Annotated in this window: 99 protein-coding genes and 1 pseudogene (2 of these 100 only partly in view); 47 read left to right on the top strand and 53 right to left on the bottom strand. The window is 31.9% G+C overall.

All coding sequences use genetic code 11. The features are described from left to right. Together GGR97_RS04715 and GGR97_RS04710 are read left to right on the top strand one after the other, a co-directional pair. Nucleotides 1-744, top strand: the 3' portion of a protein-coding gene (locus tag GGR97_RS04715; RefSeq protein WP_167897362.1) for a LamG domain-containing protein. It extends 126 nt beyond the left edge of the window; the window shows 744 of its 870 coding nt (coding positions 127-870); its start codon lies beyond the left edge, outside the window; its stop codon occupies nt 742-744. 48 nt (nt 745-792) lie between these two features. Then, nucleotides 793-3,291, top strand: a complete 2,499-nt coding sequence (locus tag GGR97_RS04710) for a glycoside hydrolase family 2 TIM barrel-domain containing protein (protein ID WP_167897361.1) — start codon at nt 793-795, stop codon at nt 3,289-3,291. Nucleotides 3,292-3,360: 69 nt separating this feature from the next. Here the strand turns inward: GGR97_RS04710 and trpS are convergent, their stop codons facing one another. Continuing rightward, nucleotides 3,361-4,329: a tryptophan--tRNA ligase gene (trpS, locus tag GGR97_RS04705; protein WP_167897360.1), complete on the bottom strand. Its 969-nt coding sequence runs from the start codon at nt 4,327-4,329 to the stop codon at nt 3,361-3,363. 144 nt (nt 4,330-4,473) lie between these two features. On the opposite strand from trpS, the gene trhA reads away from it, so the two are divergent. Further along, the gene (trhA, locus tag GGR97_RS04700) at nt 4,474-5,118 is read left to right on the top strand and encodes a PAQR family membrane homeostasis protein TrhA (protein ID WP_167897359.1); all 645 of its coding nucleotides are present in this window, start codon (nt 4,474-4,476) and stop codon (nt 5,116-5,118) included. On the opposite strand, the gene GGR97_RS04695 is transcribed toward trhA, so the two are convergent. Further along, nucleotides 5,119-5,592 (bottom strand): CYTH domain-containing protein, encoded by a 474-nt coding sequence (locus GGR97_RS04695; RefSeq protein WP_167897358.1) that lies wholly within the window; start codon nt 5,590-5,592, stop codon nt 5,119-5,121. Between the two features lie 69 nt (nt 5,593-5,661). Here GGR97_RS04695 and porZ point away from each other — a divergent pair, with 69 nt between their 5' ends. The 7 genes from porZ (at nt 5,662) to purD (ending at nt 15,146) form a co-directional block, all read left to right on the top strand. Further along, nucleotides 5,662-8,028, top strand: coding sequence for a type IX secretion system anionic LPS delivery protein PorZ (gene porZ / locus GGR97_RS04690; protein ID WP_167897357.1), 2,367 nt, complete (start codon nt 5,662-5,664; stop codon nt 8,026-8,028). Continuing rightward, entirely contained in the window at nt 8,028-8,750 is a 723-nt protein-coding gene (gene recO, locus GGR97_RS04685) for a DNA repair protein RecO (RefSeq protein ID WP_167897356.1), read from the top strand. The genes porZ and recO overlap by 1 nt, the downstream gene beginning before the upstream one ends. Before the next feature lie 62 nt (nt 8,751-8,812). Further along, nucleotides 8,813-11,179: a TonB-dependent receptor plug domain-containing protein gene (locus GGR97_RS04680; RefSeq protein ID WP_317165739.1), complete on the top strand. Its 2,367-nt coding sequence runs from the start codon at nt 8,813-8,815 to the stop codon at nt 11,177-11,179. Nucleotides 11,180-11,220: 41 nt separating this feature from the next. Continuing rightward, nucleotides 11,221-11,604 carry a ribonuclease P protein component gene (gene rnpA / locus GGR97_RS04675; RefSeq protein ID WP_167897354.1) on the top strand — a complete coding sequence of 128 codons (384 nt, stop codon included), beginning with the start codon at nt 11,221-11,223 and terminating at the stop codon, nt 11,602-11,604. Nucleotides 11,605-11,631: 27 nt separating this feature from the next. After that, entirely contained in the window at nt 11,632-13,284 is a 1,653-nt protein-coding gene (locus GGR97_RS04670; RefSeq protein WP_167897353.1) for a DUF6909 family protein, read from the top strand. An 8-nt stretch (nt 13,285-13,292) separates the two neighbouring features. Then, on the top strand, nt 13,293-13,868 hold the full coding sequence (locus GGR97_RS04665) for a sugar transferase (protein ID WP_167897352.1): 576 nt from the start codon (nt 13,293-13,295) through the stop codon (nt 13,866-13,868). Between the two features lie 3 nt (nt 13,869-13,871). Next, entirely contained in the window at nt 13,872-15,146 is a 1,275-nt protein-coding gene (gene purD, locus GGR97_RS04660; protein WP_167897351.1) for a phosphoribosylamine--glycine ligase, read from the top strand. Nucleotides 15,147-15,223: 77 nt separating this feature from the next. On the opposite strand, the gene GGR97_RS04655 is transcribed toward purD, so the two are convergent. Then, on the bottom strand, nt 15,224-15,946 hold the full coding sequence (locus GGR97_RS04655) for a hypothetical protein (protein WP_167897350.1): 723 nt from the start codon (nt 15,944-15,946) through the stop codon (nt 15,224-15,226). Nucleotides 15,947-15,967: 21 nt separating this feature from the next. Further along, nucleotides 15,968-16,303: a single-stranded DNA-binding protein gene (locus GGR97_RS04650; RefSeq protein ID WP_167897349.1), complete on the bottom strand. Its 336-nt coding sequence runs from the start codon at nt 16,301-16,303 to the stop codon at nt 15,968-15,970. Between the two features lie 162 nt (nt 16,304-16,465). On the opposite strand from GGR97_RS04650, the gene GGR97_RS04645 reads away from it, so the two are divergent. Continuing rightward, on the top strand, nt 16,466-16,813 hold the full coding sequence (locus tag GGR97_RS04645) for a hypothetical protein (protein WP_167897348.1): 348 nt from the start codon (nt 16,466-16,468) through the stop codon (nt 16,811-16,813). 5 nt (nt 16,814-16,818) lie between these two features. Here the strand turns inward: GGR97_RS04645 and GGR97_RS04640 are convergent, their stop codons facing one another. From GGR97_RS04640 to GGR97_RS04630, 3 genes are read right to left on the bottom strand one after another with little or no spacing between them, the layout of a single operon-like run. Then, a complete protein-coding gene (locus tag GGR97_RS04640) occupies nt 16,819-17,295 on the bottom strand; it encodes a threonine/serine exporter family protein (protein WP_167897347.1) in 477 nt (158 codons plus the stop codon). A 1-nt stretch (nt 17,296) separates the two neighbouring features. Then, nucleotides 17,297-18,061: a threonine/serine exporter family protein gene (locus tag GGR97_RS04635; RefSeq protein WP_167897346.1), complete on the bottom strand. Its 765-nt coding sequence runs from the start codon at nt 18,059-18,061 to the stop codon at nt 17,297-17,299. Next, nucleotides 18,062-19,420, bottom strand: coding sequence for a serine hydrolase domain-containing protein (locus GGR97_RS04630; RefSeq protein ID WP_167897345.1), 1,359 nt, complete (start codon nt 19,418-19,420; stop codon nt 18,062-18,064). It lies immediately after the preceding gene. A 117-nt stretch (nt 19,421-19,537) separates the two neighbouring features. Here GGR97_RS04630 and GGR97_RS04625 point away from each other — a divergent pair, with 117 nt between their 5' ends. The 3 genes from GGR97_RS04625 to GGR97_RS04615 are packed head-to-tail and all read left to right on the top strand — an operon-like array spanning nt 19,538 to nt 22,218. Next, the gene (locus GGR97_RS04625; RefSeq protein WP_167897344.1) at nt 19,538-20,752 is read left to right on the top strand and encodes an aminotransferase class V-fold PLP-dependent enzyme; all 1,215 of its coding nucleotides are present in this window, start codon (nt 19,538-19,540) and stop codon (nt 20,750-20,752) included. 33 nt (nt 20,753-20,785) lie between these two features. Continuing rightward, complete coding sequence (locus tag GGR97_RS04620; RefSeq protein WP_167897343.1) at nt 20,786-21,244, top strand: DUF1569 domain-containing protein; 459 nt, start codon at nt 20,786-20,788, stop codon at nt 21,242-21,244. 47 nt (nt 21,245-21,291) lie between these two features. Continuing rightward, entirely contained in the window at nt 21,292-22,218 is a 927-nt protein-coding gene (locus tag GGR97_RS04615) for a methylenetetrahydrofolate reductase (protein WP_167897342.1), read from the top strand. A 76-nt stretch (nt 22,219-22,294) separates the two neighbouring features. Here the strand turns inward: GGR97_RS04615 and GGR97_RS04610 are convergent, their stop codons facing one another. Further along, complete coding sequence (locus tag GGR97_RS04610) at nt 22,295-24,199, bottom strand: Ig-like domain-containing protein (protein WP_167897341.1); 1,905 nt, start codon at nt 24,197-24,199, stop codon at nt 22,295-22,297. Between the two features lie 247 nt (nt 24,200-24,446). After that, the gene (locus GGR97_RS04605; protein ID WP_167897340.1) at nt 24,447-25,445 is read right to left on the bottom strand and encodes an aspartate-semialdehyde dehydrogenase; all 999 of its coding nucleotides are present in this window, start codon (nt 25,443-25,445) and stop codon (nt 24,447-24,449) included. Between the two features lie 462 nt (nt 25,446-25,907). Between GGR97_RS04605 and GGR97_RS04600 the strand changes: the two genes are divergently transcribed. From GGR97_RS04600 to GGR97_RS04555, 10 genes and pseudogenes are all read left to right on the top strand, one after another. Beyond that, a complete protein-coding gene (locus GGR97_RS04600; RefSeq protein ID WP_167897339.1) occupies nt 25,908-26,567 on the top strand; it encodes a succinate dehydrogenase cytochrome b subunit in 660 nt (219 codons plus the stop codon). A 12-nt stretch (nt 26,568-26,579) separates the two neighbouring features. Beyond that, on the top strand, nt 26,580-28,592 hold the full coding sequence (locus GGR97_RS04595; RefSeq protein WP_167897338.1) for a fumarate reductase/succinate dehydrogenase flavoprotein subunit: 2,013 nt from the start codon (nt 26,580-26,582) through the stop codon (nt 28,590-28,592). A gap of 14 nt (nt 28,593-28,606) precedes the next feature. After that, complete coding sequence (locus GGR97_RS04590) at nt 28,607-29,347, top strand: succinate dehydrogenase/fumarate reductase iron-sulfur subunit (RefSeq protein ID WP_167897337.1); 741 nt, start codon at nt 28,607-28,609, stop codon at nt 29,345-29,347. 177 nt (nt 29,348-29,524) lie between these two features. Next, nucleotides 29,525-30,700: pseudogene (locus GGR97_RS04585) on the top strand (SulP family inorganic anion transporter); the annotation flags it as partial. A gap of 286 nt (nt 30,701-30,986) precedes the next feature. After that, entirely contained in the window at nt 30,987-31,544 is a 558-nt protein-coding gene (locus tag GGR97_RS04580; protein ID WP_245229450.1) for an RNA polymerase sigma-70 factor, read from the top strand. Nucleotides 31,545-31,676: 132 nt separating this feature from the next. Beyond that, entirely contained in the window at nt 31,677-32,858 is a 1,182-nt protein-coding gene (locus GGR97_RS04575; protein WP_167897335.1) for a FecR family protein, read from the top strand. Nucleotides 32,859-33,060: 202 nt separating this feature from the next. Beyond that, nucleotides 33,061-36,351 (top strand): TonB-dependent receptor, encoded by a 3,291-nt coding sequence (locus GGR97_RS04570; protein WP_245229449.1) that lies wholly within the window; start codon nt 33,061-33,063, stop codon nt 36,349-36,351. A gap of 12 nt (nt 36,352-36,363) precedes the next feature. Next, complete coding sequence (locus tag GGR97_RS04565) at nt 36,364-37,839, top strand: RagB/SusD family nutrient uptake outer membrane protein (RefSeq protein ID WP_167897333.1); 1,476 nt, start codon at nt 36,364-36,366, stop codon at nt 37,837-37,839. A gap of 245 nt (nt 37,840-38,084) precedes the next feature. Beyond that, nucleotides 38,085-41,228 (top strand): TonB-dependent receptor, encoded by a 3,144-nt coding sequence (locus tag GGR97_RS04560; RefSeq protein ID WP_167897332.1) that lies wholly within the window; start codon nt 38,085-38,087, stop codon nt 41,226-41,228. A 29-nt stretch (nt 41,229-41,257) separates the two neighbouring features. Next, the gene (locus tag GGR97_RS04555; RefSeq protein WP_167897331.1) at nt 41,258-42,289 is read left to right on the top strand and encodes an alkaline phosphatase D family protein; all 1,032 of its coding nucleotides are present in this window, start codon (nt 41,258-41,260) and stop codon (nt 42,287-42,289) included. Nucleotides 42,290-42,367: 78 nt separating this feature from the next. On the opposite strand, the gene GGR97_RS04550 is transcribed toward GGR97_RS04555, so the two are convergent. Further along, complete coding sequence (locus GGR97_RS04550) at nt 42,368-42,982, bottom strand: Crp/Fnr family transcriptional regulator (protein ID WP_167897330.1); 615 nt, start codon at nt 42,980-42,982, stop codon at nt 42,368-42,370. Between the two features lie 449 nt (nt 42,983-43,431). On the opposite strand from GGR97_RS04550, the gene GGR97_RS04545 reads away from it, so the two are divergent. After that, nucleotides 43,432-44,904: a tetratricopeptide repeat protein gene (locus GGR97_RS04545; protein ID WP_167897329.1), complete on the top strand. Its 1,473-nt coding sequence runs from the start codon at nt 43,432-43,434 to the stop codon at nt 44,902-44,904. 222 nt (nt 44,905-45,126) lie between these two features. On the opposite strand, the gene GGR97_RS04540 is transcribed toward GGR97_RS04545, so the two are convergent. Then, entirely contained in the window at nt 45,127-47,706 is a 2,580-nt protein-coding gene (locus GGR97_RS04540; RefSeq protein WP_167897328.1) for a glycoside hydrolase family 3 C-terminal domain-containing protein, read from the bottom strand. Nucleotides 47,707-47,876: 170 nt separating this feature from the next. Beyond that, nucleotides 47,877-48,644 (bottom strand): TatD family hydrolase, encoded by a 768-nt coding sequence (locus tag GGR97_RS04535; RefSeq protein WP_167897327.1) that lies wholly within the window; start codon nt 48,642-48,644, stop codon nt 47,877-47,879. Between the two features lie 75 nt (nt 48,645-48,719). Between GGR97_RS04535 and GGR97_RS04530 the strand changes: the two genes are divergently transcribed. Continuing rightward, a complete protein-coding gene (locus GGR97_RS04530) occupies nt 48,720-49,706 on the top strand; it encodes a glycoside hydrolase family 113 (RefSeq protein WP_167897326.1) in 987 nt (328 codons plus the stop codon). 2 nt (nt 49,707-49,708) lie between these two features. Here the strand turns inward: GGR97_RS04530 and GGR97_RS04525 are convergent, their stop codons facing one another. From GGR97_RS04525 to GGR97_RS04495, 7 genes are all read right to left on the bottom strand, one after another. Next, complete coding sequence (locus GGR97_RS04525) at nt 49,709-51,001, bottom strand: voltage-gated chloride channel family protein (protein WP_167897325.1); 1,293 nt, start codon at nt 50,999-51,001, stop codon at nt 49,709-49,711. Between the two features lie 9 nt (nt 51,002-51,010). Next, a complete protein-coding gene (locus GGR97_RS04520; protein WP_167897324.1) occupies nt 51,011-51,523 on the bottom strand; it encodes a DUF3575 domain-containing protein in 513 nt (170 codons plus the stop codon). A 58-nt stretch (nt 51,524-51,581) separates the two neighbouring features. Beyond that, nucleotides 51,582-54,905 carry a hypothetical protein gene (locus GGR97_RS04515; RefSeq protein ID WP_167897323.1) on the bottom strand — a complete coding sequence of 1,108 codons (3,324 nt, stop codon included), beginning with the start codon at nt 54,903-54,905 and terminating at the stop codon, nt 51,582-51,584. Nucleotides 54,906-55,051: 146 nt separating this feature from the next. After that, a complete protein-coding gene (locus GGR97_RS04510) occupies nt 55,052-56,029 on the bottom strand; it encodes a polyprenyl synthetase family protein (RefSeq protein ID WP_167897322.1) in 978 nt (325 codons plus the stop codon). Nucleotides 56,030-56,075: 46 nt separating this feature from the next. Continuing rightward, the gene (gene purE, locus GGR97_RS04505) at nt 56,076-56,567 is read right to left on the bottom strand and encodes a 5-(carboxyamino)imidazole ribonucleotide mutase (protein WP_167897321.1); all 492 of its coding nucleotides are present in this window, start codon (nt 56,565-56,567) and stop codon (nt 56,076-56,078) included. 113 nt (nt 56,568-56,680) lie between these two features. Continuing rightward, nucleotides 56,681-57,829 (bottom strand): 5-(carboxyamino)imidazole ribonucleotide synthase, encoded by a 1,149-nt coding sequence (locus GGR97_RS04500; RefSeq protein ID WP_167897320.1) that lies wholly within the window; start codon nt 57,827-57,829, stop codon nt 56,681-56,683. A 50-nt stretch (nt 57,830-57,879) separates the two neighbouring features. Continuing rightward, nucleotides 57,880-58,329: a hypothetical protein gene (locus GGR97_RS04495; RefSeq protein WP_167897319.1), complete on the bottom strand. Its 450-nt coding sequence runs from the start codon at nt 58,327-58,329 to the stop codon at nt 57,880-57,882. A gap of 133 nt (nt 58,330-58,462) precedes the next feature. Between GGR97_RS04495 and greA the strand changes: the two genes are divergently transcribed. Further along, the gene (gene greA, locus GGR97_RS04490; RefSeq protein ID WP_167897318.1) at nt 58,463-58,936 is read left to right on the top strand and encodes a transcription elongation factor GreA; all 474 of its coding nucleotides are present in this window, start codon (nt 58,463-58,465) and stop codon (nt 58,934-58,936) included. Nucleotides 58,937-59,034: 98 nt separating this feature from the next. Next, the gene (locus tag GGR97_RS04485; protein WP_167897317.1) at nt 59,035-59,421 is read left to right on the top strand and encodes an HIT family protein; all 387 of its coding nucleotides are present in this window, start codon (nt 59,035-59,037) and stop codon (nt 59,419-59,421) included. A 39-nt stretch (nt 59,422-59,460) separates the two neighbouring features. On the opposite strand, the gene GGR97_RS04480 is transcribed toward GGR97_RS04485, so the two are convergent. The 4 genes from GGR97_RS04480 to mutS are packed head-to-tail and all read right to left on the bottom strand — an operon-like array spanning nt 59,461 to nt 64,261. Continuing rightward, entirely contained in the window at nt 59,461-60,570 is a 1,110-nt protein-coding gene (locus tag GGR97_RS04480) for a sensor histidine kinase (RefSeq protein ID WP_245229448.1), read from the bottom strand. A 35-nt stretch (nt 60,571-60,605) separates the two neighbouring features. After that, nucleotides 60,606-61,067, bottom strand: coding sequence for an RNA methyltransferase (locus GGR97_RS04475; RefSeq protein WP_167897315.1), 462 nt, complete (start codon nt 61,065-61,067; stop codon nt 60,606-60,608). Next, on the bottom strand, nt 61,060-61,677 hold the full coding sequence (locus tag GGR97_RS04470; protein WP_209272318.1) for a trimeric intracellular cation channel family protein: 618 nt from the start codon (nt 61,675-61,677) through the stop codon (nt 61,060-61,062). Before GGR97_RS04470 ends, GGR97_RS04475 begins: the two co-directional genes overlap by 8 nt. A 7-nt stretch (nt 61,678-61,684) precedes the next feature. Further along, complete coding sequence (mutS, locus tag GGR97_RS04465) at nt 61,685-64,261, bottom strand: DNA mismatch repair protein MutS (RefSeq protein WP_209272319.1); 2,577 nt, start codon at nt 64,259-64,261, stop codon at nt 61,685-61,687. A 184-nt stretch (nt 64,262-64,445) separates the two neighbouring features. On the opposite strand from mutS, the gene GGR97_RS04460 reads away from it, so the two are divergent. Further along, nucleotides 64,446-64,976, top strand: a complete 531-nt coding sequence (locus GGR97_RS04460; protein ID WP_167897313.1) for an RNA methyltransferase — start codon at nt 64,446-64,448, stop codon at nt 64,974-64,976. Here GGR97_RS04460 and GGR97_RS04455 read toward each other — a convergent pair. From GGR97_RS04455 to GGR97_RS04435, 5 genes are all read right to left on the bottom strand, one after another. Next, the gene (locus tag GGR97_RS04455; RefSeq protein ID WP_167897312.1) at nt 64,973-65,485 is read right to left on the bottom strand and encodes a hypothetical protein; all 513 of its coding nucleotides are present in this window, start codon (nt 65,483-65,485) and stop codon (nt 64,973-64,975) included. The genes GGR97_RS04460 and GGR97_RS04455 overlap by 4 nt on opposite strands. 4 nt (nt 65,486-65,489) lie before the next feature. Continuing rightward, a complete protein-coding gene (locus tag GGR97_RS04450; protein ID WP_167897311.1) occupies nt 65,490-66,767 on the bottom strand; it encodes an outer membrane beta-barrel protein in 1,278 nt (425 codons plus the stop codon). 2 nt (nt 66,768-66,769) lie between these two features. Further along, nucleotides 66,770-67,309: an RNA polymerase sigma factor gene (locus GGR97_RS04445; RefSeq protein ID WP_167897310.1), complete on the bottom strand. Its 540-nt coding sequence runs from the start codon at nt 67,307-67,309 to the stop codon at nt 66,770-66,772. Nucleotides 67,310-67,347: 38 nt separating this feature from the next. After that, on the bottom strand, nt 67,348-67,770 hold the full coding sequence (locus GGR97_RS04440; protein ID WP_167897309.1) for a hypothetical protein: 423 nt from the start codon (nt 67,768-67,770) through the stop codon (nt 67,348-67,350). 217 nt (nt 67,771-67,987) lie between these two features. After that, entirely contained in the window at nt 67,988-68,464 is a 477-nt protein-coding gene (locus GGR97_RS04435; RefSeq protein ID WP_167897308.1) for a hypothetical protein, read from the bottom strand. Nucleotides 68,465-68,540: 76 nt separating this feature from the next. On the opposite strand from GGR97_RS04435, the gene GGR97_RS04430 reads away from it, so the two are divergent. After that, nucleotides 68,541-69,041 carry a DUF456 domain-containing protein gene (locus tag GGR97_RS04430; protein WP_167897307.1) on the top strand — a complete coding sequence of 167 codons (501 nt, stop codon included), beginning with the start codon at nt 68,541-68,543 and terminating at the stop codon, nt 69,039-69,041. Nucleotides 69,042-69,045: 4 nt separating this feature from the next. Here GGR97_RS04430 and GGR97_RS04425 read toward each other — a convergent pair whose 3' ends face one another. Next, complete coding sequence (locus tag GGR97_RS04425; RefSeq protein WP_167897306.1) at nt 69,046-69,495, bottom strand: type II toxin-antitoxin system death-on-curing family toxin; 450 nt, start codon at nt 69,493-69,495, stop codon at nt 69,046-69,048. Continuing rightward, nucleotides 69,492-70,571 (bottom strand): DNA-binding protein, encoded by a 1,080-nt coding sequence (locus GGR97_RS04420; protein ID WP_167897305.1) that lies wholly within the window; start codon nt 70,569-70,571, stop codon nt 69,492-69,494. The genes GGR97_RS04425 and GGR97_RS04420 overlap by 4 nt, the downstream gene beginning before the upstream one ends. 350 nt (nt 70,572-70,921) lie before the next feature. On the opposite strand from GGR97_RS04420, the gene lysS reads away from it, so the two are divergent. Both lysS and GGR97_RS04410 read left to right on the top strand, forming a co-directional pair. After that, a complete protein-coding gene (gene lysS / locus GGR97_RS04415) occupies nt 70,922-72,619 on the top strand; it encodes a lysine--tRNA ligase (protein WP_167897304.1) in 1,698 nt (565 codons plus the stop codon). Nucleotides 72,620-72,767: 148 nt separating this feature from the next. Continuing rightward, nucleotides 72,768-75,368 (top strand): AsmA-like C-terminal region-containing protein, encoded by a 2,601-nt coding sequence (locus tag GGR97_RS04410; protein WP_167897303.1) that lies wholly within the window; start codon nt 72,768-72,770, stop codon nt 75,366-75,368. Between the two features lie 240 nt (nt 75,369-75,608). Here GGR97_RS04410 and GGR97_RS04405 read toward each other — a convergent pair whose 3' ends face one another. Next, nucleotides 75,609-75,806: a hypothetical protein gene (locus GGR97_RS04405; RefSeq protein ID WP_167897302.1), complete on the bottom strand. Its 198-nt coding sequence runs from the start codon at nt 75,804-75,806 to the stop codon at nt 75,609-75,611. Between the two features lie 71 nt (nt 75,807-75,877). After that, entirely contained in the window at nt 75,878-76,726 is an 849-nt protein-coding gene (locus tag GGR97_RS04400) for an OmpA family protein (RefSeq protein WP_167897301.1), read from the bottom strand. A gap of 63 nt (nt 76,727-76,789) precedes the next feature. Between GGR97_RS04400 and GGR97_RS04395 the strand changes: the two genes are divergently transcribed. Then, nucleotides 76,790-77,812: an FAD:protein FMN transferase gene (locus GGR97_RS04395; protein WP_167897300.1), complete on the top strand. Its 1,023-nt coding sequence runs from the start codon at nt 76,790-76,792 to the stop codon at nt 77,810-77,812. 2 nt (nt 77,813-77,814) lie between these two features. Here the strand turns inward: GGR97_RS04395 and GGR97_RS04390 are convergent, their stop codons facing one another. Genes GGR97_RS04390 through GGR97_RS04380 form a run of 3 tightly spaced genes read right to left on the bottom strand, consistent with a single transcriptional unit; the run spans nt 77,815 to nt 79,840 of the window. Then, nucleotides 77,815-78,582: a class I SAM-dependent methyltransferase gene (locus GGR97_RS04390; RefSeq protein WP_167897299.1), complete on the bottom strand. Its 768-nt coding sequence runs from the start codon at nt 78,580-78,582 to the stop codon at nt 77,815-77,817. Next, nucleotides 78,583-79,401: a type I methionyl aminopeptidase gene (gene map / locus GGR97_RS04385; protein ID WP_167897298.1), complete on the bottom strand. Its 819-nt coding sequence runs from the start codon at nt 79,399-79,401 to the stop codon at nt 78,583-78,585. A gap of 31 nt (nt 79,402-79,432) precedes the next feature. Next, nucleotides 79,433-79,840: a BT0820 family HAD-type phosphatase gene (locus GGR97_RS04380; protein WP_167897297.1), complete on the bottom strand. Its 408-nt coding sequence runs from the start codon at nt 79,838-79,840 to the stop codon at nt 79,433-79,435. 56 nt (nt 79,841-79,896) lie between these two features. On the opposite strand from GGR97_RS04380, the gene GGR97_RS04375 reads away from it, so the two are divergent. Continuing rightward, nucleotides 79,897-80,409, top strand: a complete 513-nt coding sequence (locus GGR97_RS04375; protein WP_167897296.1) for a gamma carbonic anhydrase family protein — start codon at nt 79,897-79,899, stop codon at nt 80,407-80,409. A gap of 35 nt (nt 80,410-80,444) precedes the next feature. Here the strand turns inward: GGR97_RS04375 and GGR97_RS04370 are convergent, their stop codons facing one another. The 9 genes from GGR97_RS04370 to GGR97_RS04330 form a co-directional block, all read right to left on the bottom strand. After that, on the bottom strand, nt 80,445-81,797 hold the full coding sequence (locus tag GGR97_RS04370; protein WP_167897295.1) for a glycoside hydrolase family protein: 1,353 nt from the start codon (nt 81,795-81,797) through the stop codon (nt 80,445-80,447). A 92-nt stretch (nt 81,798-81,889) separates the two neighbouring features. Then, entirely contained in the window at nt 81,890-82,675 is a 786-nt protein-coding gene (gene murI, locus GGR97_RS04365) for a glutamate racemase (protein ID WP_167897294.1), read from the bottom strand. Between the two features lie 133 nt (nt 82,676-82,808). Beyond that, complete coding sequence (locus tag GGR97_RS04360) at nt 82,809-83,312, bottom strand: OmpH family outer membrane protein (protein WP_167897293.1); 504 nt, start codon at nt 83,310-83,312, stop codon at nt 82,809-82,811. Between the two features lie 12 nt (nt 83,313-83,324). Then, nucleotides 83,325-84,002, bottom strand: coding sequence for an OmpH family outer membrane protein (locus tag GGR97_RS04355; RefSeq protein WP_167897292.1), 678 nt, complete (start codon nt 84,000-84,002; stop codon nt 83,325-83,327). An 11-nt stretch (nt 84,003-84,013) separates the two neighbouring features. After that, complete coding sequence (bamA, locus tag GGR97_RS04350; RefSeq protein ID WP_167897291.1) at nt 84,014-86,527, bottom strand: outer membrane protein assembly factor BamA; 2,514 nt, start codon at nt 86,525-86,527, stop codon at nt 84,014-84,016. Beyond that, a complete protein-coding gene (locus GGR97_RS04345) occupies nt 86,511-87,272 on the bottom strand; it encodes an isoprenyl transferase (protein WP_167897290.1) in 762 nt (253 codons plus the stop codon). Before GGR97_RS04345 ends, bamA begins: the two co-directional genes overlap by 17 nt. Further along, the gene (locus GGR97_RS04340; protein WP_167897289.1) at nt 87,273-87,854 is read right to left on the bottom strand and encodes a DUF6089 family protein; all 582 of its coding nucleotides are present in this window, start codon (nt 87,852-87,854) and stop codon (nt 87,273-87,275) included. It abuts the gene before it with no gap. A 48-nt stretch (nt 87,855-87,902) separates the two neighbouring features. Beyond that, nucleotides 87,903-88,814 (bottom strand): NAD kinase, encoded by a 912-nt coding sequence (locus tag GGR97_RS04335; RefSeq protein WP_167897288.1) that lies wholly within the window; start codon nt 88,812-88,814, stop codon nt 87,903-87,905. Nucleotides 88,815-88,839: 25 nt separating this feature from the next. Further along, a complete protein-coding gene (locus tag GGR97_RS04330; RefSeq protein ID WP_167897287.1) occupies nt 88,840-89,499 on the bottom strand; it encodes a CBS domain-containing protein in 660 nt (219 codons plus the stop codon). A gap of 74 nt (nt 89,500-89,573) precedes the next feature. Here GGR97_RS04330 and GGR97_RS04325 point away from each other — a divergent pair, with 74 nt between their 5' ends. The 3 genes from GGR97_RS04325 to tig all read left to right on the top strand — a co-directional run bounded on the left by GGR97_RS04325 (nt 89,574) and on the right by tig (nt 92,495). Then, the gene (locus GGR97_RS04325) at nt 89,574-90,299 is read left to right on the top strand and encodes a pyridoxine 5'-phosphate synthase (protein ID WP_167897286.1); all 726 of its coding nucleotides are present in this window, start codon (nt 89,574-89,576) and stop codon (nt 90,297-90,299) included. Next, the gene (locus tag GGR97_RS04320) at nt 90,299-91,063 is read left to right on the top strand and encodes an alpha/beta fold hydrolase (RefSeq protein ID WP_167897285.1); all 765 of its coding nucleotides are present in this window, start codon (nt 90,299-90,301) and stop codon (nt 91,061-91,063) included. The genes GGR97_RS04325 and GGR97_RS04320 overlap by 1 nt, the downstream gene beginning before the upstream one ends. Before the next feature lie 112 nt (nt 91,064-91,175). Continuing rightward, nucleotides 91,176-92,495 (top strand): trigger factor, encoded by a 1,320-nt coding sequence (gene tig / locus GGR97_RS04315; protein WP_167897284.1) that lies wholly within the window; start codon nt 91,176-91,178, stop codon nt 92,493-92,495. 88 nt (nt 92,496-92,583) lie between these two features. Here the strand turns inward: tig and GGR97_RS04310 are convergent, their stop codons facing one another. From GGR97_RS04310 to GGR97_RS04300, 3 genes are all read right to left on the bottom strand, one after another. Then, entirely contained in the window at nt 92,584-92,844 is a 261-nt protein-coding gene (locus GGR97_RS04310) for a hypothetical protein (RefSeq protein ID WP_167897283.1), read from the bottom strand. A gap of 102 nt (nt 92,845-92,946) precedes the next feature. Beyond that, nucleotides 92,947-93,339 carry a response regulator gene (locus GGR97_RS04305; protein ID WP_167897282.1) on the bottom strand — a complete coding sequence of 131 codons (393 nt, stop codon included), beginning with the start codon at nt 93,337-93,339 and terminating at the stop codon, nt 92,947-92,949. Nucleotide 93,340: 1 nt separating this feature from the next. Beyond that, nucleotides 93,341-94,849 carry a sensor histidine kinase gene (locus tag GGR97_RS04300; protein ID WP_167897281.1) on the bottom strand — a complete coding sequence of 503 codons (1,509 nt, stop codon included), beginning with the start codon at nt 94,847-94,849 and terminating at the stop codon, nt 93,341-93,343. Between the two features lie 402 nt (nt 94,850-95,251). Here GGR97_RS04300 and GGR97_RS04295 point away from each other — a divergent pair, with 402 nt between their 5' ends. Beyond that, nucleotides 95,252-96,100 carry a DMT family transporter gene (locus GGR97_RS04295; RefSeq protein WP_245229447.1) on the top strand — a complete coding sequence of 283 codons (849 nt, stop codon included), beginning with the start codon at nt 95,252-95,254 and terminating at the stop codon, nt 96,098-96,100. Here GGR97_RS04295 and GGR97_RS04290 read toward each other — a convergent pair. Together GGR97_RS04290 and GGR97_RS04285 are read right to left on the bottom strand one after the other, a co-directional pair. Next, nucleotides 96,097-97,632: a YifB family Mg chelatase-like AAA ATPase gene (locus GGR97_RS04290; RefSeq protein WP_167897280.1), complete on the bottom strand. Its 1,536-nt coding sequence runs from the start codon at nt 97,630-97,632 to the stop codon at nt 96,097-96,099. The two genes, GGR97_RS04295 and GGR97_RS04290, sit on opposite strands and share 4 nt — an antisense overlap. A 48-nt stretch (nt 97,633-97,680) precedes the next feature. Beyond that, the gene (locus GGR97_RS04285) at nt 97,681-98,349 is read right to left on the bottom strand and encodes a response regulator transcription factor (RefSeq protein WP_167897279.1); all 669 of its coding nucleotides are present in this window, start codon (nt 98,347-98,349) and stop codon (nt 97,681-97,683) included. A gap of 188 nt (nt 98,350-98,537) precedes the next feature. Between GGR97_RS04285 and GGR97_RS04280 the strand changes: the two genes are divergently transcribed. From GGR97_RS04280 to GGR97_RS04270, 3 genes are read left to right on the top strand one after another with little or no spacing between them, the layout of a single operon-like run. Then, nucleotides 98,538-99,113 carry a DUF4202 domain-containing protein gene (locus GGR97_RS04280; protein WP_167897278.1) on the top strand — a complete coding sequence of 192 codons (576 nt, stop codon included), beginning with the start codon at nt 98,538-98,540 and terminating at the stop codon, nt 99,111-99,113. Nucleotides 99,114-99,117: 4 nt separating this feature from the next. Then, the gene (locus GGR97_RS04275) at nt 99,118-100,530 is read left to right on the top strand and encodes a PAS domain-containing sensor histidine kinase (protein ID WP_167897277.1); all 1,413 of its coding nucleotides are present in this window, start codon (nt 99,118-99,120) and stop codon (nt 100,528-100,530) included. Nucleotides 100,531-100,588: 58 nt separating this feature from the next. After that, nucleotides 100,589-101,149, top strand: a complete 561-nt coding sequence (locus GGR97_RS04270) for a porin family protein (RefSeq protein WP_167897276.1) — start codon at nt 100,589-100,591, stop codon at nt 101,147-101,149. Nucleotides 101,150-101,201: 52 nt separating this feature from the next. On the opposite strand, the gene obgE is transcribed toward GGR97_RS04270, so the two are convergent. From obgE to secDF, 4 genes are all read right to left on the bottom strand, one after another. Further along, on the bottom strand, nt 101,202-102,203 hold the full coding sequence (obgE, locus tag GGR97_RS04265; protein ID WP_167897275.1) for a GTPase ObgE: 1,002 nt from the start codon (nt 102,201-102,203) through the stop codon (nt 101,202-101,204). Between the two features lie 119 nt (nt 102,204-102,322). Beyond that, a complete protein-coding gene (locus GGR97_RS04260; RefSeq protein ID WP_167897274.1) occupies nt 102,323-102,895 on the bottom strand; it encodes an adenylate kinase in 573 nt (190 codons plus the stop codon). 106 nt (nt 102,896-103,001) lie between these two features. Continuing rightward, nucleotides 103,002-103,538, bottom strand: coding sequence for a hypoxanthine phosphoribosyltransferase (gene hpt / locus GGR97_RS04255; protein ID WP_167897273.1), 537 nt, complete (start codon nt 103,536-103,538; stop codon nt 103,002-103,004). A 67-nt stretch (nt 103,539-103,605) separates the two neighbouring features. Continuing rightward, a complete protein-coding gene (gene secDF / locus GGR97_RS04250; protein ID WP_167897272.1) occupies nt 103,606-106,554 on the bottom strand; it encodes a protein translocase subunit SecDF in 2,949 nt (982 codons plus the stop codon). 280 nt (nt 106,555-106,834) lie between these two features. Here secDF and GGR97_RS04245 point away from each other — a divergent pair, with 280 nt between their 5' ends. The 6 genes from GGR97_RS04245 to GGR97_RS04220 form a co-directional block, all read left to right on the top strand. Beyond that, nucleotides 106,835-107,236 carry a hypothetical protein gene (locus GGR97_RS04245; RefSeq protein ID WP_167897271.1) on the top strand — a complete coding sequence of 134 codons (402 nt, stop codon included), beginning with the start codon at nt 106,835-106,837 and terminating at the stop codon, nt 107,234-107,236. Nucleotides 107,237-107,405: 169 nt separating this feature from the next. Then, nucleotides 107,406-108,488 (top strand): efflux RND transporter periplasmic adaptor subunit, encoded by a 1,083-nt coding sequence (locus GGR97_RS04240; RefSeq protein WP_167897270.1) that lies wholly within the window; start codon nt 107,406-107,408, stop codon nt 108,486-108,488. 23 nt (nt 108,489-108,511) lie between these two features. Continuing rightward, nucleotides 108,512-111,718 carry an efflux RND transporter permease subunit gene (locus GGR97_RS04235; RefSeq protein WP_167897269.1) on the top strand — a complete coding sequence of 1,069 codons (3,207 nt, stop codon included), beginning with the start codon at nt 108,512-108,514 and terminating at the stop codon, nt 111,716-111,718. Beyond that, entirely contained in the window at nt 111,702-113,144 is a 1,443-nt protein-coding gene (locus tag GGR97_RS04230; RefSeq protein ID WP_167897268.1) for a TolC family protein, read from the top strand. The genes GGR97_RS04235 and GGR97_RS04230 overlap by 17 nt, the downstream gene beginning before the upstream one ends. A 159-nt stretch (nt 113,145-113,303) precedes the next feature. After that, a complete protein-coding gene (locus GGR97_RS04225) occupies nt 113,304-113,834 on the top strand; it encodes a hypothetical protein (RefSeq protein WP_167897267.1) in 531 nt (176 codons plus the stop codon). Nucleotides 113,835-113,951: 117 nt separating this feature from the next. Then, nucleotides 113,952-115,343, top strand: the 5' portion of a protein-coding gene (locus GGR97_RS04220) for a sulfatase (RefSeq protein ID WP_167897266.1). The gene runs 39 nt beyond the window's last position; only the first 1,392 of its 1,431 coding nucleotides appear in the window; the start codon lies at nt 113,952-113,954; its stop codon lies off the right edge, out of view.

Here is a 115,343-nt window from a genome sequence, read left to right as displayed (position 1 = left end):
GGAAAATCTTTAAATAAGAAAAAATGGATTGCAGATCCTGAAGGGCATCCAGATTTTGGTTGGATAGGTAGACCTCCAGCGCTTTTTAAAGAAAGTTCTATCAATGTTAAAAATGGTCAAATGACTATTGAGGTAGGAGCGTTAAAAAAAACGTATGTAAGTCATAAATATAAAAAACCATCTACTTACAATTATTACGGTGGTATTATTAGAGCCTCTAAAGCGATAAGCTACGGTCATTATTTTGAAAGTAAATTTAAAATGAGTAAAACCGAAATGGGAGGTGGTTTTTGGTTAATGTCTAGAGGTATTTGTGGAAAAAAACACGAAATAGATATTACAGAATCTATAGGTTCTGTTTCTCCATTGGCTCAAGAATGGGGTAAAAAGTGGGATAAAATTATGCACTCTAATACCATTTTTAGAGAAACAAAATGTAACAAAGCAGAAAGAGATCAAGGAATGATTTTGCCAGAGGTAAAAAACTCTGAGAAATTTTATACTTACGGATGTTGGTGGAAAAGTCCAACAGAATTACTTTTCTATTTAGACGGTAAGCATGTATATACCTTAAATCCTCCTGCAGAATTTGACCAACAGATGTTTATTCATTTTTCTATTGAAGCTTACGACTGGAATCCAATTCCTAAAGATGGAGGTAAGGTTGCTAGCGCTAATAAAAAAGATAGAACAGCCTACATAGACTATATACGTACCTATAAATTAGTAGATGTAAAAAAATAATAACTGTTAAGCTTTTAACAAGAGAAAACTATTTAATTCCCTTTACTTATGAAAAAACACATAGCATTCTTAATTCTAATTTGTTCATTTAGTGTAACTATTGCTCAAGGACGAAAAGTGAATTTATTAGAACACTGGAAATTCTCTCAATATGATGATGGAGCTTCTTTTCAAGAAGAGTTTGATACTACAGACTGGAGAGATGTAACCGTACCTCATGATTGGGCTGCAGAAGGAGATTTTGATTTTTCTAATGATGTACAATTAACAATGGTGGTACAAGATGGAGAAAGAAAACCAAGACTTCGTATGGGTAGATCTGGGGCACTTCCTTATACAGGGGTAGGTTGGTATAGAACACATTTTACAATTAATGATACATCTAAAGTTTACGAATTGTTATTTGATGGGGCAATGAGCCACGCAAAAGTATATGTAAACGGAAACTACGTTGGGCAAAGACCTAACGGATACATTTCTTTTCATTTTAATATTAGTAAGCACTTAAAAAAAGGAACCAATGTAATTGCTGTTCGTTTAGAAAACTTTAACAGTCAGTCTCGTTGGTATCCTGGAGCAGGATTGTATAGAAAAGTATCTTTAATTCAAAAAGAACAAAATCATATTCCTGTTTGGGGAACCTTTGTAACTACTCCAGTAGTAACAAAAAAATCAGCAAAAATAAATGCCGAAATTCAAATTGTAGGAAAAGGAGTTGTAACGGTAAAAAATGAAATTATCAATGCTAAAGGAGTTTCTATTTTATCTTCAGATAAAGAAGTTAATGCTTCTAAAACTAAAGTAGCAACCGTCTCATTTCAGGTAAAAAGACCAAAACTTTGGAGTGTTGAAAATCCAAATATGTATCAATTAAAAACTACATTGCTTTCTAATGGACAAGTGGTAGATGAAACCATAACACCTTTTGGAATTAGAAAACTAGAATTTGCAGTAGATGGATTTTATTTAAACGATAAAAAAGTTCGTTTTAATGGAGTAAATATGCATCATGATTTAGGGCCTACAGGGGGAGCTTTTTATCCAAACTTATTCGAAAGACAGTTGCTAAAATTAAAAGAAATGGGAGTAAACGCAATTCGTTTTTCTCATAACCCACCTGCTCCAGAAGCGTTAGATTTATGTGATAAACATGGTTTTTTAGCTATTGATGAAGCTTTTGATGAGTGGCAAATAGGAAAAGTAAAAAATGGATATTCAAAGCATTTTGACAAGTGGGCTAAAATAGATTTAGAAGAAATGATTTACCGTGATCGCAATCACCCTAGTGTAATTATGTGGAGTATTGGTAATGAAATTATGGAACAATATAAACACGATCCAAATAATATTACAGACTATTTAAACAACATTGTAAAAGCTATAGATACTACACGTGCTACTACTTGTGGATTTAACAATTCTATTGCTGCTTTAGAAAGCGGTATGGCTTTAAAAGTAGATGTTGCAGGTTTTAATTACAAGCCAGGATCTTATCATTTATTTCGTGAAAAATATCTTAATTTAAAGTTCTTTGCAAGCGAAACAGGAGGGGCTGTAAGTTTAAGAAATACCTATAAATTTCCTGTAGTTTTTGATACTTTAAGAAGAGCTAATGGGGTGTCTGCAAATACAAAAGTATATAAAGATGGATATCCAGGAAATTACGAAACAACAAATGTTCCATGGGGATATCCTGCGTATAAAGAGTTTGCTTCTCAAGATTACAACCCAACGGTTTATGGAGAATTTGTTTGGACCGGATATGATTATTTAGGAGAACCATCACCATATCACGATGCCAAATCTCGTAGTTCTTATTTTGCTCCTATAGATTTTGTAGGTTTAGAAAAAGATAAGTTTTACATGTATAAAGAACGTTGGAATGCAAAAGAAAAAGTTTTACATGCTTTTCCACATTGGTCAGATCCGGCAAAAGAAGGAACTCAGTTTCCGGTAGTTTGTTATACCAACTATGCCAAAGCAGAACTATTTGTAAACGGTGTGAGTAAAGGTGTTAAAACAAAAGAAAAATTAGATGCTTCTAAGTTTTTAAATAAAGATTTTAAAATTCACGGATCTGGAGGGGCTTCTTTTGACTTAATGAAAGCTTACGCTATTATATGGGAAGATATTACTTATGTTCCTGGAGAAATAAAAATAGTTGCTTATAATAAAAGAGGTAAAAAACAAGAAGAACTTATTTATAAAACGGCAAAAAAAGCTACAAAAATTAAAATTGAACCTGAAGTTATCAACATCAAAAAAGGAGAAGTAGCAGTATATGTAATTTCTGTGGTTGATAGTGATGGAAATTGGCAACCAAATTATGATAAGTTATTAAATATTGAGGTTTCTGGAGCAGGTAAATTCTTAGCTTCTGGGAACGGAGATCCAACAAATTTACAGAAGTTAACAACTCCTAAAAGAGATTTTTATAAAGGAAAAGCAGTTGTTTTTGTAAAGGCTATAAAGGATGGAGTTATTAATATAAAAGTAAATACAAAAGACTTTACTGCAGAGGATAAAACAATTGTTATAAAAGAATAAAAAAGTTCTTTAAATAATTCTAATCATAAAAAAAGGAGCTGATTTTAAATCAGCTCCTTTTTTAGTTTATTAATAACCAAGTTTTAATCGTACTCTTTGTAGCGTTTCGTTGGCTATTTTGGTAGCTTTTTCTGCTCCAATAGCTAAAGCTTTGTCAATTTCTTGTGTGTTTTCTATGTAGTAGTTATACTTTGCTCTTTGCTCTTTAAACTGTTCTATTAACAATTCGTAAAAAGCTTGTTTGGCATGTCCGTAACCATAATTACCTCCTTCGTAATTTGCTCTCATTTCTGCAATTTGTTCCTTAGAAGCTAGTATTTTATACAAAGCAAATAAGTTACAGGTATCTGGGTTTTTAGGCTCTTCTAAAGGAGTACTGTCAGTTTCAATTTTCATGACTTGCTTGCGCAATTTTTTGTCATCTTGAAAAATATCAATAATGTTTCCTTGAGATTTACTCATTTTTCCACCGTTGGTACCAGGAATGTATTTGGTTCCTTCTTGAATTTTAGCATCAGGTAACACAAAAGTTTCTCCCATTTGATGGTTAAATCTACTAGCAACATCACGAGTAATTTCTAAATGTTGTAGTTGATCTTTTCCTACGGGTACTACTTCTGCATCATACAATAAAATATCAGCAGCCATTAGCATAGGATAATCAAACAAACCAGCGTTTACATCTTCTAGTCTATCAGCTTTATCTTTAAAAGAGTGTGCTAATGTTAATCTTTGATACGGAAAAAAACAGTTTAAATACCAAGTAAGTTCTGTAGTTTGTGGAATTGCACTTTGTCTGTAAAAAATAGTTTTATTAATGTCTAATCCAAAAGCCAACCAAGCAGCAGCAGTGCTATAGGTGTTTTGTTTTAAGGTGTTTCCGTCTTTTATTTGGGTTAATGAATGCAAATCTGCAATAAATAAAAAAGATTCATTTGCAGGGTTGTTTGCCATTTCAATAGCAGGGATAATTGCTCCTAATAAGTTTCCTAAATGTGGAGTTCCTGTGCTTTGTACACCCGTTAAAATTCTTGCCATATTCTCTAAAAAATAATGTTTGCTACAAAAGTACACTTTCATTAAAAATAAGCGAGGAAACCCTGTTATTTATTTAGTAAAAACACAATTTAACAATTGTTAATTAATGGCTTTTTTCGTAAATTAATAAGAAAAGAAACCCTTATGGACTTTAAAGTGAAATATTACGAAGCCGTTGAGGAAAAATGGAATGTGTGGTCTCACGCAATTGGTTTTTTCTTAAGTCTTTTTGTGTTTCCTTTTTTAATGTACAAGGCAGTTGTTTCTAGGGATACCAATACTATTATTAGTTATGCTATTTATGGAGTAAGTATGATATTATTATATGCAGCATCTACTTTATACCATAGTGCTATTAACAGAAAGGTAAGGTATTATTTAAATATTTTAGATCACTCTGCAATTTACGTGTTAATTGCAGGTTCTTATGCTCCTATTTCTTTGATAGTGTTAGATGGAAAATTAGGTTGGTTGGTGTTTGGAATTTCTTGGACAGTAGCAATTTTAGGTATTGTGTATAAAATATATTTTATAGGTAGATATAAAATAATATCTGTGTTTTCCTATTTAATTATGGGGTGGCTAATTATTTTTTTTCTAAAACCCTTAATGCAAAACTTACCACTTTGGGGACAACGTTGGTTGCTATTGGGTGGAATATTTTATTCTGTAGGAGCCTATTTTTTTGCTGCCAATAAAATAAAATACAACCACGCTATTTTCCATATTTTGGTGTTGTTAGGTAGTTTATGCCACTTTATTTCTATTTACTACCACACCATAAAATAATTACCAATTTGCAAAAGGTTTTTTACTTAGTTGAGAGTTGTAATATTTTACCTGCCCAGTAACTTCATCACCTAACCAATTTGGTTTGTTAAAAGCTTCTTGTTCATCACTCAGTTCAATTTCTGCAACAATTAAGCCTTTGTTGTCTCCATCAAAAACATCCACTTCGTAAGTGTGTTCATTGTTTTTTACTAAATATCTTGTTTTGCTAATAACTCCAGGTTCACAAATGGCTAACAATTGTGTGGCTTCTGAAACAGAAATTTCTTTTTCCCACTCAAATCTTGTAGTTCCTGCTTGGTTAGATTCTCCTTTAATGGTTAAATATCCTTGATTGTTTTTAATTCGTACTCTAACAGCTCTTTCTTTGTGAGAGTTTAGATAACCTTGTTCAATTCTATTGTTTTGGAAACTTTCTTTTATAAAATCAAGATTGTTTACTAAAAATTTACGTTCTATTTCTTTGTAATTCATAAGGTTTAATCAATATTAATTTGTTTATTATGTTTTACATTTGTTACAATTCAAATTATAAATAGTAATATGAAATATTTTTTAGGTTTCTTACTTATACTAAGTCATTCTTTGTTTGCTCAAAAGGACTTTTCCAATCAATGGCAAGATCTATATTCTTACAACGATGTAAAAGATTTTACAATAGTAGGAAATAAATTATATGCAATTTCTGAAAATGCCATGTTTATTTATGATTTAGATACGCAGGATATAAACAAGTTTTCATCTGTAAATGGATTGTCTGGAAATACAACAAGTAGTGTTTCTTATGATCATATTTCTGACAATGTTATTATTGGTTACGAAAACGGATTGGTAGAAATTATTTCTAATACTGATGATATAACACCACTAACAGGTGTTAAAGACAATTTAATATTGGTAGACAAAGAGGTTAAAGGTTTTTATAGAAATGGAAATTTTGCTTTTATATATGGAGATTTTGGAATTGTAGAAGTAAATATTGATGCTTTAGAATTTGGAGACTCTTACAGATTATCTAATGATGGAATTCCATCTAAGGTAAATAAAGTAATTGTAGATAATCAAATATTGTATGCAGCTACAGAAGGTGGATTATATTCTTTTGATCTTTCAGAAAACAATTCATCTAGTCCTATTAATTTTAATAATTGGAATCAGGTAATTAGTGGAAATGTTCAAGAGTTAATGATGGTGGCTAATGAGGTTGTATTTTCTTTAGGAAATAAAATTTATTCAACTAATAATACATCAACTGCTATTATTAGTGAGTCTAATAGTATTCAAAGTTTAAGTATTTATAATAATACTATAGTAGTTACTACAGCTAGTTTGGTAAACATATATGATAACATAAATTATCAAAAAATTGATGACGTAAATTTAAGTGCATCAACAAGTCACTCATTCACAACAGAAAAAGCAATTGTAAACAATAATTACATCTATTTTGAATCTAACGCTTATGGAGTTCTATTTACAGCTTTAACAGATAAAAACACGTATCAGGAAATACATCCAGAAGGTCCAACAAGAAATGATGCTTTTACTATTACAGTAAAAAACAATCAAAAATGGATCGTCTATGGTGGTTTTGCTACAGATGGTTACAATGGTTTAGGAAAAAGAATAGGTGTAGATTATTTTAAAGAATCTACATGGAATTCTTTAGCCTACAATCAGATAGGTTCTAGTCAAGATTGTACTAAAATAATTTTAGATCCTTTTGATGATTCTATAGCTTTAGGAGGTAGCTATTCTAAAGGGGTTTTAGAATTTAATAACTATGAGTATAAAACTAGATGGAATCAAGTAAATACCTCAGGATTGTTACCAGGACATAATGAAACTAATAATACAAGTGTAGATTGGGTTTCAGATTTAATTGTAGATAATAATAACATGGTTTGGGTGGGAAATTCAAGAGCCAAGAATAACAAAATATTTACAATGTATGATGGAACAAAGTCAGGAGTAGATAGATGGATTCAAAATGTACAATTTCCAGAACTAGCTTATAATGGAGGAGTAATAAAAGGTCTTAATAAAATGTTTGTAGATGCTAATAACAACATTTTTGCAGGAACTACTTTTAATGGAGTGTTAGTGTTTAATGCAGATCCTGTTGAGAAAGAAAAGGATAGAAAATTTGGAGTTATCAATGCTTTAAGGGGTAAAGGAGAGTTGCCTTCAGGTGAAGTTTTATCGGTAGTGTCTGATGAAAATAATAAAATTTGGATTGGAACAGATTTAGGTTTAGTTGTTTTTGATGATTATCAAAATTTATTTAATGAAACAAAGAGAGCTGCAAATAAAGTGATTATAGAAGAAAATGGAATTGCTAGAGAGTTTTTAGGTGAAACACAAGTAAACGAAATTTTAATTGATCAAGCAAATAACAAATGGTTTGCTACCAGTGGTGCAGGTGTTATCTATACTTCATCAGATGCACAAACTACGTTTAACATTTTTAACTCATCAAATTCTCCACTACCGTCGGATAATGTTATTGATTTAGAGTTAGATAAAGATACTGGCTTAATATATATGGTAACCGATAAAGGAGTTGTTGTATATGATAATAAATCAGAGCCTTTTGGAACTAGTATAACCTCTATAGTGGCTTACCCTAATCCAGCTATCAGAAATAGAATAGGACACGAAGAAATTACAATTGTTGCAAAAGATGGTAACGGAATACCTGATGGAACAAATGTGAAAATTTTAGATGTTTCAGGTAGATTGGTTTTTGAAACAAACGTGTCAGATAATGGGCAATCTCAAGGTGGTAAAGTAGTTTGGAATAAAAAGAATTTAAGAGGAACTTCGGTAGCTTCTGGAATTTATATTGTTTTACTTTCTAACTCCGATGGTACTGAAAATACAACTACTAAAATTGCCATTGTAAATTAATGCAAGTAGCTACAAAAGCCATTGTAATAAGTGCGGTAAAGTATGGTGATACAAGCTTAATTGTAAAGTGCTATACAAGTGAAGAAGGTGTAAAAAACTATTTATTACAAGGAATTTTAAATAAGAAAAAAGGAAAATTAAACAAATCTCAATTTTTCCCTTTATCCATATTACAGATTAATGCTTCTCATAATAATAAAGGAAGTTTAAATAGAATTACCGAAGCCAAAATTTCACACCCTTTTCAAACACTACATGTAGATATGTTAAAGCAATCTATTGTGTTTTTTTTGTCAGAATTTTTATCCTCTGTTTTAAAAGAAGAAGAAGGAGAGAATGATGTGTTATTTGATTTTTTAGAGAACGCAATTGTTTGGTTAGATTATCACGATCAAGTAGCTAATTTTCATCTTAAATTTTTAATAGAGTTAACCAAGTGTTTAGGTTTTTATCCTGATGAAACCAATAAAGAGAAAGGTTACTTTTTTGATTTGTTAGAAGGAAAATACATTACAAATCAGGGAATGAATGTAATTCAAGGAGAACAGCTTCATCTTTTTAATATGGCATTAGGCATAAAATTTGATGTATTAGACAAGACGTTGTTTAATAAAAATCAGAGAGCTATTGTTTTAGACCTTTTGTTAAAATATTATCAACTTCACATGGTTTCGTTTCGTAGACCAAAATCTTTAGATATTTTATCAAAAGTGTTGGAATAATGTTGAGAGTTTTATTTTTTATTTTTTTTATTTCCGTTAGCTCATTTTCACAAAAAATTAGAGTGATAGATGAATATACCCAAGAAAAATTAGAAGGAGTTAAGGTACTTAATACCGAGACTAATAAGCTATGGATTACAAATGCAAATGGAGAGGTTAAAATATCATTAAAAAACAAAAATGCTATTTTGGTTTTTATGCATAATGATTATTTCCCATCAAAAATAACGCTTGCTGATATTGATGAGGAAGTACTTTTAAAATCAAAACACGAAGGTTTACAAAGTGTTGTTCTATCTATTTCTAGAGTTGCCGAAAAAAAGCAACGAATTCCAGAAAAAATAGAAATCATTACTAAAAAAGATATAGAAAATTTATCGCCACAAACCTCTGCAGATATGTTGGCTAATACTCCTGGGGTAAGAGTTCAAAAATCTCAGTTTGGAGGAGGATCTCCTGTTATTAGAGGAATGGAATCTAACAGAATTCTTTTGGTAGTAGATGGTGTTAGAATGAATAATGCTATTTATAGAAACGGACATTTACAAAACTCTATTAGCGTAAGCCCTTTGGCTATAGAAAGAGCTGAGGTTGTTTTTGGACCTACTTCTGTAGCATACGGATCCGATGCTTTAGGAGGTGTTGTTCATTATTACACCAAAAAATTAAATTATAGTGGTGTGTTTTCTAATAAGAACGATGTTTTTTATAGACATAGCACTGTAAATAATGAGCAAACTGTTGCTTTTTCTTCTTATTCATCTCATAAAAAATGGGCTTCATTTTCTAATGTTTCTTATAGTAGTTTTGGAGATTTAAAAATGGGTAAAAACAGAACACATGGTTATGATAATTGGGGTAAAGTTTATAAATATTCTAGAAATACAGCAACTAAATATTATCCAACAAGCTCTCCAAATAGCAATCCAAATATTCAAAAAAATACGGGATACAATCAACTAGACGTCTTACAAAAATTTAAATTTCCAATATCTAGTGCTGTAGATGTTGTGTTAAATGGTCAGTTTAGTAAATCTAGCAATATTCCAAACTTTGGAAAATTAAATGATGAAAAAGGAGCCGATTTAAAGTTTGCAGAATGGTACTATGGCCCTCAACAACGTTTGTTGGTTTCTGCTCAAACTAAATTTAAAGATTACAAATCTTTGTTGCAAAACGGAACCATTACTTTGGCATATCAAAATGTTTTAGAGTCTAGGATTAACAGGCAAATGAATTCTTTGGACAGAACTTTAAGGTTTGAAGAAGTAGATGTATATTCTTTAAATAGCGACTTTTACAAACTATTAACCAAAGACGGAAACAGAAAGTTGTTTTATGGAATGGAACTGGTTCACAACAACGTAAATTCAACAGCCAAAGGAGAAACTATTGATGTAATAAATAACAACATTATTGGTGTAAGTTCAACTTTTAATGCCGATACTCGTTATCCAGATGGAGGAAGTACTTATAGTAGTGCTGCTATTTACACATCTTACAGACAATTGTTAGATAAAAAAAATACGTTAAATTTAGGAGTTAGATTAACTAGTACGTTGTTAAAAGCAAATTGGAATAATAACGTGGCTATTGCCATTCCAGACAATGCCATTCAGTTACATAACACAGCGTTAACAGGTTCCATAGGTTACATTCACAGACCTAGAACTAACGACAAAATAAGTATTGTAGTATCTAAAGGATTTAGAGCTCCTAATGTAGATGATGTAGGTAAAATTAGATCAAAATCCGGAAAGCTAACCGTACCTAACACACAATTAAAACCAGAACATCTATATAGTATAGAAGCAGGATATAACAAATGCTTTTTTCAAAAAAGATTAAAGTTTAACATCAATACATACTATACTTTGTTAGATGATTATATTTCTAGATCTCCTTCATCGGAATTTGGTACAAGTATTAATTATGATGGAGATACTTTTGAAAATGATGCCATTTTAGCCAATACAAATCAAGGACAGGCTTATATTTATGGAGGAACTTTTGGAACGTCTGCAGAAATCATCAATTGTTTAAAATCAAATATAAGTGTTACTTATACCAAAGGAAAGTCTTACGATACAGATCAACCTTTGTCTTCAATACCACCATTGTTTGCCAATGTGTCTTTAGGTTTGTACAAGTCTAAGTTTGATGTAATGATAGATTATAAAATGTCTTTGGCTAAAGAATTAGATGATTATAATTTAGTAGAGGGAATAGATAATTTAGACGAAACTCCAAACGAAGAAGGAACTCCTGCTTGGCAAGTTTTAAACATCAATTCTAATTATAGAGTTAGTAACGATTTAAAAATACAAGTTCAATTGCAAAATATATTCGACATTCATTACAAAGAATTTGGCTCTTCAATTAGTGCTCCAGGAAGAAATTTAGTGGCAGCCGTAGCTTATTCTTTCTAAAAGAGGTTTTGTAGCATAGGTTTTGCTTATTTTTGCAGCGTATGAAATTCACGTTAGGTAGAGATAAAAAATTAAAAAGTAGAAAAGCAATAGGTCAATTGTTTATAGAAGGACAATCTGTAAAAGAATTTCCTATAAAAATGATTTTTTTACCTGTTCCCAAAGAGCAAGAACAAATCACCAAAGTTGCTTTTTCTGTACCTAAAAGAAACTTTAAACACGCTGTTGATAGAAATAGAATCAAAAGATTGTTAAGAGAAGCTTATAGATTGCATCAACACGAATTTTTTGAAGACCATTCTCAAGTCTACAATATTATGTTTATTTACATGCAACCTAAAATGCCAGACTACAATAAAGTAGAGTCTAAGTTAAAAAAACTGTTCTTAAAGTTTAAATCTTTACATCCTGCTTCAGATTCTTAAATAGAATTGTTACCTTCCATAGTGTATATGGATAGACAAGAAAAATTACAAGCACAAAAATCTAAAAGAGCTATTGAAACAATGTACATAACCATGTTGCATTTGTTTAATAGAGGACATTATAAACCTATGGGTTTGTCTGGGCAATCTTTAAGAAATGCCCTTTTAGAATTACAACCAGAAATTTATGGATCTATTGCAGATCCTAAAAAGTTTGAACTGCAAGGTTTGCTATATGTTTTAGATAGATTACCTAAAGGCATAGAAACCTGTCGTTTTATAAATCTTACCGCTACCGAGGGCTTAGATGAAGCTCACTTTCATAAAATAGTTCCACCCAAAAGAAGACGTAACTGTTACAGAATAGACAAAGAGCAAATGAATATTGAAATTACTCGTGGTCGTTCTGATATTTATGATGTGTTAACACATTTAACTTTTATGTATTTAGAATCTCACAAATTGTTAAACAGAATGTTTGTAGGGTATAAATCAGAAGTTTCTCACGAATGGGAAAAATTAGAAGCTTTGGTATTAACTGGTGAAGAAATTGTTAAGGAAGATAGAGAGGTGCTGTTTGTATATTTATCTAATTTACTAGGTAGAGGGTTTGAAGAGGTTAAAACAGTATATAATCAACTAGCAACCAACAGTTATCCAGACCGTTTGTTTCATATTATTTATTGGTTAGGAAATTTAGCAGCTAAAGAAAGAGTAAATAATCAATATAGATTAATTCGTTTTAGTGATGCTTTAATAGATCAGGTGGGAAAACACGTTTACGGAACCATTTGGGCAAAAAGCATTAAAAAAGTATTGTTTAACAAAGGAATGCTTAATAGACCTATACATATTATTAGTTCTAACATGCATTCTGTTTTAAATGTCTTGTATGCAAAACAAGCTTTAAATTATGAAAGCGAAGATAACTTTACGCTTTATAAAACACTAAGTAACGCAACGGCTACTAAAGAAAGAAAACAAGTTATAGAATACGCTATAAAAAGAGGTTTAACAGAGGTAGATGATACGTCTGGAGCCAATATAGATGTTCAAATAATTGATACTAGTTATCTTACCCAACAAAAAAAAGAAACAGCTCCAGTAATTGTGGTGATGGATTATGCTTTTGGAGAACAAGCATATGAAACTATGGATGAGTTGTTAAAACCTTATAATCATGAAACAGAAGAAGCTATAAAGTTAGATGTACACTCAATTTCTATTATGGGAAAGGCTGGAATTTTGTATGGAAATAAAGGAGATATCATGATTCCATCTGCTCATATTTCAGAAGGAACGGCAGATAATTATTTTTTTATCAATGAATTGGATGAAAATCAATTCAAAAAATTAAATTTGAGGACTTTTACAGGAAATATGATTACAGTGTTAGGTACATCCTTGCAAAACAAGTTTATCCTAAATTATTTTAAAAGTACTAGTTGGAATTCTGTAGGTTTAGAAATGGAAGGTGCACATTACCAAAAAGCCATTCAAATAGCTTCCAAAGTAAGAAATCACATTTCTAAAAATGTAAAAGTAAGATATGCTTATTATGCTTCTGATAATCCGTTACATTCAGGTAGTACATTAGCATCAGGAGGTTTAGGTATGAAAGGAGTTGTTCCAACATACGCAATTACCGAAGCCATTATTGAACAAATTTTTAATAGTTAACTAATTTCATGCTAAAACGAATATTTGATATTCTGTTTTCTTTTGTAGTACTAATCACTGTATTAAGTTGGTTGGCTCCATTAGTTGCCTTTTTAATTTTTATAACAACTGGAGAAAGACCGTTCTTTTTTCAAAAAAGAGTAGGGAAGAAAGGACGATTATTTCATATTTATAAGTTTAGAACCATGAAAGGTTTTCCTCCTGTAAATGATCCTTTACTGTCTGATGAAGAAACACATAGAATTACCAAACTAGGAAAAATACTACGCAAATATAGAATAGATGAATTTCCTCAATTTGTAAACGTATTAAAAGGAGATATGAGTATTGTTGGGCCAAGGCCAGAAAGACAAGAGTTTTTAGACAACATTATTAAAGAAATTCCAACATATGCAGATTTACAATGTTTAAAACCAGGGATAACATCCTTAGGTCAAATACGTTTTGGATATGCCGATACATTTGCTCAAATGAAAATTAGGGCTCGTTATGATTTAGTTTATTTAGATAACTTATCTTTGTGGACTGATATTAAAATAATATTACTAACCGTATTGGTAGTAATTAAAGGAAAAGGTAAATAAAAGATGAATATTCTTATTTTAGGTTCTGGAGGTAGAGAACACGCATTTGCAAAAAAATTAGCAGAAAGTAAAAAATTATCAAAGTTATTTATAGCACCAGGAAACGCTGGTACCGCTAGTATTGCAAATAACATTGCTATTGATCCTACAGATTTTATTGCTGTAAAAAAAGCAGTTTTAGAAAACAACATCAGTATGGTAGTTGTTGGACCAGAGGCTCCTTTGGTAGCAGGTGTTCACGATTTCTTTTTAGCAGATAATGATTTAAAAGATATTCCAGTAATTGGACCTAAAAAAGATGGAGCTGAATTAGAAGGGTCTAAAGAATTCTCTAAAAAATTTATGTTTAAACATGGAGTTCCTACAGCTAAATATGAAGCTTTTACAAAAGAAACCGTAGCAGAAGGACAAGCTTTTTTAGAAACTTTAAAGCCCCCATTTGTATTAAAAGCAGATGGATTGGCAGCAGGAAAAGGAGTTTTAATTATAGACAACTTACAAGAAGCTAAAGAAGAATTAGCAGATATGTTAACCAACGAAAAATTTGGTGCAGCTTCTTCTAAAGTAGTAATTGAAGAGTTTTTAGACGGAATAGAATTGTCTGTTTTTGTTTTAACAGATGGTAAAGATTATAAAGTATTACCTTCTGCCAAAGATTACAAAAGAATTGGAGAGGGAGATAAAGGTTTAAACACCGGAGGTATGGGAGCCATTTCTCCAGTACCTTTTGCTGATGAGGCTTTCTTAGCAAAAGTTGAAGAAAGAGTAGTAAAACCAACTGTAGAAGGTTTACAAAAAGATGGTATAGATTACCGTGGATTCATTTTTATTGGATTAATGAATATTGATGGAGAGCCATTTGTAATTGAATACAACGTACGTATGGGAGATCCTGAAACAGAAGCTGTATTGCCACGTATTACTTCTGATTTGTTAGATTTATTTGAAGGTGTTGCTACACAAACTATTGCTTCTAAATCTTACGAGGTAGATCCTAGAACTGCTACTACAGTAGTTGTAGTTGCAGGAGGGTATCCAGAAGCTTATGGTAAAGGAGATGTAATTACAGGTACAGAAAACGAACAAGAATCTATTGTTTATCATGCAGGTACCGCTTTAAAAGACGGAAAAATTGTATCAAACGGTGGTCGTGTATTAGCGGTTACTTCTTTTGGAGATGATATTCCTTCTGCTTTAGAAAAATCATACAGAACTATTGATAAAATTTCTTTTGATAAAATGAATTACAGAAAAGACATTGGGTTTGACTTGGTGTAATTTTTAAAACATATTTAAAAAAGGGATTGTATACTAAGTAAACAATCCCTTTTTTAATTTGAGAAGAATAAGATTTTTTATTGTTGTTCATAAATTAACTTTTTAGCACAGGATTCAATGGATCCTTTTCCTCTTTGAAAACATTTAGATAATAATTCAAGGTCATTTGTATGTTTTAAGGCTCTTTGTAGTATTTTCTTTTCTTTTTCAGTCCATTTTTCATAGGCTCTAAAATGTTTAATTCTTGATTGGATAATATATTCTGATAAATTTTCTGTCTTCTGAATTCCAATTTCATTTATTTTCTTTTTGAGTTCTTCAACTGAATTAGATGATAACGTATTAAATTTTTTCTGATTAAAAAAGGTGATAGTATCCCAAGGATTTGTCTTCTTTTTTATTTGTCCATAGGAAGTAAACCCATTTTCTATTAAATAGCGTTTAAAATAATTTTTTAAATCGTGTAAATGATAATAGCCAGCATACTTACCATATAATTCATCATTATTTAATACAGGAATGTGAAATTGTTTATGTTTTGTAAAGAAATACGACAATCTATTATATGTCGGATTGTAGTTAACACTTTTAAATAATAATATTGTTTTTTCAATTTCAGTTTTATCGATATTTATAAGCGGTACGGTTTTATTTTTTTCTAATTCAGAAATTGTTCTCTCTAAGGCTCTTATTACTTCTCTATGGTTTAAAATATGATCATCTTCTATTAATTCCCCTGTATGAGGGTTGCACCCTGAGGCTAATGCCTCTAATATCTCTAAGGTTCTATCAATTTTCATCATCATTTGTATTTAATTATTTTACTTTCCACCTAACATCATCAATTCGCTTACTACAATTTTAGTCGTGTAACGTTTTGTACCATTTTTGTCTTCCCATTCTTCGGTGGTTATTCTACCCTCAATTGCAATGTGACTTCCTTTGTCTAAATACTGATTGGCAATTTCTGCTGTTTTGTTCCAACACACCAAATTGTGCCATTGTGTATCTTCTTTGCGCTCACCTTCTTTACTGTAGAATGTTTCTTTGGTAGCTAAAGAAAAACTAGCAACTTTTTTGTCTTTTCCAAATTCTTTCATAATTGGTGCTGCTCCTAAATGTCCAATTAACTGTACTCTGTTTCTTAAATTACTCATAACGTATTTTTTTAATGATTTATAATTATTTGTTATTGTTCAACAGTGCAAATGTGAGAAGTCATTAAAGTTGTACTCGGTAGCTAAATATTTGTTTTCGTATGTAAACGGTTGTAGTCGTTTACAATCGGTTTTGTATATTTGACAAACAATCAATTTGTTATGGAAGAAAAAAAATGTTTAGAGTGCGGAGAAAAGGTTGTAGGACGATCTGACAAAAAGTTTTGCAACGACCATTGTAGAAATGCTTTTAACAACAAATTAGAAGTAGGAAACAAGAGTTTGGTTCGTAATATTAACAACGCACTTAAAAAGAATTACAAAATACTTTGTGAGTTAAATATCACAGGTAAAACTAAAGTGTCTAAAAAAGTGTTAGATGAAAAAGGTTTTTATTTTAATCTTTTTACTTCTATTTACACTACAAAAACAGGAAATCAATATTTTTATTGTTACGATGAAGGTTATTTATTGTTAGAAAAAGAACAAGTATTGTTGGTTAAAAAATAAAGTACTTAACTAAGCTTCATTGTTTTAACAGATTCTTTTCTACTAATTAGCATAGGAAATGAAACTCCGGCTGTAAGAGCTAATAATATAAATGCAGCCTTAATTCCGTTACTAATTGTTTGGTTTAAAGCTAAATCATAAGCTGTTTGATTAATGTTTCCAGTAAGCTGTATAAAACCAAGCATACTTTTGTAAGCAAAAGCACCGGGAATCATTGGAATTACGGCAGGTATAGAAAATACAAGAGGAGTAGCATGTTTGTTGTGCGCAATAGGAATACTTAATACGCCAATAAGTAAGGCTCCAAAAAAGGTGGCAATTACAATGTGAAAATCAAAATTCATTAAAATTAATTTGCACGAGCCTCCTAAAGAGCTAAGCAAAGCAATGGCTATTAGCGTTCTTTTAGGTACGTTAAATAAAACGGCAAACCCAAGGGCTGCTACGGCTAGCCATAAGGCCATTTCTAGTTGATGAATCATCTTAAAAATTATATATATACATACTTCCTAACATTCCTAGGGCAATAGAAAAAGCAATCAACATTGCATTAATTCCCCTTACTAAACCGTTGGTTACATTTCCATCAATTAAATCGGTAAAAGAGTTAATTAATGGTATTCCTGGAATTAAAAATAATACACAGGTAGCAAAAGCCAAATTGGGTTGTACACCAATATTTAAATAAACGGCTAACCCGGCAATTAAACAAGATGTAAAAGACACAATGGTTGTGCAGAGATAAAAGTTAAACTGTTTTTTTAACAAAAGATGTCTAAAATAAAAAGCAATACAGGTTGCTGTAAAGGCAATTGTCATGTCTACATAAGCACCTCCAAACAATCTGCAAAAAGCAGCATCAGCTAAGCCTACCATAAATAATGTAAGTAAAAAAGGATATCTTGTTGCTTTTTGCAAGCGCATAATTTCCTGATTTACTTGGTCTGTAGTCCATTGCTCTTCTACAACTTTCCAACTCATTTTACTAATACCCGATACCAATTTAAAGTTGGCACCGTGTGGAGCTGTTTTTTTAAATCGATTAAAAACTTTACCTGTTTTTTTGTTTTTTAAAAGTAGTAGAACTGTTTTATGAGTTACCAATATTTCGGTTTCATAGCCCAAGGTTTCGGCAATTCTTTCTATGGTCACTTTAATTCTGTTGGTACTGGCACCAGAACCCATTAAAAGAGATCCTATTTCTAACAAACAATCAGATACTACGGTATTTTGTTTTGGTTGTTTCATTTATTCAATTGTATTGCAAATATCACCAATTAATCGATCAAATAAAGGATAAAAACCAACTCTTCCTAGCTGAGTAACTCCAAAACGTACAACAACTAAATCTTTAGAAGGAATTACAAAAATTCGTTGTCCTTGGTAACCATCGGCATAAAAACAATCTGTAGGAACATTGGGCATATAGTTTCCATGGTTTAACCACCATTGACCTCCATATTCTCCTTTAGAGGTTTTGTTAGGGGTGCTAATGTATTGTATCCAATTAGGACTTAAAATTTGTTCGTTATTCCAGGTACCGTTGTTTAGCATTAATTGTCCAAATTTAGCCCAATCTCTAGTAGTTGCCCAACTATATGATGATGCAACATAGTTGTTGGCCAAATCGGTTTCTAAAACCATAGAGTGCATTCCAATTTTATCTATTAATTTTTGGTAAGGATAGTCTATGTATTCTTGTGCAGTTTTAAATTGTTTTTTTAGCAAAGCTGATAAAATATTACTAGTTCCAGAAGAGTAGTTAAATTCAGTCTCTAAATTATGTTTTAAAGACATGCTTAAAGGTCTTTTAGTTACATCGGTATCCTCAAAAAGCATTTTGGTTACATCGCAAATTTTGCTGTAATTTTCTTCCCATTCTAACCCACTTTCCATTCGTAATAAATGGCTGGTTGTAATGTTTTTTCTGTCATCTTGCAACCATTCAGAAAAATCTGTAATAGGATTATGAATGTTAAATTTTTGGTCTTTTTCTAATACTCCAAAACAAGTTGTTACTAAACTTTTAGTAATGGACCATCCTTGTAAAAGAGAATGCTCATCAAAGCCCTTAGCATATTTTTCAGATATAATTTTTCCTTTGTAAAGCACTAAAATAGATCGGGTTTGTTTTATGCCATCAGGATGATTTTCTATAAAACAATTTCCTGTTAGACTATCTAAGGTTTTATAATCAATATTTTGAAAAGTATGTTTTTCTGGAGCTAAATTTCCATAAGGATAGGGTTTGTTTATAGGAGTGAAATCTCGGTTGGGTTTTAAGTAATTACTAGTAAGATCACTTTCTTTAGCTACTAAAACAGCTCCAACTCCCTCTCTATAAACTGCTTTTTTAGAAGACATTCCAAAAACAGTGGCAATAGCTGTTTTAGAAGTCTCATTAACAACAGTAGTAGCTACTTTGGTTAAAGGACCGTGATTATCTGTTTTATTCGTATAATCAACACTTCTTTTGGCTAAAAAATAACTACTAGCCATGTTTTTTGCCGTAAAACCAGATATTAATTTAAGCTTAGGGTAATTAAAACCCAAAACTATAAGTACAATTATAAAGAGGCTAATACCAATCATTTTTAGAATTTTCATTTTAAAAAACTTTTTAAACAAGTTACTAATTTTTAACCATTACAGACTTAAAAGAGTTGGTTGAGGTTTTTAGATTTAAGACTTAAAAAAGTACCTTTGTTACAAAGATTTATATCTATGATACATATTGATAAAGTAAGAGCAGATTTTCCAATTCTTAAGCAACAAGTAAACGGAAAACCATTAGTGTATTTTGACAATGGAGCTACCAGTCAAAAACCACAAGTAGTTATAGATGCTATTACAAATTATTACACAACTATAAATTCTAATGTACACAGAGGTGTGCATACATTAAGTCAGCTAGCTACTGATGAATTTGAAGCTACCAGACGTAAATTAAAAGCACATTTTAATCCTGCTCACGAGCACGAAATTATTTTTACGCGTGGAACTACAGAGGGAATTAATTTAATAGCAACTACTTTAACATCTATAGTTAAAAGTACCGATGAAATTATTATTTCTGCCTTAGAACATCACTCAAACATTGTTCCTTGGCAAATGTTGTGCGAAAGAACAGGAGCTACCTTAAGGGTAATTCCTATGAATAACGAAGGAGAGTTGTTAATGGATGTGTATGATGAGTTATTAACGGAAAACACAAAAATTGTAGCTGTAAATCATATTTCTAACGCGTTAGGAACAGTAAATCCTGTGGAAGAAATCATAGAAAAAGCACACAAAGTAGGGGCTTGGGTATTGATAGATGGTGCACAATCTTGTCCGCATTTAAAAGTAGATTTACAAGCTTTAAACTGTGATTTTTTTACTTGTTCTGCACATAAAATGTGTGGACCTACAGGAATTGGATTTTTGTATGGTAAAGAAGCTATTTTAAATGAATTACCACCTTACCATGGAGGAGGAGAAATGATTAAAGATTGTACGTTTGAAAAAACTACGTACGCAGAGTTACCGCATAAGTTTGAAGCAGGAACACCAAATATTGCTGATGTAATTGCTTTTGGAACTGCTGTAGATTACATAAACGAAATTGGTTTAGAAAATATAGAAGCTTATGAACACGAGCTTTTACAATATGGAACCGAACAGTTAACAAAAATACCAGGTTTAAAAATATACGGTACTGCTAAAAATAAAGCCAGTGTAATTTCTTTTAATATTGCAGATTTACACCCTTTTGATGTAGGTACTATTGTAGATAAATTAGGAATAGCGGTAAGAACAGGTCACCATTGTACACAACCTATTATGACTCGTTTTGAAATTCCAGGAACTATTAGAGCTTCTTTTGCATTTTACAACACCAAACAAGAAATAGACGTTTTAGTAAGTGCTTTGCAAAAAGCTGTAATGATGTTGTCATAAAGATTATATTTACAACCTCAAAAAAACCTAGATATGTCTTATCCAAGTATTTTTAACGTTGCCACATTAGCCGAGAATAAAAAAAGATTAGACAAGTTAACTACGGATTCTCAGCCTTTATGGGGAAAAATGGATGCGGCTCAAATGCTTGCCCATTTAAATTTAACCTACGATACTTCTAGAGGAAGAGTACGGTTAGAACTACATCCGTTTATGCATTTTTTTGTAAAAACATTTTTAAAGAAAACTATTGTAGATAGTAAACCTTATCCTAAAAATGCCAAAACAGCTCCTTATTTTTTAGTTGCCGATAGTAAAGTTTTTGAAGAAGAAAAATCTAGACTTTTACAAAACATGCAATGGGCTTTTGAAAAAGGAGAGGCTTATTTTGAAGGAAGGTTAACGGCTTCTTTTGGTAGATTAACAGCCAAAGAATGGAGTAATTTATTTCAAAAACACTTAGATCATCACTTTCAGCAATTTGGAGTGTAAGGGTTTAATGTTTTTAGTCTTAACAAAAGACTGCCAAAATTAATTTTATGAAATCACAAGATTTAAAAAACAGAATAGAGAATAGAGAAGGAGGTTATCTTTTTTATGGATTAACACCTCCCAAAAAATCTACCGATACCGAAAAAATAGCTGGAATTGCACAACGTCAAAAAGATCGTTTACAAGGTTTAGATATTGATGGGTTGATTTTATATGATATACAAGACGAAACTTCTAGAAATAACAATCCTAGACCCTTTCCATTTATGTCTACTTGGGCTCCAGATGATTATGCAAACACACATTTAACGGATTTAGAAATTCCTAAAATTATTTACAAAAGTGTAGGTAAACTTACCAAAGAGTCTTTAAAAACTTGGTTAAAAGAAAACGAAAATTCTATTGACTTAACAGTGTTTGTTGGGGCACCATCAAAAGATCAGCATGTAAACTTGTCTTTGCAAGATGCTTACAGAATTAAAAAAGAGTCGGATTCTACTATAAAAATGGGAGGAGTTACTATTCCAGAACGGCATTTTGTAAAAGGAGACGAACATATTAGATTGACTAATAAAATAGCTAATGGATGTACTTTTTTTATTTCTCAGTGTGTTTATAATTTAGATAACGCAAAAGATATGCTGTCTGATTATTACTTTTATACACAAGAAAAAGGAATTAAACCAATGCCAGTTATTTTTACATTAACCCCTATTGGTTCTCTAAAAACATTAGAGTTTACCAAATGGTTAGGAATTGATATTCAACGTTGGTTAGAGAATGAGTTAAAAGTATCTCCAGATATTTTAAATGCTTCTATAGGTATTTGTAAATACATTGCCAATGATTTGATTGGTTTTGCCAAAGAAAAAAACATGCCTATAGGTTTTAATATAGAATCTGTAGCTATTCGTAAAGCAGAAATAGATGCTTCTATAGAATTGGTAAAATCTATAAAAGAGATGATGAAATAGGTTTCTTATATTTCTAAAATAAAAAAAACACCCTCAAAATGTTACATACATTTCGAGGGTGTTTTGTGTTTTAAACTTAGTGAGTAATGATAAACTTAGTTTTGAGTAGAATTCCTTTTGTTTCCATGAATAAGATATAAACTCCTTGGTTAAGGCTGTTTATACTTGTAGAGTTGTTGTTTGAATTTGCAATAAAAGAAGATTGATAAATTTCCTTTCCTAAAACAGAATAAATCTTTAGATGATAATTACCAGATATAAGTGCATCAATGTTTAATTGTCCGTCTAAATTAGAATCTTGATAAACAGAAATTGTTTTGTATTCTTTAGGTACATTTTCAAAGGATAATAAATTTTTGTTTAAAATAAGAATCGGATTAAGTGCTTTATTAACTTTTACACTTTCAGAGTTTTCATTTAATGCAAAAAGAAAATAAAAGTTTCCACTTGGCAAGTCTTCCGTTGGAGTTAAGTTGTCTAGAGGAATGTTAGTAGTAATAGTCCCCGAAGTTTCACCAATAGTTTCGGTAAGATCTATTAAAACATCATTTTGGACTTCCCAAGAACTATTTAATTCTCTTAAATATAATTTAAGACTTTTTATGGTTTTTAAAGATCCTGCATGATAGTTTAAGGTTACTTCCATGTTTCCTGTATTGTAAAAAGTTTCATTTTTATATTTTGAATCATCATCAAAACTAATAGACTGCGCAAAAAAGGCTCTTATTTCTATTTCAGCTTCAGCAAAAATGGTATTTGTATCATTTGATGTTGCTCTTATCATTACAACCCCTTCGGTAACACCTGTTACGTTTCCATTTTGATCTACTGTGGCTATAGTTTCATTACTACTAGACCATGTAACGGTTTTGTTATCGGCATCAATAGGTAAAACTGTTGCGGTTAATTGATTTGAGCTTCCTTGTACTATTACTTTTTCTGTTGGAGAAACTGAAACAGCTGTTACAGGAATTGCAGAAAAATCAATAATGATAACTTCTAATGATGTTGTTAATGCATTGTTAATTGTACTAGTTGCTGTAATAGTAGCTTTTTGTCCAATAGCACCTTGTGCGGTTATCAACCCATTTTCATCAACGCTTAGTATTTGATCATTAGATGTAGTCCATGTTGTTTTAGGGTTTCCGTTAGTTGGTGTTACACTTGTTTTAAATTGGATAGAAGTACCTGTTCTAATTTCTGTAGGATTGCTACTTAACGAAATAGCAGTAGGTGTTTCATAAGGTCTTATTTCTGTAGGAAGTTGCAGTGCTAAATCTGGACCTTGGTTGTCTATGTTGTGAGCTAAGTAAGAAGTGTCATATAGCGTAATATAATCAACTCCTGTGGTTGCTGATCTCCCTTTTAAATAAAAAGTATATTCTTCTCCTTCAGTTAAGTTGTAAAAAGCACCGTTGTTTCCATTGTGTTCTAAATTGATACAGGTTCCCCATTTGTTTGCACCTCTACCAAAAAACTTATGGAAACTTCTTAGATCAGTTTCTGTGTGTTTGGTAGAACCACTAGTGAAATTACCAGACATCTTTATGAAAAAATCATTACGCAGGTCTGCTTTTTCCCACCATACTTCCTCTCCGTTAACTGTTTTTATTATTCCTTTGTTAGGGTTGTTAGATTCTCTTAAAGGAGAATGCATTCTCATGGCTATTTGGTATTTTCCAGTTTTAGGACAAGTAAATTTGTATTCAAGTTCTGTTCCTTCTCCTAGCCAGGGTCCGGTATAATCTAGATAAGTGTTGTTAATTGGAGCTGGAGAAGAGCCTGTATTAAGAAGGTATTTTAAATATAAGGGATCTCCAGGTTGTCTTACGGTCCAGTTAGAACCCAAAGGAGTATCTGTATCTTCAGCTTCAAAGACTATATAATCAGAACCATATTTTACATTACTTTGACTATATAAATGTATTGATGTAAATAATAAGCATAGACTTGTAAAAAAGAAAATAGTAGTTTTTTTCATGATTTGTATATTTTAAAGTTTAGATAGCTGATAAACAGATATACAAGTAAGTTTTTAAAATATGTATTTAAGGTTACGCGTGGTTTTTTTAAGGCTATTTTTGATTTAAATACAAAATAGATAAGCTAATCTAGTATTTGTCTAGGTCTATTTTGTGGTGTTAAATAAGAAAGGCTGAACAGTGATTATACACCGTTCAGCCTTTAAAAAATAAGATTTTGATCTTTTGATCAAATATTTTTAATGTTTAAGCAGGTAACAAACCTTGAGCTAATAAATACTCAGCAATTTGTACTGTGTTTGTAGCTGCACCTTTACGTAAGTTGTCAGCAACAATCCACATGTTTAACGTGTTTGGTAAAGATTCATCTCTACGAATACGTCCTACAAAAACTTCATCTTTATCGTGAGCCAAAGCTGGCATTGGATAAATATTGTTGTCTAAATCGTCTTGAACAATAACTCCAGGAGTTGCTTCTAAAATAGCACGAACTTCAGCCAAGTCAAAATCGTTAGCAAACTCTACGTTTACAGCTTCAGAGTGACCTCCAGCTGTAGGAATACGAACAGCTGTTGCTGTAACAGCAAAAGAATCATCACCTAAAATTTTCTTAGGCTCTTTAACTAACTTCATTTCTTCTTTAGTGTATCCGTTTTCCATAAAAACATCACAATGAGGAATTGCGTTACGGTTAATAGGATAGTTGTAAGCCATTTCTCCGTCAGTAATTCCGTTTTGTTCGTTTTCTAATTGTCTAACTGCTGCTACTCCTGTTCCAGAAACAGATTGGTAAGTAGAAATAATTAAACGTTTCATTTTATATTTTTTGTGTAAAGGAGCTAAAGCCATTACTAACTGTATGGTAGAACAGTTTGGGTTGGCAATAATTTTATCTTCAGCAGTTAACACATCACCGTTAATTTCTGGCACTACTAATTTTTTAGTAGGATCCATTCTCCATGCTGATGAGTTATCTACAACTGTAGTTCCAGCAGCAGCAAATTTTGGAGCCCATTCTAAAGAAGTATCTCCACCTGCAGAAAATAAAGCAACATCTGCATTCATTTTAACAGCATCTTCTAAAGTTACTACGGTGTAGTTTTTACCTTTATATTCTAATTGTTTACCTGCAGAACGTGCCGATGCAACAGGAATTAACTCTGTTACAGGAAAATTTCTTTCTGCTAATACTTTTAACATTACCGTTCCTACCATTCCGGTAGCTCCTACTACTGCTACTTTCATATTTATATTGTTTTAATTTCGAGTTGTTTAAAATTTAAGATTGCAAATATGCTAAAAATGTGGGGTGTAAAATAATGCTAGGCTTAAAATAAACACGATTTGTTAAAATTTCATCTAATTTTTACTTTTCACAAAAAAAATAAACGAATGTTAGCGCTAACTAATTGTAAAATAGTTGGTTGAATTTTATTTTTAAGATTTTAATTAGAAACTAAGAAAAGTTAAAATAAAGACTACTCTATTTAGGTTTTTAGAAAATCTAGCTTCTTATTTTTATTAAATACGTAGAAATGGCTCTAATTGGGTGTTAAAATTTTTAATTAAAAATGGAGATTTGATAATTCTTTAAATTTTTGCTTTTAATCTATCTAAATTAAGATTCAAAATGACCAATATCATGTATTAATCATTCAAATGGTTTAAATTTGTTATCGTTTATTAACAAAATTAATCTATAACATAATGAGTGGAGTTTTATCTTCTTCGATTGGAAGGAAAGTAGCTATGGCTGCTTCTGCTTTCTTTTTAATGTTTTTTTTATTGCAACACTTTGTAATAAATTTAACATCTATTTTTAGTGCTGATGCGTTTAATGAGTTGTCTCATTTTATGGGAACAAATCCAGCAGTACAATTTGCTTTGCAACCTGTATTAATTTTTGGTGTTGTTTTTCACTTTGTCATGGGATTCGTTTTAGAACTTCGTAACAAACAAGCAAGTGTTAAATACGTAAAAAATAATGGTGCTGCTAACTCAACTTGGGTAAGTAGAAACATGATTTATTCTGGTTTGGCAATTTTAGCTTTTATTGTATTGCACTTTATCGATTTTTGGTTTCCAGAAATCAACCACAAATACATTGCTAACTTACCAGAAGATCCTAGTAGATATTACGGTGAATTAGTTCACAAGTTTCATTCTCCAGTAAGAACAGGTGCTTATGTAGCTGCGTTTGCTTTTTTAGCATTACACTTATTACACGGATTTAAATCTGCATTCCAATCTAGCGGAATGAGTGCTAAGCGTGCTGCAAAATTAGAGACTGTATCTAAAATATATGCAATTGGTATTCCTGTAGGATTTATCATTATTGCTTTGTTTCACCATTTCAATCAACACTAAGACATTTTAACTATGGCATTAGATTCAAAAGTACCACAAGGTCCTATCGCTGATAAATGGACGAATTATAAAAATCATATCGATTTAGTAAACCCTGCAAACAAACGTAACATAGATGTTATTGTTGTAGGAACTGGTTTAGCAGGAGGTTCTGCTGCTGCAACTTTGGCTGAATTAGGATACAACGTTAAAGCATTTGCTTATCAAGATTCACCTCGTAGAGCGCACTCTATTGCTGCTCAAGGAGGTATTAACGCTGCAAAGAACTACCAAGGAGATGGAGATTCTACTTACAGATTGTTTTACGATACTGTAAAAGGAGGAGATTACCGTGCTCGTGAAGCAAACGTATATCGTTTGGCTGAGGTTTCTGCTAATATTATTGACCAATGTGTAGCTCAAGGTGTACCTTTTGCTCGTGATTATGGTGGATTGTTAGACAACCGTTCTTTTGGAGGAGTTTTAGTATCTAGAACTTTTTACGCAAAAGGACAAACAGGACAACAATTGTTATTAGGAGCTTATTCTGCAATGAACCGTCAAATTGGTCGTGGAAAAATCCAAATGTACAACCGTCACGAAATGATGGATGTTGTTTTAGTAGATGGAAAAGCTAGAGGAATTATTACTCGTAACTTAGTTACAGGAGAGGTTGAAAGACACTCTGCACACGCAGTAGTAATTGCATCTGGAGGTTACGGAAACGTATTCTTTTTATCTACAAATGCAATGGGTTCTAACGTTTCTGCATCATGGAAAATCCATAAAAAAGGAGCATATTTTGCAAACCCTTGTTACACACAAATTCACCCAACATGTATTCCAGTTTCTGGAGATCATCAGTCTAAATTAACGTTAATGTCTGAATCTTTACGTAACGATGGACGTATTTGGGTTCCTGCTAAATTAGAAGATGCGCAAGCAATTAGAGAAGGTAAGAAAAAACCTACCGATTTATCAGAAGACGAAAGAGATTACTACTTAGAAAGAAGATATCCTGCATTTGGAAACTTAGTACCTCGTGATGTTGCCTCTCGTGCAGCTAAAGAACGTTGTGATGCTGGTTTTGGAGTAAATGCTACAGGAGAAGCTGTTTATTTAGATTTTGCCGATGCAATTAAGCGTTACGGAAGAGAGCAAGCTTTAATTCATGGAGATCACAATCCTTCTGCTGAAAAAATAGACAAATTAGGAAAAGAGGTTGTAAAAGCTAAATACGGAAACTTATTCCAAATGTACGATAAAATTGTAGATGAGAATCCATACGAAACTCCTATGATGATTTATCCTGCAGTTCACTACACAATGGGTGGTACTTGGGTTGATTACAACTTAATGACAACAATTCCTGGATGTTACTGTATTGGAGAAGCAAACTTCTCTGATCACGGTGCCAACCGTTTAGGAGCTTCTGCTTTAATGCAAGGTTTAGCAGATGGATATTTTGTATTACCATATACTATTGGTGATTATTTATCTGATGATATTAGAACAGGAAAAATTCCAACAGATTTACCTGAGTTTGAAGAAGCAGAAAAATCAGTAAAAGAACAAATTAATTTCTTTGTGAATAATAATGGAACTAAATCTGTGGATCATTTCCACAAACGTTTAGGAAAAATTATGTGGAACAAAGTAGGTATGGCTCGTAACGCACAAGGTTTAACAGAAGCTATGGCTGAAATTAAAGCATTGCGTGAAGAATTCTGGAAAGATGTAAAAGTTCCAGGATCTGCAGATACTTATAACGAAGAATTAGCAAAAGCTGGACGTGTAGCAGATTTCTTAGAATTAGGAGAATTGTTTGCAAAAGATGCTTTGGTAAGAGAAGAATCTTGTGGAGGTCACTTCCGTGAAGAGTCTGCTGAAACTGAAGGTCCTCAAAAAGGAGAAGCAAAACGTGATGATGTAAACTTTGCATTTGTTTCTGCTTGGGAATACACAGGAGAACCTGCTGATGCAATATTACATAAAGAACAATTAGAGTTTAACGATATTGAGTTAAAAACAAGATCATATAAATAAGAAAGACCATGGATATGAATTTAAAACTTAAAATCTGGCGACAAAACGGAGCCAATGATCAAGGTAAAATGGTAGACTACAGCTTAAGTGATGTGTCTCCAGATATGTCTTTCTTAGAAATGTTAGATGTATTAAACGAACAGATAATTAACGAAGGTGGAGAACCTATCGCATTTGATCACGATTGTCGTGAAGGAATTTGTGGTATGTGTTCTTTATATATTAATGGCGAAGCTCATGGTCCTGATAGAGGTATTACAACTTGTCAGTTACACATGCGTAAGTTTAAAGACGGAGATACTATTTACATAGAGCCTTTCCGTGCAAAAGCTTTTCCAGTAATTAAGGATTTAGTAGTAGATCGTACTGCTTTTGATAGAATTCAACACCAAGGAGGATTTATTTCTGTAAATACTTCTGGTAACACACAAGATGCTAACTCATTACCAATTTCTAAGCATGCTGCTGATGAGGCAATGGATGCTGCAACTTGTATTGGATGTGGAGCTTGTGTAGCTACGTGTAAAAACTCATCTGCAATGTTATTTGTGGGAGCAAAAGTATCTCAATACGCTTTGTTACCTCAAGGACAAGTAGAGGCTGCAGACAGAGTGCGTAACATGGTAGCACAAATGGATGCTGAAGGTTTTGGTAACTGTACAAATACAGGTGCTTGTGAGGTTGAATGTCCTAAAGGAATTTCTTTAGATAACATTGCTCGTATGAACCGTGAATTCTTTAAAGCAAATATCTAAGTATTAGCTATATTAAATATTTTAAAAACCCCTTTTTGAGCAATCAAAAAGGGGTTTTTATGTGATAAAAATCATTGTCTTCTATTTTCCGAGAATATCGTTTTCGGAAGACTTTATAGTTTGTTTAGAACTAATTTTGATGATTGCGTATTTTTAAATATTCAAACTTTCAAAACAATGTTTACAAATATAAAAGGAGATTTATTAGGAGGAATTACAGCAGGAATTGTAGCACTGCCTTTGGCATTAGCATTTGGAGTTCAGTCTGGTTTAGGTGCTTCTGCAGGATTGTACGGAGCTATATTTATAGGTTTTTTTGCCGCACTATTAGGAGGTACTGCTACTCAAATTAGTGGACCAACAGCTCCAATGACAGCGGTTAGTTTACTTGCTGTTGCAAAAATAGTTAGTGAGCATCAAGGAAATGTAACCGAAGCTTTGCCTTATATTTTATGGGTGTTTTTTGTGGCAGGTTTGTTTCAAATTCTTTTCGGAATTATTCGTTTAGGATCTTTAATTAAATACATTCCATCATCTGTTGTATCTGGGTTTATGAGCGGAATTGGTTTTATAATTCTAATCACTCAGTTACCAAATTTATTTGGTCATAAAGCATCAGGAGTTTTGGCATCTATAAAAGCAATGCCCAATGCAATTGCTCACATAAATTTTATAGAGTTTTTGTTAGCATTGTTAACCATAGCAATTATTTATGGGTTTAAAAAAATTACCAAAACAATTCCAAGTACATTGGTTGCTTTGTTGCTTATTAGTATAGGTGCTATGCTAGTTTTAGATAAAGGTTCTTATGGAATTATTGGAGATATTCCACATGGTTTTCCAAAACCAAATGTAAAAATGTTTACTAGTTTTTCTGTAAGTGAATTTAGTCCTTATTTATTAACAGCTGTTTCTTTAGCATTGTTAGGAACTATAGACTCTTTATTAACATCTGTAGTTGCAGATAATATGACTCATACAAAACACAATAGTAATAAAGAGTTAATAGGTCAGGGAATAGGGAATTCTATAGCTTCTGTTTTTGGAGGTATTCCCGGAGCAGGAGCAACTATTCGTACGGTTGTAAATATTGATGCGGGTGGTAAAACCAAATTATCAGGTATGGTGGCAGGACTTTTATTATTGATTATATTAATGGTTTTGGGTCCTTTAGCCTCAGCAATACCCAATGCTGTTTTAGCTGGAATTTTAATAACTGTAGGTATTGGAGTTATGGATGTTAAAAGTTTAAAAACAATACACAAACAGCCCTGGTCTGAAGTTCTTGTTATGTTGTTAGTATTAACATTAACGGTGTTTTGGGATTTAATTTTTGCAGTAGGAATTGGAGTGTTTGCTTATTATGGATTAAATACAGTAAAGTTAATTTTACATAAAAGAAACCTAGAAAGGGTTTAAAAAGTACACTGTTTTAAGGATTTCAAAATTTATAATCTATTTTAACAATAGTATACTTATGTTATTTATTAACCATTTGTGATACATATTAGGATTTTTAGAGCCAAAGCTATACGGTATGTTTAGCTGTTAAAAATTACATTTTAGGTATATTTGATTCTCTCTATTTTTGAGTTACGTTGTTAATTTAAAATTTGGAGGATTAATTTTATATATAAGATTGAAAAAGTTAGTATCAAATAAATTGGTTTCTACAAAAAACATATATGATGAACTTTACAATTCATTATATGGTTCCTTATGTGTTTTTTCAAATAAATATGTAGATAATCTTGAAAAGTCAAAAGACATTGTTCAAGAAGTTTTTATCAAACTTTGGAATCACAAAATTCTTACAGAGCCAGAAGATGCTATTAAGGCTTATTTATATACCAGTGTTCGTAATAAAAGTTTAGATTATTTAAAAAGCAAAGAGTATAAGGTTAAGACCAAAGCTACTAATGTAGATCTTAGACTTTTACAATCGGAAACTTATTTTGAAAAAGAGGTTTTAATAGAAGAAGTTTCTAGACTGGTAGATAATGCTTTAAAAACATTACCTAATAAATGTAGAGAGGTGGTAGAGCTTAGCATGAAAGGTCGTCAGAACGATGAAATTGCCGAAGAATTAAACATCTCTATTAATACAGTTAAGAGTCAAAAAAAGATTGCCTATAAAAAGTTACGTCCTTTATTAAGAGGTTCTTATGCAGCTTTACTTTTAGTGTTGTTAAATTAAAAGATTAAATAATCTTTATTTATTTTATTGTTTTACTGATAATAATGTAAAAAAAAGTTATTTTTTTTACACCCTCTATTGTTTTTGTGTCGTTTTGTAATTAAATAACCCGTTGTTATTTAAAAATTAGACATGAACAGATTAGAGAACTTATTTATACTTGCTAAAGATTTAGCAAAGTCTATCTTTAAAAATAAAGAGATCAAATCAGAGAAAATAAATTCTTTGTTTGATAAAAACGATACCCAACAAATTATTCATAGATTAAAAGATGTTGAAGCTCAAAACCAACGAAATCATCTTTTAAAAGAGATAGATAATCAAAAGAAAAAAGATTGGGAAAAAATTCAAAAACAAATATATCCAGTATCTAAACTTCGCTATTTAAAATGGGTAGGAGGAGTTGCTGCTGTGTTTATGATAGGTATTGGACTCTCTTATTTTTATATGGCTAAAAATTCTTCAACAACTTTAGAATTTGCATCAAATACAACCTCAGAAGAAATTACTTTAAAACTTGCCAACGGAAACATTCAAATAATAAATGCGAGTGGTGAGAGTAAAATTATTGATAAAAAAGGAAAAGTAGTAGGAACTCAAAAGGGAGCCAAACTAAATTATAGTAACCATGCATCTTTAAGTAATATTCAGGAATTGGTTTATAATGAGTTGTTGGTTCCCTATGGAAAAACGTTTGAACTAATTTTATCAGATGGAACCAAGGTGCATTTAAATTCTGGAACTACTTTAAAATATCCTGTCAAATTTATCAAAGGAAAAAAGAGACAAGTATTCTTAACAGGGGAGGCTTATTTTAATGTAACAAAAGACAAAACACATCCTTTTGTGGTAAATGCAAACAATTTAAATGTTAGAGTATTAGGTACTCAATTTAATGTTTCCTCTTATCCAGAAGATGGTTCTATAAAAACGGTATTAGTAGAGGGATCTGTAGCTTTATACGATCATAATAAAACTTATAACAAGCAAAATGTTGCATTGTTAACTCCAGGAAATAAAGCGGTTTGGAATAAAAAAAGCAAACAAATTAAATTTAAAAAAGTAGACACTTCTATTTATACAAGATGGATAAAAGGAGAAGTTGTTTTTGAAGCTGTTAAGTTTAAAAACATTGTTAAAAAACTAGAGAGACACTATAATATTGTTATTGATAATAAAAATAAAGAATTAGCAGAACAAGTGTTTACAGCCTCTTTTACGGTAGAAACCATTCAAGAAGTTTTAAATTCTTTTAAAGCAAATTATCCTTTTAATTATACCATAGTAGGAAATAAAATTACAATTAAGCATTAACTAAATTTTAAATATATGATTTGACTTATTTAGAGAAACTAGAAAAACCTTAAAAAAAGAAATCGGAAAATGCTGGCACATTCCCCGATTAGAATAAGGTGATTTAACCAAATTTATTAAACCACGAAACTTATACAAAAGTATGAAAAATCCAAACAAATTAAGGGATTGGAATTTCTATTCCCTAAAACTAGATTTAAAGATGAAATTGACTATTTATCTGTTCTTGTTTTCACTCTTTAATATTCACGCTAATACTTATTCCCAAAAGGCAAAAGTAACATTAGATCTAAAGAATGTAAGCGTAGAAAAAGTGTTCCGAGAAATTGAAGCCCAAACAGAATTTAAAGTTCTATATAACAATAACGAGTTTAATGATAAAGAAATAGTTTCTGTAAATGTTAGAAATGTATTGGTAACAAGTGTGTTAAATAATTTGTTTAGCAATACAGATATTAACTATAAAACAGTTGGGAAACAGATTGTGTTGGTAAAAGGAAAAACAGTTCTTAATACTCAAAATCTAATAACACAACAACAATTTGTTGTTAAAGGAATGGTAAGCGATGAATTTGGTATGCCTATTCCAGGTGCCAATGTGGTTGTAAAAGGAACTACAAAAGGAACCATTACAGATTTTGACGGAAATTATACATTATCTGTAACTAATAAGACTGCTACGTTAGTATTTTCTTATGTAGGTTATAAAGAAAAAGAACTTCCATTAAATGGAAAAACAACCGCTAATGTTGTTTTAGAGCAAGATGTTAGTGAATTAGATGCAGTTGTAATGGTTGGGTATGGTACGGTAAAAAAATCTGACGTAACAGGAGCATTATCATCTATAGATACAGAGCAAATTAGTAAAACTCAAACAACATCAATAGCACAAGCTATTCAAGGTAGAGCAGCAGGAGTTACCGTATCTAAAAGTACAGGTTCTCCAGGAGCCACACCTACGGTAAGAATTAGAGGAACAGGAACAATTAACAATTCAGATCCATTATATGTAGTTGATGGTGTACCTATTAATGATATTTCAAGTATTAATATGGAAGATGCACAATCTATAGAAGTGTTAAAAGATGCATCTGCTACAGCTATATATGGTTCTAGAGGAGCTAACGGGGTTATATTAATTACAACAAAATCAGGTAAAAAAGGAACACCTACAATTTCGTACAGAATGTACGCAGGAGTAGAAAACAAAATAAACAATGTAGATGTTTTAAATGCAGAGCAGTGGGCAACCTTGTACAATGAAGCTAAGGTAAATGATGGTCAGCCTATTGATGCAAGTTTAGCAAATCCATCGTCATTAACATCTTATAATTGGAAAGATGCTGTGTACAGATCAGGGTTTATGCAAAATCATCAGTTGTCTGTTTCTGGAGGGTCAGATAAGTCTACGTATTATATTTCATTTGGTTATATCAATCAAAATGGAATTGTTAAAAATTCAGATTATAAAAGAACCAACTTTAGAGTAAACAACACTTATCAAATAAAACCAAAAATTAAAATTGGACATAATTTACAATATGCAAATGCAGAAAAAACTACGGTACCAGAGTATAGTGGAAATGCTTGGCCAAGAGCTGCTTTTGCAGGTTATGTGGTAGACCCTGTAACTCCTATTTATAATACAGATGGTACTTTTGGAGTTACTTCTTATTCATCAGCAATAAATCCTTTAGGGTTGGTTCAATACGGTCAATCACCTCAAATTAGAGAAAGTTTTTTTGGAAATGTTTTTTTAGAAGCTACTATTATAAAAGGCTTAACCTTTAAGTCTAATTATGGTTTGCAAATTAACAATACTATGGTAGATAATTTTCAGCCATCCTATTTTGTGTCACCAACCTATTTATCTAATGTAAGCACCTACAGACTAAACAGGTCAGAAAATAGAGTGATGATTTTGTCTAATACCTTAAATTACAATACAACTTTTAATAAAAAACACACCATTAATGCTTTGTTGGGGCAAGAAATTCAGGAATTAAACTCAAACAATGTAAATACCCAACGTAATGGTATTCCAGAAAGTGTTGCAAATCCAACCTTAGGTTCTGGAGATGTTTCTACAGCTTCTGCGGATGGAACTATTTCTAAGTCAAAATTATTGTCCTTTTTTGGTAGATTAAATTATAATTATGATGATCGTTATTTAGTAACAGGGACTTACAGATTTGATGGATCTTCTCGTTTTGGATCTAATAACAAATGGGCACAATTCCCTTCTTTAGCTTTAGCATGGAACATTCATAAAGAAAACTTTTATGATGTTGATGTTATCAATCAATTAAAATTCCGTGCAGGTTGGGGAGAAACAGGTAATCAGAATATTCCAAACACAGCAACGTATAATACCTTAAATATTGGAACTAATTATTTATACGGATCAGACCAAGGTACAGCTTTAGGAGTAGCACCATTACAACCAGGAAATCCTAATTTAAAATGGGAAACAACCAAAACAACCAACATTGGGGTTGATATGGCTTTGCTTAACAATGCAATTACATTTACTGCAGAATATTTTGTAAAAAACACGTCTAACATGCTAATGGCAACCCCTATACTTACCAATGCAGGATATGCTCAAAGTCCATATACCAATGCAGGAGATATAGAAAACAAAGGGTTTGAATTTTCTGCGAATTACAAAAAAATCATTAACGATTTTTCTTTTAACATAGGAGGTAATATTTCTTTTATCAAAAACAAAGTAATCAAATTGGCAGATGAAGGTAGTATTATTCAAACAGGTGACGGTTCTGGTTTTAAAAACATAGCAAGAACTGAAGCAGGCCAGCCATTAGCCTCTTTTTATGGATACGTAATGGATGGAATTTATCAAAATCAAGATGAGGTAGATAATGGACCTACATTTTTAAACTCTCAGCCAGGAGATGTTAGGTACAAAGATTTAAATGATGATGGAATTATTGATGACAAAGACAAAACAAACATTGGATCTCCGTTTCCAGAATTTACCTATGGTATTAATATCGATATGAATTACAAACAATTTGATTTTACAGCTTTCTTTCAAGGAAGTCAAGGAAACAAAATATTTAATGCAAGTGCTTATTATTTAGAAGGAGATTTAGGTACCAATTTAAGAACAAGTATGTTAGATAGATGGACAGGAGAAGAAACTTCTAATTCTGTACCTAGAGTTACTTTTGCAAATAATGGAGTAAACACTGCATTGTCTAGCAGATTTGTAAGAGATGGATCTTATGTAAGGTTAAAAAACGTACAATTAGGATATACAGTTCCTAATAACGTATTAAACAAAGTTTTTATCAACAAGTTAAGAGTATATGTAGCAGGTCAAAACTTAGTAACCTTTACTAAATATGATGGTTTAGATCCAGAGGTAGGTATAGATTCATCACAAAACAATCCTTTAGATATAGGAATAGACAGAGGAAGATATCCATCTGTAAGAACGGTATCACTAGGATTAGATATTAACTTTTAAAAAATACTGACGATGAAATTATATAGTAAACTTATAAAGACCATAAAATATAGTTCAATAGTATTATTAGCAGGTTTAACATCTTGTAATGATGATTATTTAGAGGTAGGTGCCTATGGAACCCCTTTATTAGAGAACTTTTACGAAACACCAACAGATGCAGAGCAAGGTTTAAACGCAGCCTATTCTCCAATGAGAGAAATGTATGGTGTAGAAAATTTTTTAGCATCTAACTCAAACGATTTTTTGTTTGGAGACATTGGAACAGATGATATTTTAAAAGGAGGGGCTAGAGTAAATGATGGGCCTCAGTTATTTGAAAAAGAAACATATACATTACAAACTTCAAACAACTCTATTAGAGCAGTGTGGGATGTAAGTTATAAGGGGGTGCTGTATGCTAATTTAGTATTGCAAAAAGTTCCGCCAATTACTTTTGATGATCCAGATCAAAAGAAACAAATTTTAGCTGAAGCTCGTTTTTTACGTGCCTATTATTATTTTGATTTGGTAAACTCTTTTGGTGGTGTACCTTTAATAGATGAACCCTTAGAGCCAGGTAAATATGCAGTTCCAAGAGCTACAGAAGCAGCTATTTATACGTTTATAGAAGACGATTTAAAAATTGCTATTCAAGATTTACCTTCTAGATTTACTAAAGGAGCAGAATACTTAGGGCATGCAGATAAAGGAGCAGCTTTAGGATTAATGATGCGTGTATCTTTGTATCAAAATAAAATGAGTCAGGTTCAAACTTACGGAGAGCAGTTTTTATTATTGCCAGGTTACGAATTAGAAGCTGATTTTGGAACTATTTTTAATCCAGAAGGAGAGTGGGGAACAGGTTCAGTTTTTGAAATTAACTATGCTTCTAACACTAGTAAATTAGGTAGTAGATTAACACATATGATGACTCCTAGGAGTAAAGGAGGAATTGGTTTTGGACAAATTAAAGAGGATTTAAGAAATGAGTTTGAGCCAAATGATCCTAGGCATGATGCTTCTTTTTACAATGTTACAGGAGGATATGGAACAGAATGGTTTAATAGAAAATATTCATGGGATCCATACAGTAATTATTCAAAACCAAATGTAGGTGGAGCAGGAAACAGCGATACTAATATTAGAGTACTTAGATTAGCAGATGTCTATTTAATGTATGCAGAAGCTATTTATGATACAGATCCTGCTACGGCAGTAGAATATGTAAATAAAGTAAGAACTCGTGCAAGAGGTACAGCGTTGCCAACAGTAGTTCCAGACTTACCATTAACACTTAGCGGACAACCTTTGTTAGATGCTATTTACCATGAAAGACGTGTAGAATTAGCAGGAGAAGGACTTAGGTATCATGATTTGATTAGAACAGGTAGAGCCGCAGCTATTTTAGGAGGTCAAGGTTATCAATCTAATAAAAATGAAATCATGCCAATTCCGTTTAATCAAGTACAATTGTCGCAAGGAGTGTTAACTCAAAATAATTATTAGAGTATAGTTTTTTTAATTTAGTTAGTTTCTTAAGCTCAATCAAATTTTAGTATTTGGTTGGGCTTAAGTGTTTTATAGGGTGTGGTGTTTAGCTATTTAAATTGTTTTTGTTGAGTGTTAAAGAAAGGGGAAATGTTATCAAATTATAATTAGAAAGTTAAGTATTGGTAAGTGTTAAAAATTAACATCCTGTTTGTTGATGCTATAAATAGTTTTGTCGCATCAAAACAAACAAACACAACAAAATGAAAACTATTAAAATTATTACAACTTTACTTGTAATTTTATGCAATTCAGTAAATCTCTTTTCTCAGTCGACCAACGCATCAATAAAAGGGAAATTTACAGACAAACAAGGAGAGCCTTTATTGGGAGTTACTGTGTTAATTCAAAATACAGATACTGGTTTTAAAACAGGAATTAATACCAACATGGAAGGTGAATTTATTTTACAACAATTACCTTTAGGACCTTATAGTTTTAAAGCTTCTTACATAGGTTTTGCTACTGTTACCAAAAACAATCTTTCACTAAATCAAAACGATGAAATTACGCTAAAAATTCAAATGGAAGAAAGCGTAAACGATTTAGAAGCTGTGGTCTTAAAAAGCAATGGTATAGTAAAACGTATTAAACAATTAGGAGCTTCTACTAAAATTAGTAGTCAACAAATTAAAAGTTTGCCTGCCGAAGGAAGAAACTTTACCCGATTAACAAGTTTATCTCCATTACAAGGAGGAGGGTCTTTAAATTTAGGAGGACAAAGAAGCACATCTACTAATGTTACCATTGATGGTGCCAATGCAAGAAATACGTTAACAGCTGGTGAAGTAGGACGTGGACCTTTTACCATTTCTCAAGAAGCAATTCGTGAATTTGAAGTTTCTACCAACGATTATACCGTAACACAAGGTCGTCAAAGTGGAGGGTCTTTAAATGCCGTAACAAAATCTGGAACAAATGAGTTTCACGGAAGCGCTTTTTCTTTTTACAGAGCAGATGCTTTGCAAAGTGAGTATAACATTAGTGGACAAAAAAGAGAAGCCGATTTTTATACGCTACAAACAGGTGTTAGTTTAGGAGGACCTATTATTAAAGATAAATTACACTTTTTTGCAACCTACGAAAGACAAGATGCAGGAAGCCCAGTAACTATTGCAGATATTCAGTCTGAAGATGATGAAAATAGATATGGAATTACTCAAGATAACTTAGATCGTTTTTTAAACATTGCTAGAAATCAATATGGTGTAAGCAATGCAAAACAAGTAGGGCAATTTGATAGAGAAACAACAGCAAATAATTTATTTGTAAGATTAGATTGGCAAATTAATGACAAGCACACATTAACACTTAGAAACTTATTTAATAAGTATGAAAGTCCAATGAATACCAGCGATAATTCAGATTTTGAAATTGCAGAAACTTGGTCAGATTTTGAATCAAAAGAAAATAGTACATTACTTTCTTTACGTTCAAAATTATCATCAAAAGTAACTAATGAGTTTAAATTACAATACCAACATGCAGAACGTGGATATTTACCAAGTTCTCAGTTACCAGATGCCAACATTCCACGTGCTATTGTAGATGTTACATCAGATTTGCCAAACGGTAACACAAGATCTAGAACGGTTCAGTTAGGGGGACAACGTTATTCTCCAGAAACTAACTTAGAAAAACAAGTACACATTGCCAATACTACATACTTAAACTTAGATAAAGTAAACTATACATTTGGTACAGATAATACTATTACTTACCTAGAAACATTATTGTCTAACGAACAAAACGGACGTTTCTTTTTTGATTCTTTAGATGATTTTGAAAACGGAGTAGCAAGCAGATATGCAAGAGAAGTACCTTTAAATGGAGTTGCTCCAATAGTAGAACAAACCGTATACGATTTATCTTTATTTGCCGAAGCTGATTTTAACATTCATAAAGACATTAATGTAATTGCAGGTTTACGTTGGGATGCAACTATTTTCTCTAAAGCAGGAGCATTCAACCCAGTGGTATATAATGAACTAGGAATCCGTACAGACAACCAACCAATGGATTTTAACAACATTCAGCCAAGGTTGCAAATGACTTGGAATGTCAACGGAAAAGATAAAGATATTTTAAAATTAGGAGGAGGAATGTTTTCTTCTCAACCACATTATTATGCACAAGTAAACAACATTCAAAATAGTGGAGTGTTACTAGGAGCTATAGATGTAACAGGTAACAATGTACCTACACCAGATTTTGAAGCTTACAGACAAGATCCATCAACTGTTCCTGGAGTACCAGATGGTGAAACACCTTTTTCTACCATTAACGCAGTGAGCGATGATTTTGAAGTACCAACTACGTACAAAGCCAATTTAAACTATACTCACTTTTTTGATAACGGAATGTTTTTAGGAGTAAATGCTTTGTTAAGCCACACAACAAACAACTATACGTATCAAGAAGCCAACTTAAAAGACCAACCTGAGTTTATTACTCCAGAAGGAAGAGAGGTTTTTGTACCTGCAAATACTATTGGTGTAAACGGAAATGTAGACTGGAAAGAATCAAGAAAATCTGATAAAGTAGGTAGAGCTTTGTTGTTAACGTCTGATGGAATTTTAGATCAAACAGCTTTAATTATTAATGGTGGAGCAGAAATAGGAAAAGACGGTTACATAAACGCAAGTGTAACGTTTAACAAAACCAAAGACAATTCTTCTTACAACTGTTGTGTAGCAAATACATCTACATTTTTACCAGTAAAAGGAGATCCTAGAGATTTAAACTATGGATATTCTGACAATCATTTTGATACCAAAGTAATTGTAAACGGAGCAACACCAACATGGGAAGGGTTTAAATTAGGAGTTACTGCTATTGGTACAGGAGGATCAAGATATTCTTTTAAAGTAGATAACACCACAAGTGTTAACGGAGATTATAACCTTAGTAATGATATGGCTTATATCTACGATCCTAAAGATCCAAACACTCCAGCAGAAATTGTAGAAGCTTACAACCAAATTTTAAACGACCCTGAAACTCCAGAGAGTTACAAAGAATACTTAAAAAATAGCTACGGAGGATTTGCGGAAAGAAACGGAGGAAAAAATCCATTCTATTTTACAGTAGACCTGCGTTTAACAAAAGATATTAAACTGTATAAAAAACACAATTTACAATTGTCTGCAGATGTGTTCAATTTTGCCAATTTATTAAATAAAGATTGGGGAGTAAATCACAACTATGGAAACAGAGAATTAATGAAAGTAAATGGATTTGATCAAGCAACAAAATCTTACAACTATACTGTACAAACAGGAGCAGGAACAGAACCTATAGGAGGAACTCCTTGGAGATTACAAGTTGGTGCCAAGTATTCGTTTTAAATCGTTAATCAATAAAAAAGACAAATAACATGAAAAATATATTTTTAATACTTACAACGGTTTTGCTATTCTCTTGTAAGAACAATAAAAGTAATACAACAACACCTGTTGGTTCTACAAATAAAACGGAAGCTACTTCCGATTTTACCTTAACCTTTGGTTCTTGTAACAAACCTAGTAAAACCAATGTTTTATGGGATGATGTACTAAAATTAAATCCAAATGTATGGATTTGGGGAGGAGATAATATTTATGGTGATTCTGAAGACATGAATAAAATTAAATTGGACTATGAGTTGCAACACCAACAAAACGGATATGCTGAGGTGGTTAAAAACACCAAAGTAATTGGAACTTGGGACGATCATGATTTTGGAAAAAACGATGCTGGAGTAGAATTTCCTAAAAAGAAAGAAAGCCAACAATTGATGTTAGATTTTTTTGGAGTACCTAAAGATTCTCCTAGAAGAACTCAAGAAGGGGTATATTCATCAGAAGTGTTTACTACCGATAAAGGAAGTATTAAAGTAATTTTATTAGATACTCGTTATTTTAGAACAGGAATTTCTAAGGCAGAAATTAATGGACTACAAGAAGGAAGAACTATATTAGGAGCTGCACAATGGGAATGGTTAAATAATGAGTTGTACAATTCTAAAGCTAATTTTAATGTAATTGTAAGTAGTATTCAAACAATTGCCCAAGATCATCCTTATGAAAAATGGGCAAATTTTCCGAACGAAAGAGAAAAACTGTTAAACATGATTGCAGTATCTAAAGCTAATAACGTAATTCTTTTATCGGGAGATCGTCATATTTCTGAATTTTCTAAGTTAGAACGTGAAGGAATTGCTTACCCGTTAATAGATTTTACCTCTAGTGGATTAACTCATGCAAGTTTTAACTTTAAAGGAGAACCTAACTCTTTAAGAAAAGGAGAAGTAGTTCACACGCTTAGTTTTGGTGTTTTACAATTTAATTTTGATGAGAACAAAGTAACTATGCAAATGCGTGGTGATGATAACAAGGTTCAACAAGAAATAGTACAAGTGTATCCTTAAATATATTGTACTAAAAACAAGTTTAGTTTTTAAGTTTTGTAGAAGTATAAAGGGAGCTATATTAAGCTCCCTTTATTTTTAAACTTTTTCTAAAGCTTGAGAAATACTTTGACGAGTGGTTCCTATTAAATCTCCTAAATCTTTTTGAGTTAACAAATCAAATAGAATATATTCATCACCTACATAGTCATGAATTTGATTGTTAAAATAACTTTTAAGGTAACGGAGCTTTTCTAAAGTTCCTTTTTCGTTAGACATTTTTACCTTTTTTTCTGCATTACACCAGCGTTTTACCAAATAGCGAATAAACCAATCGGTAAGTATAGGGTCTTGTAAAATAGCAGATTTAATAAAGTCTAAATCGTAAACTCTAATTTTACAGTCTACAATGGTTTTGGAATATTCGTAGAATTGATTGTTGTTGAGGTATTCAAAATTTCCAAAAAAATCTCCATCTCCAATAATATCATATACAAACGGAGTTCCTTCTTGGTTGTAGCTTCCCAATTTTACAGCACCTCTTACAATTTCATATATTTTTTTAGATTTAAAAACAGCTTTATAAACGTAATTTCCTTTTAGTTTAATGGTTTCGGTTACATATAAATCTATATCAGGATAGTTTTCTTTTAAATGTTCAAAAACATTAAAATCAGAAAATTTTCTAATAGTGGCAGAACGTAGGTTTATCATATCTATTTTATATAAATTAAAAAGAGGTGTAATTTATTTATAGCATATTAGATGAAGCTTAGCTTAGTATTAAAACTATAATATGTTTGATACGTTAATTATCTTGTATTCGTAAAAAGAATAAATAAAACTTATTGATTTGGTATTGTATATCAGTAGTGTAAAGATGATGTTATATGTTTTAAAAAAGGGATTTGGGTTTTGTGTTCATAATTATATTAGTAGTAGTTTATGTAATTGTTAAACTTGTTAAAAAAGTTAGTGTTAAATAAATTATTTGTTATTTTAAGTAGATTATTTCTTTTACAGAAATTTCAAAAGAATCTAGTCGGATCAATTCTTTCCTCTGTCTTTTTTAAACACAAAATAGAAATCCATAATTACCACAAACGTTATTCATATGGTAGTATTTGATTAAGTTGAGTATTGTTTTTAGTTAACTTTGTAGCATGTTAAATTCTCTTCGTTTTTTAGTGGTTGGTTGTTGGTTGATAAGCAGTAGTGTGTTGGCACAAAACAGCTTACAAAAAAGTATAGAACAAGATTTACAAAAAGCAAAAGACTTAACAACACATGCCTATTATCCGGAGGCTTATGACAAGCTTTGGAATGTGTTAATTCTATCAGATTCATTACACAATTCTAAAATTAAATACAAAGCATATAAAAATTTATCTCAGTTATATTCTATTTTTCATGAAAAAGAAAAAGCCTTTATGGCTATAGATTCTATGTTTGTATATGCAAAACAACAAAAGGTGTTTACAAACCCCAAGGTAAAATCTAACTTATATTACACTGCTGCATTAACGTATAGAATGAATGATGAGTATGATGTGGCCACTAAATATTTAGCTATTAGCGAACATATTTTGGATTCACTACATAGTTCTTTTAACGATAAGTTGTATGTCCTTACAGAAAAAGCTCATTTGTACACATTAACTAAGAATTACAGCGCTTCCGAAAAACTTTTAACAGAAATAGTTCAAAAGGTTTCTAAACAGCATCATTATGCATCTATTATCAATTCAATGTTGGGTGATTTGTATGCTCAAAAAGGAGAAAATAAAAAAGCACTCACGTATTACAATAGAAGTTTAGAAATTTTATCTAAGAAAAAAAACAGAGTTGGTTTAAAAGTAGGTTTATTAGAAAAAACGGCCAAAATTAATGGCAAATTAGGAATGTATAAAATCGCTTTTCAACAAATGACAAGTTCTAAAGTTTTAGGCGATAGTTTGTTTGGCGGGCAAAGTGAACGTAACAAGGAGCTGTTCGAAATTAAAGATTCTTATAGAACAGCTATATTACAAAACAAAAGAATTCAAAAAGAACAAGAGTTAAAACTCATCAAAACTCAAAAAGAGAAGTTAAACATACAGTTAATTTTCTCAACTATTTTATTTATTCTTACGGTAATTGTATCGTTTTTTGGAATGAAATTAATTCGTAAAAAACATGCTACAGAAAAAAAGTTAGCCAGAGAAAGAGCTCGTGCTGAGGTTGAAATTAAAGAAAAGGAATTAGCAGTTACAGCCTTACAATTAATGCAAAAAGACAAATTGCTAGAGGAAATAAAGAAAGGATTAGAGAATGTTAAAAAAGATAAAGACGATGTTTCTGTAGAACAAATAAAAAGTACCATTAAAGTAAATGCAACCAAAACTTGGGAAGAATTTGAAACCCGATTTGTACAAGTAAATAGTTCTTTTTATGAATCGTTAAGTCACAAACATCCTAATTTAAGTAGAAATGAGTTGAAACTTTGTGCATTGATAAAACTTAACTTTTCTACCAAAGAAATGGCTCAACTTTTAGGTGTTTCTGCAGACAGTATTAACAAAGCCCGATATAGACTTAGAAAAAAACTGGCTTTAAATAGAGATGATAATTTGGTTGCCTATATTAATAGTATTTAAGCATCTAGATTCTGTTCAATGTATTAACTTTTAGGTGTTCGAGCAAAGTTGAGAACCTACCTAGTTATTGATACAGAAAATGTTCGCCATATAATAATAGTCACACTTCTTCCAAAAAGTAGAAATCACCCAAGAACCCTAACAGCATAAAAAAACCTCAGACAATATAAAATCATCTGAGGTTTGTACTTATTATAAGTTCACTAAAAACTGTAATCTATTTTACTTAGATTGATCAATAATTTTAGAAACTACAAAAGGCTTTTCTTCACCAGGAGGAATAATTTTAATAGACTCGTGTTCTACGTTTCCACTTCTAGTTTTAATTTTTAAACGTACTGGTTTACCATATTCTGGTGGAATTGGAATTTTAATAGCCAATGTGCGTTGATTGTTTAAAATGGTATAGGTTTTAATAGCGTTGCCTGCCATAAACGTTTCTATAATAGATTCTTTACTAGCCGATTTAAAGTTTAATTCTGCATTCCAAGTATTTACATAAAATCCTGGATCTACAAACGTAATTTCATATTCTATCCACTTAGAGTTGTCTTCTTTGTTTTTAACAACGGTATTTTTTGTTGTATTATTTTGGTACAAATAATCCCAAGATTTACCGTGTTTTTCGGCATCAAAATTATAGTAAGCACTTTTTTGTCCGACTTTAATTTCTGGTAAATTACCACCTTTAACATCAATAGTTTTGGTAGCTATAATGTTTTCACTAGAGTTACCCACCAAAATTTCAAAAGTTCCTTTTTTAACCATTAGCTTTCCTTTTTTAGTGTTGTAATAAGAAAAAGCTTCGTAAGGAATTTGAATAGCTACAGTGGTTTGTTTCCCTGCTGCTACAGACACACGTTTAAATCCTTTTAAAGCTTTAATGGGTCTGTTTTTAGAAGATTTAACATTGCGAATGTATACTTGAACAACTTCATCACCATGTAAAGTTCCTGTATTGTTTACAGTAGCAGTTACTGTTACAAATTCATTGGCTTTTAATTTCTTTTTGTCTAGCTGAACATCACTAATATTAAAATCAGTATAGCTTAAACCAAATCCGAAAGGATACAAAGGTTTTCCTTTAAAATACATATAAGTTCTGTTTCCTCCTGCCATTTTGTAATCGTGAAAATCTGGCAAATCATTATCGGATGCATACCAAGTAGCGTTTAATTTTCCTCCAGGGTTTACATCACCAAACAATACTTTTGCCAAGGCAGTACCTTGTTCTTGTCCGTTTGGCCAAGCACACACAATACCAGGAATGTTTTTTTGTTCCCAAGCAATAGCTGTAGGTCCGCTAGGAACTAATACCAATATGATATTTTTGTTTACAGCTTGTACGGCTTTGATTAATTTATGCTGATTCCCCGGTAGTTTTATCGATTTTCTATCGGTGTTTTCTGTAGAAGTAGTTTCATCATTCCCTACAACTAAAATTACTTGATCTGATTTTTTAGCCAAAGCTACAGCTTCTGCTATTTTGGAGTCATCATCGTTTTTAGCAGTTACATTACAACCTTCTGCAAATGCTACATTGGCATGGGTATGGGCTTTGATACCGTCTAAGGGACTTACTTTGCTTTTAGGATGTCCAGAGTATATTCCCATCCAACATCTATCTGCAAAAGGACCAATCATGGCAATGTTTTTTAAATCCTTTTTTAGAGGAAGTACTTGATTGTTTTTTAACAATACAATAGATTGTTCAGCAGCTTTTAATGCCAGAGCTTTGTGCGAATCAGATTCTAAAACACTAGCAGGAATTTTAGAATATGGATTCAATGCAGGATCATCAAAATCACCTGTCATAAAACGAAGTCTAAGCAATCTGGCAACTGTAATGTCTAATTTTTTTTCTGTTAACAAGCCTTTTTCTAGTGCTTTAGGCAATGCACTTACCATTGGAGCTTGTTTTTCTTTATGTCTAAAACATTCTTGATCAACACCTGCTTTTATAGCCATTGCAGCAGCTTCGGGTTGTGTTTTTGCATACTTCATTCTTTTTTCAAGACCTTGCACAGCAGCCCAATCTGCAATTACATATCCTTTAAATCCCCATTCGTCTCTTAATACATCATTTACCAACCAATTGTGTGCTGTACAAGGAATTCCGTTTAAACCGTTTAATGCGGTCATAATTCCTGTTGCTTTCTCATCTACAACACAGGTTTTGTATGCAGGAAAGTAGTATTCGTATAAATCTTTTTTGCCAATGTTAGAATGTATCCACTCTCTTTTTGTTTCTACATTGTTAGCTACATAGTGTTTTACAGTGGTAACCGTTTTTACATAGTTAGGGTCGTTTCCTTGCATTCCTCTAACATACATACGTGCAATTTCTGACATTAAGTGAGGATCTTCACTGTAACATTCACCATTTCTACCCCATCTAGGGTCTCTGGCCATATTTACAGTAGGAGAAAACATCATTACTTCTTTTTCCCCCATGTTTTTTAAAGCTCTTGCTTCGTTAGAAATAGCAGTAGCAACATCAAACATTAAATCAGGATTCCAAGTGGCACCCATGGCAATGTTTTGTGGAAATTGAGTACAATTCCATCCAATAATTCCGTGCAAAGCTTCACCGTACCATTCAAAAGATGGAATTCCTAATCTTTTAATTTCTGGAATTCTAGATCCGCAATAGCTAATTTTTTCTTCTAGAGTCATTTTGGACAGTAAGTCCTGAACTCTATCATTAATGTTTGCATTCGGATTTTTCCAAGTTTGTGCAAAAGAGCCAAAACTTAGTAAGAATAAAAACGCAGTCAATAATGCTGTTTTAAAGTATTTCATAAGAATAAACGTTTTAAAATGATTATTCTCAAATGTAATTTTAGAAATTAGAAAACAAGAAAAATAACGATGGACATTATTAGGACAAGTCCCGTTTTAAAAGATTTGTGGTAGTAAATAAGAGTTTTGTTGTTACAGAATTTGTTTGATGTTTTTTGAGTAGATACATATTACACTCCAAAAACATCTATACTGTTTTGTGTGGTAATTGCTGCAATTTCATCTAAGCTTTTCTGATAGATGGTAGCTAGTTTTTCGGCTACATTAATTACATAGGCAGATTCATTTCTTTTTCCTCTAAAAGGAGTAGGGGCTAAATAAGGAGCATCGGTTTCTAAGACAATATGCTCTAAAGGAATTTCGGCTAAGAATTTGTCTATTTTTCCGTTTTTAAAAGTAGCAACTCCACCAATTCCTAATTTTAAGTTGTATCCAATCGCTTTTTTAGCATCTTCTAAGGTTCCTGTAAAACAGTGAAAAATTCCGAATAGTTTGTTAGATTTTTCTTCTTCTAAAACGTCAAAAACTTCTTTAAAAGCATTTCTACAATGTATGTTAATTGGCAATCCCAATTCTTTAGCCCATTGTACCTGAATCTTAAAAGCTTCTTTTTGCTGTGTTACATACGTATCGTCCCAATACAAATCCATTCCAATTTCCCCCACGGCCACAAATTTTCCTGTTTCTAGCCATTCACGAGCTATGTTAAGCTCTTCTTTATAATTTTCTTTAATATGTGTAGGATGAACCCCCATCATTAAATGTACGTTGTTTGGGAAAGCCTCTGAAACGTTAAACATACTTTGAGTGTATTCAGAATCTACAGAAGGAATAAACAAACGCTGTACACCTGCGTTTATAGCACGTTGAATCATCTCATTTCTGTCTTCATCAAATTGTTCGCTATTTAAGTGGGTATGGGTGTCTGTAAAAATCATTTGTATAAAATTTGTAGCAAAGATAAGTATCGATATGTTTTTGAGTAATTTTAAATCGATTTAAAAATCATAGAAATGAAGTTTTGTAAAAAGTATCTGTTTATTGTCTTTAGTTTGTTAACTGTAGTGTCTTGTTCTCAAAAAAAAATAAATGGAGTTAGTTTGGTGTCTCCTCCAAAATCTGTAAATGAGGTTCCTTTTGTGGATTTACATCAAATTAATGCCAATTGGGTAGCTATTATTCCGTTTGCTTTTTCTAAAGATACAGCTCCAAATGTTTATTTTGATCACGACCGTCAGTGGTGGGGAGAAAAAACGGAAGGGGTTGTGGCTATGATTAATTTTGCAAAAAAACAGCAATTAAAAGTGTTTTTAAAACCCCATGTATGGCATAGAAAAGGGTGGATAGGAGATTTTACGCTAGAAACAGAACAAGATTGGGAGGTGTGGGAAAAAGAATACACGGATTATATTTTAAGCTATGCCAAAGTAGCACAAGAACAACAGGTAGAATTGTTTTGTGTGGGTACAGAGTTAAAACAAGTAGTGTTAAAAAGACCTTTATTTTTTAAGGAATTAATTAAAAAAGTAAAACAAATCTACAAAGGAAAACTAACTTACGCAGCCAATTGGGACAATGCAGAAGGTGTAAATTTTTGGCAAGAATTAGATTATATTGGGGTAGATGCTTATTACACACTGTCCAATAAAAAAGAGCCTAGTGTTGATGAATTAATTAAAGCTTGGCAACCTATAAAACAGAATTTACATGAACTAAGCAAAAGGAATAACAAGCCTATTTTGCTTACAGAATATGGTTTTGAAAGTTGTGATTTTAATACCAAAGATACTTGGGGGAGCAATGGAATATATGCTGTAAATGAACAAGCTCAAGCCAATGCTTATAAAGCTTTGTACAAAACATTTTACAATCATAATTGGTTTGCAGGAGGCTTTTTGTGGAAGTGGCATTTAACAGAAACCACGTTTAGAAACAAATCAAAAACGTTTACACCACAAGGAAAAAGAGTGATAGATGTTATTAAAAATCAATTTAGGTAAATTTATTTTCGATCAATTTTTCCTAAAGTATTTCCTTCTTCTGTAGTGTATTTGTCAGTTTTAGAAGTACCCACAATTTGAGAAGTATAAATTCCTGTGTGACCCGAAAATACATAAGCGGTTACACAGGCAATGGCTATATAAACTCCACTATCCATACCAAATAATTCAATTCCCATTAGCGTACAAGCAATAGGGGTGTTGGTAGCACCAGAAAATACGGCTACAAATCCCATTCCGGCAAGCAAACCAATTGGTAAAGGAAAAAAGAAGGCCAAAGCACTCCCTAAAGTAGCTCCAATAAAAAACAAGGGAGTTACTTCTCCACCTTTAAAACCAAAGGCAATACAAAAAGTGGTTAAAATTAATTTTATAGCAAAATCGTAACTGTGCATACTTGTAACAAAAGAATCTAAAATGGTAGGAATTCCTAATCCTATGTATTTGGTTCCAATAAAATAAACAAGTACAGCAATGGCAGTTCCACCTACAACAGGTCTTAGTGGAGGATATTTAATAAGTTTAGAAAATTGACTAAAAAAGTGAACTCCTTTAGAGAAAAAAGTACTTACAATTCCAAAAATAATTCCAGCCAATACACACCAAAAAAAAGTGCTAATGCTTAATTTGGGAACTAAGTTTATAACATAATTTGTGTGGGGTACGTGTAAATAATGAGCTACTTCTCTAGACGCAAAGTTAGCAACCACAGCAACCAACAAGCAAGGCAAAATAGCATTGTATTTTATTTTACCAATCAATAAAACTTCTAAGGCAAAAACAGCACCAGCCAATGGAGTTCCAAACAAACCTGCAAAACCACTACTAATTCCCATTAGTATAATAATTCTACGATTGGATTTGTTCATTTTTAGCCAACCCGAAAACTGATCGGCAATAGCTCCTCCAATTTGCACAGCAGTACCTTCACGTCCTACAGAAGCTCCAAATAAATGAGAAACAACAGTTCCTATAAAAATAAAAGGAGCCATTTTAAAAGGAATAATATCTTTGGGAGTATTTAGTTCCTCTAATAATTGATTATTTCCTTTAGCAACGGACTGTCCGTAGTAGTGGTATAAAAGCCCCACAAACAAACCTCCAACTGGTAATAACCAAATAATAACTTTATTAGCTTCTCTGTAGTTTGTAGACCAGTTTAAAGAGGCTAACAAAGCAGCCGAAGCTACACCTACCAACGTACCAATAACAACAGATAAAACCAGCCATTTTAAAAACTCTTTTATAATAGTTGGGTATTCTGATAGTGAGTATTGCTTACGGATAGCGTTCATTTTTAGGTTTTAGAATTGTTTTCCTACGCTAATTCCAAATCTAGGAACAAACTGGCGAGATATTTTAGAGTTGAATAGGTTTCTACCCACTCCTACATTAAATTCAAAAACATAACCATTTTTAGAAACATGTTTTCCACCTGCACCTAATCCTAAGGCAAAGTCTGAATAGTTTTGAGATTCTTCTACCACTACATCATTTTCTGTTTTTTCTTCAGTTTCCGCAAAGTTTAAGGTTCCAAATAATTCCCCAAAAAAGTCAAAGCCATTACTATTGGTAATGTATTGACGGAAATATGGAGTAATCTGAAAATCTTCGTTATATCTAAACTTAGCATCTTTATCTTCAAAATTGATGAATACAGACAAACCAATAGAAGCTTCATCATTTAATTGATTTTCGTACGATACATCTAGGGTTCTTAGAACCAATATATCAAATAAATCTACCTTTATTTGGTTGTTTTGAGCGTTTGCACCCAAGGTGATGAATAAGATAAATAAGAAAAGTATTTTTTTCATGCTTTTTTGTTTTTACACGTCAAAAATAGCGCATTTCTATGAGCTTGCCTAATTGCTTTTAAAAGTTAGCTCTTAATTGTACACTACCAACGTGAATGGTGTTTGTTGCTGTGTTTTTTCTTCCGTTGTAATTAATACTTAAGTCCAATAATTCGGTTAATTTTCTTTGTACAATTAAAGACCAAGTATAGTTTCTGTCAGGTTGCAAACCTTCTAAAATTCTATAAGATGCCGGAGTATTAACGGGTCCTGTGTACTTGTTCTCTATTAAGTTTAGACTTGCTAAAATAGATCCTTTTCCAAGGTTGTTATAGGTGTAGTTAATTCCAAAATCATGACTTATTAACGCTTCTTCTCCAATTTTATTTTTCTCATTTCTGTAAGAATAACTGGTTTTAAGTGTAGAAAACTCATCTTTTAAAAAGTTGATAGAGGGATTTATTTTATGTGATGCAATATTAAAATTTCTGCTAGCATACTCTTTACTAGTGTTTTTGTTGTTCTTTGTATTTACAATGGCTCCCAATACCCAAGAACTCTGAATGTTGTGCTGAAAATTTATTTCGTGAGATTGTTGTGTTGCCACCTGAATGTCTGACGAAATGTTTTGCGTATTTTGATTGTCTTGATACGTATAGGTGGTACTATAATGCTGTAAACCTCTATTAAAATAAAGACTTGTAAATATATTTTGTTGCAAACCTACCACATCATCACCAGTGGTGTTAAAAGGATTAATGTTAAATTTTTTTCCTTTTTTAAGTTGATCTTTATTGATTAAAATACTAGACTGGTTTGAGAAATGAGACAAGGTTTGTAGCCATTTAGAACTGTGATTACTGTATTGAAGAAAATTAACAAACACAGATTGGCTCAGTTTTGCCTTTTGTGTAGCAATTCTGTTAAGATTGGGCAAAACAACTCTTAAATAATTAGCCTGATCTGTAAATTGTGCCACTTCAAATTCATCAAAATCTTTTTTACCGTTGTTGTTTAAATCTCCTAAATAATAATAATATCCTTGTCCGGGTTCTGTTTCTATATAGGTAAAGTTTTGTTGAGCGGTACTCCCAGAGCTTGTTTCATAAGCCGTTGACAAACGAATAATATCATGAAATAATTGTTGGTTGTAGAGTGTTCTTGCATTCACAACATCTACATCATCAGAAAATAAATGATGTACCTTTCTGTAGTTAACAAATGTATTTAAAGAGGTTTGTTTGGTTTTAATTAATTGGCTTTCTACCGTGTAGTTTTGGGTGTTTTGTACCCTTGTTAGTTGATTGTTTTTAATACTGTCTATTTGTGTAATGGTGTAACCAAATTTGGAATATACTTTGGTAGAATCTCCTAAACCTACATGCATTCCGGTAGCAATATATTTCTGACTATTTTGGTGAAAAACTTGGGTTTGTTCATTTTGTTGCTGATTGTTTTCATAGGTTAGTAGTCCTTGTAACCAGGCTTTTTTTAAGTTGTATTTAAGATTAGATTCATGTCTTAAAAAGGTTCCTTTTTCGGTACTATTTGTACTTTTTAAATAACTAGTTTCTGTAGCCAAAGTAGTTTTTCCTACAGAGTTTAAAGTGGTAATTCCATTTTTAACTCCTTTAAATGCTTCTCCTAGATTTAGATAAGCACTGTTTAAATAAATTTTTTGAGAGTTGTTTTTTTCCAACACAAATGTATTTCTTACATAGGTTTGATTACCCAAAAAATTGGGGGTTAAATTTACATCTATATTCCAGTCTCTATTAAATTCAGCATTGTACAAACCTTCAATGTTATTAAATGTTTTTTGAACAAAATCACCTTCAAAAAGGTTAGAACTATTCCATGTACCCGTTTTAATTTGTTGCTGCCAGGTTAGGGTAGTAGCTAGTCCTTTATTTTGATGGTCATCTAAGGTAGAAAACAAGTTTTGGTCATTATTACTATAGGCTAATTCTGCATTTACAAAAGATTGTTCACTAATTTTATAAGCAGTATTTACTACGGCCATTTGTGTTTTAGTTGGAGCAAACAATTGGGTAATAGGAGCGTAGTTACCTTGTGGAACTCCATTTATAGGAGCAATATATTCGTAAATAGTACCTGTGGCAACGGTTTCACTAATAATGTAATTTCCGTTGTTGTTACCTACAAAACTAAAAGTTACATTGTATAGTGTTTGGTTTTCATTGTTACTTTGCTCAAAATTTCCTTCGTTATTTATAAGGTATTGAATTCTGTTTTCATTGTAAGCAGCTATTTGTGCGCTAGGAGCAATCATTTGATTAGGGTCATTTCCTGCTTGTTGTAAAATAAGTTTTTGATCATTACTTAAATTCTGCTGAATAGGCTGATTTTTTACATCATTTTCATTGTAAAAGTAAGTTCCAATGCTAAATTTTTCGGTTTCATATTTTACACCATCGTGGGTTACAAATCGGTTGTAGTTTTGATCGCTGTATTGATAGTCTACAATAATTCTTTGTGATGAGTTAATGGGAAATGTAGGATTAAAAGTAATTTCAGAAATGTTATAATCAATAGTGTAATCGTACTGTTCTCCTCTCTTTAGTTGTACACCATTTACGTACACCACTTCACTTCCAGAAATAATAACAATGTTTTGTTCTCCGTTAACTCCTAATAATCTGTAAGGACCTTGATTTCCTTCTTGTGCAGTTATGTTTTGGGTGTTAAATCGTCCTTTGGCCAAAGCCCCAGAAGCAGTAACTGTTGTTTTTTGATCTCCATGGTCTAAAACAACATCTAACTTGGCTCCATTAATTTTTTTGGTAAAGTTTAAAAAATAACTGTCCTGATTGGTTAAATCTACATCTCCAGCCTTTAAGTTCCATGTATCTGTAAACAATTCAATAAACACTCTGTCAAACTCATTAATGTTCTGTGAAACCCCGTTTTCTTGAATCGGAACATTGGAGTCTTTAATACTAGCTCTAATTTTTAAGTTTTCTGATAAATTTCCGGTAATCTGTAAATCTAATCCAGAGTTTAACACAGATCCTTGGTTGTTTCCTACGGTAATTCCTCGAGTAATATTTCCATAAGTATTAATACCTCCAAAAAAATCGCTCTTGTTATATTCTTTTTTTAAAGAATAAGTTTGAGCAGATGGAGTTGCTTTAGCAATGATGAGTTTTTTATCAAAAGGACTATAGCTTTGTGTTAAAAAATCAGGGTATTTAAAGTAGTTAACCTTTATTTGCTGAGGTTTTGGAGTGTAAAAATACAATTGTCCTTTCTGAAAATTGACAAAGTATTTGGTAGGTGAAATTAATTGACCTTGTTTGTTTTTAATGTTAAAGTTAACAGGGCTAATGGCTACCTTTTCTAGGTTGATGGTATCTATACTAGTAGTGAGTATTTTAGACACACGGTTTTTATTCACTATTTGCCCGTAAGAACTATAGAAAAACAGAAAAGTAAGAAGGATGTGTATTACTTTCATTAGTCAACCAACCGTATAAAACTAATTTAGTGAACTATCCTTTAAAAAGTTAGAGGATTTTGGCAGAATGATTATTTTTTACGTTCTACCACGTAATCAATCATAGTTTGTAAAGAATCTTTGTATTCAGATTGAGGATATGTGTTTAAAATTTCCAAAGCCAAGTTTTTATACTCGTGCATTTTGGTAATTGTGTATTCTAATCCGTTATTGTCTTTTACAAATTGAATAACCTCTTTTACTCTTTTTTTATCTGTATTATGGTTCTTAACAGAGTTTATTAACCATTTACGTTCTTTATCTGTACAAGTGTTTAAGGTGTAAATTAAAGGAAGTGTCATTTTTTGTTCTTTAATGTCAATTCCTGTAGGTTTCCCTATTTGAGCATCTGAATAATCAAACAAATCATCTTTTATTTGGAAAGCAATACCAATGTATTCTCCAAATCGTCTCATTTTTTCCACCTCTTCTTTTTCTGCCCCAACAGAAGCAGCACCAATTCCACAACAAGCCGCAATTAGTGTAGCTGTTTTTTGACGGATAATTTCAAAGTATACTTCTTCGGTAATATCTAAACGTCTTGCTTTTTCAATTTGTAACAACTCCCCTTCGCTCATTTCTCGCACAGCGATAGAAATTAGTTTTAGGATGTCAAAATCATCATTGTCTATGCTTAATAACAATCCTTTAGATAATAAAAAATCACCTACTAAAACAGCAATTTTGTTTTTCCAAAGTGCGTTTATAGAAAAGAAACCTCTACGTTTGTTACTATCATCTACCACATCATCGTGCACCAAAGTTGCGGTGTGAATCAATTCAATAATAGCCGCACCACGGTAGGTACGTTCGTTAAAATCTCCGTTAGAAACCATTTTGGCCACTAGAAAGACAAACATTGGTCGCATTTGTTTTCCTTTTCTGCGAACAATATAATGCGTAATACGATTTAACAACGGCACCTTAGTTGCCATGGCTTCTTTGAATTTGTTTTCAAAGGCCGCCATTTCTTGGTAAATAGGTTGTTGAATTCGTTCTGTTATTTTCATTCCTAGCGGATCGATTTTTTAGAGCTATAAACTTAATCAAAAAAGTTTATTCTTGCGAAGCTTTTACACGTTCTGCAGCTTCTATTACTTTAGTTTTTAAGCTTTCTTTATAAGCAACAATAGTATCTAATACAGTGCTGTTTGTAGCTCCAATAATTTGAGCTGCTAAAATTCCTGCATTTTTAGCTCCGTTTAAAGCTACAGTTGCTACAGGAACACCTCCTGGCATTTGTAAAATAGATAAGATAGAATCCCAACCATCAATAGAATTGCTAGATTTAACAGGAACTCCAATTACAGGTAGCGGACTCATAGAAGCTACCATTCCTGGTAAATGAGCTGCACCTCCAGCACCTGCAATAATTACAGAAACACCTCTTTTGTGTGCGTTGTTAGAAAAGTCTACCAATTTTTCTGGAGTACGGTGTGCAGATACAATATCTACTTCCACTTCAATTTCAAATTCTTTTAAAATATCTATAGCTTGTTGCATTACTGGTAAATCTGAATCAGATCCCATTACGATGGCTACTTTCATTGTATTGTGTTTTTAAGAGTAAAAAGAGGAAAGGTAAAAAGTAAAATTATTTTGTGTGTTATGAAAAAATCTTTGACTTTTATCTTTAAATCTTTTGACTTAATGTTTAATTGTTATTTACTAATGACTCTAACGGTATTCTTTACCAATTCTGCTGTTTTACGAGCTACGTTAATGTCTTTATTAACTATGGTAACGTGTCCCATTTTACGGAAAGGTTTGGTTATTTTTTTACCATATAAATGTGGAGTTACTCCATCAATCTTTAATATGTCGGTAATTTTTTCATAAATAACTTCTCCTTCGTAACCTTCTGCACCTACTAAATTTACCATAATACCGGCTAATTTACTTTCGGTGTTTCCTAAAGGTAAATTTAATACTGTACGTAAATGTTGTTCAAACTGACTGGTGTGAGATGCTTCTATACTATAATGTCCGCTGTTGTGTGTTCTTGGAGCTACTTCGTTAATAATAATGTCGTCATTTTCTGTTTGAAACATTTCTACAGCTAACAAACCAACATGTTTAAAAGAATTGGCAACATTCATAGCAATTCTTCTTGCCTTGGCAGCAACTTCATCGCTAATACGAGCAGGACAAATTACGTATTCTACTTGGTTAGCTTCTGGATGAAATTCCATTTCTACTACAGGATATGTTTTTACTTTTCCATCAGCATTTCTAGCAACAATAACTGCTAATTCGTTTTTAAATGGAATTAAATCTTCTACAATACAGTCTGCATCGGGTAAATTATTAAGGTCGTCTATAGAGCGAACTATTTTAACCCCCATACCATCGTAACCAAACTGAGCAGCTTTCCAAACAAAAGGAAAATCTGTTAGGTTGGCAGCTTTTAACTCTGCTAAAGAACTAAATCTTTGGTGTGGTGAGGTTGGAATGTTATTTTTTTTGTAAAAGTCTTTTTGTTTTCCTTTGTGTTGAATAGTCTCAATTACATGAGGTTGCGGATACACTTTTACACCTTCTTTTTCTAATTTGTATAAAGCTTTAATGTTTACGTGCTCTATTTCTATAGTAAGCACATCTACTTTTTTACCAAAATTATAAACATCGTTATAGTCTAATAAATTTCCTAAAAAGAATTCATTGCAATAAGGTGCGCAAGGAGCATCTTTAGAGCTGTCTAAAATACAAGTATGAACATCAAATTTTTGAGTTTCTGCTAAAAGCATTCTTCCTAATTGACCTCCACCAAGGACTCCCAATTTAAAGCTAGAAGAAAAATAATTTTCCATTGAGTAATATTTGGGCACAAAAGTACAAATAAATGAGGGAATCTACACTTTTAAAAATTAGTGATTCTAAGTCCTCCTCCTTCTAAAAAAGCAGAGTACTGTCTTAGTGCATATGTTTTTTCAACACCACCTTCTTCAATTGTTACTGCTGTTTGGTATTGAGTAAAAGAAATATCATCATTGCTACAATTGGCACAAGACATTTGGCCAGTTCCGTTTTCAACAGTCATAGGAGTTTGACATTCATTAGGGTTAATATAAGGACAACCTAAATCAAAAGCAGTATAAAGATCACTACCTAGGTTAAATACAATGATTCCTTGGTAGCCTTGATCTTTAATGATGGTATAATCACCAACACCAGCACTGTTAGTAATTGGATCAAAAATTTTTATGTTTACAGCTTTTCTAGGTACCATGGTGTTTTGTTGGTTAAACCCTTGCTTGGTACAAGCTGTTAGTGCAATAAATAGGGTAAATAAGATGATTTTTTTAATCACGGGATAGTTGTGTATAAAATTTATGAGGTAAAGATACAGAATTTTTTAGCTTCCAATAATTTCTATATCTTTGTGTATGTCTCATTTCCAAAGTGGTAATGAGATTTTTTTGTGTTATAAAAATTTAGAGAAGATGAGTGAAGTATCATATTATTCAGAAGAAGGACTTAAGAAATTAAAAGGAGAGTTAGAATTTTTAGAGCAAGTAGAACGTCCTAGAGTGACGAACGAAATTGCAGAGGCAAGAGACAAAGGAGATTTAAGTGAAAATGCAGAGTACCATGCAGCCAAAGAAGAGCAGTCTTTGTTGGAATTAAAAATAGCCAAATTAAAGAATGTTGTAGCAAATGCTCGTATTTTAGATGAATCTCAATTGGATACTTCTAAAATTTTAATTCATTCTAAGGTGAAATTAAAGAATGTAGCTAACGGTATGGAGTTTAATTACCAGTTGGTTGCCGATTCTGAAACAGACATTCGTAATGGAAAATTGTCTGTAAATTCTCCTATAGGAAAAGGATTGTTAGGGCATAAGCAAGGTGATATTGCTGAAATTCAGGCTCCAAATGGAGTGATGAAGTTTGAAATTGTTGAGATTTCTAGATAAATTTTTAAGGTGTTCGAGCGGAGTCGAGAACTTTTTACTTTCTAAATGATATTACATCTCGACTTCGCTCGATGACCCAATAAAATAAGATTACAAGCATGAGCATTTTTACAAAAATAATTAAAGGAGAAATTCCATCGTACAAAATAGCAGAAAACGAAGATTTTTTTGTGTTCTTAGATATCAATCCTAATGCAGCAGGACATACGTTAGTAGTTCCTAAAAAAGAGGTAGATAAACTTTTTGATTTGGAAGATGATTTATATACAAAGTTATTTCAGTACTCTAAAACTATTGCGGCTGCTATAGAAAAAGCAGTGCCTTGTAAAAGAGTTGGTTTGTCTGTTATTGGTTTAGAAGTACCACATGTACATGTGCATTTGGTTCCTTTAAACGAAATGGCAGATGCTACTTTTGGAAAAAAAGTAAAGTTAACCGAAGCTGAATTTAAAGCCTTGGCAGAAAAAATAGCAAGTTATTTGTAAATGAAAACAATAAAAAAGGAGGTCTTATGAGCTCCTTTTTTATTTAGGAATATTAATCTGAAAAGTACTTCCAGTGTGTTTTTGAGATTGTTTTACAAATACTTTTCCGTTGTGGTATTGGGTAATAATCCTTCGAGTTAAAGAGAGTCCTAAGCCCCAACCACGTTCTTTAGTGGTAAAGCCAGGTTCAAATATTTTTCTATGTAAGTTTTTAGGAATTCCTTTTCCAGTATCGGTAATTAAGATTTGTATTTCTTTGGGAGTATCTAGTAGTTGAATGTCTATGTTTCCTTTACCTAACATAGCATCAATAGCATTTTTAATAATGTTTTCTAGTACCCACCCAAATAAGTCTTTGTTTAGTTTTACAGAAAGTGTGGTTTCTGGTTTGTTGTAGTTAAAAACCACGTTTTTAGAACTTCTAGTTTTAAAATAACTAATAGTGTCTTCAATAATTTTAGAAGGATTGTGGGAGTCTAATACAGGTTCTGAACCAATTTTAGAAAAACGATTGGCTATAATATTTAAGTGTTCTACATCTTTTTCAATTTCATCTACATAGCTCTGGTCTATTTTTTCGGAACGTAAAATGGCTACCCAACCTAATAAAGAGGATAGTGGAGTTCCTATTTGATGTGCTGTTTCTTTAGCCATTCCACTCCATAATTTGTTTTTATCAGAAACAGAAGAGGCATTAAAAACAGTATAAATAATCCAAAGGAAAATAATAAAGATGGCAGCAAGTGCTAGTGGATAAAATCGTAATCTGTTTAATATTTCGGAATTGGAGTAGTAGATGTATTGATTTTTATCTTTTGAAATATTAATGACAATAGGAGGATGAACTTTTTTCATTTCCTCTAATCTTTTAGAAAGAACCTTTTGTTTGTTGGCTTCTTTGTATGTAATGTTTTGATCTAATAAAATATGGTCTTTAGCATCTGTAACAATCATTGGAATAGAGTTGTTGTTCTCTATAATTTTTACCAATAAACTAATGTCTTCATTGTTAGAGGCTTTGTTAAATTGAAAATAAGCATCTGCTAGTATTTCCATTTTAATAGCTTCTTGTTTTTGAAAACTATTAAAAAAGATATAGGTATACCATAAAATGATACTTACTATTCCGGTAGCAAGAATCAAAAGCATTTGTTTTGATTTTAGAAAACGAAAGAAAGGCTTCATTATAAGTTGATTGGTTTTTTAGCTCCTCTGTCGTACATTACTATGCTACCAGCAACGGCTACGTTTAAGCTTAAGGTTGATTTAAATTTAACTAAAAAATGTGATTTATCAATAGCTTCTTTAGATAAACCGTGGTCTTCTGCTCCTAACAAATAAACACATCTTTTTGGGTGTTGAAACGTTTCTAACGGAACTGACTTATCATCTAATTCTACTCCCACCAACACAGCACTTTTGGGTAAATGTTTGTAAAACTCTTCAAAACTATCGTAATGAAAATAAGGCATAGCACCTACGGCTTTGTGTGTGTCGCAAGCTTGTTTAGCATATCTGTTTCCTATGGTGTAAATAAAACTTGCTCCCATGTTTTGAGCAGATCTCCATAAAACACCTAGGTTTTCAGGAGTTTTACCATTATAAATACCAATACCAAAATAACCTTGTTCTAAATTGTTAACCATGTTGTTTTTTGTAAATAGTTGGAAGTGAAACTTTAAAATAAACAGCTGCTAAACGAATTATAATAGTAAATAGCACAGGAATAATTTGTGAGTAAGGATTGGGTACGTTTAGTTTTAGTAATAAAAGATACAAACAACCACCTAATACACTAGCAGTAGCATAAATTTCTTTTTTAAATATTACAGGAATTCTGTTTACAACCACATCTCTTAAAACTCCACCAAAAACACCTGTTACCGTTCCTAGTAAAATACAAATGGAGTTGTCTAGTTGGTTTTGTATACCTATTTGTACTCCAGTAATGGTAAATAAACCAAGACCTAAAGCATCGTAAAAAAACATGGGTTTAGAGAAAAAATCTAATTTGTTTTTTAAAAACATGGCTAGTACAGCTCCTGTAAAAACGGCATAAAGCATAGAGGTGTTATAGAGCCAAAAGACTTCTTTGGCTAATAAAATATCTCTTAAAGTTCCTCCGCCAACAGCTGTAATAAAAGCAACTATTAAAACTCCAAAAGGATCTAGTTTTTTCTTAATGGCAATTAATGCTCCTGAAATGGCAAAAACAAAAGATCCAGAAATATTTAGGTATTCAATAATAGTGATCATAATATAGTTACTTGCCTATTAGCATTCGTTTAATTTCGTTCAGTTTCATTAACGCTTCTACAGGGGTTAGGTTGTTAATGTCAGTTGCTAAAATTTCATCTTTAATACCTTCTAACAAAGGATCGTCTAGCTGAAAAAAACTTAATTGAAAATCGTCTTCTTGAGTTGCGTTTTCAATTTTTGCTTTGTTGTTTTCTAATCCGTGACTGTTTTCTAACTGAGTCAACATTTTATTGGCTCTGTGAATTACGGCTTGTGGCATTCCGGCTAATTTAGCTACATGAATACCAAAACTGTGCTCACTACCCCCAGCAGTTAGTTTACGCAAGAAAATTACCTTGTCTTTTAATTCTTTTACAGAAACGTTAAAGTTTTTAATTCTAGCAAAGGTGCTAGACATATCGTTTAATTCGTGATAATGTGTAGCAAATAATGTTTTTGCCTGACTTGGGTGTTCGTGTAAATATTCTGCAATAGCCCAAGCAATAGAAATACCATCATAGGTACTGGTTCCACGTCCAATTTCATCTAATAAAATTAAACTGCGTTCTGATACGTTGTTTAGAATACTAGCCGTTTCATTCATTTCTACCATAAAAGTAGACTCTCCCATAGAAATGTTATCGCTAGCACCAACACGTGTAAATATTTTATCTACCACACCAATTCTGGCTTGTTGTGCAGGTACATAACTTCCCATTTGAGCTAACAAAACAATCAAGGCAGTTTGTCTTAATATGGCCGATTTACCCGACATGTTGGGTCCGGTAATCATAATAATTTGTTGCTGATTTCTGTTTAAAACAATATCATTGGCAATGTATTCTTCTCCAAAACCTAATTGTTTTTCAATAACAGGATGACGACCGTTTTTAATTTCAATTTCGGTAGTTTCATCAATACTAGGTCTTACGTAGCTGTTGTTAATAGCTAAGGTTGCAAAACCGCACAAACAATCTAACTGAGCAATTAAGCTAGCGTTTAGCTGAATAGGTTGAATGTAATCAATTAAAAATTGAATTAATCCAGAGAATAATTGTTGTTCTAATTGGGCAATTTTTTCTTCGGCACCTAAAATTTTGGTTTCGTATTCTTTTAATTCTTCGGTAATATAACGTTCTGCATTTACCAAGGTTTGTTTACGAATCCAATCTTCTGGAACCTTGTCTTTATGGGTGTTTCTAACTTCTATATAATATCCAAAAACGTTGTTAAAGGCTATTTTTAAAGAGGTAATTCCTGTGCGTTCGGTTTCTCGTTTTAAAAGATTTTCTAAATATTCTTTTCCAGAATTAGAAATGTTTCTTAAATCATCTAATTCAGCAGAAACTCCAGGAGCAATGGCATTTCCTTTATTAATACTCACGGGAGCATCCGCTACTAGGGTAGTGGCAATTTTTTCTCTTAATAAAGTACAATCCTGTAATTGTTCTCCAATAGCTTTTAAGGTGATGTTATCACTTTCTTGAGCTGCTGTTTTTATAGGAATAATAGCATCTAAAGATTGTTTTAAGTAAGTAACTTCTCTAGGGTTTATTTTTCCGGTAGCCACTTTAGAAATCAAACGTTCTATATCACTAATTTGCTTAATTTGATATTCTGTGGTTTTGTAAAAATCATCGTGATTCATAAAGTAGTTTACTACTTCATGTCTTTTGGTAATTTGACTAGCTTCTTTTAAAGGTAAAGCCAACCATCTTTTTAACAAACGAGCTCCCATAGGAGAGTTGGTTTGATCGATAATACTTAAAAGTGTAACGGCATTTTCGTTGGTAGAATGATACAATTCTAGGTTACGAATGGTAAATCTATCCATCCAAACATAGTCGTTTTCATGTACACGCTGAATGCTTGTAATATGATTTAGTTGATTGTGCTGCGTTTCTGATAAATAATACAAAATAGCTCCAGAAGAAATGATTCCTTCTGATAAGTTTTCTACTCCATATCCTTTTAAAGAATTTACTTTAAAGTGATTTAATAAATTTTCGGTGGCAAATTCTATCTGAAAAACCCAATCGTCTAAATAAAAGGTGTGAAATCTATCTCCAAAGGTTTCGTTAAAAAACACTTTGTTTTTCTTTTCTACCAAAATTTCGCTTGGAGCAAAGTTTTGTAATAATTTATCTACATAACTAGCATCTCCCTGAGCTGCTAAAAATTCTCCAGTAGAAATATCTAAAAAAGAAACTCCTAATTCTTTTTTTCCAAAGTGTACTGCCGCTAAAAAGTTGTTGTTTTTAGATTGTAGTACTTCATCATTTAAAGCAACACCCGGTGTAACCAATTCTGTAACCCCTCGTTTTACAATGGTTTTGGTCATTTTAGGATCTTCTAACTGATCGCAAATAGCCACACGCAAACCAGATTTTACCAATTTAGGCAAATAGGTATTTAAGGAATGATGTGGAAATCCTGCCAAGGCAGTTTCAGAATCGCTACCAGCACCACGTTTGGTTAAGGTAATATTTAGTACCTGAGCAGCTTTAATGGCATCGGTTCCAAAAGTTTCGTAAAAGTCACCAACTCTAAAAAGCAACATAGCATCTGGGTATTTTTTTTTAATACCGTTGTACTGCTTCATTAAAGGAGTTTCTTTTTTTACTTTGGTTTTAGCCACAATGATGATTTTTTGGGATTCTAGGCGAAATTAAATTTTTTAAAGAAACTGATGAAAGATACAAGCAAAAGTTATTAAGGTTCTATTGACAATTTATGCACTTTTAGCGGAAATTAACCTAATTTTGAGACTTCTTAAATTTAAAGAGATGCGTAAACTTAAAAACAACGAATTAAATAGATTAGATGTGGCCGCTTTTAAAGTGGCAGAAAAAACACCTTTGATTGTTGTTTTAGACAATATTAGAAGTTTAAATAACATTGGTTCTGTATTTAGAACTAGTGATGCTTTTGCCATTGAGAAAATTTATTTGTGTGGAATTACAGCAGTTCCTCCAAACAAAGAAATTCATAAAACGGCTTTAGGAGCTACCGAATCTGTGGAATGGGAATATGTAGAAGATACATTAACCTTGATTGATAAGTTAAAAGCAGATGGAATTGTAACCGCAGCTATTGAGCAAGCAGAAAACAGTGTAAAGTTGCAAGATTTTAGTGTTCAATCATCAGAAAAGTACGCTATTGTAATGGGTAACGAAGTAAAAGGAGTACAGCAAGAGGTTATAAATACTTGTGATTACTGTATAGAAATTCCTCAATTTGGTACCAAGCATTCTTTAAATATATCGGTAACCACAGGAGTTGTTTTGTGGGATTTGTGTAAACAATTTAGATTCTAATTTTTTAAGGTAAACGTTTCTGTAATATTTCTTGCCTCATCTCCATAAAAAACAAGATTTAGATTGATTTCCCATTTATTGTTAGATTGTTTTTTTCCCGTTACACTCCCTGTAGGAGCTACAGATTTTTCTGGACTTGTAGGAAAGTAACAATAACAATATTTAGATAGCACTGGGTTTATGTTGGTTAATGCTTTATTGGCATAAGAAAATTGGGTAAGATTGGCATTAATCTCAAAACGGATAATTTCATAATACTCATCATCGGCTATACCTTCTTCGTCATCTGCAACAAATTTGTGTTCAAAAACAATATTGTTTCCGGTTTCAATGGCAGATTCTTTGGTGTAAACACCCTCTTTATCTGTAACTACTAATTTGCTGTTGTTTAGAAAGGTGTTAAAGGCAGTGCCGTTGTTGTAAACTTCTTTTATTTCTTTTTCTTGATCGTCTTTTTGGGAACAAGAAAGCAGACAAAGAGCTGTAAACAGGAAAATAATACTTTTCATAAGTTTAGAATTTATAATTAACACCTGTTGAAACTCCAATTAAATATGGGTTGTTGTTAGAGGTACTAAATGTTTGTGTCTGAATTTTTAGAGACGGAGCAAGGTTTAAAAACCACTTGCTAGAAAAATGATATTCAAAATCTGTCCCAAGGTTAAAACTAAAGTTTAAGTTGTTTAAATTGTTAGCTTCTCCTTCTGAAAAAGAAAATTGTCCGCTCTGTATTTGCAAATTATTTTCTGTTAAAAATAAGGTGCTAAGTCCGCCAACGGCAAACATTTTAAATTTTTTAGATTGGTAAATGCTAAAATTAACTTCTACAGGAATTTCTATGTAACCTATACTTTGTTCTAGTTGACTGCTGGAATTATCAATAAAAGTAAGTTCAGATTTACTGTCAAAATTAGCGGATGTATTATCTAGCATTAATGCGCTTTTGCTTGGAGCTTGTTTGCTTGCGTTTGCAAAAGAAGAGGTTCTTTGTATTCCTGATACTAAATTTCCATCTGTAGTTTGAAGCAAACTAATTCTATGAATTCCTGTTTTTATCTTTATTTTGTTAGTTGCTTGGTAGGCAACGTTTACACCGTAAGAAGTAGATAGTTGTCCTGTTTTTTTAGCATTGTCTAACCTGTTGTCTACAGGGGAATTGTTAGAAAAAGCACCGTAGTAATATTGTGAAATAATTGGAGCAATACTCCATTCCTTTTTAGACGATTTGTTATTCGCAATCTTTGTATTGGTTTTAGAATCTGCAAGAGTTTTTTGAGCTAAAAAGGGCTTATCCTTTTGGAAGTTTAAAAGAGGTTCTTTTTTAGTGCTTACAATTGTTTTTTCTTTTGATAGCTTTTTTAATGTAGCACTTGTTTTTTTGTTTTGTAAAGGAGCAAATGTTTTTTCTGCAATTATGTTTTTGGAATGAACAGCTTGCGTTTTTTCTTTTTTAAGCTGATGATTTTTAGCTTTTTTCTTGTAGGGTGTTGAGGTGGCTGAAATATTAATATTTAAATCTTTTACCGTTGTTTTTGGAGTTAAAACACTATCTGTTTGTGTTAAATATACGTGGCTGTAAATAGGTTGTAAAGCATTTTGTTTGATGATAAAAAATCCAAGAAGTAATACTACTGCAATGGTTCCAGAGGTCCAGTACCAAAGAATTCCTTTTGTAGAGTTTTGCTGTGCTAGCAAAGAACTTTCAATTTTATTCCATACCACAGGGTTAGGATTCATTTCTAAATCCTTCAATTTTTCTTGGTATAACCTTTCTAAGTTTTTAGGTTCCATGGTTAAAAATTGTTTTGGTTTTGCTGTGGTTTATTTTCTAATTCTTTTTTTAGAATTGCTTTGGCTCTAGATAAGTTAGATTTAGAAGTCCCTTCAGAAATTTCAAGCATCTTGGCTATTTCTTTATGAGAATAACCATCTAAAACATATAGATTAAAGACAAGTCTATATCTGTTTGGTAGTTTTTGAATGCTGTTTAAAAGTATTTCTAAATCTATATCTTCATCTTCAATTTCTAGAACAACTTCGTCTTTAATTTCTTCGTTTATTAAAGGGAAAATTTTGTCTTTTCTATATTTTTCAAGAGCGGTATTTATTACAATCCGTTTCATCCATCCTTCAAAAGATCCTTTGTGTTTAAACTGATCTATTTTTTGTAAAATGGTTAAAAATCCATCGTGTAAATTATCTTCTGCTTCTTGTTGATTGTTTGAGTATTTGTAAGAAACCGCATAAAGTTTAGGAGCAAACAACTCGTACAACGCAGATTGCGCTTTTGAGTTGTTTTGCTGACATTGCTTTATGATTTTTTTAAGATGCATGTTTTATGACCTCGTTGGGTTTCTAGCTCTTAAATTACTTATTGAACTTCATCTTCTTCAATAACTCTAACAATTTTTTCTTCATAAATAGATTTGTTGTCTTCATCTACTCCTTTGTAAAGTTTAAAAATGTAATCTTCTTCTTGTTCAACTTTAAAATGAATGGTAACCTCTTCTTCTTTGGTTGCTTGAGTACATATAGCTTCCTCATCAACATAGGCAATAATAGCTGTGGTTCTTACAGAATCATTAGCTACATAATAAAGATCGTTATAATAATAACAGCTATTAGGTAAGGTGTATTTAAAAGTAACATCAAGTTCCGATTGATAGGTTATTGTGTCGGGAATGATTAAATCATCAACTTGAATAGCTTCTAAGTGAAATTTTGGAAAATCTTGTTGTTTGCTACAAGAAATAAGTCCGAGTGTAAGCGTAAATAATAAAAGTGCGTATTTCATAATTCTTTATTTAAAGTTTCTATTGTATAGATGCACCATTTTGCGAAAGGTTGCGTTTAAAACATCTAAAAAGTATAAAATGTAAATAAAACTAAGTGTAAAAATAAATCGTACTGTTGTTTTTAATACCATCATCATCTTTTTTAATTAGTAGCTGTTAAGTAGATGGAAATGATAAAAAAGGGTTGCGTAAAAAGTTTTAAAAACTTTAAAATTACTATTTGGTATTTACAACCAAGGGAAGCGTATAAGTGCTAGTTACGGGAATTCCCCTTTTTTGTGCGGGAGATACGGTGGCCAATCCTAAAATAATTTCTTGAATTTCGGCTGATAAATTGGGCAAAGCCAAAATTAGAGAATCGTTTGCTTTTATGTTGTTACAAACAAATTGTCCTTCTTTGGTAATGCTAAAATGAATAAGTACAGTATCTGTAAGGTTTGAGTCTGTTTTGAATTTTAGATTCTGAATACGTTCACTAATTTTTGCGTGCAACGTGCTTTGAAAACAAGCCTTACTTTCTTCAAAATTAAGCATGGCATCACAATCCTTAAATTGAGGAAATTGATCTACCTGTGTAAAGTCAATAGGTTCTTGTTTTTCTACTTTTCCTTTGCATAAAACAGAAGCCACCGAGCATATTTTCTGACAAGAGAAAAGAGATAGTGCTAAAAGAATGGCAATCAGTTTGTTCATAGTATCAACCTAGGTCAGGTCAAAAATACATTTTTTTAAGAAGATTGCTGTATATTGCTTTAAAAGAAAGGCTTTTATGGATTATATCTTACTGTTTTTTGGTTTTTTATTGGTTGTTGGAGGTATTATTGGCTCTTTTTTGCCTGTTATACCGGGTCCGCCTACAGGTTGGTTGGGTTTGCTGTTGCTTCATTTAACTCATAAAGTAGAAACCGATTGGACGTTTTTAGGAATTACTTTTGTTGTTGCGGTACTTGTTTTTGTGTTAGATTATATTATTCCAGCGCTAAGTACTAAAAAGTTTGGAGGTAGTAAATATGGAGTTTGGGGTTCTACTATTGGTTTAATTGTGGGATTAATTTTTACACCTATAGGAATGATTTTAGGATTGTTCTTAGGTGCTTTTATAGGGGAGTTAATCAACGATGGAAAAGATGTAAAAAAAGCAATAAAAGCTTCTTTAGGTTCTGTGTTAGGTTTTTTCTTTTCTACAGGAATTAAGTTTGTGGTAAGCGTAGTTTTTTTAGGCTATTTTATGAAGTATTTATCGGAAAGTAAATATTTATTTTTTACGTGAAACGTTATATAGGTTCACCATTAATTTTAGCATTAATAATTTTTAACTTTAAAGATTCCGAATAATCATCTTCGTATAAGATAGACGATATAATGTCAAAAAGCAGTTCTTTATTGATTCTATTGTCTGCCACATCAACAACAATGTTTTCCATTTTAATAATAAATTTATCTATTAAAAAATCTAAGTCATTTATAGCTAAGAAGTACACAGAAAGAGCTAAAGAAGCTCTTTTGTTACCATCATTAAAACAATGGTTTTTGTTGAATGAAAATAATATATGTGTAAGTTTATGTTCTATATCTGGGTAATATAACTCGTGCTGAATATGGTAAAGAGTACTGTCTATTAGGCCTGTATCCTTTATCCCCATTAATCCACCTGATTCTTTGATGATATTATCATGTACTTGAATAGCGTAAGTTGTAGTAAAATATTGGAATTTAATTTTCATCTATCTTTTAACCTTTTGAAAACATCAATTAATTGAGGGTTATCCAATACTCTACTAATTAAATCGTCACTTTTTTCTCCTAAGAATTTATTATGATCTTCTTTACTTAAAGACCCTATATAGTTTTCTAAACGTTCATGAACAATATTACGTAAACCATAATCTCGTGTTGCCATTTTTGCACGTGCATCTTCAATTTGAGGAATCCAAAACCTTTTATTAGCAAAATTATTAATAAGAAGATTTAATTCAGAAGGTTTTAATTTTCTTTTAAGTTCTTCAGATTTTTCACGCATTTCATCAGCCAGACCTATTTCAAAGGAAGCTATAAGCTTTAGCACTTCGGAGTACATTGTGTTTCTAAGGCTTTCTTTTGCTTCTAATTTTAAAATGGTTTTATATTCTTTTGCATTTTCTTTAAAGATGGCATTATATATAGCATCTGTATAAATGCTATATTTTACAAAACCCATATCTAAGTAGTTGTTTAATGCACTAGTAAATTCTTTTCGATATTCTGGTTCTCTAGTTATTGCAAGTAAAAATTCTTCGTCTCTTTGATTAATATATTTAGTAGAACCGCCAATTTTTTTATTAATAATATCGATAACAATGTCTAACATTAAGCTACGTACTTGTTTAGCTTTTTCACTCTCAGTCAGAAGCATTCCAATATTTAAAACAGCTCTGTAATTAAAAACAGCTAAGGCCTTTATCTTTTTATAGGACTGATTTTCAGTCGCTTTTTTTGACAGAGGGACATTCATGTCCCTCTGTGAGACATCGTCATTCGCAGATATAAGATGACCAAACATCTCTTTAAACTCTTTAAGTTTTTGACCCTTTAATACACAATAGCCATTATGTATAATTTCTTCTTCATATTTATCTACATATCTTTTGATTGTCCTTGTGTCAACATCATAAAAGTCAGCAACCATTTTGGTTGTGAACTTAAATTCATCTTTGTAGAACAAACCTCTTAGGCCTGTTTTGTTTTGAATTAGTTCTATAGCCTTACTATTGTTTAATATGTTTTGCCTGTCAATAGCAGATTTTGTTAAATCTTTCATCATAATATCAAAGTTAATGAATATTATAATGATAAATTTAAACATCATTTAAAAGTAATGTGTTTAAAGAAGAAATTGCTGTAAATAAAAAAAGCAACCCATAAAAGGGAAGCTTTCCATTGGTAATTAAACCTAAAAACTACAATTGTAGTTCTACAACAACAGTACAAAGGTACTTATTTTGATGGATTATGTATATTTTCAACTTGTTTATTTTCTGTGTAATGGTTAAAAATTCTTTTTCAATTTACATTCAGCTTTAAATTCTTAAGACTCAATACTCAGTACTCGGTCCTAAATCATTATCTTTGCCGGCTAGGAATTAACGCATTATACATTAAAAAAGTACCAGCATGCAATTATCAGAACAAGAAATTGTAAGAAGAGAAAAGCTTGACAAATTAAGAGCTTTAGGAATTAACCCATATCCTGCAGATTTATTTCCTGTAGATAGCTATTCTAAAGACATTAAGGAGGCTTATGAAGAAGGAAAGAAAGTAGTAATTGCTGGACGTTTAATGCGAAAGAAAATTCAAGGAAAAGCTTCTTTTGCTGAATTACAAGATGCAGAAGGTAGAATTCAAATCTACTTTAATCGTGATGAAATTTGTACAGGAGAAGATAAAAGCTTGTACAACGACGTTTTTAAGAAATTATTAGACTTAGGAGACTTTATTGGAGTAGAAGGAGAATTGTTTAAAACTCAAGTAGGAGAAATTTCTGTAATGGTTCGTAATTTTAAATTACTAAGTAAAGCTTTAAAGCCTTTGCCATTGCCTAAAACAGATGCAGAAGGAAAAACGTACGATGAATTTAACGATCCAGAATTACGTTACCGTCAGCGTTATGCAGATTTAGTAGTAAATCCTCACGTAAAAGAAGTATTTGTAAAGCGTACAAAGTTATTTAACGCTATGCGTAATTTCTTTAACGAAGCAGGATATTTTGAAGTAGAAACTCCCGTGTTACAACCTATTGCTGGTGGAGCATCGGCAAGACCATTTATTACACATCACAATTCATTAGACATTCCATTATACATGCGTATTGCAAATGAATTGTATTTAAAGCGTTTAATTGTTGGTGGTTTTGATGGAGTATATGAATTTTCTAAAAACTTCCGTAACGAAGGAATGGATAGAACCCACAATCCAGAGTTTACGGCTATGGAAATTTATGTAGCTTATAAAGATTACAACTGGATGATGACCTTTACCGAAAACTTGTTAGAGCATTGTGCTTTGGCGGTTAACGGAACAACAGATGTTGTTTTTGGAGAACACCAAGTAAGTTTTAAGGCTCCGTTTGCACGAGTAACCATGGCAGATTCTATTAAACACTTTACAGGTTTTGACATTACTGGTAAAAACGAAGACGAACTAAGAGCTGCTGCTGTTGAAATGGGTATTGAGGTTGACAGTACCATGGGGAAAGGAAAATTAATTGATGAAATGTTTGGAGAAAAATGTGAAGGAAACTACATTCAACCAACATTTATTACAGATTATCCTAAAGAAATGTCTCCATTGTGCAAAGAACACAGAGATAATCCTGAATTAACAGAGCGTTTTGAGTTGATGATTTGTGGTAAAGAAGTAGCAAATGCTTATTCTGAATTAAATGACCCTATTGACCAAAGAGAACGTTTTGAAGCACAATTAAAATTAGCAGAAAGAGGAGATGATGAAGCTTCTAACTTTATAGATGAAGATTTCTTACGTGCTTTAGAATACGGAATGCCTCCAACATCTGGTTTAGGAATTGGAATGGATCGTTTAATTATGTATTTAACCAATAATCAATCTATACAAGAAGTGTTGTTTTTTCCTCAAATGAGACCAGAGAAAAAAGCTCCTTCTGTAGAATTAAACGAAGATGAAAAAGCATTGTTTGCTTTGATAGAAAAATCAGAGAAAATTGCTTTAAATGATTTAAAAGCACAATCTGGATTGTCTAACAAAAAGTGGGATAAAACCATTAAAGGATTAACAGGTAAAGATTTAGCAGCTGTAAATAAAACAGACGAAGGTTTGTTTGTAGAGTTAGCTTAAGCTTAGTTGTAAATATAGTGTATAAGCCCTGTTGCAATTGTAACAGGGCTTTTTTTTGTTAAATAATGTTAAGATTGACTAAGGTCAATCTGTTTAATTTGTTCTACATTTAAGACTATAGTATCTTTAGTCTATTAAAAAGAAAATCATGCTTAAAAAAATATTAAAAGGATTGGCAATTTTTATTGGAATTGTTTTTCTGTTACTGTTAATACTTCCATTTGCTTTTAAAGGAAAAATAACCAAAATAGCCAAAGAACAAATCAATAACAATGTAAATGCAGTTGTAGATTTTCAAGACTTGTCTATTTCTTTACTAAGAAGTTTTCCAGATGTGTCTGTAGACTTGCAAAACCTATCGGTAATTAACAAAGCTCCTTTTTTAGGAGATACGTTAGTGGCTATAGCTCATACTTATGTAGATGTTAGTTTGAGTAGTTTAATGGGAGATACTCCTAAAATTAACAGTGTAAAGCTAGCAGACGTTTTTGTAAATGTAAAAGTAAATAAAGATAGTATTGCTAATTATGATATTGCTTTACCATCAGAAACAGAACAAGAAGTGGTTGTAGAAGAATCGGCTCCATTTTCTTTGGCAATTACCAATTATAGTTTAGAAAACATCAATCTATCTTATGTAGATGAAGTGGGGAATATGAGCGCTAAAGTGGTCAACTTTAATCATAACGGGAGTGGAGATTTGTCTAAAAACGTATTGGAATTAGATACTAACACTACTGCAGATACTATTACTTTTATGATGGATGAGGTTGCTTACTTAAAAGATTTACAATTAAAATACGATGCCAAAGTAGGAGTAGATTACGGAAGTGATTTAAAACTTACTTTTAAGAATAGTATTGCTCATATTAATCATTTAAACTTGGCTTTTGAGGGTGCTTTTACCATGTTAAAAGATGCTTATGATCTTGATTTTACGGTAAGCACAAAAGAGTCTGAATTTAAAAGTTTGTTATCACTAATCCCCAATGCTTACACGGCAGATTTTCCTAAAGTAGAAACTACGGGAGCTTTAGATTTGCAAGGTGTTATTAAAGGTAAGTATTCTGAAACTAGTATTCCAACGCTAGATATTGTGTTAAAAACTGAAAATGCAAGTTTAAAATATCCAGATTTACCTAATAAGATCGAAAACATAAATGTAGATACTCGTATTACCAATACTACAGGGGTAATGGATGATATTAAAGTAGATGTTAAAAACTTTGGATTCCGTATAGCAAAAGATATTTTTAAAGCCAATGCAACGGTAACAAAACCAATTTCTAATTTAACGGTTGTTTCTAACATTAATGGACAAGTTAATTTAGGGAATCTTAAAAATGCGTATCCAATACCTCCTTTAGATTACGAATTAAAAGGAATTGTTAAGGCGGATGTTTCTGCTTCTTTTGATATGAATGCTATTGAAAAAGAGCAGTACAACAAAATAGACAGTAAAGGGACTATTACCTTGTCAGGAGTTTCTATTGGTTCAGATTATACACCAAAACCTTTATTGGTAGAAAGAGCTAAAATGTTGTTTAGTTTAAATCATGTAGATGTTGTTGATACCAAAATTAACTCTGGTGATTCAGATTTATTGTTAAATGGAGGTTTAGACAATCTATATGCTTATGCTTTTTCTGATGGAACTTTAAAAGGGAAATTAGCGGTAGCTTCTACTTTGTTTAAAGTAGGCGATTTTTATGAAAGTGATACCACAGCTGTTGTAACTACTGCTACAGATAGTGTTGCATTAGAACAATTTAAAATTCCTGAAAAAATTGAATTTACGGGTACTGTAAATGCTAAAAAAGTAATGTATGATGATATTGTTTTGACTAATTTTATAGGGAAAACAATTGTAAAAGATCAGAAAATTATCTTTGTAAATGCCAACGCTAATATGTTTCAGGGTACTGTTTCTATAGATGGATTTGTAGATACAAAACCAAACCCAACTGCATACGATTTTGAGATGAAGTTAAAGCAAGTTGATATTGCTAGTGCTTTTAATAGTATGGAAATGCTAAGAAAAATAGCTCCAATTGTAGGAGCTTTTAATGGTCGTTTTGATACGGAGTTAGATTTAAATGGAATTTTAGGAAATGATTTTATGCCTGTGTTGTCTCAGTTAACGGGGGGGGCATTGGCAAATTTGCAAGTAGATAAAGTAGATGCTAGTAAAAACAAGTTTCTAAGTTTGGCAGAAAGCAAAATGAGCTTTTTAGATTTTGACAAAACAGATTTAAAAGATCTAAAAACAAAAGTTACTTTTAAAGATGGTAAGGTAAATGTAGCTCCGTTTACTTTAAAGCTAAAAGGAATGCCTGTTACTATTGGAGGTTCTCATGGTTTTGACAACACCATGAATTATGATTTAAAGTTCGATTTACCCGCTAAGTATTTGGGAAATCAGGCAGAAAGTATTTTAAGTAAACTTAGTGGTGCCGATCAAGAAAAAATCACAGTGCCTTTAGATGTTAAAGTTGGGGGTATGGTAACTAAGCCAACTGTTTTACCAGGGATAAAAGATGCAGTTTCGTCTTTAGCTAAAAAAGCAATTGACAACGAAAAAGATAAGGCAAAAGAGAAAGTAAAATCTGAAGCTAAAAAGAAAATTAACGACTTGTTAGGAATTAAAAACGAACAAGGTACAGATAGTACTCAAACAGAACAAAACTCTGCTAAAGAGCAAGTAAAAGAAGCTGGGAAAAAGCTTTTAAAAGGACTTTTTGGAAAATAGATTACATAGTATACGTAAAAAAAGAGTCAACCTTTTAGGTTGGCTCTTTTTTTGTAAGCTATATTTAAGAATTTAACTTTCTCTTTGGGAATTTTTTTCCATCGTTTTTGTTTATGTTCTTTTATTGCTGTTTTTTCCATCGTGTTATGTTGATAGTTGTGTTTGTGTCCAGAGCTGTTCTAAGTTGTAAATTATGAGGTTTTATTTGTTCTTGTGGTATCTAATCTAACTTAGAGTCTTTTAACAAAATAACCATTGGCCATTCCTATTTCTAAAACAGCCAATAGCTAGTGGATTGACTACGGCTAGTGTATGAAGATTCATGGGTTGATTGCCATCGTTCATCATATTAGCTATCTCTATACCTTTTGTACCTTCAGGTTTCCTTAAATGACTGGCTATTTCTTTAATTTCTTCTTTAGTAGGTGGTGTGCTCATGGGTTTCGTATAAACAAAAAAAACCTGCTAATTAAAGCAGGTTTTTGATATGATGTAAAAATGTTTACTTCTTATTTTTCTGAATCTAATAATTCAAAGAACTCATCTAACTTAGGCATGATGATAATTTTTGTTCTTCTGTTTTTAGATCTGTTAGCAGCAGTAGTGTTTTCTGCAACAGGAGCGTATTGAGATCTACCAGCAGCAATTAATCTAGATGGTAAAACATCGTACTTAGTTTGTAACTCACGAACTACAGCAGCAGAACGTTGTACAGATAAGTCCCAGTTATCTTTAATAGCAGCACCTTCTTTAACTAACTTGTCATCAGTGTGTCCTTCAACCATAACATCCATGTTAGGGTATTCGTTAACAACAGTACCAACTTTCTTTAAGATAGCTTCAGCTCTCTTAGAAATTCTGTAAGATCCAGAGTTAAATAATAATTTATCAGAAATAGAGATAAATACTTTAGTTCCTTCGATGTTAACAGAAATGTCTTCGTCATTTAAACCGTTAGGTAAAATTTTCTTTAAGTTGAAAGCAACAGCTAAGTTGATTGAATCTTTCTTAGAGTTAGCTTCTTTGATGTACTTGATGTAGTCATCTTTCTTTTGTAACTGAGATAATGTTTCTCTCATGTTCTCAGTAGCTGATTTAGATACTGCGATTAAGTTATCAACATTCTCTAAATATTTTTCATTTCCTTTTTCTAAGAATTTAATTCTGTCTTCTAAAGAACTGATTTGGTTGTCAGCTTTCCCTAAATCTACTTTAGATGTAGATAAATCTTTTTGAGAAGTAGCTAATTTGTCTTGTAATGCAGCTTGTTCAGCTTGTAAATCAGTATACTTTTTCTTAGATACACATGATGTTGCAACTAAAGAAACTGAAACGATTAATATCAAAACTTTTTTCATGGTCTATAAATTGTATTTTTGTTTAAACAAATATAATAACTTTCTATTAAAAACCTATTTTATATGCACGTAACTAATTCTTTTAAACTATTAAAAACACATTTGTTTAGAATATGTATTTTTTTTTCCATTATTAGTTGTGAACAAAAACAGGCTGAGTATTTAAAACTTCAAGGAAATGTCTTCGGAACCACCTTCCATATTAAATACTCAGATAATAATAATCAAAATTTAGGCCAAAGTATAGACTCTTTGTTTAAAACCATAAATAATTCTTTATCTACCTATCATGCAGACTCAAAAATTAGTAAAATCAACCAAGGTCTACTAAATGCAGAGGTAGATCATCATTTTAAGAACGTTTTTTTGCTAGCCAAAGAAGTTTATCAACAAACAAATGGGTATTTTGACCCCACTGTGGGTAAAATGGTAAACGCTTGGGGGTTTGGTCCTATTAAAATAGACAAACAACCTACAAATTACCAAGTAGATAGTTTAATGCAATATGTTGGATTTGATAAAATTACTTTATTAGCTAGTACAATTACCAAAACAAATTCGGATGTTTATTTAGATTTTAATGCCATTGCTAAGGGATATGGAGTAGATGTAGTTGGTTTGTTTTTAGAAAGTAAGCATATTACAGATTACTTGGTGGAAATTGGTGGAGAAATTAGAGCTAGAGGTAAAAATGCGAAAGGAGATGATTGGTCTGTAGGAATAGAGGAACCTAATTTTGATGGAACTAGAAGTTTACAAAAGATTACACATTTAACAAATGAAGCTATTGCTACTTCTGGGAATTACAGAAAATTTAGGATAGATGAGGCAACTGGTAAAAAAATTGCACACACTTTAAATCCAAAAACAGGATTCCCTGCAGAAACGGACTTGTTAAGTGTATCGGTAATTGCTCCAGTTAGTTGTGCAGAGGTAGATGCTTATGCAACCGCTTTTATGGCAATGGGTTTTGATAAGGCAAAAGAAATAGCTAGTAAATTTCCTAAAATGAAAGTATTCTTTATTTATTTAGAACATAATGAGCTAAAAACGTATGCAAGCCCAAATTTAGAGTTTAAGAATTAAATCTAGAAAGGCTTAGCACAAACGGGAAGAATTTCATTTTTCATTAAAGCGTATTTTTTAATAGCTGCTGATGAAAAGTGTTCGGTTGTTTTAAATTGATGTACTTGAAAACCTACATTTTCTAATCTTTTAAAATAATCTAACCCATAAATTCTTACATGATCATATTGACCAAAGTGTTTTTGTCTTTCTTTAGGATCTGTAATAGTAAAGTCTTCGTAGGTGTCTGCTTTGGTTACGTCTTGAGGAATTTGAAATATTCCCCATCCTCCTGGTTTTAAAACTCTAAACAATTCATTCATTGCTTTAGTATCATCAGTAATGTGTTCTAAAACATGATTACAGAAAATAACATCGTAAGAATTATCAGCAAAAGGTAAATCACAAATATCTGCTTTTACATCTGCTAAGGGAGAAAACAAATCAGTAGTAGTGTACTCTAGGTTTTTTTGATTTCTAAAAAGTTTGTAAAAACATTGTTCAGGAGCAACGTGTAATACTTTTTTAGGTTGTTTAAAAAAATCAGAGTGATTAGTAAGATATAACCACAACAATCTATGTCTTTCTAAAGACAATGTTCCGGGAGCCAATACGTTTTCACGCTGATGCTCATAACCATAAGGTAAAAATTTACGATACGATTTTCCGTTAATAGGGTCTGTATAATTACTTCCTTTATAGTATAAATTTAAAAAAGGCTTAGCTGCATAGCTAGCCTTAATTAACCAAGGTCTTGGAATTACGTTTAATATAGTTTTAAACAAGCCCATTTAAGCACCATAAGGTGTTATTCTAAATTTATCTTCAACATCAGTAACAATTCCTAAAGCATCGTTTACGTATTTAAATGTTGATAAAATTTCAGGTTTCCCATTAATAATGGCAATATCATGTTCAAAGTGAGCAGATGGTTTGTTGTCTTTGGTTAAAATAGTCCAACCATCATTTAATTGTACAATATCTTTAGTTCCCATGTTGGTCATAGGTTCAAGAGCTACTACCATTCCGTCTACAAATTTTTTACCTCTACCACGTTTTCCGTAGTTTGGCATTTGTGGATCTTCGTGCATTTCTTTACCTAAACCGTGTCCTACCAATTCTCTAACGACACCGTATCCGTGATCTTCGGTAAATTTTTGAATAGCATATCCAACATCACCTACACGGTTACCAGCTTTAAATTGCTCAATTCCTACGTATAAACTTTGTTTGGTAATTTCTAATAGTTGTTTTACTTCTGGAGCAACTTCACCTACTTCAAAAGTATAGGCATGATCTCCGTAAAATCCATTTTTTAAAGCACCACAGTCAATAGAAATAATATCTCCTTCTTGTAAAGGTTGTTTATTTGGAATTCCATGAACAACTTGTTCGTTAGGACTCATGCATAAAGTATTCGGAAAATCGTACAAACCTAAAAAACCAGGAATAGCCCCGTGATCTCTAATAAAAGTTTCGGCCATTTTGTCTAACGCTAGAGTAGTTACTCCAGGTTTTACTTCTTTGGCAAGCATTCCTAAGGTTTTAGAAACAATTAGCGCACTTTCACGCATTAATTCTATTTCTTCACGAGTTTTAATGGTAATCATAATCCTGTTTTATGGATTGCAAAGATAGTATTTATTTAAAGAAACCGAAGAATCCTTTCTTCTTTGGTTCTTCAATTGCATCTTCGCTAAAAAGGAGTTGATGAATTTTTCCCCATCCAAGAAAACCGCCAATATTTCTATCATCAATAAACAAATCAGCATGGAGTTTACGAATACTGTTATTGTCTACAATTTCTTCAGGATAATTTTTGTTTACAGCATAAAATTCAACACCGTTTTCTTTACAGTAAGCTACTGCTTCATCAAGTTTTTTTCCGTCTCTTAAAGTCCATAGAATCAATCTATATCCTCTTTCTTGCATTTTTCTAAGTGTAGAAAAAGCAAAAAGTTGTGGAGGACCAATTTTAGGATACTCATCTTTTACAATGGTACCATCAAAGTCTACAGCAATTATTGTTTGATGATTTGGAATTGACACTAGATATTGTTTTTTACAATATTACAATTATTTACTTTTGATTAAAACTTTTAAAGATGATTATCAAAGAATTAAATGGAAATAAACCTCAGTTTGGGGAAAATTGTTTTTTAGCGGAGAATTGTGTGGTAATAGGAGAGGTGTCTATGGGAGATGATTGTAGTGTTTGGTACAATGCGGTTATTAGAGGAGATGTACATCGTATTACAATGGGAAACAAGGTGAATATTCAAGATGGTGCTGTAGTACATGCTACGTATAAAAAATCGCCAACTACTATTGGAAACTCTGTTTCTGTGGGACACAATGCAATTGTACATGGATGTACTATTCACGACAATGTTCTTGTAGGAATGGGAGCCATTGTAATGGATGATTGTGTGTTGGAGTCTAATAGTATTATTGCTGCTGGAGCAGTTGTAACTAAGGGGACTATTGTAAAGTCTGGAAGTGTGTATGCAGGAACTCCGGCAAAAAAAATAAAAGATCTTAGTGAAGAACTTTTAAAAGGCGAAGTAAATAGAATTGCGGATGCTTATGTAAAATATTCAGGTTGGTATAAGGAATAAAACATAGGCTCCAATTTATTGGAGCCTATGTTTTGTTATTTGTTGTCTATAATTTTTAATCGGTGTTTTGTTTTACCTGTAATTAGAATTTCATTCTCTTTGGGTAGTTGTAACGGATAGGTTGCATCTGTATAAATAGCAGCAACACTTGCTCCTTTTACAGCACTTTCATTAGCATAAACACCATTGGTTACAGCATAATTAGCATCTTCTGTTATAGGTGTAAAGTCTGGAGTTTTATAAAAAGCATGTAAATCTTCTGGAACTAATTTAAAGTTTTTATAAGATAGGGTTGCTGTATGATCTGTAGCGTGTAGACTAATGTTTTTAAAAGAAGAGGTGGGAGCAAAAACACCTTTGGCTCTTCTTTTAGAATCTTTACCTACAAACCCTTCTTTTAGGAATAAAGTCCATGTACTTCCTTCAGATTTGGCACCATCTACTAAAATACGTCCGTTAAGAACTGAGTGTGGTTGTAGTAGTACAGCAGCTTTTCCGTTAATACTAGCTACATTGGAAATTACAATATTATCAACTCCTAAATTGTATTGTCTACCTGTGTGAGCTTCAATTCTACAAGTCATTCCACCTTGGCAAGACAAGTTTTTTAATAAAATATTTTTTCCCACATTAGTCTGAGCCAATCCGTAACCAATAGAACCTCCTGTTAATTCTACATTGGTAATGGTTATGTTTTCTGGAATGTTGGCATTGTTATCATCAATTTTTACAGGATTTAAAGCAATGGCTGCTCCCTTGGTCAAATTGTCTTGAATAGTTAAATTTTCTATCAATACGTTTTTAGCATATCCTAAAGCTATGGCTCTGTAAAAGGTGTTTTTGGGTTTGTCTAAAATTAATTTAGGTCTAGAAGTAACATCACCTAAGCCTATAATTTTTACATTTTCTACTAAGGGTTGATTTTCTTTCATTCCTACATTAAATAAAAAGTTTTTACCTCTTTTAGAATGATCCATTTGAAAGGTAACGTTACTATTTATTATAATGTGTATGTTAGATTTTAAAGTAACTTCTTTAATAGTGTAATTCCCTTTGGTGATGTAGATAATTCCACCTCCAATGTTATGTAAATCTGTAATTATGTTGTTTAGCTCTTTGGTAACATTTTGTTGATTACGATGAGTAAATGTAATAACTCTTTCTTTAGGTAAGTTTTTAAAATCTGTTCCTTGGTAGCCAGCTCCTTCTTTGGTATAGGGTTTAGATGGATAGTTGTTTAAGTCTGATACGTTTCCTGAATTTACAAGTGTTTGGTTTTTTTGTAATTCTGTAAGATCATTAACTTTTTTTGAACTTGCTAAAGGTTCGTTGGTAGCAGAGCAAGATAGTATAAAGGTGAAAATAAAAACAGCGATTAATTTCTTCATATTTAAAATGTATTGAACTTTTAAAAATACGAGAATAAGCAAGTTAAAATAAGTACACTATTAACAATAATTAGCTAAATATTGACTCTTGCTTAAAAAGGAATATATTCAACCGTAGTTTCTTTTATTCCGTTAGTTAATGTAGCCAATGTTTGAGTGTTGCTATTACTCATTAAGTAGTGTTTGCCAGCCTTTGTATTATTGTTTAGTAGTTGAAGTTCTGCAAGAACTTTTTCGGTTTGTTTGGCAACTGCAAATCCAGAATCTATAATATGCACATTGTTTCCTACTAGTGTTCTTATTTGAGGAATTAAATATGGATAATGAGAGCATCCTAGGACTAGATGGTCTATGTTTTTTTGGATCATAGGATTTAGAAATTGTTTTAACAAAGTTTTCATTTCTAAACTATCCATTTTGTTTTGCTCAATTAAAGGGACTAAGCCTGTTCCTTCTTGTTCTATAACCAATATGTTTGAGGCAAATTGATTGGTAGTTTTATGAAACAAATCACTACTTAAAGTTCCTTTGGTTGCTAAAATTCCTATGGCTTTAGTTTTAGTTGCTAAGGCTGCTGGTTTTATAGCGGGTTCTATACCAATAAAAGGAATGTTGTATTTTGTTCTAAGTACATCAATAGCATTGGTGGTGGCAGTGTTGCAAGCAATTACAATAATTTTGGCTCCCCTAGAAATAAGTATTTCTGTGTTTTTTATGCAGATGTCTATTATTTCTTGTTTTGATTTTTGTCCATAAGGAGCATTTTTGCTATCTGCTAAATAAATGGTGTTTTCATAGGGTAACCTTTGGATAATTTCTTTCCAAATAGAAGTGCCTCCTACACCAGAATCAAATACACCAATAGGGTTGTTGCTCATCTTTTTTAATCTCTTTTACAAATCTCGATAAAAAAAAGAAGCTATAGAATCAGTTTTGATATTATTTTTTATAAAACAAAAGCGCTATCATTTAATAATGATAGCGCTTTGATAAGTTTAAAGTTTGGTAAAACTATTTAACTCCTAATTTTGTTTTAATTGCTGAAGAAATATCTTCACCACCTTCTGCATAAATAATTGTTCTAGCATCTAATACATACTGAATACCTTTTTCTTTTGCGTATGCTTTAATTGCGTTTTGAGCTTTTTCAATAATTGGCTCTAACAATTCGTTTTGTTTCTTTTGTAATTCTTGTTGAGCAGCTTGTTGTAACTGACCAATTTTACCTTGTTCTTGTTGAACTTCAACAGCTCTTTTTTGATTTTCTTCTGGAGTTTTAGATTTCTCTTCTGCAGTATATCTATCAAATTTTGCTTTTAAAGCAGTTGATGCAGCTTTAATTTCAGACTCATAAGTTTTACCTAGTTTTTCCATATCCGCTTGCATTGATTTAGCTTCTGGCATAGATGCAACAACTTCGTCTAGGTTAATGTGAGCAATTTTTTGTGCTTGTGTAAAGTGAGTGAACCCTAAAGCTATAATTGCAATTAATAATGTAGTTTTTACTGTTTTCATTTGGTTATTTGTTTATCGTTTTTTACGTTCTTCTTCCCTCTTTTTAAGAGCCTCTTCTCGTTTTTTTCTTTGATCTTGTATTCTTTTCTCTCTAGCTATTCTTGCTTCTTCTCTTTTAATAGCTGCTTCTTCTTGTTCTATTTCTTTTTCAGATTTCTGAATATATCTTAAAACTAGTTCGCTAATATCGTAATTGTTATTTGTATATAACATAACAATTGATGAAGATTTTTCAAAAATCATGTCATATTTACGAAGTTTAGCAATTGTTTGTACTGCATTGTATACTAAATCTTGATACGGAGTAACTAATTGTTTTCTTAGTTCAAAAAGTTTACCCTCTACACCAAAGTAGGTGTTTTCTGCTTTAGTAATCTCATTTTCGTATGCTTTAATTTCAGTTTCACGTTCTTTAATTAAATCTTCTGTTAATAACGGTTTTTCGTTTAAAAATTCCTTTTGCATGGTATCTAGCTTTAGATACATCTTATCTAAATTTGTTTTCCATGTAGTTGTTTCGTTATTTAATTTTTTCTGTGCTTCTGCATAGGATGGTATTTTTTCTAAAACATACTCTATATCAACAAAACCTATTCTTTGTAGTTGTTGTGCATTTACAGAGGCCACACAAAAAAGTGAAAATAAAAATATTTTTTTAAAGAACTTATATATGTAGTTAGAAATAATCATGCCATTTTTTTTTAGAATTGTTGTCCGATAATAAAATGCGTTTGCCAACCAGATTTTTCTACCGCTCCTGGAACATTGTCAAATCCATGTCCAAAGTCAATTCCTAGTAATCCAAATGCAGGCATAAAAATACGAATTCCTAAACCAGCAGACTTTTTAATATCAAACGGGTTAAAGTTACTAAAACTACTGTAAGAATTACCAGCTTCTACAAATCCAAGAGCATAAATAGATGCGGATGGTTTTAGAGTAATAGGGTAACGTACTTCCATAGAGAATTTATCGTAAACGTTGTCTCCAGAGGTAACATTTCCATCGCTAGTTGTAGCAAATCCTGAAAGAGATGAGTTTTCATAACCTCTTAATCCAATTACTTCTCTACCGTCAAAACTGTTTGTGTTTAGTCCATCTCCTCCTACAAAGTAACGTTCAAAAGGAATTTCTCCTTTTTTACTGTTGTAGCTTCCTAAATAACCAAACTGTACGTTGGTCATCATTACAAACTTACCAATTAAGGCAGTGTACCATTTAGCTTTTAAGTTTACTTTGTAGTATTCTAACAATTCAAATCTTTCGTTGTTAGAGCTATATTCTTTGTCAGAAAACAGAGAATAAGGAGGTGTAAATTTACCCTCTACACTAAATGTAGAACCATATCTTGGGAATATTAAACTTGGTCCTGCAGAGTTTCTTTGTAAAGTTATGTTGTATGATAAGTTGTGAGATACCCCTTGGTTATTGTCAAAAGCAATAATAGATCCAAAGTTAAAGTTGTCTACTTTGTAACGTCTATAACTAATGGCATTAGAAATGGTAAAGTAATCATCAGGCCATTTTAAACGTTCTCCAATTCCTACAGAAATTCCAAAAATATTTAATTGTTGTCCTTTATCAACATCGTAATAAGAACTACCGTATCCATATTGTTTTTGGTTGTAGACAGAGAATGTAAAAGATCTAGGTTTTTTACCTCCTAACCAAGGCTCTGTAAAAGAAACACTGTTAGAAGTGTTGAATCTACTTGCTTGTAGTCTTAAAGATAATTGTTGACCATCACCTAAAGGAAGTGGTTTGTACTCATCTTTATTAAAAATGTTACGGATAGAAAAATTGTTAAAAGATAATCCTAATGTACCTATAAAAGATCCACCACCATAACCTCCTTGTAGTTCTATTTGACTAGATCCTTTTTCTTCTAAACTATATTCTATAGCTACTGTTTTATCTGCGTAGTTAGGCTGTAAGTCTGGAGTAATATTCTCTGCATCAAAGAATCCCATTTGACCTAATTCACGAATAGAACGAATAATATTGTCTTTACTGTATAGATCTCCCGGACGAGTTCTTAGTTCTCTAAAAATTACATGGTCGTTAGTCCTTTCGTTTCCTGTAACAGATACGTGACTAATAGTTGCGGGATCATCTTCGTGAATTCTAATTTCTACTGTAATAGAGTCATTTTCTACTTTGGTTTCTACCAAGTTAATTTGTGAAAATAAGTATCCGTTGTTTTGGTATAGCGTAGAAATATCTTCAGAATCTGGAGTTCCATCTCCTTTTACTCTTTCTTCTAAAGCTTTAGAGTCGTAAACATCTCCTTTTTGAATTTTTAGAATTCTTTGTAAAAAGTCTGTTTGGTAAGTTTTGTTTCCTAAGAAAAGTATGTCTTTGTAAAAATATCTAATACCTTCTTCTATTGTTAAGTGTAGGTTGATGGTGTTTTTACCTTCGTTCCAACTAATACTATCAGATAAGATTCTAGCATCTCTATAACCTTTACGTCTGTATTTATCAATTAATTTTTGTTTGTCTTCTTCAAAAGCATCTTCTACATATTTAGAACGTTTCCAAAATCTACCCCAAAACTTACGTTTAGTGTCTTTAAGGGCTTTACGAACATCTTTGTCTGTAAATTGTTCGTTACCTGTAATTACAATTTCTTTAATTTTTACCAATTCCCCTTTGTCTATTCTTACAATAGCATCTCTTTGGTTTGCATTGGTAGCGTTTGGTTTGGTGGTAATTTTAACGGTAGTTTTTAAGTAACCCTTGTCTACATAAAACTGTCTAATATAGTTTTCTGTAGAGGTTATTAAATTTTCTGTTAACATTTTACCAGTAGCAAGTTCTGTGTCTTTTTGAAATGTTTTTGCTTTTGATTTACTAACTCCTAAAAAGGTGATTTTGTTTATTTGTGGAAGCTCCTTAATAGCTATTTCTAGGTAAATAGTGTTTCCGTCTAGTTTGGTGGCAAACACTTCAACATCGCTAAACTTGTTAGATTTGTGAAGTTTTTTAATGGCACTTGTTAGTTTGTCTCCGGGTATTTTAATCTCTTGTCCTGTTTTTAATCCAGAATATGAAATTACAGACTCTTCAGAAAACTCATTTGTTCCTGTAACTGTAACTCCTCCTAAAAGATATCTTTTAGGGGTTGATAAATCTGGCTGACCGTCTTGAGAGAATACTAGATTTGTAACGAATAAAATAAGTGTAAATAAGTAATTCTTAAGTAGTTTGTTCATGTTCTCCTTCTAATTGTTCGCTGGTTTTTCCAAACCTTCTTTCTCTATTTTGATATGTATAAATGGCTTTATACAAATCCTCTCTTCTAAAATCAGGCCAAAGTACCTCTGTAAAGTACAATTCGGCATAGGCCATTTGCCATAGCAAGTAATTACTTAGTCTTTGTTCTCCACTTGTGCGAATCATTAAATCCACATCAGGTAGGTTGTAAGTATATAAGTTTTCTTGAACAATTTCATCATTAATAGCATCAATTTCTAGAGTTCCTTCTTTTACTTTTGTTGCAATTTTTTGAATACACGTTGTAATTTCTTCTCTACTCCCGTAGCTTAAAGAAAACGTTAATGTAATTTTAGTATTGTTCTTAGTGGTATCTATTACGTAATTTAAAGTTTCTTGCGCTTTTTTAGGTAAATCAGATAATCGACCAATAGCGTTTACTTTTACTCCGTTTTTTTGAAAATCAGGAACTTCTTTTTTTAATGATTTGGTTAATAATGTCATTAAAGCATCTACCTCCAATTTTGGACGATTCCAGTTTTCGGTAGAAAATGCATATAAAGTAATTGCTTCTGTTCCTATTTCAGATGCCCCAATTACAGCTTCTCTTACTGCGGTTAAGGCATTTCTGTGGCCAAAAATTCTAGCCATTCCTTGGTTTTTAGCCCATCTACCATTACCATCCATGATAATTGCAATGTGCTTAGGAATTTTATTGTTTTTAATTTGTTCTAATAAACTCATTTAGAATCTAATTTGGTTTTTACTACCCTTGGGCCAGCCAAAAGTATAATAAATAGAGGCCCCAATATAGTAATAAGCATCTAAAGTGCTCTTATTTGTTTTGATATTATCTAAATCATCTGTAAAGGTTGCTCTAACTTTAGCTTCTATTGAGCTAGTTAGCCTTTTTGTTATGGCTTGTTTGTACCCAATACCCAGAGGCAATGCAACAGCAAATTTTGTTTCTGTTTGGGTGTTGTAAAATATAGAAGCTACCTCGAATATAAGGTAAGCAGTTTGTTTTTTGTTAGAATTGGTTCTAATTAGGTTGTAATCTGTAAAGTTAAAATCTATACCTGCAGATACTTCTGCTAGTTGGGTAATGTCACTTTCTATTAGGTTTACTCCAAGTCTATAGGCAATTCTGGGGTTCATATTTTTTTTAAATATAACTCCAAAGTTTTTATTGGAGCCTCCAATAGGAAAAACCTCGTCGTTTTCACCAATAACATTTCCTAGGTTGTACGTAAGACCTGCTTCGTATACCTGGGAAAATCCTATTTGGATAAAAAATAAAGGAAGTAAGTAGACTAACTTTCTCATAATCATTGTAAAAACGAGGCAAATATAATTAATAACGTATAAACCTTTTTAATATTCTTTGTTGTAAAATTTATTTCTAGTGTCTTGACCCCATAAAAGTTTATCTCTAAGGGTGTTGATGAATGTGTGGTCTTTTAAAGTGATTATTTTTGCTAAAAAATCTGCTTTAGAAACAATTAACTCAGTTTCTACATCTATAGCGGTTACTGTTGAATCTAAAGAGGCTAAAAATTGATCTTCTCTTCTTAATACTTTTAATTTAACAATGGTGTTGTCTGATATTACAATAGGTCTTGCGTTTAAGTTGTGAGGAGCTACCGGTGTAATTAAAAAATTATTAGTGTTAGGCATAATTACAGGTCCTTGGCAACTTAAAGAATATCCGGTAGATCCTGTTGGGGTAGATATGATTAATCCATCTGCCCAATAGGTTGTTAAATATTCATCGTTTAAGTAGGCATCAACCCCAATCATAGAGGTGGTGTCTTTTTTAGCAATGGTTAAATCATTTAAGGCAAACCCAAGCGTGGTAAATTCTTTTTTATTTTGGTTGCTTGTTACTTTTAGCATTACACGCTCATCTACTGTATACTCACTTTTTAAAAAAGCTGTAATGGCTTGTGGAATCTCGTTTTTTTGAACTGTGGCTAAAAAACCTAATCGGCCTAAGTTAATTCCTAAAATAGGAATGTTTAATCTGTTAATTAAATTAAAAGCTCTTAGAATAGTTCCATCACCGCCTAGGGTAATTAAAGCATCAAAAGATTCATCTAGTTGAGTATCTCCATCAAAAAAGTCAAGATTATCAACAAAAGTAAGTCCTGTTTTTTGTACAGAAGCAGCGTAGTCTTTAAATATATGAATAGAGGCTTTTGCTTTGTTAAGAGTGTTGATAAGTGTAGATAAATATTTCTCATGAGAATCTTTATATACTTGTCCAAAAATGGCTACTTTTTTCATTCCGATTAACTTTAATACTGCGAATTTAAATGTTTAAATATTTAATAAAGTATTCTGAGCGTTTTTTTAAACTTTCTAAGTAAGAATCTTCGGTTAAATCGTTTAAAATATAATAATCGTACCTTCTAAAAGATTGAATTAATTCGTTGATGTTTAAAGATTGTACTTTTAAGGTAATTTTGGTGGTTTCTTCGGTTTGGTCAAATAGAAAGCATCCTAAAACGGTATTGGAGTTAGATTCTACAATTTGACAAATTTCGGACATAGAATATTCCTTTGTGTTTTTTTGTAGTAGAATAATATTTCCTTCGGTGCTTAAAAAAGGAGTATCTGCAAAACAATCTAACAAATCATTAATATCTAAATAACCTGCATAATTATTATCATCATCTACAATAGGAAGTATGCTTGTATTGTTTACCGCAAAATTAGAAAAAAGTTCTAGCAAAGAATCTGAAAGTTTTGCAAAGAAAAATTCATACAAATATTCTAATTCAGCCAGTTTTTGAGATTTGTCATCAATACACATTAAATCTTCCTTGGCTACGTTTCCTAATAGTTTTTTTTGATGAGTTACAGGAATGTGAGAGTAGCTAATATCGTTAAACAGTTCCAGTATTTGCTGTATTGTTTTCTGGTTGCTGACTGTAATTTTATCTGTAGAAATGTAATCTGTTAGTTCCATAATGTTCAAATTAATGAAATTTATTAGTTGTTCCTGCTATTTTGAATATTTTTGCAGTCATAAAAATACAGAATATGGCGGTATTAAGCGTAAATGTTAATAAAATAGCAACATTAAGAAATTCTAGAGGAGGAGATGTGCCTAATTTAGTACAAGTTGCAAAAGATATAGAGGAGTTTGGTGCACAGGGAATTACCATTCATCCTAGACCGGATGAACGACATATTCGTTATCAAGATGCTTTTGATTTAAAAAAATCTGTAACAACAGAGTTAAATATAGAAGGAAATCCAATTCCTAAATTTAAACAGCTAGTTTTAGATACCATGCCCGCTCAGGTAACTTTGGTGCCCGATGGTGATGATAATATTACTTCGGATGCAGGTTGGGATACTATTAAACATCAATCTTTTTTAACAGATGTGATTGCAGAGTTTAAAGCGGCTGGAATAAGAACTTCTATTTTTATAGATACAGGAAATCCTGCTTTAATAGAAGCTGCAGCAACTACAGGTGCAGATAGAGTAGAATTGTATACCGAAAAGTTTGCTGTAGAGTATGGAAAAGGAAATACGGGCGTAATTACCGAATATGCTGAGGCTGCAAAATTAGCCAAGCAATTAGGAATGGGAGTAAACGCAGGGCACGATTTAAGTTTAAAGAATATTAATTTTTTTGCTAAAAATATTCCTGAGCTAGACGAGGTTTCTATAGGACATGCCTTAATATCAGAAGCATTGTACTACGGATTGCAAAATGTAGTAAGTATGTATTTGTATAAATTACAAGACGTATTATAATGGAATTATTACACTCAAACATTGTAGGATCGGGTTTTCCATTGCTTATTCTTCACGGATATTTTGGAATGGGAGACAATTGGAAATCTCAAGCAAACAAATTGGCTACAGATTTTGAAGTGCATATGATAGATCAACGTAATCATGGTCGTAGTTTTCATGCTGATGAATTTAACTATGAGTTGATGGTGGAAGATTTAAAGCATTATTTTGATGTTAAAAAGATAGACAAAGCTATTATTTTAGGTCACTCTATGGGTGGAAAAACAGCCATGTTGTTTGCTGTGGAATATCCAGAAATGGTAGAAAAATTGGTTGTGGCAGATATTGCACCTAAATACTACGCACCGCACCATCATGCAATTATTGATGCTTTAAATAGTGTCGATTTTTCTCAGCTAAAATTAAGAACAGAGGTAGATGCTATTTTAAAACAAACCATTCCCGAGGAAGGAGTTCGTCAGTTCTTGTTAAAAAACGTGTATAGAAAAACCAAAACAGAAATGGATTTTCGTTTTAATTTGGCTAGTTTAACAGAAAACAACGCTGAAGTAGGAGAGGCTTTGCCTTCTTTTACTACTTATGATGGAGCTACTTTGTTTTTAAGAGGTCAAAAATCTAATTATATTTTAGATGATGATTTTGGATTGATTCAAGCACATTTTGAAAATTCAAAAATTGAAACAATATCAAATGCAGGGCATTGGTTGCATGCAGAAAACCCAACAGAATTTCACAATAAGTTGATTCACTTTCTAAAATAAGTAAGAAAAGAATTAAAGCAGTTGAGCAACAATTAATTATACCTTTTGTTGCTTAACAAAAAAATCGTATTTTTGCACCCAATTTTTTAGAGATTTTAAATAAAATAGTCAAATGAATATTACTAAAGAGAATATCGATGCATTAAATGCAGTAGTTAAAGTTGATATTACAGCAGAAGATTATCAAGAAAAAGTTGCTTCTGTATTAAAAGATTACCGTAAGAAGGCAAATATACCAGGTTTTAGACCAGGTCAAGTGCCAATGGGATTGGTGAAAAAGCAGTACGGAAAATCTGTAATGGTTGACGAAGTAAACAAATTATTACAAGAGTCTTTAAACAACTATTTAGTTGAAGAAAAATTAGATATTTTAGGAAATCCATTACCAAAGGTAGATGGAGATTTTAACTGGGATGCTGAAAACTTTTCTTTTGAATTTGAGTTAGGATTAGCTCCTCAGTTTAATGTTGATTTAGGTGCTGCAAAAGTAGCTAAGTACAATATTGTTGCAAACGATGAGTTGATTAACAAAGAAGTTGAAAACTTACAAACTCGTTTAGGTAACAAAATAGATCAAGAAGAGGTTGCAGAAAACTCTACTATTGAAGGTACTTTTAAAAACGAAGAAAAAGAAATTGAAGCGAAAGCTTCTGTGACTTTAGAAGATATTAAAGGAAAATTAAACGCTAAAAAATTCATAGGATCTAAAGTAGGTGATGTTTTAGAATTAAAATCTAAGAATTTATTTAACGAAGCTAGCAAATTAGCTCAATCTTTAGGATTACAAGCTGATGAGGTAGAAGGATTAGAAATTCCTTTAACTTTTACTATTGAAGCAATTAACATTACTGAGCCTGCAGAAATTAATCAAGAGTTTTTTGATAAAATCTTTGGAGAAGGAGTTGTTTCTTCTGAGGAAGAGTTAAGAACTAAGATTAAAGAAGATGCAGAAGGACAGTTTGCTCAACAAGCAGATCAGCACTTATTAAATGCAATTACTGAAAACTTAATTGAAACTACTTCTTTTGATTTACCAAAAGAGTTTTTAATTAAATGGTTAGGTACAGCTGGAGAAAAGCCTTTATCTGAAGAAGAAGCAGCTAGTGAATACGAAAAATCTGAAAAAGGTTTACGTTACCAGTTAATCGAAGGAAAATTAATGGCGGACAACGATGTAAAAGTTGATTTCCAAGAATTAAAAGATTATGCGATTGGTTTCATTAGACAACAAATGGCTCAATTTGGACAAACAAATCCAGAAGATAAAGAGTTAGAAGACATTGCAATGCGCGTGTTACAAAACCAAGACGAAGCTAAAAGATTACAATCTCAATTAATTAGTTCTAAAATGTTAGACTTGTTTAAAGAGAAAATTTCTTTTGATGAAAAAGAAGTTTCTTACGAAGAGTTTGTAAAAGAAGTTTACAAATAAGAACTAAAATTCTAAAAACATATAAAAAGCGTTTTCAAAATATTTTGAAAACGCTTTTTTGTTATGCTATAATTAAATGTTTGCCGTTCTAATCAAAAGCAAAATGTTCATCTAGTTTATTTTCTACAAGTTTTTGTACTCTGTTTACATCTGCATCGTCTTTTACAAAAATAGTCAGATTTTCTTCTACTCTATTTCTACTTAAAGATTTTTGAATTTCAATAAAATCAATACCACTAATTTTTTCTAATAAGTCTTTACACTCTTTATCACAAGACGTGTCATTAATGTAAACTTTAATGGTTTGGTGTTTTGGACTATTTCTAATTTCGGTTCTAAATGGCAGCATAATAATATGTTTTAAGGTTTTATTTCAACTTGACTCTTCCTAAAATAATAAAAAGGAATGGGTTTATCAAGTAATAAAAGCATCTAGGTGTACTATTATTAGTTATAGGTGCTCAAAATGTTTGTTTATAACCTCTGTAATTGTTTCTGGATTAAGGGGTTTGTTTAAATAGTCGTCTACTTCTTTAATTTTTGAAGCTTTAATTCTGTCATCTGGATTTACAGATGTGGTTAGAATAATTATTTTAGGAGAAGGGTTTATGTTTATTTTTTTCCTTTGCTCAAGAAATCCCCATCCATCAATGGCTGGCATATTTAAATCCAATAAAATTAAATCGGGAATGGTGTCTGTTGTTTTTAAATGTTCAATTCCATCCATAGCGCTTCTCACATAAACTATTTCGTTGGCACAACCAGATACCGAAATAATTTTTTTATGAATAAAGTTGATGAGGTCATCATCGTCAATTAGTAAGATTTTGTTTAATTTTTTCATGTTATTTTTTTAGGGTAAAATGGAAAACACTTCCTTTTTGAGGGGTTGAAGTTGCCCAGATTTGTCCGTTATGTTGTTCTACAATTTTTGAGCATTGAGCTAATCCTACACCAATGCCTTCGTATTCGTCAACATTGTGCAGTCTTTTAAAGATAAGAAAAATTTTATTTAAATGCTCTTTTTCAATTCCTATTCCGTTATCCTCAACAGATATTCTCCAATGGCTTAATTCTTCTTTGCTATCAATTTTTATTTTAGGTATTGTGTTGGGAGCTTGGAATTTAATTGCATTTGTAATTAAATTCTGAAACAATAGAAATAAATCATTTTGGTTAGCGTGTAGTCTAGGTAGTTTTTTTACGATTAGTTCAGCGTTTTTTTCTTTAATAAGAGGTGTTATGCTCTCTGTTACATCATTCAAAATTTGATTACAGTCTACCAATGTTCTTTCGTGGTTTGCTCCAATTCTTCCATAATTTAGTAAACCATTAATTAGGCTACTCATTTTTGTGCAAGATTGCTTTATAGATGCAATATAAAAGTTGGCTTCATCATCTAATTTTTTTTGGTGCTCTAGTTCTAAAAGAGATGTAAAAGAACTAATTACTTTTAAGGGTTCTTGTAAATCATGAGACGAAATGTAAACAAACTGTTCTAATTCTTTGTTTTTAAGTTCTAACGTTTTAGTGTAATCTTCTGTGTTTTTTCTAAATAGATTGCTGTTTTTCTTAATGTTGTAAAGTAATATAGCAACAATCCATACAGATATAATTGAGAGGCTTCTATTGATTATAGCCATCCATTCTTGGTTACCTGTAGGAGAATTTTTATAACCTATAAGTATTAAAAGTGTTGCAACTAAGGCTAAATAAATTGTAATTTTCTGCAGGTCAATAAACCAACCTAATAAAACTAATATTACATACAGTGTACCAACTCCAATACCTAAAGGAGAGTTTATGTCAATTAATAGAATGGTAATTGGTATGGCTATTAAATAACCTAGTAAAGATGATGTTTTTGATTGTCCTAGAATTCTGTTAGTAGCTTTCCAACTTAAAAAAGAAACCCCAATACCAATAAACATAAAGCCAAATGCTGTGTGAATGGCCATTTGTGTAAAATAACCCCAAGCATAAGTAAGATCTGTATTTATGTAATAACCAACAAAAGCAGTAAGTCCTAAACCAAAAATTAAAGAGCCAATTAAAGAGCTAATATTTATTCTAGAACGTGTATTTATGTAAAATATAGAAAGTGCTGTAAGTGTAAAACATAGAGCTGTGTTGGGAGCCATTCTCCCCGGATTTGATGTTTTTAGGGTGATATAATGTTTCATAAACAATTCATCCAAAAACAAATTGATAGAAAATAGATATTCCAAAAGAGTAATAAATCCAATAAGTCCTACAAGAGCGGTACATATTCTTGCTTTAGTGCATTGGTTAAAATAAACCATTAAAATGCTTATTCCTGCTAGTGTAAAACCTAGTGCTGTATTAAATTGCATTGGGGCAAATGCAGGATTTATTTGTACTATTTCGGTTTTTTTTAAAAACCAGCCAAGTAGCACAGTAGAACCTATAAGTATGCTAATAACACCAGTTGTTAGTATTGTGCATGACTGCAGTTTGATATATTTCAATTTAATGGGTTCTTTAGGGGGTATTATGTTAAAATAAAGATAGTATTTTATAAAATTGAAAACCAATGTTCTTTGTCTAAACTTTTCTATAAAGTGTCTTTTTGGTTTATGTGTTTTTATAACGTTTTAAAAGGGTGGAAACCTCACTTTTTTTGTTGAGTTTTTAGGTGTATACCTAGTAGATTAAATGAATATTTAAGCATTTAAAGTTTTTTTAAATACTATTTTTATACACTCTTATTAGTTTAAACAATAAAATACTTTTTTATGAAAAGCTCAAAAGCAATTTTTTACATGATTTTTAGTGTAATTGCATTTTCATTAATGAACACTGTAGTAAAGTATTTAAACGATTTTAGTGCCTATCAAATTGTGTTTTTTAGGTCTATAGGGACTTTGTTTTTTACCGTTCCATTAATTATAGAACAGAAGATTCCAATTTTTGGTAACAACAAAAAATGGTTATTACTTAGAGGTTTAGCAGGTGTAATTTCGTTAACATGTTTTTTTCAATCTTTAAATTATTTAGCTTTAGGTACTGCTGTTACTTTAAGATATACCTCGCCTATTTTTGCGGCAATTTTAGCATATATTTTCTTGAAAGAAAAAATTAAACCCATGCAATGGTTTTTGTTTTTAGTGGCCTTTGTTGGAGTTTTAATTATTAAAGGTTTTGGTGTAGATGTTAATTCTCTAGGGTTAATTTTTATACTACTTTCTGCTATTTTTTTAAGGTTAATTTTTGTGTTGATTCGAAAAATTGGAAATTCAGAAAATCCACTTGTTATTATTAACTACTTTATGGTAATGGCCTTTGTTTTTGGAGGAGTAATGTCAATCAATCATTGGAAAGATCCAAATATGCTAGAGTGGTGGTTGTTGCTTAGTTTGGGGGTTTTTGGATATGTGGGACAATTGTATTTAACTAAAGCGTTCCAGTCTTATGAAACCAATGTAATTGCTCCTTTAAAGTACTTAGAAGTGGTTTTTATGATTTTAATTGGTGCCTTTTGGTATAAAGAAACCTATAATTTGTGGACTCTTTTAGGTGTTTTGTTAATTATGATTAGTTTAATTTACAATGTGTATTTAAAACGAAAAAAAAGTGAGTCTTAAATCCAATGTTCTCTGTCTAAACTTCGGTATTGAATAGCTTCTGCAATATGTTGAGATTGTATGTTTTCAGAGCTGTCTAAATCGGCAATAGTTCTACTAACTTTTAAAATTCTGTCATAAGCTCTAGCAGATAGATTTAAAGATTCCATGGCCTTTTTTAATAGGTTTTTAGTTTCAGAAGTTAATTTACAATATTGTTTTATTTGCTTTACATCCATTTGTGCATTGTAGTGAATGTTGTCTTTGTCGGCATATCTTTTGGTCTGAATATTTCTAGCTTTTTGCACTCTTTCTTTGATAGATTTGCTTGATTCTGCAGGAATTTCATTGCTTAACTTATCAAAAGGAACCGGATTCACTTCTATATGTAAGTCAATTCTATCTAATAGCGGACCTGATATTTTATTTAGATATTTCTTCACTTCCAATGAAGATGATTGTATTTTATTGTCATCGTTTATAAAATCTCCACTAGGTGATGGATTCATACTAGCCATTAACATAAAGCTACTAGGATAGGTAATGGTAAATTTAGCTCTAGAAATAGTAACTTCTCTATCTTCTAAAGGTTGTCTCATTACTTCTAAAACACTTCTTTTAAATTCAGGCAATTCATCTAAAAACAAAACTCCATTATGTGCCAAAGATATTTCCCCTGGTTGTGGGTATTGTCCTCCGCCTACTAAGGCAACGTCAGAAACTGTATGGTGTGGAGCTCTAAAAGGACGTTCTAAAATTAAACCTTCTTTGTTTTTAGTATTACCAGCTACGGAATGTATTTTGGTGGTTTCTATAGCTTCGTGTAAAGACATAGAGGGTAATATGCTTGGAAGTCTTTTAGCTAACATAGTTTTTCCAGATCCGGGAGGACCAATTAATAAAACATTATGTCCGCCAGATGCTGCAATTTCCAAAGCTCTTTTTACAGATTCTTGTCCTTTCACATCCATAAAATCATAACTAAACTTGTTTTCTATTTCGTTTAGATATTTTTGAGTATCAAATAACAGAGGAGTAAAAATGGCTGTATCATCTAAAAAGTCAGTTACTTCTTTTAGGTTTTGTAATCCGTAAACTTCAAAATCATCAATTAAAGCAGCTTCCTTAGCATTTTCTACAGGCAGAATAATTCCTTTAAAGCCTTGTTTTTTGGCTTCAATAGCAATGGGTAAAACTCCTTTTATAGATTGTAAACTTCCGTCTAAAGAAAGTTCACCCATAATAATATACTCTTTTAACTTTTCTGAATTTACTTGTTTAGATGCTGCTAATATTCCTACAGCTAAAGAAATATCGTAAGAAGTACCTTCTTTACGCATATCGGCAGGAGCCATGTTAATGGTAATTTTTTTTCCCGGAAAATGAAGGTTGTTGTTTTTTAATGCAGCGTGAATTCTAAAATTACTTTCTTTAACAGCATTGTCTGGTAATCCTACTAAATGATAGCCAACTCCTTTGTCTATATTTACTTCAATGGTAATAATAGTGGCATCCACTCCTAAAAAGGCAGCAGCGTAAACTTTTTCTAACATAGCAAGTCAAATTTCTTTTTCTTACTAAAGTTATTAAAATAATCTGATTTATTGGAAACCTAATTCTTGAGCTTTTTTAGATAGCTCTACTAAGTTTTTAACGTCTAGTTTTTTCATCAAGTTAAAACGATGTGTTTCAATAGTACGTTTACTTTTTCCTAGTTTTTCTGCAATTTCTAAGTTGGTAAATCCGTTTAGAATAAATTCTAGAATTTCAGATTCTTTTTTAGTTAATTTAGAAACTTCAGAAGTTGAAGAATGAATTGGGCTAGGTTTAGTCTGACTTCCAACTCCATTAATTAAGCTTTTTACAATAGCATCTGTAGTGTCTCCACTAAAGTATTTTCCTCCACCATGTACACTAGTAATGGCTTTTACAAACTCGTCTTTGTTAGTGTCTTTTAATAAATATCCGCTAGCACCTGCAGAAATAGCTTTTAAAATATACTCCTCAGAGTCGTGCATAGATAGAATAATAGATCTTGTAGATGTACCCAATTCTGTAAGTTTTGCAACGGCTTCAATTCCGTTCATAATTGGCATTCTTACATCAATAATTAAGATATCTGGGTTTAATTCTAATGTTAAATCAACTCCTTCTTGCCCATTAGTTCCTTCTCCTACAACAGTAAAATTGGGCTCACTTTCTAATAAAGATCGTAATCCATTTCTTACAAGCAAGTGGTCATCAACCAGTAGAATGTTAATTTGATTCATTTAAATAATATAATATCAGATACTTAATAAAACTTTACGTAAAACTACAACGAAAATACGTAAAAACACAAAAAAACTACGTAATTTTTTGAATCACTACTATATGTTATACTTTAGCAGTATAGTTTGTTGCTTTTTAACGAACTTTGCTAAAATAAGTTATTTAATAGTTAGTAAAATAGGACGATATGAGATACCAAAATGCAATAGCAAAGTTTGATGAGGCAAATAAAAAAGACCCTAACAAAGAGGTCTTTAACGGAGAAACCTATGCTAAAGAATATATATATGGAGTAAGAATGACTGATAGGTTGGAGGTTTTTATGCCAGATGCTCCAGAGTCTTTAAAATTAGCCGCTAGATGTCAGCATATTTGCAGATGGGAAATACCTAGAGATTCATATCCTATGGATAGACCAGGTTATTTAACTTGGAGAAACGAATTGAAAAAATTACACGCTCAAAAAGCTGAAGAAATTTTAAGTTCTGTAGGTTATGAGCAAGAAGTAATAGAAGAAGTAAAAATGATGTTGTTAAAGAAACAACTAAAGAAAAATGAATTAACTCAGGCATTAGAAGATGTAATTTGTTTAGTTTTTCTAGAGTTTTATTTTGATGGATTTGCTGCCAAACATAGCGAAGAAAAAATGGTTGATATTGTTCAGAAAACTTGGGGTAAAATGTCTGAAAAAGGACACGAAGCAGCTATGCAATTACCATTTTCTGCTACAGGTTTAGCTATAGTTCAAAAAGCATTAGCATAATAATATGGGTTTATTAGATACGTATTTATCAGATAGGGAGCGATCACTCTTACAAAGAAGAAGATCCAAAATATCAGGAGCATTTTTCCTGTTGTTTGTGGTGGTGGTGGTAATGAGTTACGTCATACAAAATCAACTTTCTGAGGAGAATACGGTCTTAATGACTAAAGAGGATATAAGCGATTTAAAACGAAATTTAGCTTTGATTTCCATTTTTGTAATGGGATATTTAGGGTGGATTTTGTTTAAACTAATTAGACCCACATATATTAGCTATTTAGATTTAATTACAGATTTATTAGCTATTAAAAACAATGTTCATAATACGGACAGACCTTTGTCATCAAGAGAAAACACTTTACTTCGTTTTAGAGAATTAAATTTTGCAGTGAATAATGCTGTGTTGTATGCAACTATCACAGATGAGAATAGAATTGCTTACATCAGTAAAAAGTTTGAAGAGTATTTAGGGCACAAAGAAGATTTAACGTTTAGAAAGTTTGAAGAAGTACTTACCTATAAACACAATCAGCATCATAGAATTCGTAAAATTTTAAGTACAGCTACTGGTGAGTTGGTAAACAAAGAGTTGCGATTAACCAACCATAAAGGAGATATTTTTTGGATTGAAATGTCTATTATTAATATGGATAATCTTAAAAACTCTAAGCGTAGGTTAATTGTTTGTCATGATATTACCAAGCGTAAGCACGCTGGTTTAGAAATGCAACGTGTTAGTAGAAATAAATTTGTGGCAGAAGTGCAATCTCAAAAAGATTTATCGCAACAAATTATGACTGCTCAGGAAGACGAACGTAAACGTATTGCGAAAGATATACACGATGGAATTGGTCAAATGCTAACAGCTTTGCGTTTTAATATTGATGGAATAGATTTAACCAATCAAGAAAAAGCAGATGAAAGTTTAACGTCTTTAAAAGAGGTTTTTGGACAGTTAATTAAAGATGTTAGAGCTGTTACTTTTAGTTTAGCTCCGCCTGAATTAACAGATCATGGAGTGGCATCAGCCATTCGAAAAATGAGTAATATGGTAGGTAATTTTACAGGACACAAAGTATTGTACGAAAACATATCTGAGTTTGATAAGCGTTTAGAAAACAATGTAGAGGTAAACATCTATAGAGTAGTGCAAGAGGCTGTAAACAATGCATTAAAGTACTCAGAATCCGATTATATTTTAATTACATTAGATCATACAGATTCATACTTAAAAATTAAAGTAGAGGATGATGGAGTAGGGTTTGATCCTAAAAATGCAACAAGTACCATAGAGGGTACTGGAAATGGTTTACGTTTTATGAAAGAACGTGTAAATTACATTGGTGGAGAGTTGCGAATTTCTTCAGAATTAGATAAAGGAACTACCGTACATATTGTTGTGCCTATTGACAAGTAAGGTTGATTTGGTATGTTTTTTGGATTAATGAGAGTACTAACCTATAAATTTAGAAATTATGAAAGTTAAAGTTTTAGTATTGGCCTTGTTTGTTGGAGTATTTGCTTTTGCGCAAGATGATGAAGGTAAATCATTTTTTGGAATTAAAGCAGGTTATAACTTATCATCATTAAGAGCAGATGATAATGTTGATAACAGAAATGGATTTCATATTGGTGTATATGGAGAGCATGAAATTACAGATCACTTTTCTTTTCAGCCAGAGATTGTGTATTCTCAGTTAGGATTTAAAGATGGTGCTTCTAAAACTGTAAAAATGGATTACATTCAAGTACCCTTAATGTTTAAAGGATATATTGCAAAACCTTTATATGTAGAAGTAGGGCCTCAGTTTGGTGTAAACATTAACAAAAAAGAAGAAACGGATTTAATTTTTGGAACTTCTACACAAACATCAGCACCTAATACTTTTGATTTTGGAGTAAATGGAGGTATTGGATTGGCAATTAATCCTGGTGTTACTGTTGGGGTAAGATATTACCACGGATTAACATCAGCTTATGAAGATACAGATGCTTTTAATACCTTGTATCAAGTGTTTGTAGGAATTAATTTGTAAGAAATAACAACACATAAAAAAAGCCCGATGTTTTAACATCGGGCTTTTTGTTTTATTTAACTTCTTTGTTAATCATAGTCCAAAGTTCATCTTTTAACTCTGTAATACCTATGTTAGCAACAGAAGATATAAACAAGGTTTTAATTCCTTCAGGAAGCTCCTGTTCCATTTCTTCTTTTAATTCATCGTCTAACATGTCAGACTTTGTAATTGCAAGCAATCGGTCTTTATGTAGTAATTCAGGATTGTGTAATTCTAATTCGTTTAAAAGAATTTTATAATCAGTTCTAATATCATCAGAATCTGCAGGAATCATAAACAATAGGGTAGAGTTACGTTCTATATGACGTAAAAAATAATGCCCTAATCCTTTACCTTCGTTAGCTCCTTCAATAATTCCTGGAATATCTGCCATTACAAAACTTTGGTAGTTTCTGTAATCTACAATTCCAACATTTGGCTTTAGAGTTGTAAATGCATAATCAGCAATTTTTGGTTTTGCTGCTGTAACTACAGATAGCAAAGTAGATTTTCCTGCGTTAGGAAATCCAACCAAACCAACATCGGCTAATATTTTTAACTCAATTTGAAACCATCCATCAACAATAGGCATTCCTGGTTGTGCATACCTTGGAGTTTGATTGGTTGAGCTTTTAAAGTGCCAGTTTCCTAAACCACCTTTACCACCTTCACATAAAATAACCTCTTCTCCATGATCTGTAATTTCAAACAAAATTTCTTGAGTATCCGCATCACGTACAATAGTACCTAAAGGAACTTCTAAATATTTGTCTTCACCATCTGCACCGGTACTTCTACTAGCGCTACCAGAACCACCGTGACCTGCTCTAGAGTGTTTTAAAAAACGCAAATGATGCAGGGTCCACATTTCTTTGTTTCCACGTAAAATTACGTGACCACCACGTCCACCATCACCTCCATCGGGTCCTCCTTTTTCAACAAATTTTTCTCTATGTAAGTGCATAGAACCCTGTCCTCCTTTTCCAGAAGCAGCGTATATTTTAATATAGTCAATAAAATTTCCGTCCGTCATGATTGTAGCTGTTGGCTATTGGCTTTTGCCGTTAGCAAATGAGTAATAAAATAAAAAAGCTATTAGTGTTTGCATAAAAACACTAATAGCCAGTTGCTATGGCTATTAGCCATAAAATATTATAATGAGTCTACTACCTCAGATATTAATTCAGTAATTCCATCAATAGAACCTACTCCGTTAATACCGTAGTATTTGTTTTGCTTTTCGTAATAATCTTTTACAATAGCAGTTTTAGTGTTGTATTCGTTAAAACGATTTCTGATTTTAGATTCGTCTTGATCATCTGCACGACCAGAAACTTTTCCTCTCTCTAACAAACGAGTTACCAAAACATCTTCTTCTACTTCTAAAGCAATCATTGCATTAATAGTAGCTCCTTTTTTAGATAAAAAGGCATCTAAAGCTTCTGCTTGAGATTCTGTTCTAGGAAAACCATCAAAAATAAATCCGTTAGCTTCTGGGTTTTTTTCAACCTCTGCTTCTAACATGTTAATAGTAACTTCATCTGGCACCAAGTTTCCGTTGTCTATGTAAGACTTAGCTAACAAACCTAATTCAGTATCGTTCTTCATGTTAAAACGAAACACATCTCCTGTAGATATGTGTACTAAATTGTATTTGTCTTTTAAAACGTCTGCTTGAGTTCCTTTTCCTGCTCCTGGAGGGCCAAATAAAACTATGTTTTTCATCTATGTAAGTTTAAAATCCTGTTAGTCAGGAAATAATAATTGTTTAATAACAGAATGCAAATGTACGGATAACAGATGAATTCCTAAAACAAAGAAATCTAAAAACTTAGTTTTCTTTTAGTTTATATATTTCGGGTAAGTTTCTTCCTAATCCGTCGTAATCTAAACCATAACCCAAAATAAATTCGTTGGGTATTTCTAGTCCTACATAATCAATTGGTATTGATTTGTTATAAACAGTTGGTTTTAAGAATAGGCTTGCTACTTTAAATTCTTTAATAGAGTGCTCTTTAAGTAGTGCTACAATTTTTTCTAAAGTAGTACCGGTATCTACAATGTCTTCTACTATAATAATACTTCTGTTGGTTAAATCTTCATTTAAACCAATTAGTTGGTTTACAACTCCTGTTGAGCTGTTTTGCTGGTAAGATGCTAGTTTGATAAAACTTATTTGGCAGTTGTGTTTGTATTCTTTTAACAAGTCTGCGCAAAACATAAAAGAACCATTTAAAATTCCCAAGAACAAAGGTGTCTGGTTTTGATAGTCTTTACTTATTTGATTTGCTACTTTAGATACAGCCTCTGATATAACTTTAGAGGATAAGAAGGGAGTAAAAGTTTTATTGTGTAGTTGAATGTCCATAATTTAAAAATATAAAAAAACCGCTTCATAAATTGAAGCGGTTTTTATTATGTAAATAGACGATGTCTTATTTTTTTTCTGCGTTTTTCTTAGCAGTATCGTACATAATAGGTGATGCAATAAATAATGAAGAGTAAGTACCTACTACAACTCCAACAATTAATGCAAACATAAATCCTTTGATACTATCACCTCCAAATAAGAAGATGGCTAATAATACTACTAAAGTAGTAATAGAAGTGTTAACGGTACGTCCTAATGTAGAACTTAATCCTTTGTTTACAACTTCTAAGAAAGTCCACTTTGGGTGTTCGTCTTTAAATTCACGAATTCTATCAAAAATTACTACCGTATCGTTTAATGAGTAACCTACAACTGTTAGGATTGCAGCAATAAATGATTGACCAATTTCCATGTCAAACGGCATTAATTTATAAGTTAAAGAGAATACAGCTAATACCACTAATACATCGTGGAATACAGCAGCTACTGCTCCTAAAGAGAATTCCCATTTCTTAAATCTTAATAAGATGTATAAGAATACCCCAATTAAAGATCCAATAATTGCTAAACCTGCAGATTCTTTAATATCATCAGCAATAGTAGGTTCTACTTTAGCGTAAGAGAAAATACCAATAGTTTGTCCATCAAAACCTCCTTTAAAGTCTTCAATAGTTGTTCCTTCTGGTAAATATTGTTTTAATCCGTTGTATAAAGCTTTTTGTACTTTAACATCTACTTCAGGACCTTCTTCTTCAATTAAGTACTTTGTAGTTACTTTTAATTGGTTGTTAGATCCATATGTTTTTACCTCTGGAGCTGAACCAAATACCTCTTTTAAAGAAGTGGCAACATCAGAAGCGTTTACGGTTTTATCAAAACGAACAGTGTATGTTCTACCTCCAATAAAATCTACACCGTAGTTTAATCCGTTTGTAAATAAAGATCCAATACCAATAATAATAACAGCACCAGAAATAATGTAGGCTACTTTACGTTTTTGTAAGAATTCAATATTAATGTTTGTAAACCAATTTTTAGTAGTTGCTGTAGCAAAAGCTAACGTTTTTCCTTTTGTAGTAGCTCCATCCAACAACATTCTTGTAATAAAGATAGCTGTAAATAATGAAGTTAAAATACCTACAATTAAAGTAAAGGCAAAACCTTGAATAGGTCCTGTTCCAAATACATATAAAATTCCACCTGTTAATAAAGTAGTAATGTTGGCATCTATAATAGCAGATAATGCTCCTTTAATACTAAATCCATTGTCAATTGCATTTCCAATTCCTTGACCAGCAGATAAGTTTTCTTTAATTCTTTCAAAAATAATAACGTTGGCATCTACAGACATACCAATGGTTAAAATAATACCTGCAATACCAGGTAATGTTAATACGGCTCCAAAAGAAGTTAATACTCCAAAAATAAATAAGATGTTTACTAATAAAGCAACATTAGCATACCAACCTGCTTTACCATAGTAAAGAATCATCCAAACTAATACTAAGAAAATAGCAATAGCAAAAGAAATCATAGAAGCGTTAATAGCTTCTTGACCTAAGGATGGTCCAACAACTTCTGATTGAATAATGTGAGCAGCAGCAGGTAATTTACCCGCTTTTAATACGTTTGCTAAATCGGTAGCTTCTTCAATAGTAAAGTTTCCAGAAATAGAAGTTCTACCTCCTGTAATTGCATCGTTTACTCTTGGTGCAGTATATACATAATCATCTAAAACTACAGCTACAAATTTTCCTACGTTATCCGCAGTCATTTTAGCCCATAATTTTGTTCCGTTACCATTCATACTCATGCTTACCTCAGGATTTGCTCCTAATTGGTCAAATTGTTGACTTGCATCAGAAATTACATCACCTTCTATAGGAGCTTTGTCGTTTCTGTTAGATTTAATAGCATATAATGGTAAAACATCATTTGTAGCTTTTGCATCCCATAAGAATTTAGTGTACTTGTATTCTCCGGTTAATAATGCTCTAACTTCTTTGTTGTTTAGGTATTGGTTTACTTTAGCTGTATCTTTTACAGCAGCGTATCCAATTACAGATGATGGTTGACCTGTAGGTTGTAAAAAGCTAAATAAACTAACCACTTGTGGTTGATTGATAGAGTCATTTTCTACATCACCTAACAAATCGTTAATAGAATCATCACCTTCTTTAGCCTCTTTTTTAGCAGGAGTTTCTACTTCAATAGTTTCAGCTACTTTTTGGTTTGCAGCCACTAAGAATTGTACCAACTCTTGTCCTGTGTATACTTCCCAGAATTGTAATTCTGCAGTAGATTGTAATAATTTCTTAACACGTTCTACATCTTTAGCACCAGGTAATTCAATTAAGATTCTACCAGAAGTACCAATTCTTTGGATGTTCGGTTGTGTAACTCCAAATTTATCAATACGAGAACGTAATACTTGAAAAGCTGTAGATATTGAAGCATCTATTTCGCTAGCAATAATCTCCTTAGCCTCACCATTACTAGTACTAAACTTAATTTTTTCTCTTAAGTTTTTAGTTCCAAAAATAGAAGGATCGCTTAATTTTGTATCCCCAGCAATTTTTTCAAACTCTTGGTAAAACAACTCAAAATAACTTTGAGATGAATTCTTTTGAGCAGCTGTTGCAGCCTCTAAAGCTTTGTTAAAAATTGGGTTTTTAGAATCGTTAGATAAACCAATTAAGATGTCTTTAACCGATACTTGTAAAGTAGCGTTAATACCACCTTTTAAGTCAAGACCTAAATTAATTTCTTTGTCTCTAATGTCATTGTAGGTAAAGTCTCCAAATCCTAAAACTCCTGGTACGTTTGCTACCGAGTCTAAATAAGCTTTCTCTAATCTAGCAATTTCTCTACCATTGTTTTCTTCTGCATTTGCATTTGCGTAAGTTTTTGCTTCTTTTTCTACTTTATTCGCGAAAAAAGTAAAAGATAAAGAGTACAAACTAACTAATCCGAAAAGGATAGCAAATAATCTGATAAGTCCCTTGTTTTGCATTTTTTTATGTGTGTTTTCTCAACTAAATTTTATGTAAGTCCGCAAATATAATATTTCAACTGAATAAAGGCTAATTTTATAGCTGAATTGTTATGACTTTCAAAAATTTAATGATTTATTTATGTAAAATTGTTATTCCAAACCCGCCCATTCTACCTACTAAAAGTAACATACTTATTGTAGTTGCCTGTTTTGTAGCAAGCACATGATTCTCAGTTAACTTATCTTTTTTAAAAAGTTATTTGTCTTAGAAATGGTTTTTATTTAATTTCGTGCTCAAATGAAGAAGTTATTTACTAATATTTTATTATTAATATTTGTTTTCCTTAGCGGATATAGCCAAAGCTATGCAAGCTTACAAGGGAACAATGTTGATTATTATTCAGTAGCAAGTCTTCAAGAGTTTTTTAATGATGATGCTTCTTTAGACAAAGGAGAATTTGTTATCAATCCAATTCATTCTTACGAGCATAATAACGATTATGTTTTTGAAGCTGATAATGAAGAGGAAGATGAGGAAATAGAACTTCATCAAAAAAATACCAAAGCACTTGGTGTTCTTACCAGTGTTTTTACACAAGAACCTAATCTAGGTTTTGTATCATTAATTAGCGCTACTCAAAAGAGCTTTTCTTATGTATCTTCTAAAAGATACCTTTTATTCTGTGTAATCAGAATTTGATTCCTTTAATTTTATTGATAAGCAACTCTTGCTTATTCTTTTTGCTCAGTTTATCTAAACTGTAATTATGCTTATGGCTTTTATTGGTCCTAAAGCATCTGCATGTCTTGCTATGTCTAGACATTAAAACAAAACGAACAAAATACTATTAAAATACAATCAGATTATTATGAAAAAAGTACTCATACTTATGATGGGTTTGTGTGTCTTGCTATGCCACACAAGCTGTAAACACGAAAAGAAACAAGAAAAAGAAGAAAGTTTCTTAGTAACCAATCCTATTAGAAAGGACACTATTATTAAAAAGGAATATGTTTCTCAAATTCATGCCATTCAGCATATTGAATTAAGGGCTCAAGAAAGAGGTTACTTAGAAAAAATATACGTTGATGAAGGAGAGCATGTTAAAAAAGGACAGTTGCTATTCCAGATTATGCCAAAACTTTACGAAGCAGAAATGATGAAGGCAAAAGCTGAAGTAAATTTTGCAGAAATAGAATATCAAAACACAAAAAAATTAGCAGAGCAAAATGTAGTGTCTTCTAATGAATTAGGTATGGCTAAAGCCAAACTAGCACAAGCAAATGCTGAGCTAGCATTAAAAGAAGTGCATTTACAGTTTACACAAATTAAAGCTCCTTTTGATGGAATTATAGATCGTTTTCATGTACGATTAGGGAGTTTAATTGATGAAGGTGAATTGTTAACTAGTTTGTCTGACAACAGTCAAATGTGGGTGTATTATAACGTTCCTGAGGCAGAATATCTAGAGTTTAACAATAAAATAACCGAAGAGCATCCTTTAAAAGTGGAGTTAAAAATGGCCAATTCAAAATTGTTCAATCAGCCAGGGTATGTAAAAACAATTATTGCTGATTTTGATAATGAAACAGGAAATATTCCTTTTAGAGCTACTTTTCCTAATCCAGACGGATTGTTAAGACATGGAGAAACAGGAACTATTTTATCTACCATAAAACACAATCAAGCATTATTAGTTCCTCAAAAAGCAACGTTTGAAGTTTTAGACAAAAAATACGTGTATGTAATTACAGAAGACAACAAAATCAAATCTCAAGAAATAGAAATAGAGGCAGAACTTCAACACCTATATATTGTAAAAGGAGGAGTGTCTGCAAATGATAAAATTCTTTTAGAAGGATTACGTCTAGTAAGAGAAAATGATGAAATCACTTATGAATTGGAAAATCCAGAAAAAGTGTTGGCTCATTTAGATTTATATGCCGAATAATCTACAATTAAAAAGAAGAAATTATGTTTAATAAATTTATACATAGGCCTGTATTAGCTATAGTAATCTCTATTATTATAGTTTTTGTAGGGTCTTTAGCGATAAAAAAATTACCAATATCACAGTTTCCTAAAATTGCACCTACTACCGTAAACATTTTTGTTGCATATCCTGGAGCAAGTGCAGACGTGTTGGTAAAATCAACGCTTATTACCTTAGAAAACTCAATTAACGGAGTCCAAGGAATGCGTTATATGGCAACCGATGCCACAAGTGCGGGAGAAGCTACACTTAGAATTATTTTTGAACCTGGTACCGATCCTAACGAAGCGGTTATTAGAGTAAAAACAAGGGTAGATCAAGTAATGCCACTGTTGCCAGAATTGGTTCAGCGAGAAGGGGTTGTTATTACACCTATTCAGCCAAGTATGTTAATGTATGTGAATTTGTATTCTAAGAGTGAGAATATGGATGAAAAATTCTTATACAACTATGCCAATGTAAAAATGATTCCTGAAATCAATAGGGTAAAAGGAGTTGCAAGATCACAAATATTAGGAAGTCGTAGATATGCAATGCGTGTTTGGTTAAATCCAGATCGTATGAGAGCTTATGATGTTTCTGTAGATGAGGTAATGGAAGCCTTAAAACAACAAAGTATTGTAGGTCGTCCGGGTAGAATTGGTCGAAGTTCAGGTATAGAAGCTCAGTCTTTGGAATATGTACTTACTTATAAAGGAAGATATAACGAGCCTAAACAATACGAAAATGTAATTATTCGTGCCAATGCAGAAGGAGAGAGTTTACACTTAAGAGATATTGGAAAAGTAGAATTAGGAAGTGAGTTTTTTGATATTTATTCCAATTTAGACGGACATCCATCAGCAGCCATTGTATTAAAACAAAATTATGGTAGTAATGCCAGTGATGTAATTGATGAAGTAAAAGAAAAGCTAGAGGAAATGAAAGCTAGTTTTCCTCCAGGAATGGATTATAAAATTAGTTATGATGTTTCTAATTTCTTAGATGCTTCTATAGAACAAGTTATAGATACGTTAAGAGATGCCTTTATTTTAGTAGCTCTTGTTGTGTTTATTTTCTTAGGAGATTGGCGATCTACTTTAATTCCAATTTTAGCCGTTCCGGTTTCTTTAATTGGAGCCTTTTTTGTTATCCAATTCTTTGGGTTGTCCATTAACTTAGTAACGTTATTTGCTTTGGTCTTAGCCATTGGTATTGTGGTAGATGATGCTATTGTGGTAGTAGAAGCCGTACATGCTAAGTTTGAAGAATATCCACATATATCTCCCTACAATGCCGTTAAAAAAGTATTAGGAGAAATTAGTGGAGCAATTATAGCTATTACAGCAGTAATGGTGTCGGTGTTTTTACCTATCTCATTTATGTCGGGCCCTGTAGGAACTTTCTACAGACAGTTCTCTATTACCATGGCAAGTTCTATTGTAATTTCAGCACTTATTGCCCTTACGCTTACACCTGTTTTATGTGCTATGTTGTTAAAAAACAATCATGGAAAAGAGAAGAAGAGTAACATATTAACTAGGTTGTTAGATAAGTTTAATAGTGTTTTTGATAAGTTAACAGGTAAATATGTAGGATTATTAAAGGTGATGGTTAGCAGACGATGGTTAACTTTTGCTATTCTATTAGCATTCTGTGCGGGTATTTTAGTAGAGAATCAGATTTTACCTTCAGGATTTATTCCTAGTGAAGATCAAGGAACTATTTATGCTATTATTCAAACACCTCCAGGGGCAACGTTAGAAAGAACAAATGAGGTTTCTAAAAAACTTCAAAAAATTTGTGAAGAGGTAGAAGGAGTGGAGTCTGTGTCTTCTCTAGCAGGATATGAAATTATGACCGAAGGTAGAGGGTCTAATGCGGGAACGTGTTTAATCAACCTTAAAACTTGGTCAGAAAGAGAACATACAGTAACCGAGATTATGGAAGAATTAGAAGAAGAGTCTAAAGGTCTTGGAGCGGTTATAGAGTTCTTTGAACCGCCAGCAATTCCAGGTTTTGGTTCTTCAGGAGGTTTTTCTATGCGTTTGTTAGATAAAACAACCACTACAGATTATCAACAATTTGATAAGGTGAACAAACAGTTTATGGATAATTTAAGTAAACGAAAAGAATTATCAGGACTGTTTACCTTCTTTGCAGCCAATTATCCACAATACGAATTGGAAATTAATAATGAATTGGCCATGCAAAAAGGAGTGTCTGTTGGTAAAGCTATGGAAAACCTTAACATTTTAATTGGTAGTACCTATGAGCAAGGGTTTATTAAGTTTGATCGTTTCTTTAAAGTATATGTTCAGTCAGATCCTAAGTTTAGAAGATTGCCATCAGATGTGTTGAATTTATATGTTAAAAATGATCGTGATGAAATGGTGCCTTATTCAGCTTTTATGAAGTTGAAAAAAACACAAGGACCTAACGAGGTTACACGTTATAATATGTATAATTCGGCAGCTATTAGAGGGTTGCCAGCTAAAGGATATACAACGGCAGATGCTATTAAAGCAATCCAAGAAGTGGCTAAAGAATCTTTACCAAAAGATTATGACATTGCCTGGGAAGGACTTTCTTACGATGAATCTCATAGAGGGAATGAATCGTTATATATATTCTTAATTGTATTGGTGTTTGTCTATTTTGTGTTGGCGGCTCAATATGAGAGTTTTATTATTCCTTTGGCTATTGTTCTATCGTTACCTGTTGGGGTGTTTGGATCGTTTATGTTGTTAAAATTAATGGGACTTCAAAATGATATTTACGCTCAAATTGGACTGATTATGTTGGTTGGTTTGTTAGGTAAAAATGCGGTGTTAATTGTAGAGTTTGCTGTGTTAAAACATCACGAAGGAGCTACTATTTTGGAAGCAGCTATTGAAGGGGCTAAAGTTCGTTTTAGACCTATTTTAATGACTTCGTTTGCTTTTATTGCCGGATTAATCCCTTTAATTCTAGCTACTGGAGCGGGAGCTATTGGAAACCGTACCATAGGTGCTTCTGCCATGGGGGGAATGTTATTTGGAACTGTTTTCGGGGTAATTGTAGTACCTGGATTGTATTACATTTTTGCCTCTTTAGCAGAAGGAAGAAAACTAATTCAAGATGAAGAGGATAGTTCTTTAAGTGAAGATTTTGTTCACCAAGTAGATAGTTTTAATTCAAATTTAGAGACAGATGAAAAAGATAAATAAAACAAAAGGCTTTTATAGGCTAACGGTAATAGGAGTGTTACTTACCATGTCTGCCTGTAAAACTCCTGAATTAATTCAGAAAACAGCCAACACTAAAGTTCCAGAAAGTTTTAATACGTCTAAAGATTCTTTAAACGTGGGAACTATGAATTGGAAGGATTATTTTACCGATCCTAATTTAATTAAGTTGATAGATGTGGCTTTAGAAAATAATCAGGAACTGAATATTATAAAGCAAGAAATAGAAATTTCTAGAAACGAAATAAGAGCTAAAAAAGGAGAGTATTTACCTTTTGTAGGTTTAAAAGCAGGTGCAGGTGGCGAAAAAATAGGAAGATATACTAGCCAAGGTGCTAATGATGCTACCACTCCAATTAGAGGTAATAAAGAAAATCCGGAGTTTTTACCAGACTTTATGATAGGTGCATATGCTACCTGGGAAATTGATATTTGGAACAAATTGCACAATGCTAAAAAATCTGCAGTAAGTAGTTATTTAGCAAGTGTAGAGGGTAAGAATTTTATGGTAACCAATTTAATTGCGGAGATTGCCAATTCTTATTATGAATTGCTGGCTTTAGACAATCAGTTGGCTATTTTAAAGCGAAACATTAAAATTCAAACCGATGCTTTGGAAATTGTAAGATTGCAAAAACAATCGGCTAGAGTTACAGAGCTTGCTGTTCGTAGGTTTGAAGCACAAGTGTTTAGTACCAAAAGCATTCAGTTTGAAATTGAGCAGAATATAATAGAAACTGAAAACAGAATTCACTTTTTGGTAGGAGAATATCCAGGTCCTATAAAACGAAACCACAAAGGCTTTGTAGATTTAGAACCCGATATTGTACATGTAGGAATTCCATCAGAATTGTTGGTAAACAGACCCGATATTAAGCAGGCTGAGTTTGAATTGGCTGCAGCAAAGTTAGATGTAAAGGTAGCCAAGGCTAGGTTTTATCCTTCTTTAGGAATTTCGGCAGGTGTCGGTTATCAAGCATTTAATGCAAAGTATTTGTTAAACACACCTAAGTCGTTGTTATATTCATTAGCGGGAGACTTAACAGCACCGTTAATTAATAGAAATGCAATTAAGGCAGATTATTACAATGCAAATGCAAAACAAATACAAGCGGTGTACAATTACGAGCGTACTATTTTAAATGCTTATGTAGAGGTGGTTAATAAACTGTCTAAAATGAGTAACATAGAAAAGAGCTTTCATCTTAAAAAACAAGAGGTAAGTGCGCTTGCAGAATCTATTGTAATTTCTAACAAACTATTCCGATCTGCTAGAGCAGATTATATGGAAGTTTTGTTAACACAAAGAGATGCTTTAGAGTCTAAGTTTGAATTAATAGAAACCAAAAAGAACCAAATGAATGCGTACGTAAATATGTACAAAGCATTAGGTGGAGGTTGGAATTAAGATTGTTTTTCATGTAGTTTAGTTTGTTTAGGGCCTAGGGTCTCTTTAGGTAGAGATTTTAGGCTCTTTTTTTATGCATACGATTTCGTAAAATAACCGATGTAAAGTATTAAAAGACTAAAAAGTATTAATATTTTTGCCTAAGAAAACAAAACAAACATGAAAAATACTATTTTATTAATTGCATTTCTAGTTTTAGGAATTGCAAATCTAACAGCTCAAGAAGCAGAAGAGGTAAGAGAAAAAAAACACAGAGTTAGTGTTGTACTGGGGCATTCTTATTTAAACTTAGGTTTTGAATTAGGAAACAAAGATGTATTGTCTATTCCTTCTTTTGGATTGGATTACGAATACTGGTTTAAGAATAAATGGGGAGTGGGAATTTTTAGTGATATAGAATTAATTTCTAGCAAAGAATCTTCAGAATTGCATGGAGGTGTTATAGACAGAAGATATCCAGTGGTAGTTACATTAGATGCTTTGTGGAACCCTATTGAACACGTGGAGTTTGTGTTTGGTCCAGGGGTTATTTTTGAAAACGGAGAAGTAAAAGATTTAATAAGAGTAGGAGTGGAATACGATTTAACGTTAGGACATCATTGGGATGTGGCTCCAAGTTTTTTCTACGATCATGCTACTGATGGTATTTCTAATATATCTATTGGAATTGGAATAGGAAAGAGCTTTTAAGTTCGTTGTTATATAGTTGTTCGTAAATGGAGCTATTGAATCTTTTTCGGTAGCTCCATTTTTATGGATACTAGTTTTATTTTAGTAGCTTGAACATTCTTATTTTTTACTTTATAAATGAAAAACACAATATTACTTTTTGCAATTGTTTTTACTTTTTTATTCAATTCTTGTAAATCAAATTCATCATCAAAAGATAATAGACCTAAACCCAATGTTGTTTTCTTTTTGGTAGATGACATGGGGTGGACAGATGCTAGTGTTTTTGGAAGTGATTTATACCAAACACCAAATATTGATCAATTAGTTTCTGATGGAATGTCTTTTACAAATGCGTATGCATCTTGTACAGTTTGTTCTCCAACAAGAGCTAGTATTATGACAGGTAAATATCCTGCTAGATTATATGTAACGGATTGGATTGAGGGACATGAAAAACCTTATGCTAAATTGAAAATTCCTGAATGGAATCAAAAATTAGATTTGGATGAGGTAACGCTTGCAGAAATGTTTCAAAAAAACGGATACAAAACCGTTCATTTAGGAAAATGGCATTTGGGAGAGGATGCTAAATACTGGCCCGAAAACCAAGGGTTTGATAAGAATATTGCAGGGTTTAGTGCAGGTTCTCCTAAGGCAGATGGAGGTAAAGGATATTTTTCACCGTACAACAATCCTAGATTAAGCGATGGTGAAAAAGGAGAGTATCTTACCGATAGGTTGGCTAAAGAAGCTGTAGCTTATATTCAGAAACATAAAAAAGAACCTTTTTTTATGAACTTATGGTTGTACAATGTACATATGCCGTTGCAGGCTAAAAAAGAAGTTGTTCAGAAATACAAAGCGTTGGTTAAAAAAGGAATGACTCATCAAAATGCAACTTATGCAGCCATGATAGAGCATATGGATACTGCTTTAGGAACAGTTGTAAAAGCTCTTAAAGAAAATGGATTGGAAGAAAATACCATTTTAGTTTTTCATAGTGACAACGGAGGACATTTACTACCCACTAAAAATACTCCTCTAAAATCGGGAAAAGGAGATGTGTACGAGGGGGGTGTTAGAGTGCCTTTAATTTTTAAATGGCCAAATAAAATAAAAGCAGGAGTTGTTACAGAAACGGTAGCTATTTCGGCAGATGTATTTCCTAGTTTAATGGGATTAACCAACAGTTTTGTTAAATCCCCTAGAAATATAGATGGGGTAGATTTAAGTCCGTTGTTATTAAACAAAGGAGTTGTTAAAAGAGATGCTGTGTATTGGCATTATCCACATTATCATCCAGGAGGTGCAAAACCTTATAGTGCAATTAGAAAAGGAGATTGGAAACTAATTCAGGTTTTTGAACATGATACTTTAGAATTATACAATCTAAAAACAGATATTGGAGAAACTACTAATTTAGCTACTAAGTATCCAGAAAAGACAGAAGAATTAGTAAAGGACTTAGAAACTTGGAGAAAAAGCGTAAATGCGCAAATGCCTACAGTAAATAAAGATTACAATCCA

Source organism: Wenyingzhuangia aestuarii, assembly GCF_011927765.1.
GTDB classification, from domain to species: domain Bacteria; phylum Bacteroidota; class Bacteroidia; order Flavobacteriales; family Flavobacteriaceae; genus Wenyingzhuangia; species Wenyingzhuangia aestuarii.
The sequence above is the reverse complement of the archived record's forward strand: the minus strand, read 5'-3'. Positions and strand labels throughout refer to the sequence as shown.

Excerpts from the sequence above, each read along its gene's own strand:
- GGR97_RS04710 (WP_167897361.1), top strand. The coding sequence starts at position 793 with ATGAAAAAACACATAGCATTCTTAATTCTAATTTGTTCATTTAGTGTA.
- trpS (WP_167897360.1), bottom strand. The coding sequence starts at position 4,329 with ATGGCAAGAATTTTAACGGGTGTACAAAGCACAGGAACTCCACATTTA.
- trhA (WP_167897359.1), top strand. The coding sequence starts at position 4,474 with ATGGACTTTAAAGTGAAATATTACGAAGCCGTTGAGGAAAAATGGAAT.
- GGR97_RS04695 (WP_167897358.1), bottom strand. The coding sequence starts at position 5,592 with ATGAATTACAAAGAAATAGAACGTAAATTTTTAGTAAACAATCTTGAT.
- porZ (WP_167897357.1), top strand. The coding sequence starts at position 5,662 with ATGAAATATTTTTTAGGTTTCTTACTTATACTAAGTCATTCTTTGTTT.
- recO (WP_167897356.1), top strand. The coding sequence starts at position 8,028 with ATGCAAGTAGCTACAAAAGCCATTGTAATAAGTGCGGTAAAGTATGGT.
- rnpA (WP_167897354.1), top strand. The coding sequence starts at position 11,221 with ATGAAATTCACGTTAGGTAGAGATAAAAAATTAAAAAGTAGAAAAGCA.
- GGR97_RS04670 (WP_167897353.1), top strand. The coding sequence starts at position 11,632 with ATGGATAGACAAGAAAAATTACAAGCACAAAAATCTAAAAGAGCTATT.
- GGR97_RS04665 (WP_167897352.1), top strand. The coding sequence starts at position 13,293 with ATGCTAAAACGAATATTTGATATTCTGTTTTCTTTTGTAGTACTAATC.
- purD (WP_167897351.1), top strand. The coding sequence starts at position 13,872 with ATGAATATTCTTATTTTAGGTTCTGGAGGTAGAGAACACGCATTTGCA.
- GGR97_RS04655 (WP_167897350.1), bottom strand. The coding sequence starts at position 15,946 with ATGAAAATTGATAGAACCTTAGAGATATTAGAGGCATTAGCCTCAGGG.
- GGR97_RS04650 (WP_167897349.1), bottom strand. The coding sequence starts at position 16,303 with ATGAGTAATTTAAGAAACAGAGTACAGTTAATTGGACATTTAGGAGCA.
- GGR97_RS04645 (WP_167897348.1), top strand. The coding sequence starts at position 16,466 with ATGGAAGAAAAAAAATGTTTAGAGTGCGGAGAAAAGGTTGTAGGACGA.
- GGR97_RS04640 (WP_167897347.1), bottom strand. The coding sequence starts at position 17,295 with ATGATTCATCAACTAGAAATGGCCTTATGGCTAGCCGTAGCAGCCCTT.
- GGR97_RS04635 (WP_167897346.1), bottom strand. The coding sequence starts at position 18,061 with ATGAAACAACCAAAACAAAATACCGTAGTATCTGATTGTTTGTTAGAA.
- GGR97_RS04630 (WP_167897345.1), bottom strand. The coding sequence starts at position 19,420 with ATGAAAATTCTAAAAATGATTGGTATTAGCCTCTTTATAATTGTACTT.
- GGR97_RS04625 (WP_167897344.1), top strand. The coding sequence starts at position 19,538 with ATGATACATATTGATAAAGTAAGAGCAGATTTTCCAATTCTTAAGCAA.
- GGR97_RS04620 (WP_167897343.1), top strand. The coding sequence starts at position 20,786 with ATGTCTTATCCAAGTATTTTTAACGTTGCCACATTAGCCGAGAATAAA.
- GGR97_RS04615 (WP_167897342.1), top strand. The coding sequence starts at position 21,292 with ATGAAATCACAAGATTTAAAAAACAGAATAGAGAATAGAGAAGGAGGT.
- GGR97_RS04610 (WP_167897341.1), bottom strand. The coding sequence starts at position 24,199 with ATGAAAAAAACTACTATTTTCTTTTTTACAAGTCTATGCTTATTATTT.
- GGR97_RS04605 (WP_167897340.1), bottom strand. The coding sequence starts at position 25,445 with ATGAAAGTAGCAGTAGTAGGAGCTACCGGAATGGTAGGAACGGTAATG.
- GGR97_RS04600 (WP_167897339.1), top strand. The coding sequence starts at position 25,908 with ATGAGTGGAGTTTTATCTTCTTCGATTGGAAGGAAAGTAGCTATGGCT.
- GGR97_RS04595 (WP_167897338.1), top strand. The coding sequence starts at position 26,580 with ATGGCATTAGATTCAAAAGTACCACAAGGTCCTATCGCTGATAAATGG.
- GGR97_RS04590 (WP_167897337.1), top strand. The coding sequence starts at position 28,607 with ATGAATTTAAAACTTAAAATCTGGCGACAAAACGGAGCCAATGATCAA.
- GGR97_RS04575 (WP_167897335.1), top strand. The coding sequence starts at position 31,677 with ATGAACAGATTAGAGAACTTATTTATACTTGCTAAAGATTTAGCAAAG.
- GGR97_RS04570 (WP_245229449.1), top strand. The coding sequence starts at position 33,061 with ATGAAATTGACTATTTATCTGTTCTTGTTTTCACTCTTTAATATTCAC.
- GGR97_RS04565 (WP_167897333.1), top strand. The coding sequence starts at position 36,364 with ATGAAATTATATAGTAAACTTATAAAGACCATAAAATATAGTTCAATA.
- GGR97_RS04560 (WP_167897332.1), top strand. The coding sequence starts at position 38,085 with ATGAAAACTATTAAAATTATTACAACTTTACTTGTAATTTTATGCAAT.
- GGR97_RS04555 (WP_167897331.1), top strand. The coding sequence starts at position 41,258 with ATGAAAAATATATTTTTAATACTTACAACGGTTTTGCTATTCTCTTGT.
- GGR97_RS04550 (WP_167897330.1), bottom strand. The coding sequence starts at position 42,982 with ATGATAAACCTACGTTCTGCCACTATTAGAAAATTTTCTGATTTTAAT.
- GGR97_RS04545 (WP_167897329.1), top strand. The coding sequence starts at position 43,432 with ATGTTAAATTCTCTTCGTTTTTTAGTGGTTGGTTGTTGGTTGATAAGC.
- GGR97_RS04540 (WP_167897328.1), bottom strand. The coding sequence starts at position 47,706 with ATGAAATACTTTAAAACAGCATTATTGACTGCGTTTTTATTCTTACTA.
- GGR97_RS04535 (WP_167897327.1), bottom strand. The coding sequence starts at position 48,644 with ATGATTTTTACAGACACCCATACCCACTTAAATAGCGAACAATTTGAT.
- GGR97_RS04530 (WP_167897326.1), top strand. The coding sequence starts at position 48,720 with ATGAAGTTTTGTAAAAAGTATCTGTTTATTGTCTTTAGTTTGTTAACT.
- GGR97_RS04525 (WP_167897325.1), bottom strand. The coding sequence starts at position 51,001 with ATGAACGCTATCCGTAAGCAATACTCACTATCAGAATACCCAACTATT.
- GGR97_RS04520 (WP_167897324.1), bottom strand. The coding sequence starts at position 51,523 with ATGAAAAAAATACTTTTCTTATTTATCTTATTCATCACCTTGGGTGCA.
- GGR97_RS04510 (WP_167897322.1), bottom strand. The coding sequence starts at position 56,029 with ATGAAAATAACAGAACGAATTCAACAACCTATTTACCAAGAAATGGCG.
- purE (WP_167897321.1), bottom strand. The coding sequence starts at position 56,567 with ATGAAAGTAGCCATCGTAATGGGATCTGATTCAGATTTACCAGTAATG.
- GGR97_RS04500 (WP_167897320.1), bottom strand. The coding sequence starts at position 57,829 with ATGGAAAATTATTTTTCTTCTAGCTTTAAATTGGGAGTCCTTGGTGGA.
- greA (WP_167897318.1), top strand. The coding sequence starts at position 58,463 with ATGAGTGAAGTATCATATTATTCAGAAGAAGGACTTAAGAAATTAAAA.
- GGR97_RS04485 (WP_167897317.1), top strand. The coding sequence starts at position 59,035 with ATGAGCATTTTTACAAAAATAATTAAAGGAGAAATTCCATCGTACAAA.
- GGR97_RS04480 (WP_245229448.1), bottom strand. The coding sequence starts at position 60,570 with ATGCTTTTGATTCTTGCTACCGGAATAGTAAGTATCATTTTATGGTAT.
- GGR97_RS04475 (WP_167897315.1), bottom strand. The coding sequence starts at position 61,067 with ATGGTTAACAATTTAGAACAAGGTTATTTTGGTATTGGTATTTATAAT.
- GGR97_RS04470 (WP_209272318.1), bottom strand. The coding sequence starts at position 61,677 with ATGATCACTATTATTGAATACCTAAATATTTCTGGATCTTTTGTTTTT.
- mutS (WP_209272319.1), bottom strand. The coding sequence starts at position 64,261 with ATGAAGCAGTACAACGGTATTAAAAAAAAATACCCAGATGCTATGTTG.
- GGR97_RS04460 (WP_167897313.1), top strand. The coding sequence starts at position 64,446 with ATGCGTAAACTTAAAAACAACGAATTAAATAGATTAGATGTGGCCGCT.
- GGR97_RS04455 (WP_167897312.1), bottom strand. The coding sequence starts at position 65,485 with ATGAAAAGTATTATTTTCCTGTTTACAGCTCTTTGTCTGCTTTCTTGT.
- GGR97_RS04450 (WP_167897311.1), bottom strand. The coding sequence starts at position 66,767 with ATGGAACCTAAAAACTTAGAAAGGTTATACCAAGAAAAATTGAAGGAT.
- GGR97_RS04445 (WP_167897310.1), bottom strand. The coding sequence starts at position 67,309 with ATGCATCTTAAAAAAATCATAAAGCAATGTCAGCAAAACAACTCAAAA.
- GGR97_RS04440 (WP_167897309.1), bottom strand. The coding sequence starts at position 67,770 with ATGAAATACGCACTTTTATTATTTACGCTTACACTCGGACTTATTTCT.
- GGR97_RS04435 (WP_167897308.1), bottom strand. The coding sequence starts at position 68,464 with ATGAACAAACTGATTGCCATTCTTTTAGCACTATCTCTTTTCTCTTGT.
- GGR97_RS04430 (WP_167897307.1), top strand. The coding sequence starts at position 68,541 with ATGGATTATATCTTACTGTTTTTTGGTTTTTTATTGGTTGTTGGAGGT.
- GGR97_RS04425 (WP_167897306.1), bottom strand. The coding sequence starts at position 69,495 with ATGAAAATTAAATTCCAATATTTTACTACAACTTACGCTATTCAAGTA.
- GGR97_RS04420 (WP_167897305.1), bottom strand. The coding sequence starts at position 70,571 with ATGATGAAAGATTTAACAAAATCTGCTATTGACAGGCAAAACATATTA.
- lysS (WP_167897304.1), top strand. The coding sequence starts at position 70,922 with ATGCAATTATCAGAACAAGAAATTGTAAGAAGAGAAAAGCTTGACAAA.
- GGR97_RS04410 (WP_167897303.1), top strand. The coding sequence starts at position 72,768 with ATGCTTAAAAAAATATTAAAAGGATTGGCAATTTTTATTGGAATTGTT.
- GGR97_RS04405 (WP_167897302.1), bottom strand. The coding sequence starts at position 75,806 with ATGAGCACACCACCTACTAAAGAAGAAATTAAAGAAATAGCCAGTCAT.
- GGR97_RS04400 (WP_167897301.1), bottom strand. The coding sequence starts at position 76,726 with ATGAAAAAAGTTTTGATATTAATCGTTTCAGTTTCTTTAGTTGCAACA.
- GGR97_RS04395 (WP_167897300.1), top strand. The coding sequence starts at position 76,790 with ATGCACGTAACTAATTCTTTTAAACTATTAAAAACACATTTGTTTAGA.
- GGR97_RS04390 (WP_167897299.1), bottom strand. The coding sequence starts at position 78,582 with ATGGGCTTGTTTAAAACTATATTAAACGTAATTCCAAGACCTTGGTTA.
- map (WP_167897298.1), bottom strand. The coding sequence starts at position 79,401 with ATGATTACCATTAAAACTCGTGAAGAAATAGAATTAATGCGTGAAAGT.
- GGR97_RS04375 (WP_167897296.1), top strand. The coding sequence starts at position 79,897 with ATGATTATCAAAGAATTAAATGGAAATAAACCTCAGTTTGGGGAAAAT.
- GGR97_RS04370 (WP_167897295.1), bottom strand. The coding sequence starts at position 81,797 with ATGAAGAAATTAATCGCTGTTTTTATTTTCACCTTTATACTATCTTGC.
- murI (WP_167897294.1), bottom strand. The coding sequence starts at position 82,675 with ATGAGCAACAACCCTATTGGTGTATTTGATTCTGGTGTAGGAGGCACT.
- GGR97_RS04360 (WP_167897293.1), bottom strand. The coding sequence starts at position 83,312 with ATGAAAACAGTAAAAACTACATTATTAATTGCAATTATAGCTTTAGGG.
- GGR97_RS04355 (WP_167897292.1), bottom strand. The coding sequence starts at position 84,002 with ATGATTATTTCTAACTACATATATAAGTTCTTTAAAAAAATATTTTTA.
- bamA (WP_167897291.1), bottom strand. The coding sequence starts at position 86,527 with ATGAACAAACTACTTAAGAATTACTTATTTACACTTATTTTATTCGTT.
- GGR97_RS04345 (WP_167897290.1), bottom strand. The coding sequence starts at position 87,272 with ATGAGTTTATTAGAACAAATTAAAAACAATAAAATTCCTAAGCACATT.
- GGR97_RS04340 (WP_167897289.1), bottom strand. The coding sequence starts at position 87,854 with ATGAGAAAGTTAGTCTACTTACTTCCTTTATTTTTTATCCAAATAGGA.
- GGR97_RS04335 (WP_167897288.1), bottom strand. The coding sequence starts at position 88,814 with ATGAAAAAAGTAGCCATTTTTGGACAAGTATATAAAGATTCTCATGAG.
- GGR97_RS04330 (WP_167897287.1), bottom strand. The coding sequence starts at position 89,499 with ATGGAACTAACAGATTACATTTCTACAGATAAAATTACAGTCAGCAAC.
- GGR97_RS04325 (WP_167897286.1), top strand. The coding sequence starts at position 89,574 with ATGGCGGTATTAAGCGTAAATGTTAATAAAATAGCAACATTAAGAAAT.
- GGR97_RS04320 (WP_167897285.1), top strand. The coding sequence starts at position 90,299 with ATGGAATTATTACACTCAAACATTGTAGGATCGGGTTTTCCATTGCTT.
- tig (WP_167897284.1), top strand. The coding sequence starts at position 91,176 with ATGAATATTACTAAAGAGAATATCGATGCATTAAATGCAGTAGTTAAA.
- GGR97_RS04310 (WP_167897283.1), bottom strand. The coding sequence starts at position 92,844 with ATGCTGCCATTTAGAACCGAAATTAGAAATAGTCCAAAACACCAAACC.
- GGR97_RS04305 (WP_167897282.1), bottom strand. The coding sequence starts at position 93,339 with ATGAAAAAATTAAACAAAATCTTACTAATTGACGATGATGACCTCATC.
- GGR97_RS04300 (WP_167897281.1), bottom strand. The coding sequence starts at position 94,849 with ATGCAATTTAATACAGCACTAGGTTTTACACTAGCAGGAATAAGCATT.
- GGR97_RS04295 (WP_245229447.1), top strand. The coding sequence starts at position 95,252 with ATGAAAAGCTCAAAAGCAATTTTTTACATGATTTTTAGTGTAATTGCA.
- GGR97_RS04290 (WP_167897280.1), bottom strand. The coding sequence starts at position 97,632 with ATGTTAGAAAAAGTTTACGCTGCTGCCTTTTTAGGAGTGGATGCCACT.
- GGR97_RS04285 (WP_167897279.1), bottom strand. The coding sequence starts at position 98,349 with ATGAATCAAATTAACATTCTACTGGTTGATGACCACTTGCTTGTAAGA.
- GGR97_RS04280 (WP_167897278.1), top strand. The coding sequence starts at position 98,538 with ATGAGATACCAAAATGCAATAGCAAAGTTTGATGAGGCAAATAAAAAA.
- GGR97_RS04275 (WP_167897277.1), top strand. The coding sequence starts at position 99,118 with ATGGGTTTATTAGATACGTATTTATCAGATAGGGAGCGATCACTCTTA.
- GGR97_RS04270 (WP_167897276.1), top strand. The coding sequence starts at position 100,589 with ATGAAAGTTAAAGTTTTAGTATTGGCCTTGTTTGTTGGAGTATTTGCT.
- obgE (WP_167897275.1), bottom strand. The coding sequence starts at position 102,203 with ATGACGGACGGAAATTTTATTGACTATATTAAAATATACGCTGCTTCT.
- GGR97_RS04260 (WP_167897274.1), bottom strand. The coding sequence starts at position 102,895 with ATGAAAAACATAGTTTTATTTGGCCCTCCAGGAGCAGGAAAAGGAACT.
- hpt (WP_167897273.1), bottom strand. The coding sequence starts at position 103,538 with ATGGACATTCAACTACACAATAAAACTTTTACTCCCTTCTTATCCTCT.
- secDF (WP_167897272.1), bottom strand. The coding sequence starts at position 106,554 with ATGCAAAACAAGGGACTTATCAGATTATTTGCTATCCTTTTCGGATTA.
- GGR97_RS04245 (WP_167897271.1), top strand. The coding sequence starts at position 106,835 with ATGAAGAAGTTATTTACTAATATTTTATTATTAATATTTGTTTTCCTT.
- GGR97_RS04240 (WP_167897270.1), top strand. The coding sequence starts at position 107,406 with ATGAAAAAAGTACTCATACTTATGATGGGTTTGTGTGTCTTGCTATGC.
- GGR97_RS04235 (WP_167897269.1), top strand. The coding sequence starts at position 108,512 with ATGTTTAATAAATTTATACATAGGCCTGTATTAGCTATAGTAATCTCT.
- GGR97_RS04230 (WP_167897268.1), top strand. The coding sequence starts at position 111,702 with ATGAAAAAGATAAATAAAACAAAAGGCTTTTATAGGCTAACGGTAATA.
- GGR97_RS04225 (WP_167897267.1), top strand. The coding sequence starts at position 113,304 with ATGAAAAATACTATTTTATTAATTGCATTTCTAGTTTTAGGAATTGCA.